87 protein-coding genes and 9 pseudogenes are annotated in these 96047 nt (G+C 72.1%); 44 read left to right on the top strand and 52 right to left on the bottom strand.

Going from position 1 to position 96047, the window contains the following annotated elements:
* Window positions 1-2 precede the first annotated feature (2 nt).
* Window positions 3-2323 (top strand): annotated as a pseudogene (locus JM949_RS01225) (M28 family peptidase).
* Window positions 2324-2399: 76 nt separating this feature from the next.
* Here JM949_RS01225 and JM949_RS01230 read toward each other — a convergent pair.
* A complete protein-coding gene (locus tag JM949_RS01230) occupies window positions 2400-2888 on the bottom strand; it encodes a hypothetical protein (protein WP_203146612.1) in 489 nt (162 codons plus the stop codon).
* A 282-nt stretch (window positions 2889-3170) separates the two neighbouring features.
* Between JM949_RS01230 and JM949_RS38915 the strand changes: the two genes are divergently transcribed.
* Complete coding sequence (locus tag JM949_RS38915) at window positions 3171-5321, top strand: tetratricopeptide repeat protein (protein WP_203146613.1); 2151 nt, start codon at window positions 3171-3173, stop codon at window positions 5319-5321.
* 4 nt (window positions 5322-5325) lie between these two features.
* On the opposite strand, the pseudogene JM949_RS01240 reads toward JM949_RS38915, so the two are convergent.
* A pseudogene (locus JM949_RS01240) lies at window positions 5326-6266 on the bottom strand (threonine/serine dehydratase).
* Window positions 6267-6446: 180 nt separating this feature from the next.
* Entirely contained in the window at window positions 6447-7082 is a 636-nt protein-coding gene (locus tag JM949_RS01245) for a hypothetical protein (protein ID WP_203146614.1), read from the bottom strand.
* Window positions 7083-7276: 194 nt separating this feature from the next.
* Here JM949_RS01245 and JM949_RS36215 point away from each other — a divergent pair, with 194 nt between their 5' ends.
* Window positions 7277-7525 (top strand): hypothetical protein, encoded by a 249-nt coding sequence (locus tag JM949_RS36215; protein ID WP_238432378.1) that lies wholly within the window; start codon window positions 7277-7279, stop codon window positions 7523-7525.
* Window positions 7526-7793: 268 nt separating this feature from the next.
* On the opposite strand, the gene JM949_RS01250 is transcribed toward JM949_RS36215, so the two are convergent.
* Window positions 7794-8114: an ArsR/SmtB family transcription factor gene (locus JM949_RS01250; RefSeq protein ID WP_203146615.1), complete on the bottom strand. Its 321-nt coding sequence runs from the start codon at window positions 8112-8114 to the stop codon at window positions 7794-7796.
* Between the two features lie 93 nt (window positions 8115-8207).
* On the opposite strand from JM949_RS01250, the gene JM949_RS01255 reads away from it, so the two are divergent.
* Entirely contained in the window at window positions 8208-8408 is a 201-nt protein-coding gene (locus JM949_RS01255) for a hypothetical protein (RefSeq protein WP_203146616.1), read from the top strand.
* A 104-nt stretch (window positions 8409-8512) separates the two neighbouring features.
* Here the strand turns inward: JM949_RS01255 and JM949_RS01260 are convergent, their stop codons facing one another.
* The 3 genes from JM949_RS01260 to JM949_RS01270 all read right to left on the bottom strand — a co-directional run bounded on the left by JM949_RS01260 (window position 8513) and on the right by JM949_RS01270 (window position 10122).
* Window positions 8513-8767, bottom strand: coding sequence for a Smr/MutS family protein (locus tag JM949_RS01260; protein WP_007465523.1), 255 nt, complete (start codon window positions 8765-8767; stop codon window positions 8513-8515).
* Window positions 8768-8888: 121 nt separating this feature from the next.
* Window positions 8889-9257 (bottom strand): tetratricopeptide repeat protein, encoded by a 369-nt coding sequence (locus JM949_RS01265; RefSeq protein ID WP_203146617.1) that lies wholly within the window; start codon window positions 9255-9257, stop codon window positions 8889-8891.
* 94 nt (window positions 9258-9351) lie between these two features.
* A complete protein-coding gene (locus tag JM949_RS01270; RefSeq protein ID WP_203146618.1) occupies window positions 9352-10122 on the bottom strand; it encodes an ROK family protein in 771 nt (256 codons plus the stop codon).
* Window positions 10123-10184: 62 nt separating this feature from the next.
* Here JM949_RS01270 and JM949_RS01275 point away from each other — a divergent pair, with 62 nt between their 5' ends.
* The 3 genes from JM949_RS01275 (at window position 10185) to JM949_RS01285 (ending at window position 13041) form a co-directional block, all read left to right on the top strand.
* Complete coding sequence (locus tag JM949_RS01275; RefSeq protein WP_203146619.1) at window positions 10185-11822, top strand: ABC-F family ATP-binding cassette domain-containing protein; 1638 nt, start codon at window positions 10185-10187, stop codon at window positions 11820-11822.
* Between the two features lie 38 nt (window positions 11823-11860).
* The gene (locus JM949_RS01280) at window positions 11861-12169 is read left to right on the top strand and encodes a hypothetical protein (RefSeq protein WP_203146620.1); all 309 of its coding nucleotides are present in this window, start codon (window positions 11861-11863) and stop codon (window positions 12167-12169) included.
* A 146-nt stretch (window positions 12170-12315) separates the two neighbouring features.
* Entirely contained in the window at window positions 12316-13041 is a 726-nt protein-coding gene (locus JM949_RS01285) for a methyltransferase domain-containing protein (protein WP_203146621.1), read from the top strand.
* Between the two features lie 25 nt (window positions 13042-13066).
* On the opposite strand, the gene JM949_RS01290 is transcribed toward JM949_RS01285, so the two are convergent.
* A complete protein-coding gene (locus tag JM949_RS01290; protein ID WP_203146622.1) occupies window positions 13067-14536 on the bottom strand; it encodes an amino acid permease in 1470 nt (489 codons plus the stop codon).
* Between the two features lie 202 nt (window positions 14537-14738).
* Between JM949_RS01290 and JM949_RS01295 the strand changes: the two genes are divergently transcribed.
* Both JM949_RS01295 and JM949_RS01300 read left to right on the top strand, forming a co-directional pair.
* Window positions 14739-16397, top strand: a complete 1659-nt coding sequence (locus JM949_RS01295; protein ID WP_203146623.1) for a glycoside hydrolase family 10 protein — start codon at window positions 14739-14741, stop codon at window positions 16395-16397.
* A 183-nt stretch (window positions 16398-16580) separates the two neighbouring features.
* Window positions 16581-17132 carry a phospholipase gene (locus tag JM949_RS01300; protein ID WP_203146624.1) on the top strand — a complete coding sequence of 184 codons (552 nt, stop codon included), beginning with the start codon at window positions 16581-16583 and terminating at the stop codon, window positions 17130-17132.
* Between the two features lie 162 nt (window positions 17133-17294).
* Here JM949_RS01300 and JM949_RS01305 read toward each other — a convergent pair whose 3' ends face one another.
* Window positions 17295-20135, bottom strand: coding sequence for an ATP-binding protein (locus JM949_RS01305; RefSeq protein ID WP_203146625.1), 2841 nt, complete (start codon window positions 20133-20135; stop codon window positions 17295-17297).
* Between the two features lie 187 nt (window positions 20136-20322).
* The gene (locus tag JM949_RS01310; protein WP_203146626.1) at window positions 20323-20535 is read right to left on the bottom strand and encodes an FmdB family zinc ribbon protein; all 213 of its coding nucleotides are present in this window, start codon (window positions 20533-20535) and stop codon (window positions 20323-20325) included.
* A gap of 55 nt (window positions 20536-20590) precedes the next feature.
* Here JM949_RS01310 and JM949_RS01315 point away from each other — a divergent pair.
* From JM949_RS01315 to JM949_RS01325, 3 genes and pseudogenes are all read left to right on the top strand, one after another.
* Window positions 20591-21984, top strand: a pseudogene (locus JM949_RS01315) (lytic murein transglycosylase).
* A 75-nt stretch (window positions 21985-22059) separates the two neighbouring features.
* Window positions 22060-23076, top strand: a complete 1017-nt coding sequence (locus JM949_RS01320) for a GNAT family N-acetyltransferase (protein WP_203146683.1) — start codon at window positions 22060-22062, stop codon at window positions 23074-23076.
* Window positions 23077-23168: 92 nt separating this feature from the next.
* The gene (locus tag JM949_RS01325) at window positions 23169-26447 is read left to right on the top strand and encodes a lamin tail domain-containing protein (protein ID WP_203146627.1); all 3279 of its coding nucleotides are present in this window, start codon (window positions 23169-23171) and stop codon (window positions 26445-26447) included.
* Window positions 26448-26550: 103 nt separating this feature from the next.
* On the opposite strand, the gene JM949_RS01330 is transcribed toward JM949_RS01325, so the two are convergent.
* Window positions 26551-26898, bottom strand: a complete 348-nt coding sequence (locus tag JM949_RS01330; protein ID WP_203146628.1) for a MerR family transcriptional regulator — start codon at window positions 26896-26898, stop codon at window positions 26551-26553.
* A gap of 57 nt (window positions 26899-26955) precedes the next feature.
* On the opposite strand from JM949_RS01330, the gene JM949_RS01335 reads away from it, so the two are divergent.
* The gene (locus tag JM949_RS01335; RefSeq protein ID WP_203146629.1) at window positions 26956-27531 is read left to right on the top strand and encodes an NADPH-dependent FMN reductase; all 576 of its coding nucleotides are present in this window, start codon (window positions 26956-26958) and stop codon (window positions 27529-27531) included.
* 9 nt (window positions 27532-27540) lie between these two features.
* Window positions 27541-29106 carry a DHA2 family efflux MFS transporter permease subunit gene (locus JM949_RS01340; RefSeq protein ID WP_203146630.1) on the top strand — a complete coding sequence of 522 codons (1566 nt, stop codon included), beginning with the start codon at window positions 27541-27543 and terminating at the stop codon, window positions 29104-29106.
* Here JM949_RS01340 and hemB read toward each other — a convergent pair.
* The 5 genes and pseudogenes from hemB to JM949_RS01365 form a co-directional block, all read right to left on the bottom strand.
* Window positions 29057-30040 (bottom strand): porphobilinogen synthase, encoded by a 984-nt coding sequence (hemB, locus tag JM949_RS01345; protein WP_203146631.1) that lies wholly within the window; start codon window positions 30038-30040, stop codon window positions 29057-29059. The genes JM949_RS01340 and hemB overlap by 50 nt on opposite strands.
* Before the next feature lie 20 nt (window positions 30041-30060).
* Window positions 30061-31637: pseudogene (locus JM949_RS01350) on the bottom strand (uroporphyrinogen-III synthase).
* A complete protein-coding gene (gene hemC / locus JM949_RS01355; protein WP_203146632.1) occupies window positions 31634-32602 on the bottom strand; it encodes a hydroxymethylbilane synthase in 969 nt (322 codons plus the stop codon). The pseudogene JM949_RS01350 and the gene hemC overlap by 4 nt, the downstream one beginning before the upstream one ends.
* The gene (locus JM949_RS01360) at window positions 32599-33996 is read right to left on the bottom strand and encodes a glutamyl-tRNA reductase (protein WP_203146633.1); all 1398 of its coding nucleotides are present in this window, start codon (window positions 33994-33996) and stop codon (window positions 32599-32601) included. The genes hemC and JM949_RS01360 overlap by 4 nt, the downstream gene beginning before the upstream one ends.
* Window positions 33993-34763 (bottom strand): redox-sensing transcriptional repressor Rex, encoded by a 771-nt coding sequence (locus JM949_RS01365; protein ID WP_203146634.1) that lies wholly within the window; start codon window positions 34761-34763, stop codon window positions 33993-33995. The genes JM949_RS01360 and JM949_RS01365 overlap by 4 nt, the downstream gene beginning before the upstream one ends.
* A 429-nt stretch (window positions 34764-35192) precedes the next feature.
* Between JM949_RS01365 and JM949_RS01370 the strand changes: the two genes are divergently transcribed.
* Window positions 35193-36497 (top strand): sensor histidine kinase, encoded by a 1305-nt coding sequence (locus tag JM949_RS01370; RefSeq protein ID WP_203146635.1) that lies wholly within the window; start codon window positions 35193-35195, stop codon window positions 36495-36497.
* 49 nt (window positions 36498-36546) lie between these two features.
* Window positions 36547-37200 carry a LuxR C-terminal-related transcriptional regulator gene (locus JM949_RS01375; protein WP_203146684.1) on the top strand — a complete coding sequence of 218 codons (654 nt, stop codon included), beginning with the start codon at window positions 36547-36549 and terminating at the stop codon, window positions 37198-37200.
* On the opposite strand, the pseudogene JM949_RS01380 reads toward JM949_RS01375, so the two are convergent.
* The 3 genes and pseudogenes from JM949_RS01380 to JM949_RS01390 form a co-directional block, all read right to left on the bottom strand.
* A pseudogene (locus JM949_RS01380) lies at window positions 37181-37842 on the bottom strand (HAD family hydrolase). The gene JM949_RS01375 and the pseudogene JM949_RS01380 overlap by 20 nt on opposite strands.
* A 20-nt stretch (window positions 37843-37862) precedes the next feature.
* Window positions 37863-38117, bottom strand: coding sequence for a glutaredoxin family protein (locus JM949_RS01385; protein WP_030329740.1), 255 nt, complete (start codon window positions 38115-38117; stop codon window positions 37863-37865).
* Window positions 38107-39735, bottom strand: coding sequence for an AMP-binding protein (locus JM949_RS01390; RefSeq protein ID WP_203146636.1), 1629 nt, complete (start codon window positions 39733-39735; stop codon window positions 38107-38109). The genes JM949_RS01385 and JM949_RS01390 overlap by 11 nt, the downstream gene beginning before the upstream one ends.
* Before the next feature lie 588 nt (window positions 39736-40323).
* Between JM949_RS01390 and JM949_RS01395 the strand changes: the two genes are divergently transcribed.
* From JM949_RS01395 to JM949_RS01405, 3 genes and pseudogenes are all read left to right on the top strand, one after another.
* Complete coding sequence (locus JM949_RS01395) at window positions 40324-41277, top strand: ECF subfamily RNA polymerase sigma factor, BldN family (protein ID WP_203146637.1); 954 nt, start codon at window positions 40324-40326, stop codon at window positions 41275-41277.
* A gap of 188 nt (window positions 41278-41465) precedes the next feature.
* A pseudogene (locus tag JM949_RS01400) lies at window positions 41466-42334 on the top strand (DUF5667 domain-containing protein).
* A gap of 128 nt (window positions 42335-42462) precedes the next feature.
* Window positions 42463-43332 (top strand): HAD family hydrolase, encoded by an 870-nt coding sequence (locus JM949_RS01405; RefSeq protein ID WP_203146638.1) that lies wholly within the window; start codon window positions 42463-42465, stop codon window positions 43330-43332.
* 3 nt (window positions 43333-43335) lie between these two features.
* On the opposite strand, the gene JM949_RS01410 is transcribed toward JM949_RS01405, so the two are convergent.
* From JM949_RS01410 to JM949_RS01450, 9 genes are all read right to left on the bottom strand, one after another.
* Window positions 43336-44373 carry a lysophospholipid acyltransferase family protein gene (locus tag JM949_RS01410; protein WP_238432379.1) on the bottom strand — a complete coding sequence of 346 codons (1038 nt, stop codon included), beginning with the start codon at window positions 44371-44373 and terminating at the stop codon, window positions 43336-43338.
* 58 nt (window positions 44374-44431) lie between these two features.
* Window positions 44432-45505 (bottom strand): NAD-dependent epimerase/dehydratase family protein, encoded by a 1074-nt coding sequence (locus JM949_RS01415; RefSeq protein ID WP_203146639.1) that lies wholly within the window; start codon window positions 45503-45505, stop codon window positions 44432-44434.
* Between the two features lie 122 nt (window positions 45506-45627).
* Window positions 45628-45729, bottom strand: a complete 102-nt coding sequence (locus JM949_RS01420; RefSeq protein ID WP_007465623.1) for a 30S ribosomal protein bS22 — start codon at window positions 45727-45729, stop codon at window positions 45628-45630.
* Window positions 45730-45943: 214 nt separating this feature from the next.
* A complete protein-coding gene (locus JM949_RS01425) occupies window positions 45944-46153 on the bottom strand; it encodes a helix-turn-helix domain-containing protein (RefSeq protein WP_007465625.1) in 210 nt (69 codons plus the stop codon).
* A gap of 214 nt (window positions 46154-46367) precedes the next feature.
* On the bottom strand, window positions 46368-47552 hold the full coding sequence (locus tag JM949_RS01430) for an ABC transporter permease (protein ID WP_203146640.1): 1185 nt from the start codon (window positions 47550-47552) through the stop codon (window positions 46368-46370).
* Window positions 47549-48454: an ABC transporter ATP-binding protein gene (locus JM949_RS01435; protein ID WP_203146641.1), complete on the bottom strand. Its 906-nt coding sequence runs from the start codon at window positions 48452-48454 to the stop codon at window positions 47549-47551. Before JM949_RS01435 ends, JM949_RS01430 begins: the two co-directional genes overlap by 4 nt.
* Window positions 48451-49836, bottom strand: coding sequence for an efflux RND transporter periplasmic adaptor subunit (locus tag JM949_RS01440; RefSeq protein ID WP_203146642.1), 1386 nt, complete (start codon window positions 49834-49836; stop codon window positions 48451-48453). The genes JM949_RS01435 and JM949_RS01440 overlap by 4 nt, the downstream gene beginning before the upstream one ends.
* A 42-nt stretch (window positions 49837-49878) precedes the next feature.
* The gene (locus JM949_RS01445; protein ID WP_203146643.1) at window positions 49879-51168 is read right to left on the bottom strand and encodes a hypothetical protein; all 1290 of its coding nucleotides are present in this window, start codon (window positions 51166-51168) and stop codon (window positions 49879-49881) included.
* Between the two features lie 114 nt (window positions 51169-51282).
* Window positions 51283-52203, bottom strand: coding sequence for a proline dehydrogenase family protein (locus JM949_RS01450; protein ID WP_203146644.1), 921 nt, complete (start codon window positions 52201-52203; stop codon window positions 51283-51285).
* Between the two features lie 85 nt (window positions 52204-52288).
* On the opposite strand from JM949_RS01450, the gene JM949_RS01455 reads away from it, so the two are divergent.
* The 3 genes from JM949_RS01455 to JM949_RS01465 are packed head-to-tail and all read left to right on the top strand — an operon-like array spanning window position 52289 to window position 54342.
* A complete protein-coding gene (locus JM949_RS01455) occupies window positions 52289-52567 on the top strand; it encodes a hypothetical protein (RefSeq protein WP_309231949.1) in 279 nt (92 codons plus the stop codon).
* Window position 52568: 1 nt separating this feature from the next.
* Window positions 52569-53735 (top strand): glutathionylspermidine synthase family protein, encoded by a 1167-nt coding sequence (locus JM949_RS01460; protein WP_203146645.1) that lies wholly within the window; start codon window positions 52569-52571, stop codon window positions 53733-53735.
* 19 nt (window positions 53736-53754) lie between these two features.
* Window positions 53755-54342 (top strand): CGNR zinc finger domain-containing protein, encoded by a 588-nt coding sequence (locus JM949_RS01465; RefSeq protein ID WP_203146646.1) that lies wholly within the window; start codon window positions 53755-53757, stop codon window positions 54340-54342.
* A gap of 29 nt (window positions 54343-54371) precedes the next feature.
* Here JM949_RS01465 and JM949_RS01470 read toward each other — a convergent pair whose 3' ends face one another.
* Window positions 54372-55178: a sugar phosphate isomerase/epimerase family protein gene (locus JM949_RS01470; protein WP_203146647.1), complete on the bottom strand. Its 807-nt coding sequence runs from the start codon at window positions 55176-55178 to the stop codon at window positions 54372-54374.
* 75 nt (window positions 55179-55253) lie between these two features.
* On the bottom strand, window positions 55254-56198 hold the full coding sequence (locus JM949_RS01475) for a Ppx/GppA phosphatase family protein (protein ID WP_203146648.1): 945 nt from the start codon (window positions 56196-56198) through the stop codon (window positions 55254-55256).
* Between the two features lie 80 nt (window positions 56199-56278).
* On the opposite strand from JM949_RS01475, the gene JM949_RS01480 reads away from it, so the two are divergent.
* On the top strand, window positions 56279-57076 hold the full coding sequence (locus JM949_RS01480; RefSeq protein WP_203146687.1) for a hypothetical protein: 798 nt from the start codon (window positions 56279-56281) through the stop codon (window positions 57074-57076).
* A gap of 243 nt (window positions 57077-57319) precedes the next feature.
* Here the strand turns inward: JM949_RS01480 and JM949_RS01485 are convergent, their stop codons facing one another.
* Window positions 57320-58003 (bottom strand): response regulator transcription factor, encoded by a 684-nt coding sequence (locus tag JM949_RS01485; protein ID WP_203146649.1) that lies wholly within the window; start codon window positions 58001-58003, stop codon window positions 57320-57322.
* Window positions 58004-58027: 24 nt separating this feature from the next.
* Window positions 58028-59311: a sensor histidine kinase gene (locus JM949_RS01490; protein WP_203146650.1), complete on the bottom strand. Its 1284-nt coding sequence runs from the start codon at window positions 59309-59311 to the stop codon at window positions 58028-58030.
* A gap of 204 nt (window positions 59312-59515) precedes the next feature.
* On the opposite strand from JM949_RS01490, the gene phoU reads away from it, so the two are divergent.
* Window positions 59516-60169 carry a phosphate signaling complex protein PhoU gene (gene phoU / locus JM949_RS01495; protein ID WP_203146651.1) on the top strand — a complete coding sequence of 218 codons (654 nt, stop codon included), beginning with the start codon at window positions 59516-59518 and terminating at the stop codon, window positions 60167-60169.
* Window positions 60170-60211: 42 nt separating this feature from the next.
* Here the strand turns inward: phoU and JM949_RS01500 are convergent, their stop codons facing one another.
* On the bottom strand, window positions 60212-60979 hold the full coding sequence (locus JM949_RS01500; protein WP_203146652.1) for a phosphoglyceromutase: 768 nt from the start codon (window positions 60977-60979) through the stop codon (window positions 60212-60214).
* 152 nt (window positions 60980-61131) lie between these two features.
* Here JM949_RS01500 and JM949_RS01505 point away from each other — a divergent pair, with 152 nt between their 5' ends.
* A complete protein-coding gene (locus JM949_RS01505; protein ID WP_203146653.1) occupies window positions 61132-62415 on the top strand; it encodes an MDR family MFS transporter in 1284 nt (427 codons plus the stop codon).
* 74 nt (window positions 62416-62489) lie between these two features.
* The gene (locus JM949_RS01510; protein WP_309231950.1) at window positions 62490-63803 is read left to right on the top strand and encodes an MFS transporter; all 1314 of its coding nucleotides are present in this window, start codon (window positions 62490-62492) and stop codon (window positions 63801-63803) included.
* 336 nt (window positions 63804-64139) lie between these two features.
* On the opposite strand, the pseudogene JM949_RS38920 reads toward JM949_RS01510, so the two are convergent.
* From JM949_RS38920 to mshA, 3 genes and pseudogenes are all read right to left on the bottom strand, one after another.
* Window positions 64140-64861, bottom strand: a pseudogene (locus JM949_RS38920) (hypothetical protein).
* A 713-nt stretch (window positions 64862-65574) separates the two neighbouring features.
* Window positions 65575-66096: a type III secretion system chaperone family protein gene (locus JM949_RS01520; RefSeq protein ID WP_203146654.1), complete on the bottom strand. Its 522-nt coding sequence runs from the start codon at window positions 66094-66096 to the stop codon at window positions 65575-65577.
* 58 nt (window positions 66097-66154) lie between these two features.
* On the bottom strand, window positions 66155-67519 hold the full coding sequence (gene mshA / locus JM949_RS01525) for a D-inositol-3-phosphate glycosyltransferase (RefSeq protein WP_203146655.1): 1365 nt from the start codon (window positions 67517-67519) through the stop codon (window positions 66155-66157).
* A 205-nt stretch (window positions 67520-67724) separates the two neighbouring features.
* On the opposite strand from mshA, the gene JM949_RS01530 reads away from it, so the two are divergent.
* Together JM949_RS01530 and JM949_RS01535 are read left to right on the top strand one after the other, a co-directional pair.
* A complete protein-coding gene (locus JM949_RS01530) occupies window positions 67725-68492 on the top strand; it encodes an SDR family oxidoreductase (RefSeq protein WP_203146656.1) in 768 nt (255 codons plus the stop codon).
* A 30-nt stretch (window positions 68493-68522) separates the two neighbouring features.
* Window positions 68523-69311 carry a class I SAM-dependent methyltransferase gene (locus JM949_RS01535; RefSeq protein ID WP_203146657.1) on the top strand — a complete coding sequence of 263 codons (789 nt, stop codon included), beginning with the start codon at window positions 68523-68525 and terminating at the stop codon, window positions 69309-69311.
* 63 nt (window positions 69312-69374) lie between these two features.
* Here JM949_RS01535 and JM949_RS01540 read toward each other — a convergent pair whose 3' ends face one another.
* On the bottom strand, window positions 69375-70412 hold the full coding sequence (locus JM949_RS01540; protein ID WP_309231953.1) for a UDP-N-acetylmuramate dehydrogenase: 1038 nt from the start codon (window positions 70410-70412) through the stop codon (window positions 69375-69377).
* A gap of 114 nt (window positions 70413-70526) precedes the next feature.
* On the opposite strand from JM949_RS01540, the gene JM949_RS01545 reads away from it, so the two are divergent.
* The 10 genes from JM949_RS01545 to JM949_RS01590 all read left to right on the top strand — a co-directional run bounded on the left by JM949_RS01545 (window position 70527) and on the right by JM949_RS01590 (window position 80101).
* Window positions 70527-71285 carry a maleylpyruvate isomerase family mycothiol-dependent enzyme gene (locus tag JM949_RS01545; RefSeq protein ID WP_203146659.1) on the top strand — a complete coding sequence of 253 codons (759 nt, stop codon included), beginning with the start codon at window positions 70527-70529 and terminating at the stop codon, window positions 71283-71285.
* A gap of 181 nt (window positions 71286-71466) precedes the next feature.
* Window positions 71467-72774 carry an ABC transporter substrate-binding protein gene (locus JM949_RS01550; protein ID WP_203146660.1) on the top strand — a complete coding sequence of 436 codons (1308 nt, stop codon included), beginning with the start codon at window positions 71467-71469 and terminating at the stop codon, window positions 72772-72774.
* A 69-nt stretch (window positions 72775-72843) separates the two neighbouring features.
* Window positions 72844-73827 carry a carbohydrate ABC transporter permease gene (locus tag JM949_RS01555; protein WP_203146661.1) on the top strand — a complete coding sequence of 328 codons (984 nt, stop codon included), beginning with the start codon at window positions 72844-72846 and terminating at the stop codon, window positions 73825-73827.
* The gene (locus JM949_RS01560; protein WP_203146662.1) at window positions 73824-74657 is read left to right on the top strand and encodes a carbohydrate ABC transporter permease; all 834 of its coding nucleotides are present in this window, start codon (window positions 73824-73826) and stop codon (window positions 74655-74657) included. The genes JM949_RS01555 and JM949_RS01560 overlap by 4 nt, the downstream gene beginning before the upstream one ends.
* 41 nt (window positions 74658-74698) lie before the next feature.
* Window positions 74699-76102 carry a GH1 family beta-glucosidase gene (locus tag JM949_RS01565; RefSeq protein WP_203146688.1) on the top strand — a complete coding sequence of 468 codons (1404 nt, stop codon included), beginning with the start codon at window positions 74699-74701 and terminating at the stop codon, window positions 76100-76102.
* A gap of 19 nt (window positions 76103-76121) precedes the next feature.
* Window positions 76122-77129: a LacI family DNA-binding transcriptional regulator gene (locus JM949_RS01570; protein ID WP_203146663.1), complete on the top strand. Its 1008-nt coding sequence runs from the start codon at window positions 76122-76124 to the stop codon at window positions 77127-77129.
* A gap of 106 nt (window positions 77130-77235) precedes the next feature.
* The gene (locus tag JM949_RS01575) at window positions 77236-77649 is read left to right on the top strand and encodes a RidA family protein (protein WP_203146664.1); all 414 of its coding nucleotides are present in this window, start codon (window positions 77236-77238) and stop codon (window positions 77647-77649) included.
* Window position 77650: 1 nt separating this feature from the next.
* Entirely contained in the window at window positions 77651-78547 is an 897-nt protein-coding gene (locus JM949_RS01580) for a GNAT family N-acetyltransferase (protein ID WP_203146665.1), read from the top strand.
* A 559-nt stretch (window positions 78548-79106) separates the two neighbouring features.
* On the top strand, window positions 79107-79919 hold the full coding sequence (locus JM949_RS01585) for a helix-turn-helix domain-containing protein (RefSeq protein WP_255545479.1): 813 nt from the start codon (window positions 79107-79109) through the stop codon (window positions 79917-79919).
* The gene (locus JM949_RS01590) at window positions 79916-80101 is read left to right on the top strand and encodes a DUF397 domain-containing protein (protein ID WP_203146689.1); all 186 of its coding nucleotides are present in this window, start codon (window positions 79916-79918) and stop codon (window positions 80099-80101) included. Before JM949_RS01585 ends, JM949_RS01590 begins: the two co-directional genes overlap by 4 nt.
* 23 nt (window positions 80102-80124) lie before the next feature.
* On the opposite strand, the gene JM949_RS01595 is transcribed toward JM949_RS01590, so the two are convergent.
* Both JM949_RS01595 and JM949_RS01600 read right to left on the bottom strand, forming a co-directional pair.
* Window positions 80125-80640, bottom strand: coding sequence for an O-acetyl-ADP-ribose deacetylase (locus JM949_RS01595; protein ID WP_203146667.1), 516 nt, complete (start codon window positions 80638-80640; stop codon window positions 80125-80127).
* A gap of 1 nt (window position 80641) precedes the next feature.
* Window positions 80642-81433 carry an EI24 domain-containing protein gene (locus JM949_RS01600; RefSeq protein ID WP_203146668.1) on the bottom strand — a complete coding sequence of 264 codons (792 nt, stop codon included), beginning with the start codon at window positions 81431-81433 and terminating at the stop codon, window positions 80642-80644.
* A 68-nt stretch (window positions 81434-81501) separates the two neighbouring features.
* Here JM949_RS01600 and JM949_RS01605 point away from each other — a divergent pair, with 68 nt between their 5' ends.
* On the top strand, window positions 81502-82470 hold the full coding sequence (locus tag JM949_RS01605) for a helix-turn-helix transcriptional regulator (protein ID WP_309231951.1): 969 nt from the start codon (window positions 81502-81504) through the stop codon (window positions 82468-82470).
* On the opposite strand, the pseudogene JM949_RS01610 reads toward JM949_RS01605, so the two are convergent.
* The 6 genes and pseudogenes from JM949_RS01610 to JM949_RS01635 all read right to left on the bottom strand — a co-directional run bounded on the left by JM949_RS01610 (window position 82461) and on the right by JM949_RS01635 (window position 86673).
* Window positions 82461-83373: pseudogene (locus JM949_RS01610) on the bottom strand (SDR family oxidoreductase). The gene JM949_RS01605 and the pseudogene JM949_RS01610 sit on opposite strands and share 10 nt — an antisense overlap.
* Before the next feature lie 55 nt (window positions 83374-83428).
* Window positions 83429-84166 (bottom strand): alanyl-tRNA editing protein, encoded by a 738-nt coding sequence (locus JM949_RS01615; protein WP_203146670.1) that lies wholly within the window; start codon window positions 84164-84166, stop codon window positions 83429-83431.
* A gap of 11 nt (window positions 84167-84177) precedes the next feature.
* The gene (locus JM949_RS01620; RefSeq protein ID WP_203146671.1) at window positions 84178-85065 is read right to left on the bottom strand and encodes an alpha/beta fold hydrolase; all 888 of its coding nucleotides are present in this window, start codon (window positions 85063-85065) and stop codon (window positions 84178-84180) included.
* Window positions 85062-85376 carry a DUF2516 family protein gene (locus JM949_RS01625; protein WP_203146672.1) on the bottom strand — a complete coding sequence of 105 codons (315 nt, stop codon included), beginning with the start codon at window positions 85374-85376 and terminating at the stop codon, window positions 85062-85064. The genes JM949_RS01620 and JM949_RS01625 overlap by 4 nt, the downstream gene beginning before the upstream one ends.
* Window positions 85377-85447: 71 nt before the next feature.
* Window positions 85448-86137, bottom strand: a complete 690-nt coding sequence (locus JM949_RS01630) for a hypothetical protein (protein ID WP_203146673.1) — start codon at window positions 86135-86137, stop codon at window positions 85448-85450.
* On the bottom strand, window positions 86134-86673 hold the full coding sequence (locus JM949_RS01635) for a helix-turn-helix domain-containing protein (protein ID WP_203146674.1): 540 nt from the start codon (window positions 86671-86673) through the stop codon (window positions 86134-86136). The genes JM949_RS01630 and JM949_RS01635 overlap by 4 nt, the downstream gene beginning before the upstream one ends.
* A 113-nt stretch (window positions 86674-86786) precedes the next feature.
* Between JM949_RS01635 and JM949_RS01640 the strand changes: the two genes are divergently transcribed.
* Window positions 86787-87584, top strand: a complete 798-nt coding sequence (locus JM949_RS01640) for an alpha/beta fold hydrolase (protein ID WP_203146675.1) — start codon at window positions 86787-86789, stop codon at window positions 87582-87584.
* Between the two features lie 132 nt (window positions 87585-87716).
* Here JM949_RS01640 and JM949_RS01645 read toward each other — a convergent pair whose 3' ends face one another.
* From JM949_RS01645 to JM949_RS01660, 4 genes are all read right to left on the bottom strand, one after another.
* Window positions 87717-88676 carry an asparaginase gene (locus JM949_RS01645; protein ID WP_203146676.1) on the bottom strand — a complete coding sequence of 320 codons (960 nt, stop codon included), beginning with the start codon at window positions 88674-88676 and terminating at the stop codon, window positions 87717-87719.
* 94 nt (window positions 88677-88770) lie between these two features.
* On the bottom strand, window positions 88771-89598 hold the full coding sequence (locus tag JM949_RS01650; protein WP_203146677.1) for a BKACE family enzyme: 828 nt from the start codon (window positions 89596-89598) through the stop codon (window positions 88771-88773).
* Window positions 89599-89621: 23 nt separating this feature from the next.
* The gene (gene ygfZ, locus JM949_RS01655; RefSeq protein ID WP_203146678.1) at window positions 89622-90734 is read right to left on the bottom strand and encodes a CAF17-like 4Fe-4S cluster assembly/insertion protein YgfZ; all 1113 of its coding nucleotides are present in this window, start codon (window positions 90732-90734) and stop codon (window positions 89622-89624) included.
* Window positions 90731-91159: a Fur family transcriptional regulator gene (locus tag JM949_RS01660; RefSeq protein WP_203146679.1), complete on the bottom strand. Its 429-nt coding sequence runs from the start codon at window positions 91157-91159 to the stop codon at window positions 90731-90733. The genes ygfZ and JM949_RS01660 overlap by 4 nt, the downstream gene beginning before the upstream one ends.
* 69 nt (window positions 91160-91228) lie before the next feature.
* Between JM949_RS01660 and JM949_RS01665 the strand changes: the two genes are divergently transcribed.
* Window positions 91229-92107 (top strand): aminotransferase class IV, encoded by an 879-nt coding sequence (locus JM949_RS01665; RefSeq protein ID WP_203146680.1) that lies wholly within the window; start codon window positions 91229-91231, stop codon window positions 92105-92107.
* Here JM949_RS01665 and JM949_RS01670 read toward each other — a convergent pair whose 3' ends face one another.
* Window positions 92108-92698, bottom strand: a complete 591-nt coding sequence (locus JM949_RS01670) for an FABP family protein (RefSeq protein ID WP_203146690.1) — start codon at window positions 92696-92698, stop codon at window positions 92108-92110.
* A 52-nt stretch (window positions 92699-92750) separates the two neighbouring features.
* On the bottom strand, window positions 92751-92855 hold the full coding sequence (mtfM, locus tag JM949_RS38755) for a small membrane protein MtfM (RefSeq protein ID WP_282264268.1): 105 nt from the start codon (window positions 92853-92855) through the stop codon (window positions 92751-92753).
* 12 nt (window positions 92856-92867) lie between these two features.
* Here mtfM and JM949_RS01675 point away from each other — a divergent pair, with 12 nt between their 5' ends.
* The 3 genes from JM949_RS01675 (at window position 92868) to JM949_RS01685 (ending at window position 95752) form a co-directional block, all read left to right on the top strand.
* Window positions 92868-93242, top strand: a complete 375-nt coding sequence (locus tag JM949_RS01675) for a DsrE family protein (protein WP_179781162.1) — start codon at window positions 92868-92870, stop codon at window positions 93240-93242.
* A 78-nt stretch (window positions 93243-93320) separates the two neighbouring features.
* Window positions 93321-93701: an SCP2 sterol-binding domain-containing protein gene (locus JM949_RS01680; RefSeq protein WP_203146681.1), complete on the top strand. Its 381-nt coding sequence runs from the start codon at window positions 93321-93323 to the stop codon at window positions 93699-93701.
* Complete coding sequence (locus JM949_RS01685; RefSeq protein ID WP_203146682.1) at window positions 93698-95752, top strand: amylo-alpha-1,6-glucosidase; 2055 nt, start codon at window positions 93698-93700, stop codon at window positions 95750-95752. The genes JM949_RS01680 and JM949_RS01685 overlap by 4 nt, the downstream gene beginning before the upstream one ends.
* Window positions 95753-95771: 19 nt before the next feature.
* Here JM949_RS01685 and JM949_RS01690 read toward each other — a convergent pair.
* A pseudogene (locus tag JM949_RS01690) lies at window positions 95772-96047 on the bottom strand (hypothetical protein); the annotation flags it as partial.

Below are 96047 nucleotides of genomic sequence, written 5' to 3' on the forward strand. Positions count from 1 at the left end.
GGCTGGCGGCCGCCGCCGCGGCGCTGGCCGCGCTGGCCGCCATCGGCGCCGGCAGCCTGCTCGACCTGCGCACCCCGGCCCCGAAGGCGGCGGACGCCCCGGCGGAGGAGTTCAGTGCCGCCCGCGCGTACGAGGACGTCCAGGTGATCGCCGCCCGGACGCACGTCGCCGGCAGTTCGGCCAACGACCAGGTCCGCGGGCACATCGAGCAGCAGCTGCGCGGGCTCGGCCTGGAGACCGAGGTGCAGGACACCGTGGCGCCGGAGGCCGGTCAGCTCAGCGGGGCGGCCGGCGGGGCGACAGTGGCCCGCGTCCGCAACGTGGTGGCCCGGCTGCCCGGCACCGACTCGACGGGCCGGGTCTTCCTGGTCGCCCACTACGACTCGGTGCAGACCGGGCCGGGTGGTAACGACGACGCGGCCGGCACGTCGGCCATCCTGGAGGTGGCCCGCGCGCTGAGCACCGGTGCCCGCCCCCGCAACGACATCGTCTTCGTGCTGACCGACGCCGAGGAGGCGTGCCTCTGCGGGGCGTCCGCGTTCGCCGCCAGCCATCCGCTGGCCGCCGACGGCGGTGTGGTGCTCAACCTGGAGGCGCGGGGGTCGACCGGGCCGGTGATCATGTTCGAGACGTCCCGGAGCAACGCGAAGCTGGTGGACATCTTCGCCCGCGCCGCCCCACACCCGGTCGGCACCTCGTTCGCTGTGGAGATCTACCGCGCGCTGCCCAACGACACCGACTTCACCGCCTTTCTGGACCGGAAGTTCGTCGGGCTGAACTCGGCGTACATCGACGGTGGGGCGATCTACCACACGCCGCTGGACACCCCTGCGGCGATGGACCAGGGCAGCCTCCAGCAGCACGGGGACAACGCGTTGGGCCTGGCCCGGGAGTTCGGAGCGACCGACCTGACCGAGCTGCGCTCCGGGCACGACGCCACCTACTTCCCGATTCCGGGCGGGCTGGTCCGCTACCCGGGTTGGCTCACCCTGCCGCTGGCGCTGCTCGCGGTGGCCGCGGTGGCCGTCCTGGGCTGGCTGACCCGCCGCACCGGGCGGGTGAGCACCGGCCGGCTGGCCGCCGGCTTCGGGCTGGCAGTGGTGCCGATCGTGGCCGCGCCGGTCGCCGCCCAACTGCTCTGGTCGGCGATCACCACGATCCGGCCGGGGTACGCGGAGCTGCTCGACCCGTACCGGCCGATCTGGTACCGGCTGGCCGTCCTGGCGCTCGCCGCCGCCATCCTGTTCGCCTGGTACGCGCTGACCCGCCGCCGGATCGGTCCGGCGGCACTCGCGATCGGCGGGCTGGCCTGGTTGGCAGTGCTCGGGGTGCTGCTCGCCGTGGCGGTGCCCGGCGGGGCGTACCTCACCACAGTGCCGGCGCTGGCCGGCGCCCTCGGAGGGCTCGTCGCGCTGCGGACCCGGCAGACCGGTCCGTGGCCGGTGGTGGCGGTGACGGCGGCCGCCGCCGTCGGGGTGGTCATCCTGCTGCCCACCGTGGTGCTGCTCTTCCCCGCGCTGGGGATGGCGATGGGTGGGGTGGCCGCGCTGGTCGCGGTGCTGCTCGGCCTGACCGCCCTGCCGGTGGTCGACCTGCTGCACCCGCAGGCCGGCGGGCAGCGCGGCCTGCTGGCGTTGCGGGCCCGACGGCTCGCGGTGCTGCCCGCCGTGCCGCCGCCGTGGCGGCGGTGGTGCTCGCCGGGGTCGGGCTGGCTGCCGACCGGTTCGACGCGGCGCACCCCGCGCCCACCCACCTGATGTACGCCATGGACGCCGACACCGGCCAGGCGCGTTGGCTCAGCCACGAGAGCGACCCGCAGCCGTGGACGGACGGTTACGTGGACGGGGTGACCGACGTCGGCGACGACTTTCCCGGGCTGGGTGATGGTGAGCTGCGGGCCGGCCCGGCCCAGTCGGCGGACCTGCCCGCGCCGAAGCTGGAGGTGCTGGCCGACGCCACCGCCGGCGGCGAACGGACGGTGCGGCTGCGGCTCACCCCGCAGCGGGTGGCCCGGCTCGCCACCCTGCACGTCGACACGTCGACCGCCACCGTGCTGCGCGCCGAGGTCGCCGGGCGGTCGGTGCCGGTGGAGCCCCGCGCGGGGAAGTGGGGTTTCGGGCTGGTGTTCCACGCCCCGCCGGCGGAGGGCATCGAGGTCACAGTGACAGTGCGGCCCATCGCCGCGCGGGTGGTGCTGCGGGCGATGGACGCCAGTGACGGGTTGGACGCGCTGCCCGGCTTCCGTCCCCGGCCGCCCGCTGTCGGCGTGGTCGGCTCGCACAGCTCGGAGATGCTGGCGGTCGCCCGCACCTATCCCATCTGACAGGACACGGTGGTCCGGCGGAGCGATTTCCGCCGGACCACCGGCCTATTTCCGGTGATCCGATATGCCGTCCTGGTCAGCCCACCGGTTCGGGTTGCCCGGCACCGACTCGGCACCAGCGATTTCCGTCGTGATCGGTGAAGGTGAGTTCCACCAGAACGGTGTCGGCCGGGCGCATCCGGTGCTCGGCCGTGACGGTGACGAAGAGGTCGTGGACATCGCGGCCGGGTATCCGGCGGACCTGTTTCGCGGCGGCCAGCCCGACCGGTGGGGCGTCCGGTTCGTCGGGCGGGACGAGCCGGGCCAGCACCGCCACGTCCAGCACCGGGGCGTCACTCTCGTTGGCCACGGTGACCCGCAGCACCGAGGTGCCCCGGATCTCGGCCACCGCCGAGACCAGCCGGGCCTGGGTGGCCCGAATCCGCAGATCGTCGGTACGCCGGGCGCGAATCTCCCGGCGCAGCCCGAGGTAGACGAAAAGCACGCTGGCGATTGAGCCGACCGCGCCGAACCAGTCCGGCACGGAACCCCAGTCGATCACGTCAGGGATTGGCGACCAGTTCATGGGTCCATCGTGGAGGAACCTGTCGAGTGCGGCGTACGGCGGATCGGTCGGATTCGGCCACGAATTTGGAATGCCGACACCGATTCCGGTTACCCGGGTGGCCTAAACGGAGAGTGTGCAAGTCAGTACAGGGGTGGATACCCTTGCGGTTGACATGGTGTGGGCGGCAAATCCCTCCGACTGTCCATCAGATGGACAGGATCTTTCGCCGCTGGCCCATTGTGATTTCGCCACCGAAGGGGGACCGCATTGACTGCGGACGTTCCACCCGAGGATGCCGGCGTGTCCCGGCCAGCCTACGACCGGCCGAGTCGCGTCTCCGTCGACCCACCATTCGGGCGGCTCGACAGCCCGCTGCACGGGCGCGACGACCTGATCGACGAGATCGTGCGAGCGGGGGAGTTCGCCGACGAGCGACCTTCGGTGCACATCCTGTGCGGCATGGGCGGCTCCGGCAAGAGCCACGTCGCCCTGGAGATCGCCCGCCGCGCCCGAGCCGACGGCCGGACGGTCTGGTGGGTGCAGGCCGGGCGGCTCAACTCCGGCATGCGTGAGGTGGTCAGTCAACTCGGTGCGTCGGAGACCCAGGTCGACCAGGCCTGGGCCGGCATGATCAGCGCTACCGACCTGGTGTGGCGCTATCTCAACCAGGCCGCTCAGCCCTGGCTGCTGATCTTCGACAGCGCGGACGAGCCGGCCGCGCTGGGCCCCACCGACGGGGTGCTCGCCGACGGCACCGGTTGGCTGCGCCGCCCGGAGGCCGACGACGGCATGGTCATCGTGACCAGCCGGGACGGTAACCGGGCCACCTGGGGCACCTGGTCGACACTGCACCAGGTGCGTCCACTCGACTCCGACGCCGGCGCACAGGTGTTGATCGACCGAGCCGGCACGCAGGCCGGCGACCCGGCCGACGCCCGGGAGCTCTCCCGCGAGCTGGGCGGGTTGCCCCTGGCGTTGCGCGCCGCCGGCAACTACCTGCGGTCGGTCAACGCCAGCCCGGTCTGGCGCGGGTCGTCGACAATCACCACCTTCGCCGACTACCTGGCCGCCGTGCAGCGTCGGTTCCGCGCGCCGCGCGACGCCGCCGACGTCGACCTCGACGAATCCCTGGGGTTGGAGATCGTCCGTGAGGTCGACGACATCTCACTGGACCTGCTCGCCCGCCGCCAGCTCCAGCAGAGCCGGCCACTGCTCAACGTGCTGGCCTGCCTGAGCACCTCCCCGGTGCCCTACGAGGTGGTGCTCAAGCCGGCCATCCTGGCGGAGTCGCCACTGTTCAAGGGGCTGACCGCCGCCCAGCGGGTGCGGGTGCTGGAGGGCATCGGCGACCTCGCCCTGGTCGACTTCGACGTGCAGGAGGACGTCAACGACCCGGCGTTCGCGCACGTGCTGTCGCTGCACCCGCTGGTGCACGCGATGTTCCGCGACCGCGACGAGGTCCGCGAGCAGATCGCCGACTACCACGGGGTGGTCATGAAACTGCTGCTCGCCGCCACCGAGGGGCAGAACCCGGACTACCCCGCCGACTGGGCCAACTGGGACGTGCTGGTGCCGCACCTGGTCGAGGCCGTGCGGGAATACCTCGCGCCGCAGAAACACAAACACGACCCCGAGACGGTACGCCGGGCGCTGGAGCTGGCCCGACTCACCGCCCGCTACCTCATCGCGGTCGGCCTACCCGGCTCCGCTTACGACATCCTGGAGCCGATCGTGCGCGGCTGCGCCGCGTACGACCACGACCTGGACCGGCCGCAGGTGCTGGCGCTGCGCCACGAGTTGGGCCGCACCTGGCTGGAGCGCAACCAGCCGGAGATGGCCGACCGGGTGCTCCGCCAGGTGATCGCGGACCGCACCAGGGTGCTGGGCAGCGACGACGCCGACACCCTCGCCAGCCGGCACAAGCTCACCAAGGCGATCATGGCGCAGCGCCAGTGGCCGGAGGCCGAGACGGAGTTGCGCCAGATCGTCGCCGCCGAGGACCAGGTCCGCGGCCCGGAGCACTGGGACACCATGATCGTGCGGCACAGCCTGGCGCTGGCCGTGCTCGCCCAGCAACGGGCCCCCGAGGCCGAGGAGATGCTGCACGCCATCCTGGAGGTCCGCTACCGGTTGTGGCCGCTCAACCAACCGGAAACCTGGCAGGCCCGGCACACGCTGGCCCGCTGCATGCAGTCCCAGGGCCGACTCGCCGAGGCGGAGGCCGAACTGCGCGCCACCCTGGCCACAGTGGAGCCCCGGCACGCCGACCGGAGCGAGGTGCTCGCCATCCGGTACACCCTGGCGGCGGTCCTCCTGCTCGCCGAGCAGGTCGACGCGGCGATCGAGGAGTACGAGCGGTTGCTGGCCGACCGGCGACGACTACTCGGTGACACCCACCTGGACACTCTCCAGGTGGAGCACGCGCTGCGCCGGCTGCGCAACGGCGGCTGACCGGTCAGTGCGGCGCGGCCGGCCCCAGGTCACTGGGGTCGGTGTTACCGCCACAGACGATCACCGCCACCCGCTCCCCCGACTGCGGCAGGTACGCGCCACCGACCAACGCGGCCAGCGCGGCCGCGCCACCCAGCTCGGCGGCGACCCGCAGCTCCGACCAGAGCAGCCGGCGGGCCCGCACCAGGTCCTCGTCCCGGACCAGCACGGAGACCACTTCCGTCCGGCGGGCGGTGTCGAAGGCGATCTCGCCGATGCGTCGGGCACCCAGCGAGTCGGTGGCGATGCCGCCCACCTCGATGTCGACCGGCCGGCGGCCTTGAGCGCCGAATGCAGGGTGGGGATCTGCTCGGGCTCGACCGCGACGACGCGGACCGACCCATTGAACCAACTGGCGATGCCGGAGACCAGCCCGCCGCCACCAACCGCCACCAGCACCGTGTCGATGCCGTCCACCTGCCGTTCCAGCTCCCGGCCCACGGTGCCCTGACCGGCCACCACCTCCGGCTGGTCGTACGCGTGCACGACCAGCGCGCCGGTCTCCGCCGCCCGCTGGCTGCTCGCGGCCAGGGCCTCCGCGTAGTGCTGGCCCACCTGGCGCACCTGTGCGCCCAGCCCCGCCAACCGCTGCACCTTCACCGGCGAGGCGGTGACCGGCACGAAGACCTCCGCCGGAACTCCCAGCGACCGGGCCGCGTACGCGACGGCGAGGCCGTGGTTACCGCCCGAGGCGGCGATCACCCCGGCCGACGGCAACGACCCCTGGAGCATCCGGTTGAACGCGCCTCGCGGCTTGAACGACCCGGTGTGCTGGTGCAGTTCCAGCTTGAGGCTGAGCTGACCGGGCACGCCGAGGTCGGCGCCGTCCACGGCGATCACCGGGGTTTCCCGGACCCGCCCCTCGACACGTGCCGCGGCCGCCTCGACGTCGCTTCTGTCCACCATGGGGAAACGCCCTTCGCTACGACCAGAGGGCCAGTCGACCGTCGTCGGTGAGCCCGACAAAACATCCTATGGAGATCCGTCGGCCATCCGTCGCGGGACGCACCGTGTGATAGTGCCGAGGATCGAACAGAAAGCCCTCGCCGAGGGTCGGGCGCAGCGTCAACGACTGCGCGCCGGCGGTCACCGACTCGTCGAAGCCGTACCCGTTGGGAATGCGCAGCTCCTCGTCGTTCGGCTGCCAACGCCGCCGCCACAGCACGGTCTCGCCACCGACCGGTGCACCCGGATGTAGATGTTGAACGCCAACTGCGCCACCACCTCGCCGTCGAGCAGCCGACCCGCGTACTCCCGGACCGCGTCGTCGAAGTGCACCTGAAGACCGGCGTTGATCTCGCGGACGATGCCGACGTGCATGTCCCGAGACTGTCGCCGCCCCGGTGCGACGTCCGGCCAGGCGGCCCGGAACGCGGCCAGGCACAGCTTCCGTGGCGAATCCGCCAGGCCCAGCGTGGACCAGCCCTTCTCGGCCGCGTGGGCGGCGTCCCAGTAGTCCTCGCGGAGTTCACCGGCCCCCCGGTGGTCGTTGATGGCCGGGCCGAACTTGGCGACGACCGGAAAGACCCGGCTCTCGTCGTAGCGGTCCATCGGCGCGTCGGCGAGAGCGGCGGTGATGGCCTGGCAGCGGGCCGCGGACAGCAGCCCCGGCACCCGGACGGCGGCCAGTCGCCCCGCGATGAGCCCGGCGACATCCGCGCGGATGATCGAATCGGATTCGACGACGACGAACAACGGATCGGTCCTACTCGAATGCTGCACGGCGGTCCTCCCGTAACGAAGATCCCTCACCGGACATGTCGCGCCCCCCGACCCGCGCACCGTGCAATGTACCGAGCGTCGGCAAGACGGCTTTTCCTCAGTTCCGGGCGGAGTGGTGCGAGCGCCGCTACCATCGGCCCAACCGGGATAGCCGACACCGAACCGTACGGCAGGGAATTTCCACCGATCGGGGAATGGTGACGATTCCCGGCGTGACGCATGATGCGACTAGTTCGAACGCGGACGAGGAGTTCGATATGGCTGGCGCCGGCCCAACCGATCTTGACTTGCATGTCGACCGCCTGGAGATTGCGCGTCGAATCGCTCGGGAAATGATCGAGTCGGACCACGAGGCACTGGAGCTCGCCGTTCGGCAGCGCCCACAGTGCTGGTCCCGACGCCCGGCCGGCCACGGCACCCGGGCCGACGCCACAGCCTACTGACCCGAAGGCTCCGCAGCGCTGCCACGCCTCACTACCGGCCTCGTCAACCGGCCCAGATCCGCTGCACGGTCGAGCGGAGGCGGAGTCCGGGCGGCGCTCCGACAGGACTGCCCGCCATGTCGTGTTGAGCGGCATACCTCAGAGGCATAAATATGACTCTGAGGTATGCCGCTCACGACCGCATCCACCCCGGTTGAGGTGACTCACGGTCACCTCGGCCGCCGGCTGCGCCGGCAACCCGAGCGGATCACCGTCGTAGCTGCTTGCGTCATGAACTCTCCTCGGCCTCGTCAACGATGTCCTGATAACCGTTCAGGGCACGACGCCAGAAGGTGTCGAGCTGGTCCCGCAGGGCGCTCAACCCCACCGGACTCAGCCGGTAGACCCGGCGGGTGCCCACCGCCTGGTCGACGACCAGGCCGGCGCCCTTGAGCACCTTGAGGTGCTGCGACACGGCCGGTCGACTGATCGGCAGCTCGTCCGCCAACTCCCCCACGGCACAGGGCCGCTCGGCCAGCCGCTGAACGATGGCGAGCCGGCTGGGATCGCCGAGCGCCTCCCAGCCCGGGTGCGCTCCGTAAGTCACCACGAACGTAAGCTACGACTTACCGATGGTCGTCAAGCCGCCCCCCTCGGGCGGAATGGCCTTGGTGGTGTCGATCTTGTGTGTGAGGCTTCGGCGGTGACTGATCTCGGCATCCGCGCAGCCACCCCGGCTGACTCCGAATTCCTTGTCGACATGCTCGTGGAGGCGGTTAACTGGCTGCCTGAGCGCGACTGGTCGCGCGCGGAGATCCTGGCGAATCGCGAGCTGGCGCACTACGTCACCGGTTGGATGCGGCCGACCGACTTCGGCTTCATAGCCGTGGACCCGGCCGATTGACCGATCGGCGCGGCCTGGTTCCGATACCTGACCATTCGAGGACGCGGACACGATGGTCGCCGACATCGGAACCTGACCTCGCCGCTGTCACGGCTCGGAGGCTCCTACTTCCAGCGGAAGTGGACGAAGAGGCGGCCGAAGTTCTTGGAGTCCTTTTCCACCCGGTGGTAGAGCTGCTTGACGTCCTTCTGGTCGAGGAACCGCAGCACCCGCTTCTTGAGCTGGCCGGAGCCCTTGCCGGGGATGATCTCGACGAGGGTGGCCTTCTTGGCCACCGCCTCGTCCATGATCCCGCGCAGCGCGCGGTCGATGTCCTGACCCTTGTTGAAGATTTCGTGCAGGTCCAGCTTGAGCTTCATGCCGCAGCCCTCGGCCGGTCGAGTCCCATGCCCGCCATCCTAGGCACGCCGGGCGGCCCGCCCGCCGGACGACCGCAGGGGCGGCCCCGAAGGACCGCCCCTGCGTCTTGCCGGTGCACGCTCAGCGCCGGCCGCCCAGCCGGGTCTCCACCCGCTCCAACGCGGTCCGGTAGTCGTCGTTGGCCGCGTACATCGCGGCGGCGATCCGTAGGTGCCGCAGCGCGTCGGTGTGCCGGTTCAGCCGCTCCAGCGTCCGACCGAGCACGTGGTGCGCGTAGTGGTCGCTCGGGTCCCGGTCGACAAGCTCCCGCAGGTGCTCCTCGGCCCGGTTGAGCTGGGCCGACTGGAAGTACGCCCGGGCCAGCAGCTGCCGGACCGCGGTGTTGCCGGGTTCGGCGTCGAGGATCGGCTCCAGCAGTCGGGCCGCACCGCTGGGGTCACCGGTTTCGAAGAACATGGTCGCCCGCCGGTAGTCCGCCAGAAGATCCATCTGCCACCTCCTCGGGTCGTACCGTCACCTGTTCCGACGCTGGCACAACGCCGGGCGTTTGGCGACTGTTCCCGGGAGTGGAGTGGAGATCAGGTCAGGTGCGGGCGTCCCGACGGCCGGCGGCGAGTTCCCAGGCGCGGACACCGCCGACGATCCCGGCGGTGTTCGGCACCACCACCACATCGTCACCCATCCGGGCCAGCTGCTCGGGCCGGATCAGTCGGGAGTTGCCCCCGCCCAGGTAGAGCCGGTCCCAGCGGAACACCGGGCGGAGCCCGTCCACCACCTGGCGGATGCGGCGGGACCAGAAGGCGTCACCGAGCCGGCGGCGTTCCGGCTCCCCCACGTAGGTGTCGTAGGTGGTGCCCCAGCGCACCGGCGCGTGCGACAGCTCAAGGTGCGGTGCGAGCACCCCGCCGTCGAAGAGCGCGCTGCCCAACCCCGTCCCCAGGGTGAGCACCAACTCGCAGCCGGTGCCGGCGACCACTCCGGCGCCGTGCACCTCGGCGTCGTTGAGCACCAGCGCCGGCACCCCGAAGGCGTCGGCCAGCGCGCCCCGCGCGTCCCAGCCGGACCATTCGGCGAGCAGGTCCGGGTCGACCCGGCTGCGCGGCCCGTTGCGGGTCACGTAGTGCGGCGTGGTCACCACCACGCCGTGTCGGATCATCCCGGGTACGCCGACGGTGAGCTGGTCCGCCGCCGGCAATCGCCCACCGAGGTCCAGCAGGGTGCGAACGAACAGAGCGGGCGGCAACGGGTACGGAGTCGGCACCCGTAACGGCCGGGCGCGCATCGTTCCCGCCTCGTCGAGCACGGACGCCTTGATGCCGCCGCCGCCGCAGTCGATCGCCAGTGTGGTCACCACGTCGTTGAGTCTGCCCGCTGCTGACCGGTGGCATGCGGGCGGCCGGATAGGCTGCCGTCCTGATGAGCGCCACGATGATCGTCAAGGACCTGGCCGCCGGACACGGCGACCGCTCACTCTTCGCCGGGTTGGACCTGGTGGTCGCCCCCGGCGACGTGGTCGGCCTGGTCGGGCCGAACGGAGCCGGCAAGTCGACGCTGCTGCGTACCCTCGCCGGGTTGCTGCCGGTCGAGGCCGGCAGCGTCCGGCTCAGCCCGCCCACCGCGAGCGTCGGGCACCTGCCTCAGGAGCCGGAACGGCGACCGGGCGAGACGGTACGCGACTTCCTGGCCCGCCGGACCGGGGTGACCGCCGCGCAGGCGGCGTTGGACGCGGCGACCGAGGCGCTGACGGCTGGGGCGGCCGGCGCCGACGACGCGTACGGCGACGCGCTGGAGCGCTGGCTCGCCCTGGGCGGCGCGGACCTGGACGAACGCGCCGAGCAGGTGAGCGCCGACCTGGGGCTCGCGGTGGACCTGGACCATCCGACGACCGGGTTGTCCGGCGGCCAGGCGGCCCGGGCCGGGCTGGCGTCGCTGCTGCTCAGCCGGTATGACGTGTTCCTGCTCGACGAGCCGACCAACGACCTGGATTTGGCCGGGCTGGAGCGGCTGGAGGAGTTCGTGACCGGGTTGCGGGCCGGCACGGTGCTGGTCAGCCACGACCGGGAGTTCCTCACCCGCACGGTGACCCGGGTGCTGGAGCTGGACCTGCCGCAGCAGCAGGTCAACCACTACGGCGGCGGCTACGCGGCCTACCTGGAGGAGCGCGAGGTGGCCCGCCGGCACGCCCGCGCGGACTTCGAGGAGTACGCCGACACCAAGGCCGGGCTGGAGGCGCGGGCGCGCACCCAGCGGGGCTGGATGGAGAAGGGCGTGCGCAACGCCCGCCGCAAGGCCACCGACAACGACAAGATCGGCCGCAAGTTCCGCAGCGAGGCGAGCGAGAAGCAGGCCGCCAAGGCGAAGCAGACCGAACGGCTGATCGAGCGACTGGACGTGGTGGAGGAGCCGCGCAAGGAGTGGGAGCTGCGGATGGAGATCGCCGCCGCCCCCCGCGCCGGCGCCGTCGTGGCCACGCTGCGCAATGCGGTGGTACGTCGGGGCGACTTCACCCTCGGCCCGGTCGATCTCCAGATCGACTGGGCGGACCGGGTCGCGGTGACCGGGGCGAACGGCTCGGGCAAGTCCACCCTGCTGGCCGCGCTGCTGGGGCGACTGCCGCTGGACGCCGGCACCGCCTCGCTCGGGCCGGGTGTGGTGATCGGCGAGGTGGACCAGGCCCGCGGGCTGTTCCTCGGCGACGCGCCGCTGATCGACGCGTTCCAGGCGGCCGTACCGCAGATGTCGCCAGCGGACGCGCGGACCCTGCTGGCCAAGTTCGGCCTGCGCGCGGCGCACGTCCCGCGACCGGCGGCCACCCTCTCCCCGGGCGAGCGGACCCGGGCGGCGCTGGCTCTGCTCCAGGGCCGTGGGGTCAACCTGCTGGTGCTCGACGAGCCCACCAACCACCTGGACCTGCCCGCCATCGAGCAGCTCGAATCGGCGCTGGCCAGCTACCCCGGCACGCTGCTGCTGGTCACCCACGACCGGCGGATGCTGGCCGCCATCGAGACGAACCGGCGGCTCCGCGTCGACGCCGGGCGGATCGCCGAGGATTGATCCGTGCCAGCGGGCCGGCGGGGGGTGAGAATGACGCCATGCTCAAGTGGGAGTACGCCCTGCTGGTCCGCCGTCGTCAGGCGGCGACCAACGACCTCGGCTGGGAGGTCGTCTTCGTCTGGTACGGCCCGGACGGCTCGATGGTCGACGTGACGCCCTACGGCGACACCGCGCTGGCCCACCTGAACCGGGCCGGCGACCAGGGCTGGGAGTTGGTCGCGATGAGCGAGGACCCGTCGCTGCCCGGCAACCACGAACTGCACCGCTATCACCTCAAGCGGCCGAAGCCGGCCGACCCGCCACCCCGCCAGCGGATCCGCGGCGGTCGGCGGACCATCTCGGGCTGATCAACCGTGCCGCCCCGGGCTCGGCCGGGGCACTGTCGCCGCTGAGCAGTCCTGCCTCGGAGGCTGCGACACGCCCGTCGGCCAGCTGGACGAGGCGGGCATAACGGGCGCGTCAGCGGGTATCGCCGCGGCCGGAGGTGGCCCGAATGGTGGCTCTGGCACAGACTCCGCCCTCGGCCGACCGGCTGCGGGCGATCGACGAGTTCCTCGCCCAGGCATGGGCGGACCAGGTTCGGCACGACGACCGGCTGCGGGACCTGGCGGTCGAGGTGCGGTTCGACCGGGGCGTGGCCCAGCTGAGCGGGGACGTGGCCGAACCCGCCCAGCTGCGGCTGGTCCGCGACCTGGTCGGGCGGTTGGCCGGCGTCTACGGCGTCTGGTGCCGGGTCGGGGTCGGCGGCCGGGCGCCGGTGGTAGTCGACCTCGGCTGCGGGCCGACCAAGCAGTGGTCGGGCAACCTGGGGCTGGACATCTACCCGGCGCCCGGGGTGGGCGCGGTCGCGGACCTGTCCGGCTCGCTGCCACTCGCCGACAACTCGGTGGACGTCCTCTTCGCGGTGCACATCCTGGAGCACCTGATCGATTTCCTGCCCCTGGTGGACGAGTGCCACCGGGTGCTCCGCCCGGGCGGCGTACTGCACGTGATGAGCCCCTGGTGGGGGCACGTGAACGCGGTGGCCGACCCGACCCACGTCCGGCTGATGGACGTGCAGACGTTCAAGGGGATCTGCCAGCTCCGGCCGCCCGGCGCCCCCCGGTGGTATCCACTGCACGCCGGCTGCGACGGTGCCTCGATCTTCGCCGACCTGACCCCACTCCCCCCGGAGGTCGACCCGGCCCCGCAGTCCCACCTGGCCCGCTTCTTCGACTGACCTCCGGCGCCCCGACCCGCCGTGATCAGACAGCGGGTTCGTGCCGGGCCAGCCGGTTGCGGCGGTAGCCGTAGCCGAAGTAGATCACCGCACCGAGCAGCATCCAGGCCAGGAACCGCAGCCAGGTCTCCACCGACAGGTTGAGCATCAGGTAGAAGCAGGCCAGCGCGGAGACGATAGGCAGCACCGGGGAGAACGGCACCCGGAACGGCCGCTCCAGGTCCGGGCGCTTGCGGCGCAGGATCGGCACCGCCACCGACACCAGCACGAACGCGCAGAGCGCGCCGATGCTGACCAGGTCGGCCAGGGCGGACAGCGGCAGGAAGCCGGCCAGCAGCGCGACCGCCACCGTCATGATCGCCGAGATCCGGTACGGGGTGCCCCAGCGCGGGTGCACCTTGGCGATCGCGGGCGGGATCAGCCCGTCCCGGGCGATGGCGAAGCCGATCCGGCCCATCGCCACCAGGTCGACCAGGATCACGCTGGTCAGGCCGGCGACCGCCGCGATGGAGACCAGCACGGCCGCCCAGCCCGCGCCGACCGCCTCGAAGGCCGACGCGATCGGGGCACCCCTGTCGATCTCGGTGTACGGCACCATTCCGACCACCACCAGCGAGACGCCGATGTAGAGCACTGTGGAGATCAGCAGCGTGCCGAGCAGCCCGAGGGTGAGATCCCGCTTGGGCTTCTTCGTCTCCTCGCCGAGGTTGGCCACGGCCTCGAAGCCGGTGTACGCGAAGAAGACCACTGCGGCGGCGCTGAGCACCCCGACGAAGCCGAAGACCGACGGTTCCAGCCCGAAGAGCGCCTGGGTGACCGGCTGCTTGATCCCGTCGTCGCCGCCACCGGCGGGCTCGGCCGGCGGGATGAACGGGGTGAGGTTGGAGGCCTTGACGAAGAACAACCCGGCGACCACCACGAAGACGCAGATGGCCACCTTGACCAGCACCAGCAGGTTGGTGATCCGGGCCGACTCCCGGATGCCGACGATCGCGACGACGCCGAGGATCAGCACGATGGCGATGGCGCCCACGTTGACAGTGCTGCCCTCCTCACCGAACCAGCGGGTGGGCAGGTCGAGCAGCTCCGCCAGGTAGCCGGACCAGCCCCGGGCGACCACTGCCGCGCCGAGCGCGAACTCCAGCAGCAGGTCCCAGCCGATGATCCAGGCGACGATCTCGCCCATCGTGGCGTACGCGTAGGTGTAGGCGCTGCCGGCGGTCGGCACGCTGGAGGCCAACTCGGCGTAGCAGAGAGCGGCGAGCAGGGCCACCACGCCGGCGATGGCGAAGGAGATCACCACGCCCGGCCCGGCGCTGTCCCGGGCCTCGATTCCGGTGAGCGTGAAGATGCCGGTGCCGATCACGATGCCGATGCCGAAGCCGGTGAGGTCGACAGCGCCGAGCCGTCTCTTCAGCCCCAGCCCGCCGTCGGCGCCGTCCGCCTCGCCCTGGGCCATCACGTCCTTGATCGGTTTTGTGCGCAGCACAGACATGCGCTCACCCCTCCCACCGCGCGACCACCGCTCGTGGCGGCCGGTGACCGGCGTTGCTACCCAGCGGCGGGAACTGTCAACCACGAACCCTTGCGGTTGTGGGACGGATGTGAAAATTTCCTACCAGCGATACATATGCATCGGCAGATCTTGCCGCATGTCGCGCTGATCACACGGGAGCCCCACCGAAGGGACACACCGCATGAAGGCAACTCGTCTCGGAGCCGCCGGGGTGGTCGCAGCCCTGCTCGGCACCCTGGTCACCACCACCCCCGCGAGCGCCGCACCCGGCGCGACCGACACCACCACCGCCACCTGCGCCACCGACCCGGCCACCCCGAAGCGGCAGTTCCGGGCCATGTGGATCTCGTCGGTGGTCAACATCGACTGGCCCAGCAAGGCGTCCCAGACCAACCCGGACCGGATCGCCGTGCAGCAGGCCGAGTACCGCGAACTGCTCGACCTCGCCGAGCGGCTGCACCACAACGCCGTCGTCGTGCAGGTCCGGCCCACCGCCGACGCGCTCTGGCCCTCGCCGCACGAGCCCTGGTCCGAATACCTGACCGGGGTACGCGGCCAGGACCCGGGCTGGGATCCGTTGGCCTTCCTGGTCGACGAGTCGCACCGGCGCAACCTGGAGTTCCACGCCTGGTTCAACCCGTACCGCGTCTCCATGCCGGCCCCCGGCGGCGCCGGCGCCGACCTCAGCCAGCTCGCGCCCGGCCACCCGGCCCGGCAGCACCCCGACTGGACCTTCGCCTACCCACCGGCCGGCGTCGCCGGCAGTCGGCTCTACTACAACCCCGGCATCCCGGAGGTCCGCGAGTTCGTGCAGACCGCGATGATGGACGCGGTCAAGCGGTACGACATCGACGGCGTCCACTTCGACGACTACTTCTACCCGTACCCCAGCGGCAGTTACCAGGTGCCGGACGACGCCACCTTCGCCGCGCACAACCGGGGCTTCACCGACCGGGCGGACTGGCGGCGGGACAACATCAACCTGCTGATCCAGGAGATGAACGGCAAGATCAAGGCGGCGAAGCCGTGGGTGAAGTTCGGCGTCAGCCCGTTCGGCATCTGGCGCAACAAGACCGCCGACCCGCTCGGTTCGGACACCACCGGCAGCCAGTCGTACGACATCATCTCCGCCGACACCCGCAAGTGGGTCAAGCAGGAGTGGATCGACTACGTGGTGCCGCAGCTCTACTGGTACATCGGCCAGTACCCGGCGGCCGACTACGCGCGCCTGGTGCCGTGGTGGGCCGAGACGGTGCGCGGCACCCGGGTGCAGCTCTACATCGGCCAGGCCGACTACAAGAGCGGCGACCCGGCGTACGGGCCGTACTGGCAGAACCCGCGTGAGCTGTCCGACCACCTGACGCTCAACCGGTCGTACCCGGAGGTGCAGGGCAACGTGCACTTCTCCGCCGTGCAGGTGCGGGCCAACCGGCTCGGCGCCACCGACATCTACGCCGCCGAGCACTACTCACGCCCGGCGCTGGTGCCCGCCATGCCGCACCTGCCGGCCAAGCCGCTGCTCTTCCCGGTGGTCACCAGGACCACCCGCCAGGCCGACGGAGTACGCCTCAGCTGGCGTCAGCCGGCCGACGGGGCCGGCCCGCTGGGCACCGCCACCTCGTACGCGATCTACCGGTTCGACGGCATCACGCCGCCCGGCCGGTGCGGCACGGCGGACGCCGCGCACCTGGTCGACACCGTTCGGGCCACGCCCGGCGGTACGCAGTCCTGGGTGGACAGCACGGCCGAGCCCGGTCGGCGCTACACCTACCAGCTGACCGCGCTGGACCGATCGGCCAACGAGAGCCCGGTCAGCCCGCCCGCCTTCGTCCTGCGCTGATCCCTCCGCTCCACCGAATGCCCCGGGTGCTCCGCGCACCCGGGGCATTCGTCTGTTTCGACGTATGTCACCAATAGTTGGCGACCCGCATACCACCTAGTTGATCAGTTGATCGACACTCGTCTACATCCGGTGACCCGCCGGTAACTTCCGTCCCACCCGCTCACCCCGCGGAGGTAACCCGTGCCCCGACGTCTCGCCACACTGCTCGCCTCGGGCGCGCTAGCGCTGCTCGCCACCCTCACCATCGCCTCCCCCGCCGCCGCCGTCACCCCCGCCGCCGCCGTCACCCCCGCCGAACGCCTCTCCGTGCTCTCCAGTTGGACCCAGACCAGCGCGTCCAGCTACAACTCCTGGAACAGCGCCCGGGTCAACCGGGCCCCCTGGGCCGAGTACAACTTCAACTGGTCCACCGACTACTGCTCGTCCAGCCCGGACAACCCGCTCGGCTTCACCTTCAACCTGGGCTGCTACCGGCACGACTTCGGCTACCGCAACTACAAGGCGGTCGGCCAGTTCCCCGCCAACAAGGCCCGCCTCGACAGCGCCTTCTACGAGGACCTGAAGCGCGTCTGCGTCACGTACAACACCGTCGTCCGGCCCGCCTGCTACAGCCTGGCCTGGACCTACTACCAGGCGGTCAACATCTTCGGTTCGGTAGCGGCCGTCCAGCAGGCCGACATCGACCGCGCCGCCCGGATGAAGGCCGAAGCCGAAGCCGCCGCCCGCCGCTAACCCCCACCCCACCCCAATCGGCTCCACCCGGCCGGTGTCGCCCCGGCCGCCTTCGCCCCGGTGATCATGAAGTCATCGCCCGCGCGCCCGGCGCGCCGGGGCGATAACTTCATGATCAACCAAGCGGAGGTGGGCCGGGTCGGGCTGGGTGGGGTGCGGGGGTTAGGCGCGTTCGGTTCGGGAGGCTGCGTGGCGGTCGGGGTCGGCGGGGCGGCGGGGGGTTGGCTGGGACAGGTCGGTGCTGAAGCGGGTCGAATCCGCCGCCAGGTCCGGGTGTTCCACGTCGAGTGCCAGCGCGGCGGCCTCGTCCAACCCCAACTCGGCCCCCTCCCCGTACGCGTCGTCGAACGCCGCGTCACCAAGCGCCGCCCGCAACTCCGCCTGCTGTTCGGCCCAGTAGCCGCCGTAGATGCCCGGTGTCGCTCGCATGCTCGCCCGGGTGGCCTGGGCCGCCCCGAACAGCCGGGCGGCGGTCAGTCGCTGGCCGCCGATCGCGCAGCGCACCGCGATCGCGTTCAAGGTGTCACACGCCCGGCCGTGGTAGCCGTGGCCCATCCGGGAACGCAGCGCCACCAGCAGGTGCTCGTGTGCGGCGATCACGTCGCCCCGGGCCAACGCGACCATACCCAGCAGCATGTCCACCGAACGTCGACCCCGCTCCGCCGGCCGGGCCGCCTCCACCGGGCGGACCGCGCCGAGCAGGTCCGCCGCCTCCTCCAGGGCCCCGCGCCGCCAGAGCAACTCGGCCAGGCTGAACACCGCGAACAGCGCCTCGCCGACCACGTCCTGCCCGTGCGCCCAGTCGATGACCTCCCGGCACACCCGCTCGGCCTCGACGAACTGACCCATGTCCGCCAGCGGCGCGGCCCGACCGGCGAGCACCCGGGCCAGCAACCCGGCGTCACCGGCCTGCCGGGCGGCGGCCTCCGCCCGTTGGGAGTAGCGCAACTCCTCGGCGAACTCGCCGTCGGCGCTGGCGTGCAACGAGTGCATGTGGTACGCCGCCGCCAGCTCCGCCTCCGGGATCCGCTCCCCCGTCTCCGCGATCCGCCCGTACAGCCGGAACAGCCACAGCCGCCCCTCCCGCGCCAGCCCCCGCTCCAGCCACCACTGGTCCAGCCCACCGGCCAGACCGAGACCGGCCCGAGCGCTGCCGCCGGTGGCGCACCAGCGCAACGCGGCGCGCAACTCCCCGGCCAGGGGATCCAGGGCGTACAGCGACAGCGTCACCGGCCGGCCGTCCTGGCCCAGGTGCACCCGGTCCAACGCGTGCGCCGACCAGGCCACGTGCCGGTCCCGGGCGGCCTGTTCCTCGCCCGCCTCGGCCAGCCTCCGCGCCGCGTACGCCCGGATGGGGTCGAGCATCCGGTAGGTGCTGCCGGCGGCACGCGGTTCGGCCAGCACCATCGACTTGTCCACCAGGACCGAGAGCGGGTCCAGCGGATCGTCACCCAGCAGCCACTCCACCGTCGCCAGATCCACCGGGCCGGCGAAGACCGCCAGCCACCGCAGCAGGCGGGCGGCCCGAGGCCCCAGCGTCCGGTACGACCAGGTGACGGTGGCCTGCATGGTCAGGTGCCGCTCGGTGGCCGAGCGTTGGACCGCCCTGCTCGCCGGGGTGGGCGGCGACATCCCGGCCGCCGCCGCTACCAGGTCCACGGTGTCCTGTTGGTTGCCGGACCAGCCCCGCTCCACCGGCGGCGGGTCCGGGTCCTCCCGGCCGGCGTCCAAGGTCCCGAGGACGTCGTCCAGCCGCTCGGCCAGCTGGCCGACGGAGAGCACCCGCAGCCGGGCGGCGGCCAGCTCGATGGCGAGCGGCAAGCCGTCCAGCCGCTGCACCACGCGGCGCAGGTCGGCGGACTCCGCCGGGTCCGGCGGCCGGCCACCACGCGCCGCCGCCGTTCGGTCCAGCAGCAGCGCCACCGCGTCGCTCTCCGCACCGTCTCCGGTCGGGTCGACCGAGAGCGGCGGGATCCGCCACACCACCTCGCCGGGCAGGCCGAACGACTCCCGACTGGTCGCCAACACCCGCACGCCGCCGCCGCCGGAGAGCAGCCGGGCAATCACCTCGGCACAGGCGGCCGGTTGGGAGTCGCAGGTGTCCAGGACGACAAGCATTCGGCGACCGGCCGCGTACTCGACAAGAGTGTCCAGCATCGGTCGGCCCGGCTCGGGTCGCAGGCCGAGCACGGCGGCGATCGCGAACGCCACCAGCCCCGGGTCGGTCACCGAGGCGATGTCGACGAACCAGACCCCGTCCGGGTACGCCTCGACCATTCCGCTGGCCAGCTCCACAGCGAGGCGGGTCTTGCCCGCCCCACCGGCGCCCAGCACCGTGACCAGGCGATGTTGCCGCACCAACAGGCCCAACTCGACCCGCTCGGTCTGCCGACCGACGAACGAGGTCACCTGGGTCGGCAGGTTGTGGGCCACCGCGTCGGCGGTGCGGGGTCGGGGGAACTGCCGTTCCAGGCCCGGCGCCACCAGTTGGAACAGCCGTTCCCGATCGTCGAACCCGCGCAACCGGTGCAGGCCCAGGTCGAGCAGGGTCGCACCCAGCGGCAACGGCTCGGCCCGACGGGCGGTCGACGCCGTACAGAGCACCTGCCCCCCGTGCGCGGCGGCGGCAACCCGGGCGGCCCGGTGCACCTCGGGGCTGGCGTACTCACCATCGCGGGGCTCGGCGTAGCCGGTGTGCAGGCCCATCCGGACCCGGGGCGCGGCTTCGGAGGTGGGCCAGTCGTGGCTGGACAGGGCCCGCTGGGCGGTCAGGCACGCGGTCAGCGCGGCGGTCGCGTCCTCGAAGGCCAGGAAGAACGAGTCGCCCTCGGTCAACAACTCCGCGCCACCCGTGCTGGCCAGCGTGTGGCGCAGCAGCCGTCGATGCTCGGCGAGCACCGGGCGGTAATCCGGGCCGAGCAGCTGAGCCAGCCGGGTCGAGCCCTCGATATCGGTGAAAACGAAGGTCACCCAACCGCTCGGGAGCTGGATCCGTGGCGACATGCGTGGAACCTCCGCCCGTGACGTCGGGTTCATGCTGCCTGAATCCGAGCGATCACACATCGTGAGAACGGCCGGGCAGGTGCCGCCTCAACGTGCCACTCGGACCTGCTCCCGGCAAGACCAGCCCACCAGGCGGCAGCGAGTCGAACCGATCACCCGCCCACCAGGCGGCGGCGAGTCGACCCGATCAGCAGCCGCAGGCACCACCACAGCAGCCACCACCGGCAGGCGCCGGGGCACCACCGGCGGCGCCCCGCCCGGTGACCGCGACCGCCGAAAGTAGCTTCACCGTGTCGGCGTGTCCCTGCGGGCAGGTCGCCGGCTCACCGGCCGCCGACATCGGACGGTTGACCTCGAAGGTGTCGCCGCAGGCGCGGCAGCGGAACTCGTACCGGGGCATGCCGTCCAGGGTACGTGGATCTGGCGGCTGGCGGCGCATGGGTGATACTCGTTGAGTGGTGGACGGCGAGGACGACACGCGTGTGCAACCGTTACGACCGGCCGCGCCGCTGGACGGGCCACTGGAAGGCTCGGGGGCCGCGCCCGATCCGGTGCGTGCGGTGCCCCGCCCCCGCCGCCCCTGGCTGAGCGGGCGTTCCTCGGCCGCGCCGACCCCACCACCGGCCGAGCCCACCCCGGCCGAGCCCACCCCGGCCGACCCCGCCGGGTCGAACCCGGCCCCGAGCGCCACAGCCGCCGGCACGAAGGGCACCGCCGAGCCCGGTCCGAAGGCCGAGGAGCCCAAGGCCACGGACGCCGGGACCGAAGCCGGCAAGGCCAACGCTGGCAAGGCCGACGATGGCAAGGCCGACGATGGCAAGACGGTCGTGGCGGTCGAGGCCGCGAAACCGGCCAAGACCACTGTGGATGAGATCTCCGTCGTACCCGCGGCTGACCCCGCCCGACGGCGGCGGGTGCCGTTCGCGCACGCGGTACGCCTGCCACCCCGGCAGGTGGCGGCGTCTGCCGCCCAGGCGACCCGCGAGTGGGCGCGTCGCCCGAGTGGTCGGCTGACCCTGCCCGGCGTGTTCCTGCTGGCGATGGTGGCCGCGACCGCTGCGGCGGCGCGCTGCTCGTACCCGCCACGATCCGCGCGCCACGCCCGGTCGCGGCCGACGCGTCCGCCGCGCCGACCGCGGGCGTACCGTCGGCGGTGCCGTCCGGCCTGCCCACCGGCCCGCTGCCCACCGGCCCCCTGCCGACCGTTCCACTGCCCAGCGGGGGACTGCCCACCAACGGGTTGCCGACCGGGCCCGCGATCGGGCCGGGAGTCGGTGGCCGGCCGTCGGACGCCCTGGCCAGCTGGGCACAGCAGGTGGGCGCCAAGGTCGGCGTCCCGGCCACCGCCATGCAGGCGTACGGCTACGCCGAGCTGGTGCTCGCCCAGACCAACCGCAGCTGCGCGCTGAGCTGGACCACCCTCGCCGCGATCGGTCAGGTCGAGTCGGGGCACGGCTCGGCCAACCGCGCGCGGCTGGGGCCGGACGGCAAGGTGCTACCGAAGATCATCGGGCTCCCGCTGGACGGGAAGGACGGTCGGATGCGGATCATCGACACCGACCGTGGGGATCTCGACGACGACAAGGTTCTCGACCGTGCGATCGGGCCGATGCAGTTCATCCCCACCACCTGGAAAGAGATCGGCGCGGACGCGGACAACGACGGGTTCAAGGATCCGCACGACCTGGACGACGCCGCGCTGGCGGCGGCGAACTACCTCTGCAAGGGTGGGCGCAACCTGAGCATTCCGGGCGACTGGTGGAACGCGATCCTGTCCTACAACGATGTGCGACGCTACGCCCAGGACGTCTACGACACCGCGAACCGGTACGGACGGGCCAGTCGCTGATGATGTGATCGTCTCGATACGTTGGAGAACTGGACACTTCCCCCCGGCGGCTGTTAGCGGCAAGCTAGACGGGTGATGGTGCGCGAGTGGGACCCCAGGACCGCGTCGTCCGCCGAGATCGCGTCGCTCCTGGCCACGCTGAACGAGGTCCTGGCGGCCGATCTACCGCAGGACCCGCCGTGGCGGGAGACCTCGCTACGGGAATACCTCGCCGAGGTGATGCCCGGTGAGCGGCGGATCTCCTGGATCGCCCAGGCCGAGTCGACCGATCCCGGCGAGCCGGGGGCGGTGCTCGGCCAGGTGCACGTGCTCCTCCTCGGTGACATCGGCGTGCTCGAGGTGCTGGTGCACCCGTCGGTGCGGCGCGGCGGCCTCGGTCGGGACCTGGTGCTGCGGGCCGCCCGCCGGGTCTACCAGGAGGGCTTCCGGTCGATCGGGGTCGAGGTGGTCGGCGACACGCCCTCGGTCGGGTTCTACGAGTCGCTCGGCTTCACCCGCGAGTACGTGGAGACCCGCAGCGTGCTCGACCTGACCACGGTCGACTGGGCCGAGCTGGCCGAGATGGCCACCGGCGTGAGCGCGGGCTACCAGCTGGAGTTCTTCCCCGGCGGGCCACCGGACGACCTGATTGAGGCGTACGCGCGGGCCAAGGCCGAGGTGCGTGACGTGGACGACGGTGAGCTGCGGCCCAGCTCCTACGACCCGGAGCGGCTGCGCGACAGCCTCGACACCCTGCACCGCCGGGGCATGAAACCGTACATTCTGCTCGCCCGGCACGAGCAGAGCGGCGAGGTCGCCGGCCTGACCGAGGTGGTGGTGCCCGCACAGCACCCGACCCGCGCCGACCAGTACGACACCATCGTCGCGCAGGACCACCGGGGCTACGGCATCGATCGGGCGATCAAGGCCCGGATGCTGCTGGAGCTGCGCTCCGCCGAGCCGGAGCTGATCGAGGTGCAGACCTGGAACGCGCAGGCCAACGAGGCGATGCTGAAGGTCAACGCGGAGCTGGGTTACCGCCCCGACCGGGACTGGTGCGAATACAGCGTCGATGTCGCTGAGCTGGTGCACCGCCTCGATCCGCCACGCTGACCGAATTCACGAAACTGTCCACCAGGGGATGGACGGTGGACAGTCACGCGCCTTAACGTGCGTTGACCCCGTCCACCCATCGTGGAGGCCCTATGCGCCCGCGCCGCTCAATTGCCGCGCTCGCGACCGCCACCGCCGCCGTGACCGTCACGGCGCTCGGCGTCGCACCCACCGCGGCCAGCGCCGCGCCAACCGACCTGTTCATCTCGGAGTACGTCGAGGGTTCGTCGAACAACAAGGCCATCGAGCTGTTCAACGGCACCGGCGCCCCGGTCGACCTCACCGCCGGTGGCTACCAACTCCAGCTCTTCTTCAACGGCTCCAGCACGGCCACCACGATCGCGCTGACCGGCAGCGTGGCGGCCGGCGACGCGTTCGTGTTCGCCAGCGCCTCGGCCGGGGCCGCCATCCTCGCCCAGGCCGACCAGACCACCGGGGCGAGCCTGTTCAACGGTGACGACGCGATAGTGCTGCGTCGGGGCGGCACCGTGCTCGACTCGATCGGCCAGGTCGGCGTCGACCCGGGCACCGAGTGGGGTGCCGGCGTCACCAGCACCGCTGACAACACCCTGCGCCGGCTGCCGAACGTGACCACCGGTGACACCGACCCGTCGGACGCGTTCGACCCCGCCGCGCAGTGGGCCGGCCACCCGGTCGACACCTTCGACGGGTTGGGCACGCACACCGTGGACGGCGGTGGCCCGGTGGACGCGCCGGCCACGCTCACCTGTGGTGGGCCGCTGGTCACCGCCGCCGGCATGGCCGCGAGCCGCGAGGTCACCGGCACCGACCCCGACGACACGATCGTCGACCTGGCAATCACCGCAGTCAGCCCGACACCGGCCGCCGGTTCGATCACCCGTACCGCGTTCACCCCCGCCGACGGGGTGGGCGGCACCGCCCGCGCCACCCTCGGCGCGAGCGCCGACCTCACCGCCGGGGCGTACACCGTCACAGTGACCGCGTCCGACACGGACGGTGGCACCGCCAGCTGCGCGCTGGCCGTGCAGGTGACCCGGGAGCTGACCGTCGGCGAGGTGCAGGGTCCGACCACCGACGCCGAGCCCGGCCCGACCGACCGGTCGCCGCTCGCACCGGCGAGCGGCAACGGCACCAGCAGCACGCTGTACGACGTACGCGGCGTGATCACCCAGTTGACACTGGCCCGCACCTCGGCCGGGGCGGAGCAGCACGGGTTCTTCCTGCAGAGCCGCGTTGGTGACACCGACGGCGACCCGACCAGTTCCGACGGGATCTTCGTGTTCATGGGCGCGTTCACCTCGCTGATCGGCGGTTACCTGCCGACCGTCGGCGACGAGGTCGTGCTGCGGGCCCGGGTGTCGGAGTACTACAACTTCACCCAGCTCTCCGGCGCGTCGCTGGTCCGCCGGATCGGCGGTGGCCTGGCCGTGGACACCGCCGTCGCGGTGACCGACGCCGTCCCGCCGGCCGAGTTGACCCACGCGCAGCGCTTCTGGGAGCGGCACGAGGGTGCCCGGATGCGGGTACGCGCCGGCAGCGGCGCGGTGAGCGGCCGGGACGTCTTCTCCGCCACCGCCGACGCGGAACTGTGGGTGGTCGACCGCGACGACCCGCTGCTGGACCGCGCCGACCCGTACTCCCGGCGGGTCTTCCGTGATTCGCACCCGCTGGACAACGACCCGACCCGTCGCTTCGACGACGGCAACGGCCAGCGGACGCTGCTCGGCAGCATGGGCGTGAAGGCCACCGCCGGCGACAGCGCGGCGCTGCTCCCGCCGGCGCACACCTTCGACACACTGCGCGCGGACGCGGTGGGCGGGGTCTACTACTCGTTCGAGAAGTACGGCGTCCAGGTCGAGCGGGCAGAGTTCGACGCCGGGGCCGACCCGTCGCGGAACAACCCGCCCAAGCCGGCCGACCGGTCGCAGGAGTTGGCCGTCGCCACCTACAACGTGGAGAACCTGTACGACTACCGGGACGACCCGTTCGACGGCTGCGACTTCGCCGGCAACGCCGGGTGCGCGGGCGTCGACCCGCCGTTCGACTACGTACCGGCGAGCGAGTCGGAGTATCGCGAGCAGTTGGCCGCGCTCGCCGACCAGATCGTCACCGACCTGCACGCACCGGACCTGATCCTGGTGCAGGAGGCCGAGGACCAGGACATCTGCGCGGTCTCCGGGGCTGCGTTGAGCTGCGGTGACACCAACAACGCCGATGGCGCTCCGGACAGCGTCCAGGAGTTGGCGCTCACCGTCGCGGCGGCCGGCGGTCCGACGTACGCGGCCGCCTATGACCGGACCGGCGCGGACGCCCGCGGTATCACCGCGGCCTTCCTGTACCGCACGGACCGGTTGTCACTGGCGGCCGCGACGGCGGACGATCCGCTGCTGGGCTCGGCACCGACCGTCCAGTACCGCGCGGCGGGACTGCCGGCCAACGCCGACGTGCAGAACCCGAAGGCGCTCAACGCGGTGTTGCCGGCGGATGTGGACACCTCGACCGGTCGGGACGGGACCAACGTCTTCACCCGGGCACCGCAGTTGGGCAGGTTCAGCGTGGCCGCGGCCCCCGGGTCGACCGAACGGTTCACCCTGTACGCGCTCAGCAACCACTACTCCTCCGGCCCGGACGGCCGGGTCGGGCAGCGGCGGGAGCAGGCGCGTTACGGGGCGGCGATCGTCACCGCGATCGAGGCGGCCGACCCGACCGCCCGGGTGGTCTACGGCGGCGACCTGAACGTCTTCCCCCGCCCGGACGATCCCATCGCCACCGGCGACCAGCCCACCCCGTCGGACCAGCTCGCGCCGCTCTACGAGGCGGGCCTGCACAACCTGTGGGACAACCTGGTCGCCGAGGTGCCGGCCGCCGCCTACTCGTACAGCTTCGAGGGGCAGGCGCAGACGCTCGACCACCTGTTCGTCAACGACGCGTTCTACGGCGACCTGGTGCAGGTGCGGGCGGCGCACATCAACGCCGACTGGCCGGCGGAGTTCGCCGGCGACGGGTCGCGCGGCTCCAGCGACCACGACCCGCAGGTGGCCCGGTTCCGGTCCCGCGCGGCGCTGACCGTGGCCGACACGACTGTGGTTGAGGGCAACCAGGGCACCCGGCAGCTCACCTTCACCGCCACCGTGTCGCGGCCGTTGTCCCAGCCGGTGCTGCTCTGCGCGGCCACCGTCGGCGGCACCGCGCAGGCCGGCTCGGACTTCGACCCGTACGCGGGCTGCAAGGTGCTCGCCGCCGGGCAGACGTCGGTCACCTTCCCGGTGACCGTGCGCGGTGACCGCAGGCGGGAGTCGGACGAGAGGCTGACGCTGCTGGTGGCCGGCATACCTGGCCTGCGACTGGCCGACCCGCTGGCGACAGGCACCATCACCAACGACGACTAGGCACGCCTCGACCGCGCTCGTTCCGGGATGTAGTGGCCTCATGCGACCAGGAGGCCACTACATCCTTGTTTCAGCATGATCTTGCGCCTCGGATGGGGCGTGGTCAGAGTTCGCAGAGGCGGCGGCCGGAGCCGATGTCGTCGAGTGCCGCGTGCAGTTCGCGGATGCGCCGCTCGGCCTCGGCGATCAGCCGATCGTGCAGACCCTGCCAATCGGCCGGCTCGGGGTTGGCGGGCAGGGCGGCGAGCAGCTCACGGATGTCACTGACGGTCAGGCCGACGCGCTGGGCCACTCGCGCCACCCTGATCCGGCAGGCCGCGTCGGGGTCGAAGCGCCGCTGGTTGCCGCCGGTGCGGGCCGCCGCGATCAAGCCCTGCCGTTCGTAGAAACGCACGGCGGAGCCGCTGACCCCGCTCTCCCGGGCCACCTCGCCGACCGTCAACGTGCCCATCGCCACTCCCCCGCCGCCATTGACTTCACCATTAGTTCAAGTCCTAGCGTCCACAGCATGACACCTCAGGAGAACGATGTCCCACCGACCATCGCCGTGCTCGTCGGGAGCGTCCGTCAACCTCGGGTGGGCCGCTCGATCGGCAACTGGTTCGTCGCCCACGCGGCCCGGCGCGGCGGCCTCGACCTGGACCTCGTCGATCTCGCCGAGGTGGCGCTGCCATTCGCCAGCACCCCTCCCGGAGGCAATCCGGCCAGCCCGATCAGTGGTCGGTTGGCCGCCGCCGACGCGTTCGTGGTGGTGACGCCCGAGTACAACCACAGCTTCCCGGCCGCACTCAAGAACGCCATCGACTGGCACTACCGGGAGTGGGCGCGCAAGCCGGTGGCCTTCGTGTCGTACGGTGCCAATTCCGGCGGCATCCGGGCGGTCGAGCAGCTCCGGCTGGTCTTCGCTGAGGTGCAGGCCGCCACGACCCGTTCCGGAGTGGTCCTGCGGGCACCGTGGGAACGGCTCGACGACGCCGGTCGGCTGGTCGACGACGAGCCGCTGCGGCAGGCCGCCGACGCGACCCTGAGCGAGCTGACCTGGTGGGCCGAGGCGCTGCGCGTCGCCCGCCGGGCCCGGCCCTGAGCCGTCGACATGGACGCCTCCGCACGGCGGCTCGGCTGGTACCTGACCCTGGGTGGCCTGCTCGCGGTGATCGACACCACGGTCACCGTGGTGGCCCTGCCGAAGCTGGTCGACGACCTCGACACGAGTCTGGCCACGATCGGCTGGGTCACCAGCGGCTACGCGCTCGCCCTGGTCGCGGTGATGCCCACCGCCGCGTGGGCGGTCGGCCGCTTCGGGGCCCGCCGCACCTATCTGACCGCGCTGCTGCTGTTCACCGCCGGGTCCGCGCTGGCCGGGACCGCCTGGAACGTCGAGTCGTTGATCGCGTTCCGGGTGCTCCAGGGCCTGGGTGGCGGGCTGCTCAACCCGGTCGGGATGGCCGTCGCGCTGGCCGCCGTGGCGCCGGGACGGCGCGGCCGGATGATGAGCCTGCTCGGCCTGCCGGTCCTGGTCGGGCCCCTGATCGGGCCGGTGCTGGGTGGCCTGCTGCTGGACCACGCCTCCTGGCGGTGGATCTTCTGGATCAACCTGCCGGTGGGTCTGCTCGCGGTGTTGCTCGGCCGGTCGGTGTTGCCGGTCGCGGACCCACGGGGACCGGCGGTGCGGTTGGACGTCGTGGGGCTGCTGCTGCTCTGTCCCGGCCTGGCGCTTGCGGTGTTCGGACTCAGCGTCACCGGTGAGCGCGGTGGGGTGGTCAGCACGTCAGTGCTGCTGCCGCTCGGGCTCGGCGCCACGCTGGTGACCGCCTTCGCCTGGCGGGCCGGACGGGTACGACAGCCACTGCTGCGCCTGGCCGTGCTGCGCGCGCCGGGGATGGCCGCGGGTGCCGCGACGGTGGCGTTCTTCGCCGCCGGGTACTTCGGCTCGTTCCTGATCATCCCGGCGTACGTGCAGGCCGTGCGCGGCGACTCGGCCACCCTGGCCGGCGTGATCGGCATCCCGCAGGCACTGACCACCGGGCTGATGCTCCAGGTCGCCACCCGCCTGGTCGATCACGTCTCGGCGCGGCGAGTGGTCGGGCTCGGCATCTCGACCGCGGTGCTCGGCACGGTGGCCCGGGTGCTGGTGCTCGACGCGGACACGTCGTACCCGTTGCTGGCCGCGCTGGGTGCGGTCATCGGCCTGGGCATGGGAGCGACGCTGATGCCGACGATGACCGCGGCCAGCCGGTCGCTGCCCCCCGGCGACCTGCCGTCCGGTTCCACGCTGCTCACCACCGTGTCGCACAGCTCGGTCGCCGCCGGCACCGCGCTGATCGCCGCCGCCCTGTCCTGGTTGGCGGACCGGCTCGCCCCTGGCCTCGGCGGCGGAGGCATCACGGCCGCCAGCCAGCTCGACCCAGCCAGCCGGGTCAGCCTCGCGCCGGAGCTGGCGCAGGCAACCCGGCTCGCGTTGGCGGTGTCCGCGCTGTTGCTGGCGCTCGCCTGGCTGACCAGTCGGCGGCTGCCGACCGCCCCGCCCGCCGACGACGGGACGGACAGCCCGGCGCAACCCGGGGTGACGCGCTCGCGGGTGGCCGGTGCCGGACGTGGCGCGGGGCCGCTCAGTAGCGCTGGCGGAGCAACCCGGCGGCCTCGACCGCCCAGTAGGTGAGGATGACCTGCGCGCCGGCCCGCTTGATCGAGGTGAGGGTCTCCAGCATCACCCGCTCCCGGTCGATCCAGCCGTTCGCGGCGGCCGCCTCGACCATCGCGTACTCACCGGAGACCTGGTAGGCGGCGACCGGCACGTCCACCGCGGCCCGGACCGCCGACACCACGTCGAGGTAGGGCAGCGCCGGCTTGACCATCACCAGATCGGCGCCCTCGGCGACGTCGAGCGCCACCTCGCGCAGCGACTCCCGCAGGTTCGCCGGGTCCTGCTGGTAGGTGCGCCGGTCGCCCTCCAGCGCCGACTCCACGGCGTCCCGGAACGGGCCGAAGAACGCCGAAGCGTACTTCACCGCGTACGCCAGCACCGCCACGTCCTGGTGCCCGGCGGCGTCGAGCGCCCGGCGCACCACGCCGACCTGGCCGTCCATCATCCCGGACGGCCCGACCATGTCGACCCCGGCGGCGGCCTGGGCCACCGCCATCTCGGCGTAGGCGGCCAGGGTGGCGTCGTTGTCGACGTCACCGTCGGGGCCGAGCAGCCCGCAGTGCCCGTGCGAGGTGAACTCGTCCAGGCACAGGTCGCTCATCACCACAGTGGCGTCGCCCACCTCGGCCACCACGTCGCGGATCGCGACGTTCAGGATGCCGTCCGGGTCGATGCCGCCGGAGCCGGTCGGGTCCCGTCGCTCCGGCACGCCGAACAGCATGATCCCGCCGACACCGGCCTGGACCGCCTCGACCGCCGCCTTGCGCAGCGAGTCCCGGGAGTGCTGAAGCACCCCCGGGAGCGACCCGATGGCGCTGGGCTCGGTCAGCCCTTCCTTGATGAACATCGGCACGACCAGCTCGGCCGGGTCGACCCGGGTCTCGGAGACCAGCCGGCGGACCGCCGGGGTGCGGCGCAGCCGGCGGGGCCGGATCTCGGGGTACGACATGGCAGGCCCTCCTCGAACGACTACCGGAAGCGCAGAGCGGTCGGCCCCTGCACCTTCGAACCGCGACGCTGCTTGGCCGGCATGGCGGCCAGCTTCTCGCGCAACTCCACGGCGTAGGCGGCCAGCGCCTCCACCAGGTCGGGCACCGAGGCGTGCGGCGGCTGGACGTCGACCCGCAGGCCGAACTCCGTCGCGGTCTCCGCCGTCTTGGGCCCGATGACGGCAACAACAGTCCGGGCGTGCGGCTTCCCGGCGATGCCGACCAGGTTGCGCACGGTGGAGGACGAGGTGAAGAGCACCGCGTCGAACCCGCCCGACTTGATCGCGTCCCGGATCTCGGCGGGCGGCGGAGCGGCCCGCACCGTCCGGTACGCGGTCACGTCGTCGACCTCCCAGCCGCGCTCGGTGAGCCCGGCGGCCAGCGTCTCGGTGGCGATGTCGGCGCGCGGCAGCAGCACCCGACCCACCGGGTCGAGGATCTCGTCGTGCGGCGAGAACTCGGCCAGCAGCCCCTCGGAGGACTGCTCCCCGGCGGGGATCAGCTCCGGCTGGATGCCGAACGCGCGGACCGCGTCCGCGGTGGCCTCACCGATGCAGGCGATCTTGACACCGCCGAAGTGCCGGGCGTCCAGGCCGTGCTCGGCGAACTTCTCCCAGACCGCGCGGACCGCGTTCACCGACGTGAAGATCACCCAGGCGTACCGGCCGTCGACCAGGCCCTTGACCGCCCGCTCCATCTGGGCCGGGGTACGCGGCGGCTCGACCGCGATGGTCGGCACCTCGCACGGGATCGCCCCGTACGCGCGCAGCCGGGCGCTCATCACGCCGGCCTGCTCCTTGGTGCGGGGTACCAGCACCTTCCAGCCGTACAGCGGGCGGTTCTCCCACCAGCTCAGCTTGTCGCGCTGCCCCACCCCGACACCGACGGTGAGCACCACCCGGCCGGTGAAGCCGAGCGCGGCGGCCACGAAGCTGTCCACCGTCGACGTGGTCGTGTACTGGGTCTCGCCGGTGCCGTCGCCGGTCACCCCGACGCCGGTGGTGCCGTCGACCCCGGCGGCGAGTAGCCCGTCCCGGACGGCGGCGAGGTCACCGGCGTCCACGGCGAGCGCGAGCGACCCGCGACCGACGGCCGTGGCCAGCGCCTCGAAGTCCAGCGCGCTGACGTCCTCGACGTCCGCGGCCGTACGCACGCCCGGCAGCGGAACACCCGCGTAGGTGGCCACCCCCTCGGCCTGACCGACACCGGGCACCACCTCGAAGTGGGCGGCGGTGCGGGCTACCGCCTGCACCTCCTTGACCACCGAGTCGTGCCCGAACGGGTCGCCGGCGACCAGGTGCACCGCGTTCAGCCCGGAGCGGGCCGCGGAGATCAGCACCTTCGCCACGTCCCCCGGCGCGCCCTCGGCCGGGGTGAACTCGGCATCCTCGGAGGCCTCGGCGCGCACGACGGCGAGCAGCGACTCCGGGACTCCCCGGTCGTAGATCACCTGGTCGGCGTCGACCAGGGCGTCGTGGGCCCGACGGGTCAGCAGACCTGGGTCACCGGGCGCCCGACGAACGCGATACGGCCGACGGGCTTACGGGTGCGGGTCATTCTGTGCTCCCAAATTGCTGGGTCCCCGGGCCGGTGTGTCCTTCGTGGCCGAGGATCGAGTCGGCGCCGAGGTCGAGGAGTTCGGCGGCGAGTGCCTTACCGATCTCCGCCGCGTCGGCGGGCGTTCCGGTGCGGGACAGCCGGAGGTCACGAGTGCCGTCCGGGCTGATCACCGCCCCGCGCAGGTAGATCTCATCGCCGAACTCGCCTTCGGCGAGCTCGGCATAGGCGGCGACGGGTGCGCTGCACCCGGCCTCCAGGGTTGCCAGAAACGCGCGCTCCGCGATGACCGCGGCGTGCGACGGTGCGTGGTCGAGCACCGCGAGCAGCTCGACCAGGTCCTGGTCGTCGACCCGGCACTCCACGGCCAGCGCACCCTGGGCGGGCGCGGGCAGCATCAGCATCGGGTCCAGCGACTCGGTGATCACGTCGAGCCGGCCGAGTCGGGCCAGCCCGGCCCGGGCCAGGACGACGGCGTCCAGGTCGGCCTCGGGGCCGAGCACCCGTGCCAGGCGGGTGTCGACGTTGCCGCGGACCGGGGTGACCTCCAGTTGCAGCCCGAGAGCGTGCAGCTGGGCGATCCGGCGCAGCGCGCCGGTGCCCACGGTGGCCCCGGGCGGCAGCTCGGCGAGCGTCCGGCCATCCCGCGCGACAAGCGCGTCGCGCGGGTCCTGCCGGGTCGGCACCGCCGCGATGTGCAGCCCGCCGGGAACGGCCGTGGGCAGGTCCTTGTACGAGTGCACAGCGAAGTCGATCGTCCTGGCGGTCAGCGCGTCGCGCAGCGCGGAGACGAACACCCCGACCCCGAGCCGGTGCACCGGCGCGGTGGACCGGTCGCCCGCGGTGATCACCTCAACCAGCTCGACCGGGCGGCCGGTGGCGGCGGTCAGCGCCTCGGCGACCTGGCCGGACTGGGCCATCGCCAGGGCGCTGCCCCGGGTGCCGAGGCGCAGGGGGGCGGTCATCGCGCACCTCCGGTGGGTGGGGTCGGTTCGGCGGCGTCGGATCCGGGCACCGGGTCGGTGCCGAAGAGCACCTGGCCGAGGTCGGGGGTGAGCACGTCCGGGACGGTGTCCACCGGCGAGGTCTGCGGCACCTCGAGGTCGAACAGCTCGCGCAGCAGTGCCGCGTACTGGTCGCCGCCGGGCTCCGCGGCGAGCTGGCGGACCTTGACGGTGGGCTGGTGCAGCAGCCGCTGCACCACCCGGTGCACCGTGCGGGCCACCTCGGCCCGCAGGTCGTCGCCGAGGTCGGGGCGACGCTGGGCCAGCCGGCGCAGCTCGGCGGTGACCACGTTGTCGGCCCGGCCGCGCAGCGCGGCCACGGTGGGTGCCACGTCCGCGCCGCGCAGCCAGGTGAGGAAGCCCTCCACCTCGGTCAGCACGATGCGTTCGACGGCGGCGGCGTCCGCGGCCGCCGGGCCGTCGGCGAGCAGCGCCGCCATCCGGTCGATGTCGATCACCTCGACGCCGGGCAGCTCGGCGACACCCTCCTCGACGTCCCGGGGAACGGCCAGGTCGAGCAGGACCAGCGGGCCTCGGCTGGAGTCGCGCTCGGCCAGCGCCGCGCCGACCACCGCCCGGGTGAGGACCGGTTCGGTGGACGCGGTGGCGGCCACTACGATGTCCACTGTGGAGAGGGTGTCGGCCAGCGCGGTCATCGGCGCGGCACTCGCCCCGTACGACTCCGCGAGCCGGACAGCCCGGTCGGCGCCCCGGTTGCTGACGATGAGCGGGCCGGCACCCAGCCGGGACAACGTGGCCACCCCGAGCGATCCCATCGCGCCGGCGCCGACCACCAGGGCCGGGCGGCCGACGAGGTCGCCGTCGAGGTGCCCGGCGGCCAGCTCCAGCGCGGCGGTGACGACGCTCTGGCCGGCCCGGTCGATGCCGGTCTCGGCGTGGGCGCGCTTGCCGACCCGCAGCGCCTGTTGCATCAGCTCGTGCAACAGTCGACCGGCGGAGTCGGCACCGGTGGCCCAGTGGTAGGCGTCGCGCAGCTGGCCGAGGATCTGCGCCTCGCCCACCACCATCGAGTCCAACCCGCTGGCGACCCGGAAGACGTGGTCCACGGCGGCGGTGTCGTAGTGCACGTACAGGTGGCTGGCGAGCGCCGCCGGGGAGCTGCCGGCCTGCTCGGCGAGGACGGCGCAGACGTCGCCGAGCCCGCCGTGGAAACCGGACACGGCGGCGTAGACCTCCACCCGGTTGCAGGTGGAGACGATCACCGCTTCGGTAACGTACGGCTGGGCGACCAGGCGGTCCAGGGTTCGGGTCAGGTCGGCGGGGGGAACGGCCAGCTGCTCCAGCGTGGCGACCGGGGCGGTCCGGTAGGACGCGCCGACGACGAGCAGTTTCACGTGCCGATCGCCTCCTGGGTGTCGGTGGTCGCGAACCCGCCGGGCAGGGCGGTGAGAGCGGACCCGCCGGTGGCGGGCAGCGCGGTCAGCGACGCCTTGCGGTGCTCGTGGAAGGACAAGATTTGCAGCTCGATGGCGAGGTCGACCTTGCGCACATCGACCCCCTCCGGAACCGAGAGTACGCACGGCGCGAAGTTGAGGATGCTCGTCACGCCGACGGCGACCAGTTGGTCGGCGACCTGCTGGGCGGCGGCGGCCGGGGTGGCGATCACGCCGATGGCGAGCGATTCTTCCGCGGCGACCGTCGGTAGGTCGTCGACATGCCGGACCACCAGGCCGTTGATCTCCTCACCGACCCGGGAGGGATCGGCGTCGAGGAGTGCGGCGATCCGGAAGCCTCGGCTGGCGAAGCCGTCGTAGCCGGCCAGAGCGTGACCGAGATTACCCACGCCGACCAGGGCGACCGCCCGTCGTTGAGTGAGCCCGAGCACAAACTCGATCTGTTCGATCAGCAGCGCGACGTCGTAGCCGACGCCCCGGGTGCCGTACGAGCCGAGGTGGGAGAGGTCCTTGCGGAGCTTGGCGGAGTTGACTCCGGCGGCGGCGGAGAGCCCTTCGCTGGAAACTGTCTCGTGCCCGCTTTCGGCGAGGTTGTGCAGCGCGCGCAGGTACTCCGGGAGCCGGGCCACGGTCGCCTCGGGCAGATCCGGAAGCGCCGGGACGGCACCGGCGCGGCCGGACGCGCCTGGGTGACGGTGCTGACTCATGAGACTCCGTGCGGTGCGATCCTCGGCCAACTCCGCTGGTCGGCCGCTTGTGGACTCCCGCTGGCGACCGAGGTTGCCGGCTGTGCTAGCAGGGCGCGTAGGAGTCACAGCGTAGGCGCTTGTGAAGACGTGCACAAATCGCGATCTTGCCGCTGCGTGACGCGACCTCACCAGCACCTCCATTCCGCAAGATCGATTCAGCGCACCTTTGCCGGCGCCGCCCGCGGCGATTATTGCTCAATCCCGACTTCTCTGACCAATCCCGCGCCGTCGCCATTCACCTCCGCGATCTCGCGGTTTCCGCGTCCCATTTATCGCGCGTGTCGGGGACCACACCGAACCGACCCGGCCGAGGGTAGGGACAGCACTACGCGGGAGAGGCGGGGTTTCGGGATGGGAGCGGCCGGCCCGGGTGCCTAGCCTTTGGGCATGACCGCCGTTGCCGCCACCAGTGACCGACCGACGCTGGCCCCGAGCATCCCCCGCCAACTCTTCGTCGACTCCGGGTACGTGCTGCTCGGCCTGCCCCTGGGGCTGGCCAGCTTCGTCGTCCTCGTGGTCGGTCTCGCGGTGGGCGTCGGCCTGGTCGTCACGGTGATCGGCCTGCCGATCCTCAGCGGCACCCTGTACGCCGCCCGCGGCCTGGCCGACATCGAACGGCTGCGGCTGCCCGCGGTGCTCCGGCAGCCCCGGATCCGGCCGCACTACCGGCTGCCCGAGGCGGGCGCGAACGCCTGGCGACGGATCTTCGTGCCGATCCGGGACGCCCAGTCGTGGCTCGACCTGGCGCACGGGATCTTCCGGCTGATCGCGGCAGTGGGCACGTTCGTGGTCACCCTGGCCTGGTGGGCCGCCGCGATCGCCGGCTCGCTCTACTGGGCCTACGACTGGGCCCTGCCCCGCCCGTCCGGCGAGGGTGACCAGGATCTGGCGCAACTCCTCGGCCTGGGCGACTCGACCACCGCCCGAATCGGGCTGAACACCGCGCTCGGGGTGTTCTTCCTGATCACCCTGCCGATCGTGGTGCGGGGGTGCGCACTGCTCCAGGCCAGCTTCGCCAAGGCGATGTTGACCGGGGTGGCCGAGATGCGCGACCGGATCACCCTGCTGGAGGAGCAGAAGCGGGCCGCGGTCTCCGCCGAGGCGTCCGCGCTGCGCCGGCTGGAGCGCGACATCCACGACGGCCCGCAGCAGCGCCTGGTCCGCCTGGCGATGGACCTCAGCCGGGCCCGGATGCAGCTCTCCTCCGACCCGAACGCGGCGGGCCAGACCATCGACGAGGCGGTCGCCCAGACCCGCGACACGCTGGCCGAGCTGCGGGCGCTGTCCCGCGGCATCGCCCCACCGATCCTGGTCGACCGGGGCCTGCCCAGCGCCCTGGCCGCGATCGCCGGCCGTGGGCTGATCCCGATCGAGCTCCAGGTGGACCCGCAGCTCGGCACCCCGGCCGGACGGCTCGACCCAGCAGTGGAGAACACCGCGTACTTCGTGGTGTCCGAGGCGTTGACCAACGTCGCCAAGCACAGCCGGGCCACCGAGGCGATGGTGACAGTCAGCCGGCAGGGCACCCACCTCCAGGTGCGGGTGGGCGACGACGGGCAGGGCGGCGCGCACCTGGCCAAGGGGCACGGGCTGGCCGGCATCGCCGACCGGGTCCGGGCCGCCGGCGGCGAACTGCTGGTGGTCAGCCCCGCCGGTGGCCCCACCGAGATCCGCGCCGAGCTGCCGCTGTGACCCGGTGGCGGCCAACCGGACCCGGTGCGACGTGGTAGACAACACAGCCATGCGGATCGTGATCGCCGACGACGCCGTCCTGCTCCGGGAGGGGCTGGTCCGGCTGCTGACCGAGAGCGGGCACCAGGTGGTGGCCGCCGTCGGGGACGGTGACGCCCTGGTCGCGGCGGTGGTGGAGTACCGGCCCGACGTGTCGATCGTCGACGTCCGGATGCCGCCGTCGCACACCGACGAGGGGCTGCGGGCGGCGGTGGAGGCGCGGCGGCTGGTGCCACGTACCCCGATCCTGGTGCTCTCCCAGTACGTCGAGGTCTCGTACGCCGATGATCTGCTCGCCACCACCGGCGGCTCCGGCGGCGGGATCGGCTACCTGCTCAAGGACCGGGTGGCCGCGATCGAGGAGTTCCTGGACGCGCTGCGCCGGGTGGCGGCCGGCGGCACGGTGCTCGACCCGGAGGTGGTCGGTCAGCTCTTCGCCCGACGCCGCCGGGACGACCCGCTGCGTGAGCTGACCCCCCGCGAACGCGAGGTGCTCGCCCTGATGGCCGAGGGACGCTCGAACACCGCCATCGCCCGCGCCCTGGTGGTGAGCGACGGCGCGGTGGAGAAGCACGTACGCAACATCTTCACCAAGCTCACCCTGCCGCCGGACACCGAGCAGCACCGGCGGGTGCTGGCCGTCCTCACCTATCTGCGGAACTGACCTTCCGGGCCAGGGCCACCGCTTCGGTGAGCGTGTCGGCCACCGGGTGGCCGGAGGCGCGCAGCCGGGCCGGGTCGGTGAACCCGCCGGTGTAGAGCACGGCACGGCCGCCCACCGCGAGCGCGGCGTCCGCGTCGTCGATGGAGTCACCGATGAGCACCACCGAGGTGCCGTCCAGGCCCAGCTCGGCCAGGTGCAGCTTGAGTGACTCGGCCTTGCGGTCGCCGCCGACAGCGGCCCGCAGCCCGTCGACCCGGGCGAAATTACCGGTCAAACCGTACGTGTGCACGGCCGGGACCAGTTCCTCGTGGAACCACATGGAGAGCAGGCTCTGGCTGCCCGGCCAGGCGGCCATCGCGGTGTGCGCGTCGGCGGCCAGCTCGCAGGTGGTCAGCCCGGTGCGGTACGCGTCGTGGAAGATCCGGTCCAGTCGACCGAACTCGTCGTCGTCCACGGCCTGCCCGAGCATCTCGGCGTAGTACTCGGCGATCGGCCGACGGAACCGCACCCGGTGCTCGTCGGCGGTGACCGTCGGCCCGCCCACGCTCGCGAAGACGACGTTGTGGCGGCCACCACCAGGCTGAGGTCGTTGAGCAGGGTGCCGTTCCAGTCCCAGACGAGGTGCGGGTGCGCGGAGGTCATCAGAGCACCCTAGGCATCGCTCACAGCTGCGGTGTGGTCAGGTCCCGCAGCAGCCGGTCCTCCTCGACCCGCCAGTAGCCGTGCTCCTTGCCGTCGAGCATCACCACCGGCAGCCGGTCCCCGTACTCGCGTTCCAACCCCTCGTCGCCGGTGACGTCCCACTCGACCCACTTGTCGCCGGTGACCGCGACCACCCGGTCGAGCGCCGCCTTGGCGTCGTCGCAGAGGTGGCAGCCGGGGCGGGTGATCAGGGCGAGCCGGGCGTCAGTGGCCATCGGTTACCTCCGTGCGGGTGTCGGCGTCTGCGGGCGGGCCGGCTGGGGTCGCCGACCGGAGCTGGGTCTTGCGTACCTTGCCGATCGCCGAGTGCGGCAGGGCGTCGACGAACTCGACGGCGGTCGGGCGCTTGAACCGGGCCAGGTTCCGTGCGCAGTGGGCGAGCAACTCCTCGCTGGTCACCGGTCGCCCCGCCGCCGGCACCACGTACGCCCGGACAGTCTCGCCGGTCCGCGGGTGCGGCACACCCAGTACCGCCGACTCGGCCACCCCGGGGTGCCCGCTGAGCACCAGCTCGACCTCGTGCGGATAGACGTTGAACCCGTTGACCAGGATCAACTCGCCGAGCCGGTCGACCAGGAAGAGGTCGCCGTCGGCGTCGGCGTACGCGATGTCGCCGGTGCCCCACCAGCCGTCGGCGTCCGGGCCGCCCCGACCGTCGGGCCAGTAACCGGCGAAGAGGTTGGGCCCGCGCACGACGATCTGCCCCGGGTCGGTGCCCGGCGCGACGTCGGAGATGTCCAGCTCGTCCGGGTCGTCGTCGGGCACCGCCAACCCGTCGCGCCACAGGTCCGCCCCGTCGGCGCCGACCAGGCGTAGCCGCACACCGGGCAGCGGCCGGCCGATCGAGCCTGGCTTGGCCACGCCGCCGACCAGTGTCGAGGTGAGCACCGGCGCGGTCTCGGTGAGGCCGTACCCGATGTGCACCCGGTGGCCGGTGGCCTCGGTGAAGCGCGCCGCGACCGCGGGTTCGAGCGGCGCAGCGCCGCAGACCGCCACCCGCACCGACCCGGTCGCCGCGCGGGCCGTGGCCGCGTCGGCCCAGGCCAGGAACATCGACGGTACGCCGACCAGCACGGTGACCCGGTGCCGGGCGATTTCGTCCAGCCCCGCCGCCTGGCCCGGCTCGTCGAGCAGCACGCCGGTCGCGCCGTGGTGCACGACCGCGCCGAGCCCCGAGTTGAGCCCGTACGCGTGGAACAGCGGCAACGCGAGCAGCACAGTGTCCGCCGGCCCGACCACCGGCGGCGCGATCCGCTCGACCTGTTCGTGGTTGGCCAGCAGCGCCCGGTGCGACAGCATCGCCCCCTTGGGCAGACCCTCGGTGCCCGAGGTGTAGAGCAGTACCGCGAGGTCGTCGCCGCCTCGGCCCGGACGGGGTGCCGGCCCGGGCGCCTCGGCGGTCGGCGGCGCGTCGTACCCGGCGGTGAGCGCGGGCAGCTCGGCGGCCAGGTCGGCGACCAGCCCGCGCACCCGTTCGGTGGCGACGAGCACCGACGCGCCGGAGTCGGCAAGCACGTGCCGCAGCTCCGGAGCGCTGAGGCCGGGGTTGACCGGCACGGCGACCAGCCCGGCGCGGAGGGCGCCGAGCCAGGCGATCACGAAGTCGGGTGTGTTGGGCAGTGCGATCGCGACGCGGGGCGGGACACCGCAGGGGTCGGCGGGCGGCGCGGCGGCGGACAGACCGCGTGCGGCGGCGTCCACCGCGGCGTCCAGTTCGGACCAGCTGAGCGTCTGGTCGCGCCAGTGCAGCGCGGCCCGGTCGGCGCGCTGGAGAGCCGCCCGGCGGACCCGGTCGGCGAGGTTCGGCGCGGGGTCTGCCGAGAAGTCCTGCACGGTGATCGAGTCTGGCACAGCGGACGGCGCCGGGCCACGCCCGACGGTCGTCCGGGCGGGCCGGAGGCGGGCCGCCCCGGTAGTCCCATGCACGGGACTGCCCCGTGTGCCACCGGCGATCCGATCAGGTCCTGTCGATGGGACGTGCGCCGCCTCTCCCGGGTGGTTCGGCCGGGCCCGCCGGACCACCCGACCGGGCCGGCGGTCCGAATGGGCGACCCGCCCGCGACCAGGGGATCCATCCTGGATCACCGGGTCGACGGAAAGTCAATCGCACACGACGGACAACCGGTCCGCCGCCGGTGCGGCGGAGCGGGAAATACTTCCGCCTTGTGTAACGGACTTGCCACGCGCGGGTGACGTTGGCCCTATCATCACTCGGGTCGGGTCACCCCATTTGCCGTGAGTCGACACCCCTCAGCCCGAGGAGGCCCCCGTGCCTGTGAGCGCATTGGACCAGCACCTCCAGGGGAATTGCCGTCCTTCGGCAACCCCCGCGACCGTCCTGCCCGACCGGAAGCCCGGTCGGTCCGCCCCAACAAGACACAGACCGGCCCGCCCGGCGGTCGACGGGACGGAGGCAACACGGTGACCACCTTCGGTTACGCGGAACGCCCGCTCGGCCTGACCGGCCAACCGGCACGCGCCCACGTCAACGAGCGTCCAGCGGCCCGCGCCCCACTGGACGACCAGCACGGCACCGTCGTGCGGGGTGACGGCGCGGCGCATCGGATCCGCAGCCGGCCACACCACAACGAGCCGCCGCCGCGGCCCGCCCTGCCCGGCGGAAACGCCAAGCCGGGCGGCGGCCGGGTGGCCGTGCCCCGACCGGCCATGCCGGTGCAGGGTCGGCGGGTCAGCGACACGCCGGCGGTGACCACCGACCCGGCGGCGGGTGAGACAGCGGTGATTCCGGCGGTGCCGGCAACCGCCGCCACCACCCCGACCGGCTTCCCGAGCCGCCCGGACCCGTCCGATCCGGCCACCGAGGTCTGGACGCTCATCGAGCGCGCCCAGGCCGGCGAGTCCGAGGCGTTCGGTCTGATCTACGACAGGTACGTGGACACCGTCTTCCGGTTCGTCTACTTCCGGGTCGGCAACCGCCAACTCGCCGAGGACCTCACCTCGGACACCTTCCTGCGCGCGCTCAAGCGGATCGGCAGCTTCACCTGGCAGGGCCGCGACCTCGGCGCCTGGCTGGTGACGATCGCCCGCAACCTGGTCGCGGACCACTTCAAGTCGGGCCGGTACCGGCTGGAGGTCACCACCGGCGACGTGCTCGACGCCGACCGGGAGGACCGGGGCCCGGAGGGCAGCCCGGAGGCGGCGGTGGTGGAGCACATCACGAACGTCGCGCTGCTCACCGCCGTGAAGCAGCTCAACCCGGAGCAGCAGGAGTGCATAGTGCTCCGCTTCCTCCAGGGCTTCTCGGTCGCCGAGACCGCCCGCGCCATGGGCAAGAACGAGGGCGCCATCAAGGCCCTCCAGTACCGCGCCGTCCGCGCCCTGGCCCGGCTCCTGCCCGACGGCTTCCAGCCGTAGCTTGTTACGGCGGGACCGACGGGCGTCCTTTGGCGTCCGGGCAGCTCAGGGCCGGTCCCGCCCGGTGACGGCGATCACTTTCCGTAATTTCGGCTCCGCCCGGCCCGTAACCCGTGCCCGGTCCGCCGCGTTTCTCCGGGTGCGACCGGTGGTTTCCCGGCCGTGACCAGCGAGAGGAGGTGCCCGCGGTGGACAACACCCTCTTCTCCCGCCGGCGCGCGGAGCGCTTCGCGCAGCTTCTCGACGAGGCCAACGGCGCTCGGCGACACCATGTGCGCTCCCGGGTGGACGGACAACTCGCGCCACTCGTCGCCGTGGGCCAGCGACTCAGCGTCGACCCGCCGGCCGTCGAGGTGAACCCGGACTTCCGCACCGGCCTACGGGCGATGCTGCTCGCGACGGCCGAACGGGAAGGGCTGGGCAGCGCACCGGCAGCGGCCAGCGAACCGACCACCACGACCGCCCGTGGGCGGCTGCTGCCGGCGGTCACCGCCCGACGGCCCGGGCCGGGGCGGCGATCGTGGTCGGCATCGCCGTTGGTGCCATCGCCGTCTCGGGGATCTCGGCCGCCAGCGAGAACGCGGTGCCCGGCGACGCGCTGTACGGCATGAAGCGCTCGACCGAACGGGCACAACTCGCACTGGCCAGCTCGGACATCAGCCGCGGCCAGCTCTTCCTGGACTTCGCCCGGACCAGGCTCGACGAAGCCGCCAAACTGCGCGGTGACCGGGTCGGTTACAGCGCCGTCCTCGACGACATGGACGCCGACACCCGGCAGGGTGTTCGGCTGCTCGCCTCCGCCGCGGTGCAGCAGGCCGAGCCAGGCAGCCTGGACACGTTGAACGCCTTCGTGTCGAGCCAGCGCCGGGCGGTGAGCGGTCTGCTCGACGGGAGCACCCGCGTCGAACGGGAACGGACCCAGCGGTCACTGCTGCTGCTGGAGAGCATCCGACACCGGTCGGACACCCTGCGCGCGGCGATCGCCTGCGGCCTGCCGGCACCGACCGCCAGCGACGCCCTCGGCCCGGACCCGGGCACCTGCCCCGGCGCTCGCTGACTGCGCTACCCCTATACCGCACGACCGACCGGCTGCGGCACAGTTCACGCTGTGCCCGGCCGGTCGACCGGATCCGGCGGCTACCCTCGCGAGGAGGCAGTCGTCGTACCGGTGAGGAAGGGAATCCCGTGGCGCGTAGCCGCAAGGTGACGGTCAGCACCGACGCCGAAGGGCACACCGCCGGCTGGGCGGAGACCGACCTGGCCCCGGTCAGCGCACCCGATCCGACCGCTGCGGCCTTCTTCGACGTGGACAACACGATGATGCAGGGTGCGTCGATCTACTGGTTCGCCCGAGGCCTCGCCTCCCGCAACTACTTCACCAGTGCCGACCTGGCCCGGTTCGCCTGGCAGCAGCTCCGCTTCCGGCTGCTGGCCCGGGAACACGCCGGGGACATGTCAGTGGCCAAGGAGGCCGCGCTGGCCTTCGTCAAGGGCTGGCGGGTCGACGAGGTGGAACGCCTCACCGAAGAGATCTTCGACGAGATGATGGCCCCCCGGATCTGGGCCGGCACCCACCAGCTCGCCCAGCGTCACCTGGCCGCCGGTCAACGGGTCTGGCTGGTCAGCGCCGCCCCGGTGGAGATCGGCCGGGTGATCGCCGCCCGGCTGGGGCTGACCGGCGCGATCGGCACGGTGGCCGAGGTGTGCGACGGGGCGTACACCGGGCGGTTGGTGGGTGACCTGATGCACGGGCCGGCCAAGGCCGAGGCGGTGACCCAGCTCGCCGCCGTGGAAGGGCTGGACCTGAGCCGCTGCGCCGCCTACAGCGACTCGGCCAACGACCTGCCGCTGCTCTCCACCGTGGGCAGGGCGGTGGCCGTCAACCCGGACGGCACGCTGCTGCGGCAGGCCCGCCAGCACCGCTGGGAGGTACGCGACTTCCGCACCGGCCGGCGGGCCGCCCGGATCGCCGTACCGTCGACGGCGGCAGCCGGCCTGGTCGTCGGCGCGGTCACCGCCGGCCTGGCGCTTCAGCGCCGCCGCCGCGCCGGCTGACGCTCAGGGGCCGAACGGGTCGGGCCGTCGTTCCAGCAGCGTGTGCAGGGTCTGCTGAATGGTCTCCCGGACCTGGTCGGCGAGGTTGAAGACGACCAACGGGTCGTCCGCCGAGTCGGTCAGGTGGGCGGTGGGGATCGGCGGGCAGAACTCGATGAGCCACTTGCTGGGCAGCGGCACCATGCCCAGTGGGCCGAGCCACGGGAACGTCGGCGTGACCGGGAAGTAGGGCAGCTTGAGCAGCCGGGCCAGCGGCTTGATGTCGGCGAGCATCGGGTAGATCTCCTCGCCGCCGACGATGGCGACCGGCACGATCGGGGTGCCGGTGCGCAGCGCCGCCGAGACGAACCCGCCCCGCCCGAACCGCTGGAGTTTGTACCGGTCGGCGTAGAGCTTGCCGATGCCCTTGAAGCCCTCCGGAAACACCCCGACCAGATCGCCGCCGCCGAGCAGCCGCTCGGCGTCCGGGTTGCAGGCCACCGTGCCGCCGGTCTTCCGGGCCAGCTCGGAGACCACCGGCATCCGGAAGACCAGGTCGGCGCCGAGCAGCCGTAGGTAACGGTGTGCGGGGTGCTTGTCGTGCAGCGCCGCCGAGAGAATCAAGGCGTCCAGCGCCACCGTCCCGGAGTGGTTGCCGACCACCAGGGCGGGCCCGTCGACGGGCACGTGCTCCACCCCACTGACCTCGGTGCGGAACCAGTCCCGGTAGAGCACCCGCAGCAGGGGATGGAAGACCGCGTCGGTCAGCTCCGGGTCGAAGCCGAACTCGTCGACCTCGTAGTCCCCGGAGAGCCGTCGGCGCAGGAAGGCCAGCCCGTTCGCGACCTTGCGGTCCCAGTGGTCCCCCGGCCGGTCCGGCACCGCCGGCCCGGTGCCACCCGACGTCGTCGCGTCGACCTGGTCGGCGGGCGTCGGTGCGGCCTGAGCGGCGGGTCGGTGTCCGTTGCGCCGCGCCGGCTCCGGGGCCGGCTCCGGCGACCGCCGGGGTACGTCGAAACGCCCGACCCCCTGCGGGTCGCGCCCCTGCCCCGGCCCGGTCATGACGGCGCCACCTCAGTTCCCGACCGCGGGGCTCGCATGACCGGCTCACTCCTCGTGCTCACGGCCGCTCCCGGACTGCGGAGCGGACCTGCCGGATGCCGTCCAGGACGAGTTGCTCGGCGGCGGCCAGCTGGTCCCGGGTGACCACCACCCCGCCGTGATGGGCGCGGATGAAGTCCTCGAACGCCTCGGCCGTGGAGCGCGGCGTGAAGCCGTACTCCTGCTCGAGCCGGCTGGTGTCGACCACCCGGCCGTGCACGAACAGATCGACCTGGTCCAGGCCGTAGCCGCCGAAGCCCATGGTGCGGGCCAGCGCGGCCGCGCCGGAGAGACCCGGCTCCAGCACCGGCACCGCCACCCGACCGGCCCGCCGGATCGCCTGGGACAGCGACAGCACCCCGGGACCGGCCACGTTGTAGGTGCCGGGATGGTCCTCCACGATCGACCGGTGCAGCACCTCCAACGCGTCGTCGAAGTGCAGGAACTGTAGCCGGGGGTCACGGCCGAAGACGGTCGGCACGAACGGTTGCGCGAAGTAGCGGGTCAACGTGGTGTCGGCGGTCGAACCGATGAACGGGGCGAAGCGCAGCACCGTCGCGGTGACGTCGGACCGACGGCGCCGGAAGCCCCGGACGTACCCCTCAAGATCGAGGATGTCGCGGCCGAAACCGCCGCGCGGCACCTCGCGGGGCTCGGTCTCCTCGGTGAAGACCGCCGGGTCCCGAAACGACACCCCGTACGCGGCGGTGGACGACCGGACCACGAGTTTGCGCAGCCGGGGTGCCCGCTGGCAGGCGGCGAGCAGCTGCATGGTGCCGATGACGTTCTGGTCCTTCATCGCGGACCGGCCACCGTGCTGCGCGTCGGGGGCGGTGACCAGCGCGAGGTGCACCACCGCGTCGACGTCCAGGTCGGCGAGGAGGCCACCGAGCGAAGCGCTGTCGACGCGGATCCGTTCGACCCGGTCCAGCAGGTCGGTGAACTCGGTGCCGGCGTCCGGCGCGTCCACCCCGATGACCCGTTCGATCCGCGGGTCGGCGGCCAGCCGGGCCGCCACGTGCGCACCCAGGTATCGACCCACCCCGGTGACGACGACAACCCCCGGGACACCTGGGGTGCCACCGGGGGTCATCTGACGCACCTACCCCGGCAGGGCGGATCGAGCCGGGACGACCACGGCCTGATCACCTGAGCCTCCGGGGGTCGACTGTTGGGCAAGTGACGCAGGATGCCGGGCACGAAGCCCGGCAGCGATCACTTGCCGAGACGGCGACGCTGGACGCGGGTCTTGCGCAGCAGCTTGCGGTGCTTCTTCTTAGCCATGCGCTTACGGCGCTTCTTGACCACCGAGCCCATACGACAGCCTTTCGATACAACGTGCGGGGCGGACCGGATGACACCACGCTGGTGGCGACGGCGACCGCTTGCGGACAACGGACCGGACCAGTCTGGGCGGCGGGGCGCACCGGTGGGGTCTCGGTCGGGCTCCAGGGTAGCCGGACAGCGTCAGCCGGACCAACGCGCCCCCGTCGATGCCGGTTAACGGGCGGTCGGAGGGCCGGTTGGTGGCTCAGGCGGTCTCCTGAAAAGCACCCCGGAGATATTCGTGCACCGCATGCTCCGGCACCCGGAATGACCGGCCGACCCGGACGGCGGTGAGCTCACCGCTGTGCACCAGGCGATAGACAGTCATCTTCGACACCCGCATGACCGTCGCCACCTCCGCGACGGTCAGGAACTTGACCTCCGACAGCCGTCCGTCGGACTGCGACCCGGCCATGGCTCACCGACCCATCCCATGCCCGGCGCGTGCCGAACCCGACGGATGCTCCGGGCCGGGCCGGCGACGCGCGTGTTACCAGTACGGTAGCGGGGCGGTTGTGACCGGCGCGATCCCTTCGTACAACTGATCATGTTTCGGTGGTCGGTTCACCCGATCCGCGCTCCCGGTATCGGCCCGCCCGCGTCGGCCGTCCGGTTGGTCCCCACGCGGCTCACTCGGTGCGCAACGCCACCACCGGGTCGAGCCGACCGGCGCGCTGCGCGGGCACCACCCCGAAGACGATCCCCACCACCGCCGACACGCCGAAGGCGAGCGCCAACGACCACCAGGTGATCGCGGCCGGGATGGGCGACAGCGCGTCGACCAGCACTGCCGTCCCCACGCCCAACGCCATCCCGGTCAGCCCACCGATCGTGGTCAGCAGCACCGCCTCCAGCAGGAACTGCACCCCGATGTCGCGGGGGCGGGCGCCGACCGCCTTGCGCAGACCGATCTCCCGGGTCCGCTCCCGGACGCTGACCAGCATGATGTTGGAGACGCCGACCCCGCCGACGAGCAACGAGATGCCGGCGATGGCGGCCAGTACGCCGGTGAGGACGCCGAGGATGTCGCCGAGGACGCCGAGGATCTGCTGCTGGGTGACCGCGCTGAACTCGGTGTCCGGGTGGCGGCGGTTCAGCTCGGCGACGATCCGCTCGCCCAACTCGTCGATCCGCTCCCGGTCCGGGGCCTTCACCGCGATGCCGTCCACCCGCTGGGTGCCCCAGAGCCGCTGCGCGGCGGTCACCGGCACGTGCACCTCGTCGTCCCGGTCGACGCCGAGGCTCTGCCCGAGCGGCGCGAAGACGCCGATCACCCGGAACCGCACGCCGGCCAACGCCACCTGCTGGCCGAGCGGGTCCCGGTCGGGGAAGAGCGCGCGGGCCACCGAGTCGCCGAGCACCGCCACCCGCCGGCTGGTGTCCACGTCGGTGCCGGTGAGGTAACGACCACGGGCCAGCGACCGGGTGAACACCGTCGGCGTCGTCTCCAGGACGCCCTGCACCGTGGTGAAGTCGGAGCGGGCACCGGCCCGCGCGGTCGCCCCGGAGGCGACGGTGACCGCCACCCGGTCGGGATCGCCGACCACCCGGGTGACGGCGTCCACGTCCTTCAGGGTCAGCGGTGAGACCACCGGCGCGTTGCCCACCTCGATCCGGCCGGGGACGACCAGCAGCAGATTCGACCCGAGGCCCTCGACCTGCTGCTCGACCTTCTGTTTGGTGCCGGTGCCGATGGCCACCAGCAGGACCACCGAAGCCACCCCGATGATCACCCCGAGCATGGTCAGCGCGCTGCGCAACCGATTGGCGCGGAGCGCGTCCAGCGCCACCCGCCACGCCTCGGCGATCCTCACGCCACGCCTTCGGGCGGCTCGGCCCCGGGCTGACCCGGGTCGGCCTCGCGCGGAAGGCGCCCGGTGGCTCCGGCGGCGCCACCGGAGCCACCGGACGGGTGCCCCGGGCCGCTTCCGGACGCGGACCGGGGCTCCGCGCTGGGAGCGGGGACCAGTGTCGCAGGTCGACCGTGATCGACGGACGGCGGTCGATCATGACTGGCGGGCGGGGCGTCGCTGTCCGCCACGACCACGCCGTCGCGCATCGTGATCCGCCGCTGGGCCCGGGCCGCGACCTCCTGGTCATGGGTGACCATCACCAACGCCACCCCGGACTCGGCGTTCAACCGCTCCAGCAGTTCCAGCACCGCCGCGCCGGTGACGCTGTCCAGGTTGCCGGTGGGTTCGTCGGCCAGCAACACCGTCGGCTCGGTGACCAGCGCGCGGGCGATAGCCACCCGCTGCTGCTCGCCGCCGGACATCTGGTTGGGCCGATGGTCCAGGCGGTGACCGAGGCCGACCCGGCCGAGCATCGCCGCCGCCCGCGCCCGGCGCTGCCGGGCCGGCACGCCCCGGTAGACCAGCGGCAGCGCCACGTTCTCCACCGCCGAGGTACGCGGCAGCAGGTGGAACGCCTGAAAGACGAAGCCGATCGTCTCGTTGCGCAGGGTGGCCAGCTCCGGTGGGGCGAGGGCGTTGACGTCCCGCCCGCCGATCACCAACCGGCCACCCGTCGGCCGGTCCAGCCCGCCGAGCAGGTGCATCAGGGTGGACTTGCCCGAGCCGGACGGGCCGACCAGGGCCACATAGTCCCCCGGTTGCACGACCAGCGTCACGCCGCGCAACGCCTCGACGGACACCCCGTCCAGCTGGTACGTCCGGGACACGTCCACCGCCTCGATCGCCGGCGGGCCACCGGTCACCGGACCTCCTGGCCGTCGCGGACCTGGTCGGCGCCGCGCACCACGATCCGGTCGCCGGGCTGCACGCCGTCGAGGATCTGCACCAGGTCGGCCCCCTGCACGCCGACGGTCACCGGCGCCCGGTCGGCCCTGCCGTCGCGGACCACCCAGACCGCGTCCCGACCGTCGGCGGAGAACACCGCCGAGGCGGGGACGGTCACCGCGTCGGCGGCCTCGCGTACCCGCAGGCGCACTATCGCGTTCATGCCCGGCCGGGGGCTCGGGGCCGGCTGGTCCTCGGCCAGCTTCCCCGCGCCGAGTGCGAGTCGTACCCGGTAGGTGACTCCGCCCTGCGCGGAGCTGGTGGGCAGCACGTCCACCGAGCGCACGGTCGCGTCGTAGCTGGCACCGGTGACGGCGTCCAGCTCGACGGTGGCGGTCACGCCGGCCTTCACCAGCAGCACGTCGGTCTCGTCCACCTCGGCGAGCAGCCCGAGCTGGCCGGTGTCCACCACGGTCAGCACCGGGGTGCCGGCGGTGACCAGGCCGCCGACCGCGACCGCGTCGTCCACCCCGGCGGGCGGCCCGCCCTGGCTGGGGGTCAGCACGGACGGGTCGAGCCCGGCCCCGCCGCCGGCCTGTTCCAGCAGCCCGGCGAGAGCGCCGGTCGAGCCGCCGCCGGCCCGGGCGCCACCCGGCTGCACCACCCCGGCGATCGGCGCGCGCAGGGTCAGCGCGTCGACTGTCGCCTTCGCCAGGTCGTACGCCTGCTGGGCCTGGAGCCGCTGCGCCGCGGAGAGCGCGCCGACGGCGGAACCGAGCCCGTTGATGCCCCGCTGCACCGCGCGGACGGCCTGGTCTGCGCTGCGCGCGGCGGCGGTGTACTGCCGCTGCGCGGAGGTCACCTGGGTCAGCAACGCGTCCCGCAGCTGCGGGTCGGCGATCTTCTCGGCGGCCTTTCGGGCGGTGTCGAACGCCTCGTCGGCAGCCTTGTCGGTGCTGCGTCGGCTGCCGGTCAGGTCACCGGTGGAGACGCCACGACCGGCGCGCTTCGCGGCGGTCAACGCCTCCCTCGCCTGCCGGAGTCGCTGCTGGGCCGTCGGCGAGGCGACCACGGCCAGCACCTGCCCCCGCCGCACCCGCTGTCCGGGTTGAACCCGCAGGCTGGCCAGGGTGCCGTCGGCGGGAGCGGTGAGGGTGGCGGCGGCCCGCGCGGTCACCGTGGCCGGCGCGTCGATCACCTCGGTCACCGGATTACGGGCGGCCGAGGCGAGCGCGAGGTCGGGGTCGTCGTCGCCGCAGGACGCGGCGGTGGTGGCGGTGAGGACGGCGACTGCGGTCAGGGCGACGAGCAGGCGGGGCCGGCTGGTGCTGCCCGGCCGAGGTGACTGAGGGCGACGCACCCATCGATGGTACGGCCCACCGTCACACCGCCCGGCGTCCCGTCAGGCGACGGTGGCGCGGATGTACGCGACGCACTCGTCGTGCAGCGTCGACCACTGCTCACCGAACGCCTTCTCGGCGGCCGCGTCGAGGCTCCGACGATCGTGCACCACGGTCTTGAAGAAGGTGAGCATCCGCAGCGGCCCGTACCTGTCGACGAGGTGGCGCACGGCCAGGTAGCCGACGCCGTAGCTGCCGGCGACCCGCTCGGCGGAGGCGTCGTCGGCGGGGTTCACGCCCTCCAACTTCCCGTCCCAACCGCCCCGGACCAGTTTGCGCACGTCGGCGATCCCCTCGTACCGGTCGATCGCCTGGCCGCCGGAGCCGGCGAACTCGGCCAGCCCTTCCACCAGCCACCAGTCGGCCTTGCCCGGGTAGCCGCGCTCCGGCAGGGAGGCCGCGTGGGTCAACTCGTGCCGAAGCAGGTCGTCGGTGCCGTTGCTGGTCAACCCTTCGGCGTTGAGCACCACCTCGTGGTGCCCGCCGCCCACTGTCACCGCGTAGCCGCCGGTCCACTCCGGACGTTCGCCGCCGTACCAGCGCTGCCACTCGGTGCGGCCGGCGTAGAAGATCCGGTAGCGGTCCGGCGGGGAACCGGTCACCGCGTACCCGTCGGCGACCTTGGCGGCGGCCTCGGCCTGGGTGAGCAGGCCGGGCAGCTTGCCGCGCAGCGCCGGGGTGGTGGCGACGATGGTCCGCGCGCCGACGGCGACCGCCAGTTCGCTGATCTCCCACGGTCGGGTGCCGGTCTCCACCGACTTGGATTCCTCCATGGCGAGCATCCGGGGCTGGTCGCCGTTCTCCCGCCACCGGGTGCCGATCAGCACCGGGCTGGGCCGGCAGTTCGGGGTGACGAAGCAGTACTGGAAGCGCACCAGGAGCCGCCACTCGCCGGGCTTACCGGTGATCGGCGCGGGCAGACCGCTCGGCTCGGCCCGCCAGCCGGTCACCTTCAGCTCGCGCAGCGCGGCGAACCGCCGGCGCAGGTCCTTGTGGGAGGCGGGATCGGCGATCGCGAGATATCCGGCGCGGTCGCCGGCGAGCAGCGCCGCGGACTGCCGGTGCAGCTGGGCGGTGATCCGGTCGGACAGCCCCCGGGCGACGGCGGTCGCCGGGTCGTCGGACGCCGAGGCACCGGCCCGACTGATCGTGGTCCGGGCGTCACCCTCCCGGATCACCTGCACCACCAGCAGCGCCGGCAGGCCACAGCCCAGCAGCAGGATGACCACCACGAACACCGTCCACAGCGGCCAGAGCCGTCGTGGTACGGGCTGCCGCACCTCGTCAGTCACCCGCCGAAGGGTACGACCAATCGGCGGCTGCGGCGAGACCGGCCCGGGCCGCCGGCCCGGTTCGGTTCGGTTCGGTCAGCGGGTCGGCGGCGACCCGCTGGCCGAACGGAGAGGCTACTTCTTGGAGAGCAGGGCGCGACCGAAGAAGACGAGGTTGGCGGGGCGCTCGGCGAGCCGGCGCATCAGGTAGCCGTACCACTCGTCGCCGTACGGGACGTAGGTGCGCACGGTGTAGCCCTCACCGGCCAGCCGAGCCTGCTCCTCGGGACGGATGCCGTAGAGCATCTGGAACTCGAAACGCTCCGGCCCCCGGTCGAACCACCGGGCCCGGTCCTCACCGATGGCGATCATCCGGGGGTCGTGGGTGGCGAGCATCGGGTAGCCGTCGCCGGACATCAGGATGTTCATGCAGCGGACGTAGGACCGGTCCACCTCGCGGGCCGACTGGTACGCCACCGACTCCGGCTCCTTGTAGGCGCCCTTGCAGAGCCGCACCCGTGACCCGGCCGAGGCCAGCTCCCGGCAGTCCGACTCGGTCCGACGCAGGTACGACTGGAGCACCGCACCGGTCGACGGGAAGTCCTTGCGCAGCCGGCTCAGCACCTCCAGCGTCGAGTCGGTGGTGGTGTGGTCCTCCATGTCCAGGGTGACGGTGGTGCCCGCCGCGTCGGCGGCCGCGCAGATCGCCCGGGCGTTGTCGTACGCCAACTGCTCGTCGAACATCTGGCCCAGGGCGGAGAGCTTCACGCTCACCTCGGCAGCCGGGGTGAGCCCCGCGGCGGCGAGCATCTTCAGCAACGTCAGGTACTCGTCGCGGGTGGCGACGGCCTGCTCGGGGGTGACGGTGTCCTCGCCGAGGTGGTCGAGGGTGACCGCGAGACCGTCGTCGACGAGCCCGCGGGTCGCGCGCAACGCGTCGTCGGTGGCGGCGCCGGCGACGAACCGGCGGACGACGTCCCGGGTGTACGGGGCAGTCGCGACGAGCCGCTCGACCTGGGATGACCGGGAGGCGGCGAGGATGACGGAACGGAGCATGAGCCGAGCGTAACGCCCCTGCCAGGGCCCCCGCCGAGGGGCGGCCGGGGCTGCGGTGCTGGCATCCATCAGCTACAACGATGCCGTGACCCAACGCCCCCGCCCCCGCCGCCGGCTCCGGTCGGCCTCCGTGCAGCTCGGCGCGCTCACCGCGCTCGCGCTCGCCCTCTCCGGCTGCAACCTGACCTCGGACGACGACGATGACGACGACTGCGCCCTCGGGCCGGTCGGCGGCGGCGGAACCGTCGCGCTGGCGATGCGGGTCTCCGACCCGGTTGCCGGCCGCGGCGCCCCGGAGCCGACCACCGCGGCCCTGCCCGAGCGCGGTGGGTTCGGCACCCACCTCGCCTCCTGCGGCGGCTGAGATGCGCCGCGAGACGGTCACCCCCCGGGACGACTGGGACGCCACCATCCGGGCCCAGGGGTTGATCTACGTCGACACCGAGCTGCCCGACGGCGGGATCACCTCGTACTGGGACGAGACCGGCGCGTACGCGTTCGAGCTGGATGAGGTGCTGCGGCTGGAGGAGGCCACCGAGGAGCTGCACCGGATGTCCGTGGCCGCCGCCGAGCACGTGGTGGCGCGCCGCCGGTACGCCGAGTTCGGCATTCCGGAGTGGGCGGCCGAGGCGGTGGCCCGGTCGCTGCGCGAGACGCCACCTACCCTCTACGGGCGCTTCGACCTGGCGTACGACGGCAGCTGGCCGCCGAAGATGCTGGAGTACAACGCGGACACCCCCACCGCGCTGGTCGAGGCGAGCATCATCCAGTGGTACTGGCTGGAGCAGACCCGACCGGACCTGGACCAGTGGAACAGCCTGCACGAGCGGCTGGTCGGCGCCTGGGCCAAGATCGGCACCGGGCTGCACGACCCCCGGGTGCACGTGCTCTGGTCGAACGAGGAGGAGTCCGGCGAGGACCAGATGACCGCCGGCTACCTCGCCGAGACCGCCCGACAGGCCGGCCTGAGCGTCACCTTGCAGCCGATCCAGGAGATCGGCTGGGACGGCCGGCGCTTCGTCGACGCCGCCGACCAGCCGGTGACCACCTGCTTCAAGCTCTATCCCTGGGAGTGGATGCTGGCCGAGCCGTACGGCCCGGCGGCGCTGGCCCCGGGCACTCCGACCACCTGGATCGAACCGGCCTGGAAGCTGCTGCTCTCCAACAAGGCGCTGCTCGCCGTCCTCTGGGAGCTGTACCCCGGCCACGAGTACCTGCTCCCGGCATACCTCGACTCGCCGCGCGACATGCCGGAGTACGTGGCGAAGCCGCTGCTGGGGCGCGAGGGCGGTTCGGTGCGCATCGTCACCGCCGCCGAGGAGATCACCAACCCGGGGAGCTACGGCGACGAGGGCTGGTGTTACCAGGAGTTCCGGGCGTTGCCGCAGTTCGCCGGCAACCGGATGGTGCTGGGCAGCTGGATCGTCGACGGTGAGTCCGCCGGGGTGGGGGTGCGGGAGAGCGCCAGTTTGATCACCGATGGCTACGCGCGGTTCCTGCCGCACTACATCGACGCGCCACGCACCCCGTAAGTCGTCTACCGTTGGGGGCGTGAACTTCGACGCGTACGCCCGGACCGGTGTTGACCTGGTCAACGCCCGCCTGGACGACCTCGACGACCTGCGTGCCCTCTTCACCGAGGACCACTCCTGGATGAGCGACGAGGTCGTGGAACGGGATGTGGCGATCTTCCGGCGGGCGCAGAAGCGACTGCGGGACGTCTTCGAGTACGGCACCTCGGGGCGGGACGCCCAGGCGGTCACCGAGCTGAACGCGCTGCTGGAGGCGTTCCCGGTGCAGCCGCGCATCTCCGGGCACGACTCCAGCGACTGGCACATGCACGTGACCAGCCGGGGCGCGTCGGTCAGCGCCGAATACCTGGCCGGCGCGGCCTGGGGGCTGTCGGTGTGGCTCTGCGAGTACGGCAGCGCCCGGTTCGGGGTCTGCGCCGACGAGCGGTGCGGCAACGTCTACCTGGACACGTCGTCCAACTGCTGCCGGCGGTTCTGCTCGGAGCGGTGCGCCACCCGCTCGCACGTGGCGGCGCACCGCGCCCGCAAGCGGGCGGCGGTCGGCGAGCAGGTGACGGTCGCCCCGCAGCCGACCGCCGGCGCCGACTCGCTCTCACCGGTCAGCTGACCCGTCACCGTCCGGCGCGGGCGGCCGGGTCAGGCGTCGACCGGGGACGACGCGGTCAGGTGCTGGCGGGCGAACTCCAGCGCGGCGCGCAGGTCCGCCTCGCGCACCGCGCGGCTCTTCGCGCCCCGGGTGGCGACCTCCACCGCCACCGCCCCGGTGAAGCCCCGGCCGGCCAGCGAGGAGAGCAGCTCCGCGCAGGGCTGGGTGCCGCGCCCGGGCACCAGGTGCTCGTCGCGGCCCTCCCCGGTGCCGTCACCGAGGTGCACGTGCGCCAGCCCGGCACCCATCCGGTCGGCCATCTCCAGGGGGTCGCTGTGCGAGGCCGCGCAGTGCGACAGATCCAGGGTGTACGACGGGTAGCCGGTGTCGGTGGGATCCCAACCCGGCACGTACGGGACGAACCGCCGGCCGGCCATCCGCACCGGGTACATGTTCTCGACCGCGAAGCGCAGGCCGGTGAACCGGTCCGCGACAGTGGCCAGGCCCTCGGCGAAGTTGCGCGCGTAGTCGCGCTGCCAGCTGAACGGCGGGTGCACCACCACGGTCGGTGCCTCCAGCGTCTCGGCCAGCTCGGCGGCCCGGCGCAGGCGCTCCCACGGGTCGGGGCTCCACACCCGCTGGGTGACCAGCAGGCAGGGCGCGTGCACGGAGAGCACCGGCACGTCGTAGTGCGCGGCGAGGCCGCGCAGGGCACCCGCGTCCTGGCTGACCACGTCGGTCCAGACCATCACCTCGACGCCGTCGTAGCCGAGCGCCGCGGCCAGTTGGAACGCCGCGGCGGTCGGCTCGGGGAAGACCGACGAGCTGGACAGGAGCACGGGAACCGGGGAAGTCACACCAGCCAGGGTAGCCCGGCAGCGCGGTAGGCATCGTGACGAGCGCCGGCGAAATGCCTGAAAACGGTCACCCGGTCAGAGCGGTTCGAGTTGGTCGAGTCGACGGAGGATGACCCCCTCCCGCAGCGCCCACGGGCAGATGTCCAGGCAGTCCAGATCCAGGCGGCGCATCGCCGCCTCGGCGACCACGGCACCGGCCAGCAACTGGTGGGCCCGGCCCGCGCCGACTCCCTCCAACTCCATCAACTGCGCCGGTGGGATGTGCCGGATAAAGCCGATGACCTGCCGCAACCCGGCTCGGGTCAGGCTGCGCCGGGCCCAGAGACCGGCACCGGACGGCGCCGCCCCGGCCAGCCGGGCCAGGGTGCGGAACGTTTTCGAGGTGGCCACCGCCCGACCCCAACCCACCTCGGTCATCTGGTCGACGACCTTGTCCAGCCGGCCGTCCACGTACTCCCGGAGTCGCTCGACGCTCTCCGCCGACGGCGGGGCCATGCTGGCCGGGTCCACCCGCAGCCGCTCCCGGGTCAGCCGGCCAGCCCCGAGCGGCAGCGAGACCGCGACGTCCGGGTCCTCGTCGATGCCGGCGGCGATCTCCAGCGAGCCGCCACCGATGTCCAGCACCAACAGTCGTCCCGCGGACCAGCCGAACCACCGCCGTACCGCCAGGAACGTCATCCGCGCCTCGTCCGCCCCGGAGAGCACCGCCAGGCGTACGCCGGTCTCGTCCCGGACCCGGGTCAGCACCTCGGCCGCGTTGGTGGCGTCGCGCACCGCGGAGGTGGCGAACGCGATCAGGTCGTCGGCGGCCAACCCGGCAGCCGCCGCCTTGGCCATGCCCACGGCCTTGACCAGGCCGTCCGCGCCGGCCTCGGTCAACGCGCCGTCGGGGCCGATCTGCTCGGCCAGCCGCAGCACCACCTTCTCCGAGTGCGCCGGCCACGGGTGGGCGCCGTGGTGCGCGTCCACCACCAGAAGGTGCACGGTGTTGGAACCGACGTCGAGGACACCCAGTCGCATGGTGAAGACCCTAGGCGCAACGCGTTTGCGCGGCTCGCCGGCCTGCGGACGACACCGCGCGTACGCTGGGCCGGGTGACGATGGAGCTCCGTGTGCTGGTGGACGATCCGGGCGACCCGCGCAGTCGCGAGGTGCCCCTGGACTTCCCTCGGGAGTGGATCGAGTTCACCGACCCGGCCGACGAGACGCACCTGATCCGGGCCGACCTGACCTGGCTGCTCTCCCGCTGGACCTGCATCTTCGGCAAGGGCTGCCACGGCATCATCGCCGGCCGGGCCGCCGACGGTTGCTGCTCGCACGGGGCGTTCTTCACCGACTCCGACGACGAGAAGCGGGTCCGCGGCGCCGTCAAGCGGCTCACCCCGTCGACCTGGCAACACTTCCGGCGCGGCTTCAAGAACTGGACCGACGAGGACACCATCGACGGCAAGAACCCGGCCCGCCGCACCGCCACCCAGGGCGTCGACGGTCCGTGCGTGTTCCTCAACGACGCCGACTTCGTCGGTGGCGGCGGTTGCGCGCTGCACGCCCAGGCGCTGCGCGACGGGGTGCACCCGCTGGAATACAAGCCGGACGTCTGCTGGCAGCTGCCGATCCGCCGGGACCAGGACTGGGTCAAGCGGCCGGACAACAGCAAGGTGCTGGTCTCCACCCTGTCCGAGTTCGACCGGCGGGGTTGGGGAGCCGGCGGGCACGACCTGGACTGGTGGTGCACCTCCTCGACGGACGCGCACGTCGGCACCGAGCCGATGTATCTGTCGTACGGGCCGGAGCTGATCGCGCTGATCGGCGTCGCCGCCTACCAGCGGCTGGCCGAGCTGTGCGCGGCCCGGACGAAGCAGGGCCTGGTCGCTCCGCACCCCGCCGACGACAGCTGACGGCCTCCCGGCTGCCCGCGGACGAGCAGCCCGGCACCTTGGTCGGGACTCCTTTGGAGCTGAGTCGTTGACGACATCGGGCGATGACCCGTCCGCGGCATCAGCTCCACAGCTGCCGCGCCACACTCCTCCAGCGCATTGCCGCGGCGGTCAGCGGTTGACGCGGGCCACGCCCGGTGGGCCCTTGACCAGTGCCGCCGAAGGGGGCCCGCGCCGAGCGCAGACCCCCTTCGGGTACGCCGATCACGGCTCGAACTTGTAGCCCAGACCCCGGACGGTCACGATGAAGCGTGGCGCGGACGGCTCCGGCTCGATCTTGGAACGCAGCCGCTTGACGTGCACGTCCAACGTCTTGGTGTCGCCGACGTAGTCGGCACCCCAGACCCGGTCGATGAGCTGGCCACGGGTCAGCACCCGGCCCGCGTTGCGCAGCAGCAGCTCCAGCAGCTCGAACTCCTTCAGCGGCAGCTGCACGGCCCCGCCGTCGACGGTCACCACGTGCCGCTCGATGTCCATCCGCACCGGCCCGGCGGCCAGCGTCGGAGCGCCCGCCTCCGCCACCTCCGGGCTCTGCCGGCGCAACACCGCCCGGATCCGGGCGACCAGTTCCCGCGGCGAGTACGGCTTGGTGACGTAGTCGTCGGCGCCGATCTCCAGCCCGACCACCTTGTCGATCTCGCTGTCCCGGGCGGTGACCATGATGATCGGCACAGCGGACCGCTGCCGGAGCTGCCGGCAGACCTCGGTCCCCGACATCTCGGGCAACATCAGGTCGAGCAGCACGATGTCAGCGCCGGTCCGGTCGAACTCGGTGAGGGCCTCGGTGCCGGTCGCGGCGACCGAAACCTCAAAGCCCTCCTTACGGAGCATGTACGACAAGGCGTCGGAGAACGACTCCTCGTCCTCGACCACCAGAACGCGGCTCAACGGGGATTTCCTTTCCATTTGCTGTCAGACCTGCCGTAGCCCAGTCGGACCGGACTCGATCCCAACCGGCGGCAGTGTCGCCAGGAGGTCATCCGGTGGACTGGCGGGCAGCCGGAGGGTGAACGTCGATCCACCACCAAGAGTGCTCGACACCTCGACCCGTCCGCCATGGTTGCTCGCGATGTGTTTCACGATCGCCAGGCCGAGCCCGGTGCCGCCGGTGGCCCGCGAGCGGGCCTGGTCGGCCCGGTAGAACCGCTCGAAGATCCGGTCGACGTCGGTGGGGGCGATGCCGATGCCCTGGTCGGTGACGGCGATCTCGACGTGCTCGTCGTCGCCCCGCAGGGTCACCCGCACCGTGGTGTCCTCGCCCGAGTAGTTGATGGCGTTCTCCACCAGATTCGCCACCGCGGTGGCGAGTTGGGAGTCGCTGCCGTACGCGGTGAGGCCGCGCTGACCGTCCACGGTCACCTCGACCCCACGGGCCGAGGCGGTGGTCCGGGTCCGGTCGACCACCTCGGCGATCACCCAGTCCAGTGCGACCGGCTCCGGTGGCGGCTGCGGCTCGGCCCCCTGCAACCGGGTCAGCTCCAGCAACTCCTGCACCAGCCGGCCCAGCCGGGTCGACTCGTGCTGGATCCGCTCGGCGAACCGGCGGGCGGCCACCAGGTCCTCGGAGAGGTCGGGCGCTGCCACCCCGGCCGGCTCGGTCGCGTCCAGCAACGCCTCGGCGAGCAGTTGGAGCGCCCCGATTGGGGTCTTCAGCTCGTGGCTGACGTTGGCCACGAAGTCCCGTCGCACCCGGGTCAGCCGGTGCGATTCGGTCACGTCGACCGCCTCGACAGCGATGAAGCCGTTGCCGAGGCCCATCGCCCGCAGGTGCACGCCGAGCGGGTTCTCCCCCGCGCTGTCGCGGCCTCGGGGCAGGTCCAACTCGATCTCGCGCCGCACCCCGGTACGTCGCACCTGGCCGGCGAGGGTGCGGATCAGCGGGTGCGCGGCGATCGAGCCGGGAGTGCTGCCGGTACGCAGCAGCCCCATCGCGCGGGCGGCCGGGTTGATCAGCACCGGGATGTCGTCGTTGTCCAGTACCACGACACCGGCCCGGAGCGAGTCGATCGTCCGGCGACCGAGCCCGGCCTGCTGCTCGTCGGCTATCGCGGGCCTCCCCCTGCTCCAGCGGGAGCGCACGCTCCCCGTCGACGTGGAGCGGTCAGCCCGCCTCGGCAGAAACCGGGGCAGCAGGAGACCGGCGACCATCCCGGTCACCAACGCCACGGCCACCACGACCGCCACCGCCCACTCCACCCGGCGATCGTAGGGTCATTGTTAACCTGGCTACCACACAGAACGGGACGAACTACCCGCACTTCGAGAAGTGTTCACCCCCACGTCTGGCGTCGTTCACCGTGGTTCATCCGGGATCGGTCCGCGCCCCCCTACCGTTGGCGTCACACCTGCTCAACCCCTGCGCCGGCACCCGTCGGCGGCGACCGACCACAGGACGTGATGATGCGCGACGAGTTCCGGGCCGACCTCCAGATCGTCAGCCAACTGCTGGTGGACATGGCGGAGGGCGTCCGCGCCGCCATGCGCCAGGCCACCCGGGCCCTGCTCACCGCCGACCGGCTGGCCGCCGAGACGGTCATCGAGCGGGACGCCGAGATCGACGACCTCTACCGGCACGTCGAGGAGCGGGTCTGCGACCTGCTCGCCCGACAGGCGCCGGTCGCCTCCGACCTCCGGGCGATGATCACCGCGCTGCACGTGGCCGCTGACCTGGAACGGATGGGCGACCTCGCCGAGCACGTGGCGAAGACCGCGCTGCGCCGGCACCCCTCGCCCGCCGTCCCGGCCGAGCTGCGGACGGTCTTCACCGAAATGTCCGAGATCGCCGACCGGATGGCGGTGAAGATCGGATCGGTGTTGGCGAAGCCCGACGCCGACCTCGCCGGCGAGCTGGACCGCGACGACGACGCCATGGACGAGCTGCACAAGAACCTGTTCGCGGTGCTGCTCGGCGACGACTGGCCGTACGGGGTGGAGACGGCGATCGACGCCACCCTGCTGGGCCGCTTCTACGAGCGCTTCGCCGACCACGCGGTGAACGCCGGCGAGCACGTGATCTACCTGATCACCGGGCAGAACAGCCCGACCGGCAACTGACGCGAAGAAGGGCCCCCGCAACGCGGGGGCCCTTCTTTCTGCTCAGCGGCCCTGGTTCGCGACCGCGGCGGCGGCTTCCTTCGCCGCCGTCGGGTCGAGGTAGGTGCCGCCCATGCTGAGCGGACGCAGTTGCGGATCGAGGTCGTAGCGCAGCGGGATGCCGGTCGGGATGTTCAGCTTGGCGATCGCCTCGTCGGAGATCTGGTCGAGGTGCTTGACCAGTGCCCGCAGCGAGTTGCCGTGCGCGGCCACCAGCACCGTACGACCGGCCAGGATGTCCGGCACGATCGAGTCGTACCAGTAGGGCAGCATCCGCTCGACGACGTCCTTGAGGCACTCGGTACGCGGCATCAGCTCGCTCGGCAGCAGCGCGTAACGGGGGTCGCCCACCTGCGACCACTCGTCGTTGTCGTCGATCGGCGGCGGGGGCGTGTCGTACGACCGACGCCAGAGCATGAACTGCTCCTCGCCGTACTCGTCGAGGGTCTGCTTCTTGTTCTTGCCCTGCAACGCGCCGTAGTGCCGCTCGTTGAGCCGCCACGACCGACGCACGGCGATCCAGTGCCGGTCGGCGGCGTTGAGCGCCAGTTCGGCGGTGCGGATCGCCCGGCGCATCACGCTGGTGTGCACGACGTCCGGCAGCAGGCTGTGCTCGCGCATCAGTTCGCCGCCGCGCCGCGCCTCGCCCTCGCCCTTCTCGGTCAGGTCGACGTCGACCCAGCCGGTGAAGAGGTTCTTGGCGTTCCAGTCGCTCTCACCGTGGCGCAGCAGGACCAGCGTCCCGACGGTGGGCCCTTCGCTCGCAGTCATGCGGATCATCCTGCCTCAACCGGCTCGGGGACACGCGGGCAGCCGTCGTGACGACCACCACGTGAAAAAGCGGGTGACCAGCGGATCCGCCCGCCACTAGGGTCGTAAGGCACGGCAGTCGGGTCGGTCATTACTTGTGAGCGGGGCACCACATGCGGACGATGCGGAACTGGTTCCGGGACACCACCGGCGGCCTGCCCGCCACCTTCTGGTACCTCTGGTCCGGCACCCTGATCAACCGGCTCGGCTCGTTCGTGCTCGTCTTCCTCGCCATCTACCTGACCCAGGAACGCGGCTTCTCACCCTCGCAGGCCGGCCTGGTGATCGGCCTGTGGGGCGTCGGCGGGGCGTTCGGCACGACCGCCGGTGGCACCCTCGCGGACCGGTGGGGCCGCCGACCGACGTTGCTGACCGCACATGTGGGCGCGGCCGCCATGATGCTCGCGCTCGGGCTGGCCCGGGATCTGTGGGCGGTGGCGCTGGGCGCGCTGCTGCTCGGCATGTTCGCCGAGGCGGCCCGGCCCGCCTTCGGCGCGATGATGATCGACGTGGTGCCGGCGAAGGACCGGTTGCGGGCCTTCTCGCTCAACTACTGGGCGATCAACCTGGGTTTCGCCTGCGCCGCCGTCCTCGCCGGCCTGGCCGCCCAGGCCGACTACCTGCTGCTGTTCGTGGTCGACGCCGCCACCATGCTGATCACCGCGTTGATCATCTTCAGCAAGGTGCCGGAGACCCAGCAGGTTCGTTCCGCCAGCGCCGCCACCGTGCGGGCCCCGGTTGGTGCCCTGCGCACGATCCTCACCGACCGCGTCTACCTCGGGTTCGTGGCACTCAACCTGTTCGCCGCAGTGGTCTTCCTCCAGCACATCTCGATGCTGCCGATCGCGATGGGCGACAGCGGCCTGAGCCCGGCCACCTACGGCTCGGTGATCGCACTCAACGGCGTCCTCATCGTGGTCGGCCAACTCTTCGTCCCCCGACTGATCCGCGGGCGCAGCCGCTCCCACGTGCTCGCGCTGGCGTCCGTGGTGATGGGTCTCGGCTTCGGGTTGACCGCGTTCGCCGGCACCGCCTGGTTCTACGGGCTGACCGTGCTGATCTGGACGGTCGGCGAGATGCTGAACTCGCCGTCCAACTCGACCCTGATCGCCGAACTCTCCCCCGCCGAGCTGCGCGGTCGCTATCAGGGCGTGTTCTCCCTCTCCTGGCAGATCGCCGGGGCCAGCGCGCCCATCCTCGGCGGCCTGGTCCGCGAGCACGCCGGCAACGACGCGCTCTGGTACGGCTGCGCCGCGCTCGGCATCCTGACCGCGGTGGCCCACCTGGTGTCGGGGCCGGCCCGGGAGCGGCGTGCCACCGCACTCCGCCGCTCCGGCGATGCGTTGGCGCCGGCCGGCACCGACCGGACGCCGCAACCCGCCGAGACGGTCGGCTGACCGAGTGGCGGGGCCCGGCCGTCGGGCTAGTGTGACCAAAAAACAGTTAACAGTCCGAACTGTCGGGAGGTCGGGTGCACGCCCTGCGGCGTTGGTGGCAGGAGACCGCAGGCGGGCTTCCCGCCACCTTCTGGTACCTCTGGTCCGGCCTGCTGATCAACCGGGCCGGCGCGTTCGCCATGCTGTTCCTCTCGCTCTACCTCACCGACGTACGCGGCGCGAGCGAGGCTCTGGCCGGCACCGTGGTCGGCGCGTACGGAGCCGGCGGAGCGGCCGGGGTGCTGCTCGGCGGGGTGCTCGCCGACCGGTGGGGCCGCCGCGCGACACTGCTCGCCGCACACCTGGCCACTGTCGGCCTGATGGTCGCGCTCGCCTTCACCCAGCCCCTGCTCCTGATCGCGGTGCTCTCCGCGCTGATCGGGGTGGTGCACTCGATGCCCAGCCCGGCGTTTGTCGCGGCGATCGTCGACGTGGTGCCGGCCGAGCGCCGCTCACGCGCGTTCAACCTGCAGTTCTGGGCGTTCAACCTGGGCATGGCGGTCGCCTCGCTGCTCGCCGGGGTGCTGGCCGAGGCGAGCTTCACCGCGCTGTTCCTGGTCGACGCCGGAGCAACGCTGACCGCCGCCGCCGTGATCGGCTGGAAGGTGCCGGAGACCCTCCGGTTGGCCCGGCCGACGGCCGCCACCCCACCGGCCCCGACGGCCGTCCGGACCCGCCGACCCGGACTGCACACCGCGCTCACCGACCGCACCTTCCTGGTCTTCGTCGGGCTCACCTTCGTGCTGGCTGTGCTCACCATGCAGACGTCGACGATCATGCCGCTGGCGATGCGCGCGGACGGCCTGGGCCCATCGGCGTACGGGCTGGTGATGGCGCTCGGTGGGGCACTCATCGTGGTGGGGCAGCTGTTCGTGCCCCGACTGATCGACAGACACCGCAAGGACGTCGTGCTGGCCGCCTCCACCGCGCTGCTCGCGCTCGGCTTCGGGGTGCTCACCGTCGCCGACGAGCTGGCCGTCTACCTGGCTGCCGCAGTGGTCTGGACGGTCGGCTCGATGCTCGCCGCGCCACCCAACGCGCAGATCAACGCCGACCTGGCACCGCCGCTGCTCCGGGCGCGCTACCAGTCGGTCTTCTACCTGACGTTCCCGGCCGCGGCGTTCGTCGCTCCCACCCTCGGTGGGGTGAGCCTGCAACACCTCGGCGACCGGCACTGGTTGATCGTGGCCGGGCTGGGCCTGCTGGCCGCGCTCGGGCACCTGCTCGCCGGGCCGCCCCGGGAGCGGCACGTCGCCGCGCTGCGTCGGGTCGCCGACCCGACGCCCGCTACCACCACGGACCGTGTGCCGACGGCGCAACCAACGCAAAGCGCCCACCACGTCCCCTGAGGTCGTGGTGGGCGCCCGCCGGTGGGGCCGGCGGCGGCGGGCAACACTCACCCCCGTAAGCATCGCCCGCTCGCGCCGCCGGTCCAAACAGGTGGGAACCGTCCCCCAACGGTTAATCCACCCGTCCCCTCGCACCTCGCCTGGTGCGCGGATCTGATCGATCCGCCGCTCCCCCGAACGTTTCCAAGCGTGGTGCGGTGCAATAAAGCTAGTTCGACCAGATTCTGGATTCAACCCGGAAGGGCTGTCTCGCCGGTCACAACTGGCGAGTATCCGCTGCTCCGACCTCGATCTTTGCCAACAGCCGCGTACCCGTCAGCCATTCCCGCAAACACCTCAACCGTCCTCCCGATCGGGTGACTCGGTCCGGAAGAAGTTGCTCGGCCGGCGTCGCGCAACTGTTCCTGGTAAATCAGGTTCAGCCGACGCAGGTCAAAGGTGTGAAACCACTCATCCCAGGTGATCTCGCGAATCCGGCTGCTTTCCCGGTATCCGGGAATGTTGAAGGTCAACACACCCGCCCGACCGTCCCGCTCGGTGCCGGCGATGGTCGCCGGTTTCGCCCCGCGTTCCCGGGCCCAACGCTGGATAACCTCGTGATTCGCGGTGATCAGGCTCCGACCCGGCCGCTCCGGCCGATCCATCGTCGACGAGATCACCTGCGAGCTGCGGACCGACCGGCCGGTGCCCCGTCCGGTCCGGATCCCACCGGCCGCCGTCCCGCCGCCGGCCGAGCCGGGCGTCGCGCCCTTGGCGGGCGCCGCGCGCTTCGCCGTCGGGCGGGCCGGTGCCTTCTTCGCCGGAGCCTTGCGCGCCGGGGCGGTACGGGCCGTCGCCGTCCTACCGGCGGCCGTGCTCTTGCGCGCGGCCGTCGTCCTCGTCGCGGCCGTCTTCTTCGCCGCCGCCGTCCGCTTCGCCGCCGTCGACTTCCGCGCGGCGGTCGTCTTCGCCGCCGTCGACTTCCGCGCGGCGGTCGTCTTCGCCGCCGTCGACTTCCGCGCGGCGGTCGTCGTCGCCGCCGTCGTCCTCTTCGCTGGTGCCGTCTTCCTCGCGGTCACCGTCGTCTTCGCCGGGGCCGTCTTCCTCGCGGCCGTCGTCCGCTTCGTTGCCGTCGACTTCCGCGCGGCGGTCGTCTTCTTGGCGGCGGCTGCCCGCTTCGCGGGTGCGCTCTTGTTCGCCGGCGCGGCCTTCGCCCGGCTGGACGCCGGCCTGGCCGCCGACTTCTTGGTGGCGGCGGCACGACCCGCCGACGCCCTGGTGCCGGTCGCCCGGCCCGACGGGCCGGTGCTGCTCCGACCCGCGCCGGCCCGCATCGAACGCACCAGTTGCTTCACCAGATCGGGCTTACGCAGTGCGGAGATCCCAGAGACCCCGCGTTTGCGTAGCTGGCCGCGGATGTCGTCCACCCGCATCCGGGAGATCTCCGACTCGGAGATCCCGGGAGTGCCCGGCGTCTGGTTGCCGGTCTGTCGCTTCGTCCTGGTCGCAGCCGCGCCGCGACCTGAGCTGTTCCGCTGAGCCATGGGACGCTCCGCTCCTTGACACTCCGTCCTCGGCGCGCGGGGGTCCCTCGCCGCACCGCGCGCCGCGGCATACCCGTCAGGAGCAGTCCGAACCACCAGCAGCTCGCCATGATCGTGCTAGATCCACGATCGAGTGGCATCGGCGCGTCGACCAGGCCACTACTTCCTGGTTCGAGCACGATCTTGCGCGAGGCGCGAGGCGCGCGGCGGGAGGCGCGAGGCGCGGCGGGCGCGCGGGCGGGGAGGGGTCAGGCCGGGTCGGGGTTGGGGCCCGTGCCGGAGGGTTCGAAGAGGTGGGCGAAAGCGGCCAGGTTGGCGGTGGACTCGCCCCGCTTGACGCGCCACTCGTACTCGCGCCGGATCGAACTGCCGAAGCCGATCTCCAGCATCGTGTCGAACGACTCGTCGGCGTAGCTGAGCACGGCGCCGAGCAGCCGGTCCAACTCGTCGGCGTCGACACCGGCCGGGTTGACCCGCCCGGTCAGGTACACATCGCCGACCGCGTCGGTGGAGAACGAGACGCCGTACATCCGGGCGTTGCGCTGCAACAGCCAGGCCCACAGCTCCTCACGGCGCTCGTCCGGCTGGCGCATCACGAACGCCTCGACCCGCAGCGCGTGCTCGCCCACGATCAGATTGCAGATCGTCTTGAGCTTGTGGGTGCCCGGCAGCGTCACCGCGTACGAGCCGGGACCGGTCGACTCCCAGGCCAGCTCCCGCTCGGCGCAGACCGACTCGATCAGGGTCGCGAGATCGCTCTTCGGGCTCATCGGCCCCACTCTACGACCGAGCCGACCGGCGCACCCGCCGGCGAACGACGCCCGCGGGTCACCAGGAGCAGGAGAGCGCGGGGTCGCAGGCCAGGTCGGCCGCGAGCCGGGCGCGGTGGGCGGCGATCGCCTCGCCGTAGACGTCGAGCAGACCGGAGACCGTACGGTCCCAGGAGAAGTGTCGGGCGTGCTGCTCGGCGCCCCGGCCCAGCACCGACCGCAGGGACCGGTTCGGCAACAGGCGGCCCAGCGCGCGGGCCCAGTCGACCGGGTCGTGCCCGTCGATGAGTACCCCGCTGACCTGGTCCCGTACCGCGGTGACCAGCCCTCCGACGGCGGCGGCCAGGACTGGCGTACCGCAGGCCTGCGCCTCCAGGGCGACCAGCCCGAACGATTCGTTGTGCGACGGCACCGCGACCAGGTCCGCCGCCCGGTACAGGGCCGGCAGATCATCCCCGGTGAGCGGCGGCAGGAAACGCACGCCGTCGGCGACCCCGGAGTTGGCAGCCAACTCGATCAGGGCGGTCGGCCGGTCCAGGCCGCTGCCGCTGGGCCCACCGCAGATCACCACCGTCACCCGCTCGGCCAGCGCCGGGTCGCGTTGCCGCAGCGCGGCGACCGCGCGGATCAGCACGTCGGGGGCCTTCAGCGGCTGGATCCGACCGACGAAGGCGACGACGTACCCGTCGACAGGTAGCCCCAGTCGGCGGCGCGCCTGGCGGGCGGCCGCGAACCGGTCACCCGGCGCGGGCCGGAACCGGGCCAGGTCGACACCCGGCTGCACGACGGACACCCGGGTCGGGTCGGCGTCGTACCGGTCGAGGAGGTCGCTGGCCTCGAACCGGGTGTTGGCGACCAGCCGGTCCGCCTCGGCGACCACCTGTTCCTCGCCGATCACCCGGGCCTTGGGCTCCGGTCGGTCACCGGCCGCGAGCTGGGCGTTCTTGACCTTCGCCAGGGTGTGCGCGGTGTGCACCAGCGGCACACCCCAGCGCTCCTTGGCCAACCAGCCCACCTGACCGGAGAGCCAGTAGTGCGAGTGGATCAGGTCGTAGTGACCCGGCGGGCGGGACGCCTCGGCGCGCAGCACCCCGGCGGTGAAGGCGCAGAGCTGGCCGGGCAGCTCCTCCTTGGTGAGGCCCTCCAGAGGGCCTGAGGTGATGTGCCGGACCTGCACCCCGGGCGCCATCTCGACCACCGGGGGCAGGTCGCCGGAGGTGGCCCGGGTGAAGATCTCCACCGCCACGTTGGCCTCGGCGAGTCGCCGGGCGACCTCGAGGATGTAGACGTTCATTCCGCCGGCGTCGCCCGTGCCCGGTTGGTGCAGGGGGGAGGTGTGCACCGACAGGGTCGCGATGCGGCGGGGCCGGGGCCACGGTCGGGCACCCCGCTGGCGCCCGACACCGGTGTGCACTTCCGCCACATCCGCTCCTTCGTCACGGTTGATGCCGTCTCGCACGACCGGCGCTACTCGGTCAACCTCCACGCCGGATGTCATCTTCCCCATCGGCTTTCGGAAATACCCCGGCGCGGCCGCCCGGGGTGACGGACCTCATGGCCGGATGCCCGCCGGTGGCCGCCGTACGCCCGGTCGGAGCGGCTCGCACCGTCGAGGGGACAATGTCGGGATGACAGCAGTCGCCATCGTCACCGGAGCGTCCAGCGGGATCGGCGCCGCCACCGCCCGCCGGCTCGCCGCCGAGGGCTTCCACGTCCTCGCCGCCGCTCGCCGCGCCGAACGGCTCGCCGACCTGGTCGCCCAGATCACCGCCGCTGGCGGGCAGGCCACCGCGGTGACCTGCGACGTCACCTCGGACGAGTCGGTGGCTGGGCTGGCCGAGGCCGCCGCCCGGACACCCGGGCCGGTCACCCTGCTGGTCAACAACGCCGGTGGCGCGCGTGGGCTGGACCCGGTGGAGTCCGGTTCGGTCGCCGACTGGCAGTGGATGTACGACGTCAACGTGCTCGGCACCCTGCGGGTCACCCAGGCGTTGCTACCGGCGCTGGAGGCATCCGGCTCGGGCACCATCGTGGTGGTCTCCTCCACCGCCGGTCAGGTCGTCTACGAGGGCGGCGGCGGTTACGTCGCCGCGAAGCACGCGCAGACCGCCATCGCCGGCACGCTGCGCCTGGAGCTGTGTGGCCGGCCGCTGCGGGTGATCGAGATCGACCCGGGCATGGTGAAGACCGACGAGTTCGGGCTGGTCCGCTTCGACGGTGACGCGGAGCGGGCGGCAGCGGTCTACGCCGGGGTGCCGGGGCCGCTGGTGGCGGAGGACGTCGCCGACTGCGTCGCCTGGTGCGCCACCCGGCCGGAGCACGTCAACATCGACCGGCTGGTGGTCCGGCCCCGGGCCCAGGCCGCCCAGCACAAGGTGCACCGCGTCGGCCAGTGAAGTTCAGGGACAGGGCCCGGTGAGGCCGGCATGAGTGGCGCGGCACGGCACCGACCGCTCGGCGTGGTCACCCGGGGCACAACCAACCCGAACCGGCTCCGTCGGGTGGACAACTGGCTCGTCGCCACCTGCGCCGACCGGCTGCTGGCGACGGCCGATCCGCTGGTGGTCGACCTCGGTTACGGCGCCACCCCGGTGACGGCGGTGGAGCTGCGGGCTCGGCTGGCGGCCGGGGTCCGACCGGACGTACGCCTGGTCGGGTTGGAGATCGACCCGGCCCGGGTGGCCGCCGCGGCACCGGTCGCGGACCCACCCGGGCTGACGTTCGCCCGGGGTGGGTTCGAGCTGGCCGGGCTCCGGCCGGTGCTGGTCCGCGCGTTCAACGTGCTCCGCCAGTACGACGAGAACGAGGTGACCGACGCCTGGCGGACGATGAGCGCCGCGCTCGCCCCCGGCGGGGCGCTCGTCGAGGGCACCTGCGACGAGTTGGGGCGGCTGGCCAGTTGGCTGCTGATCGACGCCGACGGCCCTCGGACGCTGACCCTGGCGGCGAAGCTCACCACCCTGGGCAGCCCCGCCGAGCTGGCCGAGCGCCTGCCGAAGGCGTTGATCCACCGCAACGTTCCCGGCGAGCCGGTGCACGCGTTGATCCGCGCGCTGGACGACGCCTGGCAGGCCGCCGCCCCCTACGCCACCTTCGGCCCACGGCAACGCTGGGTGCGGGCGGTGACCGGCCTGCGGGACAGCGGCTGGCCCGTCCTGGCCACCTCGAAACGCTGGCGACTGGGAGAGTTGACAGTCCCCTGGCCGCTGCCGTGACACCGACGCCCGGTCAGCGGGCCGCGCTCGATCACCGTTGTCCCGCCCGGGCCCGGCCCGGTGTCAGAGGGCGCAGTTGACCAGGACCGGCTCGGGGTGCAGGGTCACGCCGAAGCGGTCGTGGACCTGATCGCGGATGGTGGCCGCCAGGGCGAGCAGGTCGCCCGTGTGGGCGGTGCCGCTGCGGTTGGTCAGGGCCAGGGTGTGCTTGCTGGAGATCGCCACGCCGCCCGTCCCGGGGTGGCCCTTGGTGAAGCCGGCCTTGTCGATCAGCCAGGCCGCGCTCACCTTGACCAGGCCGTCGGCCCCCGGCCAGGCCGGTGGGTCACCCAGTTCGGCCGAGCGCTCGAGGAGCAGGTCGTACGTCGCACGGTCGAGCACCGGGTTGGTGAAGAAGGAGCCGACCGAGCGAGTGTCCGGGTCGGTGGCGTCGAGCACCATGCCCTTGCCCGCACGCAGCCGGAGCACCACCGCTCGGGCGTCCGCCAGCGGCACCTGGTCGCCCACCTCGACACCGAGTGCCCTGGCCAGTTCCGCGTAGCGCACCGGCCCGGAGAGCGGGGACCGGGTGAGCCGGAAGTCGACGGAGAGCACCACCCAGCGATCCACGTACTTGAAGATGCTGCCCCGGTAGGCGAACCCGCAGTCGGCGGCGGGGATGCTGTGTCGGGTGCCCTCCACCCGGTCGTACACCTCGACCGAGGTGATCGTCTCGGCGACCTCCTGGCCGTACGCGCCGACGTTCTGGATCGGGGTGGCGCCGGTCGAGCCGGGGATGCCGGAGAGGCACTCCAGCCCGGCCCAGCCGTTGCCGACGGTGGCGGCGACCAGGTCGTCCCACGGCTCACCGGCGTCGACCCGTACGGTGACCGACCCGGCGTCCTCGTCGACGACCCGCAGGCCACGGGAGCGCACCAGGATGACGGTGCCGGGGAAGCCGGGGTCGCCGATCACCACGTTGCTGCCACCGGCCAGGATCAGGACGGGCTCCTCGGCGGTCTGGACCGCTCGGACGATCTCGTCGGCGCTGCCGGCGGCCACGATCCGCTCGGCCGGTCCACCCATTCGCAGGGTGGTGTAGCCGGCGAGTGGACCGGGGATGGCACGATCGGCGTCGGTTGTCGGCTGGGCGGAGGCGTCTGGCACGCCCTTCACCTTAGGCTGAGTGATAGCCGTGGCACCCACTGGTCGCCCGGCACCCCCGGGAGGATGGCGATGAGCAGACTGCAGGGCAGCAAGGATTTCTGGATCGGGGCGCTCCGGGCGGAGGGCCCGGCTTTCGCGGCGGCGGTGGCCGAGGCGCCGCCGGAGACACCGGTGCTGTCCTGTCCGGGCTGGACGGTCAACGACCTCACACTGCATATGGCCGGCATCTACCAGTGGGTGTCGTCGTTCGCCGGTGCCGGTCTGACCACCCAGCCGCCCCGGCGGGAGCCGCTTGCGGCGGAGCCGGGCGTGCGCCCGCTTCAGCTGTGGCAGCAGGGCTACGACCGGCTGATGACCGTCTTCGACGGGCTCGACCCGGAGGCCCCGGCGTGGAACTGGGCCCCGCAGCCGAAGCGGGCTGGTTTCTGGCCGCGTCGGATGGCGCACGAGACGGCGGTGCACCGCTGGGACGCGCAGCTCGCCATCGCGGCCGGTGACCCGGTGGAGGCGAAGCTCGCGGCCGACGGGGTGAGCGAGGTGCTGGACACCTGGCTGCCGGCGGGCCGGCGGCAGGTGCCGGGCGACTGGCACGGGGTGGTGCAGCTCGCCGCGACCGACGCGGCCCAGGAGTGGTATCTGCGGCTGCGCGGCCAGGGGGTGGCGCTGCTCGACACGGCGACCATCTTCGACCACGACGACCACCACGCCCGGGCCCAGGTCAGCGGCACCGCCAGCGACCTACTGTTGGCGCTCTGGGGCCGGGTGAGCTTCGAGACGCTTGACGTCGCCGGCGATCGCCGCCTGTTAGACGGTCTGCGCACCGGCTGATCGGCCCTGCTGGCCCGCCGAGGGCGTCACCCCGCCGGGGTGGCGCCCTCGTTCGCGTCGGGGCCACGGATTGCGGGAGAGCGCTCTCTTGACAGCGCGGGAAGCACCCACCACCCTGTCGTGAGAGCGCTCTCTTGACTACTCGCCACCACCCCGACCACCTTGAGAGAGGTCGAAACCCATGGCTGTCTTCCCGCGCCGCCGCCTCGCCGCGGTGGCCCTCGCCGCCACCACCGCCCTGCTCGTCACCGCTGGTTGCGGCGGCGGCGGCGACGAGGGCGGCGACGGGCCGGTCACCCTCACCGTCGACGTCTTCGGCCAGTTCGGCTACGAGCAGCTCTACCGGGAGTACATGGACGCGAATCCCGGCGTGAAAATCGTCGAGCGGGGCACCGGCACCAACCTCGACGAGTACTCCCCGAAGCTGACCCAGTGGCTCGCCGCCGGCCGAGGCGCCGGCGACGTGGTGGCCATCGAAGAGGGGCTGATGGTCGAGTACAAGGCCAACCCCGGCAACTTCGTCAACCTGCTCGACCACGGCGCCACCGACCTCAAGGGCAACTTCCTCGAGTGGAAGTGGAACGCCGGCCTGACCGCCGACGGCAAGCAGCTCATCGGCCTCGGCACCGACGTCGGCGGCATCGCCATCTGCTACCGCAAGGATCTCTTCGCCAAGGCCGGCCTGCCGACCGAGCGCGACGAGGTGTCGAAGCTCTGGCCGACCTGGCCGGACTACATCGCCACCGGGGAACGGTTCGTCGCGGCGAAGACCGGCGCGTCCTTCCTGGACGCCGCGACCAACACCTTCAACACCATCCTGCTCCAGGCCGCCGGCAACACGACCGGCTACAGCTACTACGACACCAGCGACAGCCTGGTCGTCGACAGCAACCCATCGGTACGGCAGGCGTGGGACACCACCATGGACATCATCGACTCGGGCCTGTCCGGAAAGTACGGCTCCTGGTCCGAGGAGTGGGTCTCCGCCTTCAAGCAGTCGAAGTTCGCCACCATCGCCTGCCCGGCCTGGATGACCGGCGTCATCGAGGCCAACGCCGGCACCGCCGCCCAGGGCAAGTGGGACATCGCCCGGGTGCCCGGCAACGGCGGCAACTGGGGCGGGTCGCACCTCGCCGTACCCAAGCAGAGCAAGCACCAGGCCGAGGCGATCGAACTGGTCAAGTTCCTCACCAGCGCCAAGGGGCAGATCGGGGCGTTCAAGGCCAAGGGTCCGCTGCCCTCCTCGCCGCAGGCGCTCGACGATCCGGCGATCACCGGCGCGACAAACGCGTACTTCTCCGGAGCACCGGTCGGCGCCATCTTCGGCACCGGCGCGAAGAGCCTGAAGCCGGTCTACATGGGCCCGAAGAACCAGGCCGTCCGCACCGAGGTGGAGAACGCGGTACGGACCGTCGAGCTGGGCCAGCGCAGCCCCGCGCAGGGCTGGACGGACGCGGTGACCAACGCGAAGAAGGCCGCCGCCAAGTAGCCCAACCAGCGTGCGGGCGGGCTCCGGTGACCGGAGTCCCGCCCGCACGGCGGAAAGGAGTCCCCGGGCATGACCGTCCAGCTCGACGCCCGCCCGCCGGTCGTACCGGCACCCCCGCGCTCGTCAGGTCGGCTGAGCCGGCTCGACACCCGACTCTCGCCATACCTCTACATCGCCCCGTTCTTTCTGCTCTTCGCGGTCTTCGGGGTCTACCCGCTGGCGTACACCTTCTGGGTCTCGCTGCACGACTGGGACCTGCTCGGCGCCGACCACCCGTTCGTCGGGGCGGAGAACTACACCCGGCTGCTGGCCGACCCCGACTTCTGGCACGCGCTGGTCAACACCCTGGGCATCTTCGTCATCTCGACCGTCCCGCAGTTGCTCGCCGCGCTCTGGCTGGCCAACCTGCTCAACCGTGGGCTGCGTGCCCGCACCGGCTGGCGGATGGCGGTGCTCGTCCCCAACGTCACCTCCACCGCCGCGGTGGCGATCGTGTTCGGGGTGATCTTCGGCCGCGAGTTCGGCATGATCAACTGGTTGCTCGACCTGGTCGGGTTGGACGCGATCGGCTGGAAGTCCAACCGGTTCGCCTCCTGGGTGGCCATCTCCGCCATGGTCGACTGGCGGTGGACCGGCTACAACGCGCTGATCCTGCTCGCCGCCATGCAGGCCATCCCCCGCGACCTCTACGAGTCGGCGTCCATCGACGGCGCCAACCGTGCCCGGCAGTTCTGGTCGATCACCGTGCCGCTGCTCAAACCGACGATCATCTTCTGCGCCATCATCGCCACCATCGGTGGGTTGCAGCTCTTCACCGAACCCCGGCTGTTCCACTCCGGCACCAATCCGATCCGGGGCGGACCGATGCGCGAGTCACAGACGCTGACCATGTACATGTTCGAGAACGCCTTCGCCCCGCACTACAACTTCGGGTACGGCTCGGCGGTGGCCTGGCTGCTCTTCGCGCTCATCGCGATCGTCGCGGCGGTGAACGTGCTGATCCTCCGCCGGCTCGGTGGCGGCGCGGGCCCGCGGAAGGAAACCACACCATGAGCCGACTCTGGCGGGCCAGCCCGCTCACCTACCTGGCCCTGATCGTCGCCGCCGGCCTCTCGGTCTTCCCGATCTGGTGGATGTTCGTGGTGGCCAGCCGAACCAGCGACGCGATGGGACAGCTGCCGCCGCCGATGACGCCCGGCGGCAACCTGGGGGCCAACATCGCCCGGCTGTTCGACAACACCGACGCGTACTTCCTGACCGGTCTGATCAACTCGGCGATCGTGGCCAGCACGGTCACCGTTTCCGTGGTGTTCTTCTCCAGCCTGGCCGGCTTCGCCTTCGCCAAGCTGCGGTTCCGTGGCCGCAACGCGCTGCTGCTGGTCATCATCGCGACCATGATGGTGCCGACCCAGCTCGGCGTGATTCCGCTGTACCTGCTGATGACCCGACTGGAGTGGAACGACCGGCTCCCCGCCGTGATCGTGCCGGCCCTGGTCACCGGGTTCGGGGTGTTCATGATGCGGCAGTACGCCGGCCAGGCGGTCAGCGACGAGCTGATCGAGGCCGCCCGGATGGACGGCTGTGGCACCGCCCGGATCTGGTGGCACGTCGTGCTGCCCGCGCTGCGCCCCGCCGCCGCCGTACTCGGCCTGCTCACCTTCATGACCACCTGGAACGACTTCCTCTGGCCTTACGCTGTGCTGAACGATCCGGCGAACCCGACCGTGCAGCTCTCGCTGCGAGCGCTGTCGGACGGGTACTACCAGGACATGTCGCAGGTGTTCACCGGGACAGCAATCGTGACACTGCCCCTGCTACTGGTCTTCGTGTTGTTCGGTCGGCAGATCATCGGCGGAATCATGGAAGGTGCGGTCAAGGCGTGAGCGAGCGAAGCGAGCCAACCGACAGGCACAGCGGCGAGGCGTTGACGACGCCGCGAAGCGGTGGCGTCAACGACCTCCGTTTTCCCGACAATTTCCTCTGGGGTGCGGCCACCGCCGCGTACCAGATCGAGGGCGCGGCCCGCGACGACGGTCGCGGACCCTCCATCTGGGACACCTTCAGCCGCACCCCGGGCAAGGTCTACCAGGGGCACACCGGCGACGTCGCCTGCGACCACTACCACCGCTACGCGGACGACGTGGCGCTGATGGCCGAGCTGGGGTTGCGGGCGTACCGGTTCTCGGTCTCCTGGCCACGGATCCAGCCCGACGGCACCGGCCCGGCCAACCCGCGCGGGCTGGACTTCTACGACCGGCTCACCGACGCGCTGCTGGAGCGGGGCATCGACCCGATCGTCACCCTCTACCACTGGGACCTGCCGCAGACCCTCGGCGACCGGGGTGGCTGGACCAACCGGGACACCGCCGAGCACTTCGCCAGCTACGCCACCGCCGTGTACGCCCGCCTCGGCGACCGGATCGACGTGTGGACCACGCTCAACGAGCCGTGGTGCTCGGCCTACCTCGGCTACGCCAACGGGGTGCACGCACCGGGCGAGCAGGACCCGGCGGCGGCCTTCACCGCCGTACACCATCTGCTGCTGGGGCACGGCCTGGCCGCGCGGGCGTTGCGGGCCGCCGGCGCGCGCAGCGTGGGCATCACGGTCAACCCGGCCGACGTCCGCCCGGCCGACCCGCAGAGCGCCGCCGACGCCGCCGCGGTCCGCCTGGTCGACGGCCTGCACAACCGGATCTTCCTCGACCCGCTGCTGGCCGGCGGCTACCCGGACGACGTCCGCGAGCACGTGGCCCGGATCGTCGAGCCGGCGTTCATCCGGGACGGCGACGAGAAACTGATCGCCGCCCCGATCGACCTGCTCGGCATCAACTACTACGCGCCCGGCTACGTGGCGGGCCGGCCCGACGGCGCCGGCAACGGCGCGTACCCGGGCACCGAGGGCGCTGTGCACTTCCTGCCGCCCACCGGGCCGCTCACCGACATGGGCTGGATGATCGAGCCGGCCGGGCTGACCCGACTGCTGGAGCGGATCGCCACCGACTACCCCGGGGTACCACTGCTGATCACCGAGAACGGCGCGGCGTTCCCCGACAAGCCGGGCGCCGACTCGCCCGACGGGCCCGCGCAGGTCATCGACGCAGATCGGATCGCCTACCTCGACGGGCACCTACGCGCGGCGCACGAGGCGATCGCCCGGGGCGTGGACCTGCGCGGTTATCTCGTATGGTCATTCCTGGACAACTTCGAGTGGGCGGAGGGTTACCGCAAGCGGTTCGGGATCGTGCACGTCGACTACCTGACCCAGCGGCGCACACCGAAGGCCAGCGCCCGGTGGTACCAGGAGGTGATCTCCCGGAACGGGCTGTGACGAGCGGGGGGAAGGCGCGATGACGACGGCGCAGCGGCCGACGCTCGAAGCGGTGGCGGCCCGGGCCGGGGTGTCCCGGGCCACCGTGTCCCGGGTGGTCAACGGCTCCACCACCGTCGCCGAACCGATCCGCGAGGCGGTCACCAGGGCGGTCGCCGAGCTGGGGTACGTCCCCAACCTCGCCGCCCGCAGCCTGGTCACCCAACGCACCGACTCGATCGCCCTGGTGATGCCCGAAGCGGCCACCCGGGTCTTCTCCGACGACCAGGTCTTCCCCGGCATCATCCGGGGCGTCAGCCAGGAGTTGGAGGCGGCCGACAAGCAACTGGTGCTGATGCTCGCCGGCTCGCCGGCCGGGCACCACCGGGTGGAGCGGTACACCACCGGCCGGCACGTCGACGGGGTGCTCTTCGCGTCGCTGCACGGTGCCGATCCGCTGCCCGGGACGCTGGCCCGGCTCGGCATCCCGGTGGTGTGCAGCGGTCGGCCGCTCGGCGACGTGCCCGTCCCGTACGTCGACGTCGACCACGTGGCAGGGGTGACCGCGGCCGTCCGGCACATGCTCGACGGCGGTCGCCGCCGGATCGCCACCATCGCCGGGCCGCAGGACATGGTCGCCGGGATCGAACGGCTCAACGGTTACCGGGAGGCGGTCGCCGCGGCCGGGCTGCCCGAGCTGATCGCCGTCGGCGACTTCACCCGGGAGTCCGGTGCGGCGGCGATGCGCCAACTGCTCACCGACCACCCCGACCTGGACGGTGTCTTCGCCGCCTCCGACCTGATGGCGCACGCCGCCCTGCGGACGCTGCGCGAGGCCGGCCGGCGGGTGCCGGAGGACGTGGCGGTGGTCGGTTTCGACGACATCGAGACCGCCGCCTACACCGAACCGCCGCTGACCACCGTCCGGCAGCCGATCGTGGAACTCGGCCGGCGGATGACCCGACAACTGCTGCGACTGGCCGCCGGGGAGACCATCGAGCAGACCGTCATGCTCCCCACCGAGCTGATCCGCCGCGCCTCCGCCTGACCGCGCACCCGCTGCTCGGGTGCTCGGGTGCCGCTCCATGATCCTCGCGGTGACCGGCGCGGTTAATGCGTCGCTTCGACAGGCGATCGTCGTTAGCCTCGCCGGCATGCCGGACCCTGTCGCGCTGCTGCACGTCCCCGCCCTCTCCGACGTCGCCGAGTACGCGTACGCGGCCACCGTCGAGCCGCCCGCCCGGCTGGTCTACACCGCCGGAGCGTGCCCGCTCGACGCCGAGGGACGCACCGTGGCACCAGGCGACCACGCCGCGCAGGCCCGGCAGGTGATGGCGAACCTGAAGACCGCCCTCGCGGCGGCCGGCGCCACCCCCACCGACGTGATCAAGACGACCGTCTACGTGGCGTCCTCCCGACAGGCGGACCTGGTAACCGTCTGGGAGGTGGTCCGGGACTTCTTCGGCGATTACGACCCGCCCAGCACCCTGCTCGGGGTGGCCGTGCTCGGCTATTCCGACCAGCTCGTCGAGGTCGAGGCGGTCGCCGCCGTACGAACGGGGGCCTGACATGCGGATCCGTGTGGCGCAGCCGGACGACGCCGCGGGCGTGGTGGCCCTGCGGGCGACTGTTCACCCGTACCTGGTGCGTGGGGTCGAGTCGACCCGAAAGATGATCGCCGAACCGCCACCCGTCGAGGGGTGGACCGCCTTCGTGGCCGAGGTCGACGCACAGGTCGTCGGCTGGGTGTCGGCTCAGCCCGCCCGTTGGACCTCCACACCGGATTTCGGCGACATCGCAATGCTGCACGTACATTCGGAGCACCGGCTGCGGGGCATCGGCACCGCACTGCTGAGCGCCGCGACCGGCCACCTCACGGCGCTGGAAATCCGCACGGTACGAACCTGGGTACAGCCGGACGCGCTGCCGTTCGCCCGCCGGCACGGCTACGAGCCCAGCCGGGAGCTGCGCTACTCGGCGCTCGACCTGGACCCGGCACCCGCGCTGCCCGACCCGCCCCCGGGCGTACGGCTACTCCCGATCGCCGACCTTGATCCGCACCTGCTGTACACGGCGGACGTGGCCTCGGCCGTCGACGAGCCGGGTGACGTCCCGGTCGACGCGGTCAGCTACGAAAGCTGGCAGTACGACGTCTGGGACAATCTCGGCCTGGACAAGACGGCCAGCACCGCAGCCGAGGTCGATGGCGAGGTGGCCGCGTTCAGCCTGGTGAAGCGGGACGGTGACCGGATGTGGTCGGACTACACCGGCAGCGTCCCGGCGTATCGGGGGCGCGGGCTGGCCCGGCTGGTCAAGGCAACCGCGCTGCACCGGGCCGCCGCCGACGGCGTGCGCGTCGCGTACACCTCGAACGACGAGGAGAACGCGCCGATGCTCGCGATCAACGCCAAGCTCGGCTACCGGCCGGTGGCATCCCAGTGGTCCTGCCTGGCCGAGCTGACCTGATCAGCAGTCACCCTGATGCGAGGTGCCCTCCACCAGGAGACCGTTCCTCACTGGCGATCGGTCCGGCGGGATCGGCGGACCAGGGACAGCCAACCGAGGAAGCGGGTGTGCATCACGGCGAGATCCGGGCGACCGCCCAGGCCATACATGTCGTCGATGGCCTCTTGGATCGACGAGGCCAGGTAGAACGCCAGAGCAATCGAGTGACCGTAAAATTCGGCAATAAGGTCGAGTTGAGCCGGCCCGCAGGGCCAGGGCGCGGCGCAGTTGCGGCACGCGGCCGGAGGAACTGCACACTCGCCGCGCGGGTTAGGTACAAGACATCGCCCGGCTTGACCTTCCGCGCGGACGCTGGCTCGTTGTTGGGCACGGGCTCCCCCTATTCGCAGATCCAGAGTGACCGTGCCGGCCAGTTCTCCGGTTGCGGTCCTGTTCATGGAACTCTTCTGCGGAACCGCCTAACCTCGATAGCGAATCGGCCATGGTGGAGCGGCACCGGCGGGAGGCATAGCCGCTGGTGAGGGTCGGCGAGGAGCTGGGTTGTGATGTTGGGGGAGGGTTGGGGAACGTGAGCATCACGGCGGCGGAGATCCTGCTCGACGAGCTGCGGCATGCGCGGACCGCCCGGGGAATGAACCAAGACGAATTCGGCAGGTTCATCAGCTACTCCGGTACTCACGTCAGCGCCGTAGAGACCGGCACCCGCCCGCCTACCAGCGATTACGTGGCAGCCATCGATAGGGCCCTGAAGACGGGCGGAATCTTCGCGCGGCTTCTCGAACGGCTCGCCGCACTCGACATGGCTCCCGTGTGGTTACGGGAGTGGATCACTTTCGAGGAGCAGGCGAAGGCCCTGAGATGGTACGAGCCGGCCTTCGTGCCGGGGCTTCTACAGACCGAGACGTATGCACGGGCGACACTTCAGGCCGGTGGGCTGCTCACTGTTGAACAAGTTAGGCGGCGGGTTCAGTCGCGGATGGACCGGCAAGCGGTACTTAATCGCGAGGAGCCGCCTCACGTGGTGATCGTGCTCGATGCGGCAGTGCTCCGGCGGACCGTGAACGACGACCGCACGTTGATACGTGAACAGCTCGAAAACCTCGCGGCCGTCGCCGAGCTGCCGCACGTGCAAATTCATGTCGTGCCGGATGACGCGGGGCTCTACCCTGGCCTTCAAGGCGGGTTCATTCTCGCCACGATGCCCGACGACACGGTTGTCGGGCATACCGACTACCAAGTGCGATCGCAAACCGTCAGCGGCGCAGGCGAGATTGCTACGCTCCAAAGGACGTGGGAGGCCGTACTTCGGGACGCACTCCCCCGCCGACCCTCTCTAGATTTGATCAAGGAAGCGGCGAAAACATGGACATGACCGACGCCCGGTGGCACAAGTCGACGAAGTCCGGGACGAACGGTGGCAACTGTGTCGAGGTCGCCGACAACCTGCCCGGCGTCGTGCTGGTGCGGGACACAAAGGACCGTGACGGCGGAACTCTGACCTTCGGCCCGGCCGCCTGGCGCGCTTTCGTCGCGGAATTCTCCGAGCGGCCGTAACCGGCCAAGCCGCGCGATCGACGTCAGCCGGCGTCGACGATCCGACGGGCGGTGGCGTGGGTGTCGGCGCCGAAGAGCACCAGACGAGCCTCGGTGACGGCCGTGGGCGTGGCCGGGCGCAGCACCGACAGCGCCTGACGGACCGCGTCGTCGACCGGCCAACCGTAGATGCCGGCGGAGATCAGCGGAAAGGCCAGCGTGGCCGCGCCCAGTTCGTCGGCTACCCGGAGGCTGTTGGCGTAGCAGTCGCGCAGCAGCGCCGACCGGTCCTCGCTGGCCGACCAGACCGTCCCGACGGTGTGGATCACCCAGCGGGCCGGCAGCTCACCCGCGGTGGTGGCCACCGCCTGTCCGGTCGGCAGACCCTTGCCGTACCGGGACGCGCGCAGCGCCCGGCACTCGGCCAGGATCGCCGGACCACCGCGTCGGTGGATGGCACCGTCGACGCCACCGCCACCGAGTAGCGACGAGTTCGCCGCGTTGACGATGGCGTCCACCCGCTGGGTGGTGATGTCCCCCTCGACCAGGGTGATCTTCATGTCAGCTCCGTTCGATCGGCTGGCCGAGCGAACGGCGGGCCAGCAGGGCGGCACCGGCCACCGCGGCCGGCATGACCAGCACGGCCCCCAGCGGGATCAGGAAGCAGAGGAAGACCGCCACCCCGAAGCCCAGCGCGGCGGGACGGTCGGCCTTGAGGATCGCCCGGCGCTGGGGCAGCCGCATCCCCCGTCGGTAGAACGGCGCGCCGACCAACTCGACGGCGAGGAACCAGCCACCGACCGCGGCACCGATCACCGGCACCACGGTCTGCCCCACCACCGGGATGAAACCGGCGACGAAGAGGGGGATGCCGACCAGCGCGGAGAGCGCGACCAGCCGCACCGAATCGGCGAGGCTGCGGCGCAGCGACGACCAGAGGGGCACCTCCACCGCGTTCGGCGTGCCGCCGTACCGCTGCTCCACCCGCTCGGAGATCTTCTCGTAGAACGGGTCGCCGATGACCAGGGTGACGGCGGTGAAGGTGAGTACGCCGAGCAGGCCGCCGAGCCCCAGGAACGCCAGCCCGGCGATCACCCGGACCAGGCTGCGGGAGGTTTTCGACCAGTCGTCGGCGAACGGGGTGACCAGCGCGGCGAGGTCGTCCACGAAGTACACCAGGGTGGTGAGCGCGGCCAGGAACAGCGCGCCGGAGATCAGCGCCGGCACGACGCCGAGCAGCATCAACCCCGGGCTGCGGAAATAGAGACCCAGCCCCCGCAGGAGCAGCCCCGCCCCGGCCAGGAAGCGTCCGACGGCCCCGGTCACCGGGCTGGCGATTCTGCTGACGTCCACGAATGAGCAGCCTAGCGAGCGATGATCGAACCCGCCCGACGGCGAGCGGTACCGGGCAGGATGGGCGGGTGCGCGCGTCCCGGTTGATCTCGCTGTTGTTGCTGTTGCAGGCGCGTGGGTCGATGACCGCGAGCGAGCTGGCCCGGGAGCTGGAGGTCTCCGAGCGAACCGTCTACCGGGACGTGTTGGCGCTCTCCGCCAGTGGCGTGCCGGTCTACGCCGATCGGGGTCGGGCCGGCGGCTACCGCCTGCTCGGTGGCTACCGCACCCGGCTGACCGGGCTCACCCGGGACGAGGCGGAGGCGCTCTTCCTCGCCGGGCTGCCCGGGCCGGCCGGGGACATGGGGCTCGCCGACGCGGTGGCATCCGCCGAGCTGAAGGTGCTCGCCGCGCTGCCCCCGGCGTTGCGGGACGCGCCGACCCGCACCGGTCAGCGGTTCCACCTGGACGTGCCGGGCTGGTTCCGGGAGACGCCACCGCCGGTCTGGCTCCCCGAGTTGGCGCGCGCGATCTGGGGCGACCGGGTGGTGCGGGTGGGCTATCGCCGAGGTGACCAGGAGGTGACCCGCCGGGTCGAGCCGTACGGCCTGGTGCTCAAGAGCGGCACCTGGTATCTGGTCGGGCGGGTCGGCGACCAGGTCCGCACCTACCGGGTGGACCGGGTGACCACTGTCGAGGTGGGCGACGAGCACTTCGACCGCGACCCGGGCTTCGACCTGGCCGGGCACTGGCGTGCGCAGGCCGGGTCGTTCCTCCGGACCATGCTGCGGGCCGAGGTCACCGTCCGGCTGAGCCCCGCCGGCCTGCGCCGGCTCCGGCACCTGGTCGATGCCCCTTTCGTGTACGACGAGGTGGTGGCCGCCACCGGCGAACCCGACGGGCAGGGCTGGGTGGTGGCCCGGCTGCCCGTCGAGTCCGTCCCGGTGGCGTACCACCAACTGTTGGGGCTCGGCCCCGAGGTGGAGGTGCTCGATCCAGCCGAGCTGCGGCAGATGTTCGCGGCGGCCGCCGAACGTTTCGGCGCGCTCTACCGGTAGCCGGTGACGTCCGCCGGCTTGCCCGCGTCGACGACCTCGGTGATGTAGCGGAAACCCTCGGGTTGACTGCCGTCGAGGTCGGTGAACCCGTACACCTTGGACAGCGTGCCGGCGTCGACGGACTGGCCGCTCCACCGGCCCTTGTCGTCGTCGGCGGCGAGCGCGGCCACCGCGCGGCCGACGAAGGCCGGGGTTTCCGAGATGAGAAAGTTCGGGTCGGTGGCGGCGCCGTCGCGCCAGTTCTCCTCGGTCACGCCGAAGTGCTCCAGCATCGCCTCGGACCGGATCCAGCCGGGGGTCAGTGCGACGGCCGTACAGCCGTGCGGTTTCAGCTCGTGCGCCTGGCTGAAGGCGAGCCGGTTGACCGAGACCTTCGCCAGGTCGTAGAAGACCGAGAGCCGGTAGTTCTCGTCGTTGTACGCCTTGGTGCCGTCGCCCATCTCCACCACCAGGCCGCCGGGGTTGCGGATCAGCAGGGGCAGGGCGAAGTGGCTGGTGATGATGTGCGTGTCGACGGCCAGTCGCAGGGTGCGGAAACCCGGGTCCAGCGGCTGCTCCCAGACCGGCTTGTCCCAGGTGGTCAGGGGGTCGCCGCCCCAGATGTCGTTGACCAGCACATCGAGGCGGCCCTGCTCGGCGTCGATCCGGGCGACCAGGTCGCGGACCTGGTCGGGCACCAGGTGGTCGACCTGGACGGCGATGCCGGTGCCGCCGGCGGCGGTGACCAGTTCGGCGGTCTCCTCGATGGTCTCCGGCCGGTCCATCTCCGAGCGGCGGCCCGGGTGCTGCGGCCGGTGGCGTACACGGTGGCCCCGGCGCGCCGAGCTGGACCGCGATCTGCCGACCGGCACCCCTCGTGGCCCCGGCGACCAGCGCGATCTTTCCGGTTAGCGGTTGCGTCATGCCTGCGACGGTGTCAGGTATACCTGACACCGCCGTCCGAATTCGTTTACCCGGTCTAATCCACCAGTCGGACGCGGACCCGGCGGTTGGCCCGGCCCTTGCTCTCGACCTTGACCACCTGCACCTTGCCGATCTGGGCGGTGGAGGCGACGTGGGTGCCGCCGTCGGCCTGCACGTCCAGCCCGACGATGTCGACGATCCGGACCTCCTCCTCGTCCGCCGGGATGAGGTTGGACTGGGTACGGATGATGTCCGGCAGGGCCAGCGCCTCGGTGCGCGGCAGCACCCGGGTGGCGACCGAGCGGTCGGCGGCCACCTCGGCGTTGACCAGCTCCTCGATCCGGGCCTTGAAGTCCGGCGGCACCTCGGGGAGGTTGAAGTCCATCCGGGCTTCGCCCGGCTCCATGTTTCCGCCGGTGACCAACGCGCCGAAGTCGCGGAACACCACACCGCAGAGCACGTGCAGGCCGGAGTGGGTGCGCATCAGCCGGGTGCGGCGCTCGTCCTCCACCGCGCCGACGACCTCGGCACCGACCGGCGGCAGCGGGTCGCCCTCGGCGGGGATCAGGTACGGGTCGTCGCCCTTGCGGGTGCCGACGATCCGGGTCTGTACGCCCTGCCAGAGCAGCACGCCGTGGTCGGGTGGTTGACCCCCGCCGCCCGGGTAGAACGCCGAACGGTCCAGCACGATGCCCTGCTCCGGGTCGACGTGCAGGACCGTGCAGGTCCACTCGCGCAGGGTCGGGTCGGCTAGGTCCAGCCGGTGCGTCCGGCCGTGCTGTGTGACGCCCATGACAGGGCAGATTACTCGTTCAGGAACCCGGAGACGCGGTCCCGCAGGTCGGCGCGTTCGGACCAGAGCACGCCGGGCCGGTCGTACACGTGCAGGGTGGCCTGGGGCAGCGCGGCGGCGAGCCGTTCGGCGACCTCGACCGGATGCAGGTCGTCGCCCGCGCAGCCGATCACCAGCGCTGGCGCGGTGACCGCCGCCAGGTCACCGATCTGACGCAGCGGCAGCTGCCCCGCCAGCGTGGCCAGGCCCTCGGCCAGACCGTCGCGGAGCAGCTGGTCCAGCCGCTGCCGCAGGTACGCCCAGCCGGCCGGGGTGTTCCGCACCGCCGGGGGCAGCTCCAGCGAGACGACATCGGCGACCAGCGAGGCGTCTCCGCTCTGCACCGCCTCCAGGAGGTCCGCGAAGCGTTCCTGGGCGACCGACCCGCGTGCCTCGTCGAGCACCGCGGGCAGGAAGAACACCAGCTTCTCGAAGCGCTCCGGGCTCTCCGCGAGGAGTCGGCAGAGCGCGCCGGCACCGAGACTCGCGCCGAACGCCCGGCTGGCCCCGGTCAGGTCGGCGATCGCGCGCAGGTCGCGGGCCAGGTCCAGGTAGTCCCACGCCCCGTCCGGAGCCTCGGAACGGCCATGCCCACGGAACTGGAAGAACACCTTGCGGCCGGTCACCCCGCTGCCGAACGGTCGGGTGGTGGCGATGCCGTTGCCCAGCCCGTGCGCGAACACCGTGACCGGATCACCGGTGCCGGTGACCAGCCGCTCCAGTCGCACGCCGTGCGGGGTGGCGACCAGGTCGGTGTCCGGCTCCGGCAGTGCCGGTCGGCCGGTACGCGGCCCACCCGGGCCGGGCCCCCAACTGCGGGGCCCGCTGTCCGGTGGGGGTGGCCACCGGAAACCTCTCACCAGAACCCTTTGCCGTCGCTCAGGTCGCGCAGGCCGACCCGGACGTCGAGCAGGTAGATGAGCGCGGCGGCGATGCCGATCAGTCCGAAGAGGCTGATCGGGCCGAAGCCGAGCAGGGTCAGCACGAGGCAGACCGCCAGGATGGCGATCCAGCCACCCTTGGGCAGCGTCCCGATGGCGGAGAAGGCGTCGGAGCGTTGCGTGATGGCGTGCACCAGCGCGACACCCTGGATGATCAGCGCGAAGACGAGCAGGATCAGCTCGATCACGTAGCGGACTTCGAACGCGAAGATCGGCGCGGCGTTGGCCATGCCGGCAAGTTTATGTCGACGCCCCCGGCTTCGTCCGACAAGGACGTCGCCGGGGGCGTCGACACCGGGTACTACTCGGCCGCCGGGCGGGTCCGCTTGGTGGCCCGGGGGAGCTTCGCCGAGGGGGTCTCGGCCGGCTTGGGCGCCTTCGGCGCGCGGGCGGCCTTCTTGACGGCGGCCGGCTTGGCCTCGGCGATCTCGGCCACGTCGGCCGGGGTCGGCACCTCGGCCGGGGAGGCGGTCGGGGTGGTGACAGCCGCGGTGGCGGCCGGCGTCACCGCCTGGGTGGCCTCGATGTCGGCGTTGACCGTCTCGGCGGCCCCCAGCACGCCGGCGCCGACAACCCGCTCCCCCCGGGCGACCAGGGCGCCGTAGGCGGCGAACGCGCGCTCCTGAGCGGCCTGGGCACCGGCGATCACCAGGGCGGCGTTGCGGGTCGCGGCGGCACGCAGCTTGTCGAGGTCGGCGGCGTCGCGCAGCTTCGCCAGGTCGGCCGACTCGCGGAGCTTGGCCAGGTCGGCGGCGTCGCGGAGCTTGGCCAGGTCGGCCGACTCGCGGAGCTTGGCCAGGTCCAACGCGGCGGCCTTCTGGCGCAGCTCGAAGCCGGTCAGCACGGCCCGGCCGCCCAGGTCGGCGACGACGCGGGTGCCGAGGACACCGACCACTGCCGGCAGCTTGCGCAACTGCTCGATGGCCAGTTCGCCGGCGCCGGCGGCGGCGTAGATCGGGGCGGGGATGCGGTTGGTCTTCGGCTCGCTCATGACGTCTCCTTCTTCGGGGGGATGCTGGTGCTGTTCGGGGCGGGGGCGGTGCCCGCCTCGGTGCGGGCAACCGACTCGAGCACGGCCTCGGTCGGGGTGCCCTCGGCGGTGGTGGGGCCGGTGGCGGCCACATTGGCCAGGTCGGCGGTCGCGGTCGCGCTCGCGCCGGCGGCCTCGGTTTGCGCTTCGGCCAGCCGGGTGTTCTCCCGGCGGAACGTCTCGTAGATCTGACTGAGCGACTGCTTCTGGGCCATCGTCAGGTCGGCGTCCACGGCGATGGCGGCGAGGACCCCGTGGCCCTCCTTGTCGTCGAGCAGGCCGGCGCGCAGGTACATCGCGGGCGTGGAGACCCGCAGCGCGCTCGCCAGTTGCTGGAGCACCTCGGCGCTGGGCTTACGGAGGCCGCGCTCGATCTGGCTGAGGTACGGGTTGCTCACCCCGGCCTGTTCGGCGAGCTGCCGCAGCGAGATCTTGGCGTTGCGGCGGAGATCGCGGATGAACCCGCCGACATCGGGAAGGTCCTTCGGGGTGGCCATGGGTGCGACGCTAACCGGCCGCGCTAGCTCCTGCAAGCAAAATGCTTGCCATAGTTAGCAAGGTCTCAGCATCACGTTTGCGCGCCGTCCGCCCGATCCGTACGGTCCGATCCGTGCACAAGATCGCAGTCAATGGAGCAAGCATCGCGTACGACGAGGCCGGCAGCGGTTCACCCGTCGTTCTGCTGCACGCCGGAATCGCCGACCGGCGGATGTGGCGCGGACAGCTGCCCGCGCTCGCGGCCCGGCACCGGGTGATCGCCCCGGACCTTCGCGGCTACGGAGACTCGGAGCTGCCCACCACCCCGTTCGCGCACCACGACGACGTGGTCGGGCTGCTGGACGCGCTCGACCTGCCCCGGGCCGCCCTGGTCGGCTGCTCCTTCGGTGGATCGGTCGCCATCGACACCGCGCTGGCCCACCCCGACCGGGTGAGCGCGCTCGCGCTGTTCGACACCGCCGTCTCCGGCAACGAGTGGTCCGAGGAGGCGAACGACCTCTGGGACGAGCTGGTCGGCGAGGTCGACCCCGACGACTTCGTCGCCGGCGCGGCGGGCGAGGTGCGGTTCTGGGTGGTCGGCCCGGGACGTCAGCCGGCGGACGTCGACCCCGAGCTGATCGCGTTCGCCCAGCAGATGGATCAGCGTGCCCTCGCCGCCGAGCTGGCGCTCGGGGCCGTCGAGGTGGGAGAGCTGACGCCACCGGCGATCGACCGTCTCGGTGAGCTGAAGGTGCCCGTCCTGGTCACCGCCGGCGCCGCGGACGTGCCGGACATCAGTCGGCTCGCCGACCGGATCGCCGCCGAGGTCCCCGGGGCGGTACGACTGCCCGACGTGCCGGACGCCGCACACCTGCTGCCGCTGGAGCGCCCGGAGCCGGTCAACGCGGCAGTGCTCGCCTTCCTGAACTGAGCTGCGGACCGGGCCGGAGGACATGCCGTTGTGACGAGCGCCATACCTCACAGTCATATTCATACCTGTGAGGTATGGCGCTCGATCAGAAGGGTGTCTCTGCCCTCGGCAGCCCGCACCACCGGTGCGCGGTCACCAGAGTGGGCGGACCGCCCCGACCGGAACGCCGCCGCCGAAGAGCGGCACCTCGGCGTACTCGGTCAGCACCGGCGCGTCCACGCCCAGCCGGCGCAGCGCGGACACCAGCACCGGCATCCGGGCCCGATCGGCGCCGTCGTCAATCTTGAGCGCGACAGCGCCGACTCCCGGCAACGCCACCGCGATCACACCCTCGGCGCCGACCTTGGCCAGCAGGCCCGGGATGCCGCGCATCAACCGGGTGTCGTCGGCCTGGGTGCCACCGACGATCTCCGGGTACCCGCGCATGGCGTCGGCCACCGTGCGCGGCACCGAGCCGGGCTCGGCGTCGACCAGCCGGAGATACGCGCCGGCCAGCCCGGTCAGCGACACCGCGAGCACCGGGGCGCCGCAGCCGTCCACGCCCACCGCAGCGGCCTGCTCGCCGGTGAACTCCTCGATGGCGGCCCGCAACCGCTGCTGTAGCGGGTGCTCCGGCCGCCAGTAACCCGCCAGCGGCCAGCCGGCGGCCTCGCAGGTCAGCAGCATCCCGCTGTGCTTACCGGAGCAGTTCATCTGGGTCCGGGTCGGCCCGCCACCGGCGCGCAGCACCGCCTCCCGGGCCGCCACGCCCACCGGCAGGTCGGGCGGGCAGTGCAGCGCCGACGCGTCCAGCCCGGCGCGCTCCAGCAACGCACCGACCCGGGCCAGGTGGAAGTCCTCACCCGCATGACTCGCCGACACCAACGCCACGTCGGCCGGGTCGGTCAACGCCAGGCCGGCCCTCAGCATCCCGATCGCCTGCATCGGCTTGCTCGCCGAACGGGGGAAGACCGGCGAGGTCACATCCCCGGCGGACGCCACCACCGAACCGGCGGCGTCCAACACCACCACCGAGCCGCGGTGGGCGCCCTCCACGAACTCCGAACGGACCACCTCGGCGAGCGGCGCGCCACCCTCGTACGTCTTCGTCACGAGCTGGACGGTACCGACGACGCCGGGGTGCCCGACAGCGGGGTGACCAGGCGATCCACCGCTCGGGTGACAGGGGTGCGGGTCGGGGCCGGCCTTACCGCCCGAGCAGGGCGCGGGCCTCGGTGGTGGTCAATGGCGGACGCTGGGCGAGCTGGGCGAAACCCACCGCGCGGGCGACCAGTTGCATGTTGGACTCGACCGGGCGGCCCTTCGCGTACGTCACGGTGTCTTCCATGCCGACCCGCAGGTGCCCGCCGGTCGACAGCGCGGCCAGCATGACCGGAATCGTGCTGCGGCCGATTCCGGTGGCCGAGAAGGTGGTGCCCTCGGGCAGGTCACGCAGCATCCGGTGGGCCGCGACCAGCGTCTCGGTGCTGCCCGGCATGCCACCCGGCACACCCATCACGAAGTCGACGTGCACGTGCCCGCCGGCCGGCAGCCCGTACTTGCCGAGCAGCCGCTGCAACGCGGACAGGTGGCCGAGGTCGAAGATCTCGTACTCCGGCACGATCCCGCGCTCCTGCATCCGGGTGTGCAGGTCGACGATGAACTCCCAGCGGTTGAGGAAGACGTCGTCACCGAAGTTGACAGTGCCCATGGTGCACGAGGCCATGTCCGGCCGCGCGTCGAGGACGGCGAGCCGGGCGGCCTCCGGGTCGGTCACCGCGCCGCCGGAGGAGAGCTGCACGATCAGGTCGGTGCTCTCCCGCAGCGCCGCGACCGTGTCGGCCAGCCGCACCGGGTCGAGGGTCGGCCGGGCCTCGTCGTCGCGGATGTGGACGTGGATCACGGCGGCGCCGAGCGCCTCGCACTCCTTGGCGGTGAGCAGCAGCTCGTCGAGGGTCACCGGCAGCGCCGGCACCTCCGCCTTGGCCGACTCAGCGCCGGTCGGGGCCACCGTGATCAACGTCCCTGTCGTCATGCCGGCGATCCTAGACGCCCCGGTCAGGACGGGTCGATCGCCGCCGCGGTCTCGCCGACCAGCAGTGCGGCGTCGTCCGGAACGTTCCGCTTGAGCACCGCGAGGGCGACCTGGCCCAGCTCGTGGTGCAGCACGGCGGTGCCCACGAAACCGACCGCCCGCCCGTCGAGTGTCACCGGCGTACCGGCCGTCGGCGGCTGGTCGGTGGTCACCCCGTCCAGGTGCAGCAGTACGAGCCGGCGCGGCGGCCGGCCCATGTTGTGCACCCGGGCCACCGTCTCCTGGCCCCGGTAGCAGCCCTTGTCCAGGTGCACCGCCGGTGCGATCAGGTCCACCTCCGCCGGGATGGTCCGGTGGTCGGTGTCCACCCCGACCCGGGGCCGCCGGGCGGCCACCCGGATCGCCTCGTACGCCCAGAGCCCCGCGACCGGCACCCCGGCGCCGCGCAGCTCCGCCACCACCTGGTCCATCGCCGACCGGGGCACCAGCAGGTCCACCCCGATCGGGCCACGTCGGGCCCAGCCGCCGATCGGCAACGGCCGCACGTCGTACCGCACGCTCGCCCGGGGCGGCACGGCGCCGGCGGCGAACTTCGGACCGGGCACCGCGACCAGGTCCGGTTCGGCGAGCCCGGTCACGCCGAGCGTGCCCAGCGCCTCCGTCGCCGCCGGCCCGACCAGCGACAGCAGCGCCCGCTCGGCGGTCGCGTCACGTGGTTCGACCTTGCTGAAGAAGCGCATCTTCTCCAGGTACGCCAGCAGGCCGGCGGTCGCCCCCGGCTCGGTGTCCAGCCAGGCGGTCTCGCCGTCCTCCGCGACCACCGCGTGCTGCTCGACGTGGCCGTGCGGCGACAGCACGAGGAGTTCGGTGCCCTCGCCCGCGGCCAGCGAGGTCAGGTGCTGCGAGGTGATCGTGTGCAGCCAGCCGGCCCGCTCGTCGCCGGGGACCGCGACGACCCCCCGGTGTGACCTGTCGACCAGACCGACAGCGGTGTCGAGGGTGCGCTGCTCGCGCAGCGGGTCGCCGTAGTGCGCGGCCACCCCCCGCACCCCGGCCGCGACGTGCGCCGGATCCGGCTGGTCACGGCTGGCCTCGTCGATGCTCTCGACAGCCACCGCGCCCGCGATGTCGATCATTTGTGGTCCCCGTTCTCGCAACGTCCGCAGACGCCGAAGAGTGACACGTGCCCGATGTCCACCCGGAACCCGCGCTGCGCGGCCAACTGGTCGACGAGGGGGCCGAGCAGCTCCGGATCGATCTCGTCGATCGCGCCACAGTCCCGGCAGACCAGGTGGACGTGTTGGTGCTCACCCGCCGCGTGGTAGGTCGGCGAGCCGTGCGACAGGTGGGTGTGGGTCACCAGGCCGAGCCGTTCGAGCAGCTCCAGCGTGCGGTAGATGGTGGTGATGTTGACGCCGGCAGCGACCTCCCGGACGGCGGTGTGCACCTGCTCCGGGGTGGCGTGCCCCAGATCGAGCACCGCCTGGAGGACGAGCTGCCGCTGGGCTGTCAGCCGCAGCCCACGGGCCCGGAGCATTTCCGCGAGGGAGGATTCGGACACCGTCCGATCATAGTTCGGTCGCCCGACTGGTTCGTGCCGCGCGATCGACCGCCACTACGCTCGGTGGTCATGGTGAGGTCGCCCGTCGGGGACGCCACGGGCAGCCCGTCCGCACGGATCGCCGTGCTCGGGCGCGGCCCGGTCCCGGTTAGCGACCCCGTGCTCCGCGGTGACGACCTCGGTGTGCTCCACGGCGACGGCATCTTCGAGACCATGCACCTGCGGGACGGTCGGCCGTGGCTGCGCGACGAGCACCTGGCCCGCCTGATCGCGGCGGCCACCACCGTAGAGCTGGCCCTGCCCCCGACCGTCGCGCTGATCGACCTGCTGGACGAGGTACGGGCCGGCTGGCCGGCCCAGGTGGAGGGGGGACTTCGGCTGCTCTGCACGCGGGGCCCGGAGGCTGGCGGCCCGCCGACCGTCTTCGCCACGCTGGCCGAGGTGCCGGCGTCCTCCCGGGCGGCCCGGCGCGACGGCATCGGGGTGGCCACCCTGTCGCTGGGGGTGCCCGCCGCGGCCCGCACCGAGCTGAGCTGGCTGCCCGCCGGCATCAAGTCCACGTCGAGCGCGGTCAACAGCGCCGCCCGCCGCTGGGCCCGCCGGGCCGGCGTGGACGACGTGCTCTGGATCTCCTCCGACGGTTACGCCCTGGAGGGGCCGATCGCCAATGTGGTGTGGCTCACCGGCGACACGCTCTGCACGGTGCCGGCCGCCGCCACCGGCATCCTGCCCGGCACGACAGTGGCCTGGCTGCTCGCCCACGCCGGCGAGCTGGGCCTGGCCACGGTTGAACGGATGGTCACGCCGGCCGAGCTGCACGCCGCCGACGGGGTCTGGTTCAGCTCGTCCGTACGCGGGCTCGTCGAGGTCCACACGCTCGACGGGGTGCGTCGGGCTCGCTGCCCGCGCACCCCCGCCCTGCAAGCCCTGCTGGGTTTTCCCGGCTAGTCAGCCGCCCACCCGGACGAGTCGGGCGGAGAGGTGCGGGCTGAGCCCGTGCCCCATGGCGGCCATCTCCTGCGCGTAGAGCAGCGCACCCTCGACGATGCCGAAGAGTCGGTGCCCGCCGGTGACCTCCTTGGCGGTCGGCGTCCGGATCACCGCGTCGGTGGCGAACTCGACCTGGGTGCCGGTGCGCTTGCCCAGGTGCAGCTCCATCACCCCGGTCGGGGTGGTCAGCAGCGCCTCCAACTCGTCGGTGGCCCGACCGTCCACCAGCACCGGCCGCCACCAGCCGACCTCCCGGCCGGCCGGCCGGACCGGCTTGCTCTGCTCGTCGAGGATCCAGGCCCGCGACTCGTAGTGCAGGAACGGTCGGCCGTCGTGGCTGATCCGGATCTCCTGCGCGTAGTCGAAGTCGTCGATGGTGGGGAAGCCGCCCTTGCCCCGACCACGCCACAGGCCGATGTACGGCAGCAGACCGTCCAGCGCGGGGTGCAGCTTCGGCCCGACCCGCAGGTCGTAACTCTCCTCGAACGGGTACTCCTCGACCGGCGGCGCGTTCAGCCACGGCGGCTGCAGCGGGTTCTCGCTCACCAGGCAACCTTCGTTCGCGACTGCGGGGCTCGCAGACCCGGCTCACTCCTCGCGCTCACCAGCGTCCTCTCGACATGCGTACGGCAAGGTAGACCAGGCCACCGGCGAGCCCGCCCAGGCCGGCGACCAGCAGGCTGACGAACCCGATCTCGGTAACCATCCCGACCATCCTATGCTGGGCCACATGGCCCGCACTCTCGTCGTCAAGGCCACCGCGGGGGCGGACGCCCCGGAGCGGTGCGCGCAGGCATTCACTGTCGCGGCGACGGCGGTGGCGGCCGGAGTGGACGTCTCGCTCTGGCTGACCGGTGAGTCGACCTGGTTCGCGTTGCCCGGCCGCGCGCAGGAGTTCGAGCTGCCGCACTCCGCGCCGCTGGCCGAGCTGCTGCACGTCATTCTGACCAGTGGTCGGGTGACCGCCTGCACCCAGTGCGCGGCCCGACGGGAGATCGGCCCGGACGACGTACTCCCGGGGGTCCGGATCGCGGGTGCCGCGGTCTTCGTCGAGGAGGCGTTGGCCGAGGGCGCGCAGGCACTCGTCTACTGACCGCCAGGCGGGTCGGGTCGTCGTGGGCGGAGTGCCGATACCGACCCGACATCTCGGGCAGCTGCCTACGATTCGGATGTGACCGAGGCGACGGAGAAATTCTTCGCAGCACTGCCGTCGCGCGCCCCCGACGTCCTGGGCGGCCTGGCCGACGGGACTCTCCAGATCGACCTGGGCAGCGACCACCAGACCGAACACTGGCTGGTCCGGATGCGTCCCGGGTCGGTGCAGGTGAGCCGAGGACGCGGGCCGGCCGACGCCATCTGGTACAGCAGCGCAGCCCTCTTCGACCGGATGATCAGCGGCGAGGCCCAGGGTGTCGCGGCGGTGCTGCGCAACGAGAGCACGTTCAGCGGGAACGTGGTGCTCTTTCTCGCCTTCCGAAGGTTCTTCCCGAACCCGCCCGGCACCCGCGACCCCCGCGAGACGACCCGCCGAGCAGCCGGACGACTGGCGTGAAGGAACTCGTCAGCATCCTGGACGGCAACACCTTCCTGGTCAGCGACCGTCGCGGGGACATCGAGCCGTCCTACGACTTCCCCACCGGGCTGTTCTCCTTCGACACCAGGTTCCTGTCGAAGTGGTTGCTCACCCTGGACGGCAAGCGGCTGCACGCTCTCTCCGTCGACGACAACGAGTCGTACCGCACCACGTTCTTCCTCGCCCCCGGGGAACCCACGCACTACCTGGACGCGAAGGCGTCGGTGGTTCGCAGCCGGGCGATCGTGGGCAGCTTCGAGGAGGAGCTGACAGTGCTCAACCACACCGGCTCGGACGTCGAGTTCACCGTCCGGATCGAGATCGGGGCCGACTTCGCCGACCTGTTCGAGATCAAGCGCCCGCGGCGGAAGGTTGGCCAAACGACCGTCTCGACGTCCGAGAACGAGCTGCGACTGACCTACCGGCGGGAGGCGTTCCACCGGGAGACGGTGGTCAGCAGCACCGCCGCAGCCCAGGTCGACGAGTCCGGGATGACCTTCCGGATCCGGATCGCCCGCAACAGCCAGTGGACCACCCGACTGCACGTGTCAAGCGTCGTCTACGGCGCCCGTGGCGAGGACATCCGGGCCACCCTCCCGTACGGCGGCAGCCGCAGCGCGAACGTCATCCGGGCCGAGCAGCAGGAGCTGATCGAGCGGGCGCCGAAGCTCGGCTGCGACTGCCAGCCGCTGGCCGGGGCGTACCGGCGCAGCCTCGACGACCTGGCCGCACTGCGCTACGAGTCGATCGCCCTCGGGGTCCGGCTGATCGCCGCGGGACTGCCCTGGTTCATGACCCTGTTCGGCCGGGACAGCATCATCACCTCGCTGCAGGTGCTGCCGTTCCTGCCGGAGCTGGTCCCGCCGACGATCCTGATGCTGGCCGGCTTGCAGGGGCAGCGCATCGACGACTTCCGGGACGAGGAACCCGGCAAGATCCTGCACGAGCTTCGGTACGGGGAGACCGCCGGCTTCGAGGAGCAGCCACACTCGCCGTACTACGGGTCGGCCGACTCGACGCCGTTGTTCGTCATCCTGGTCGACGAGTACGAACGCTGGACCGGCGACGGAGCGCTGGTGCGTCGGCTGGAGTCGCAGCTCCGGGCGGCGTTGGATTGGATCGACAGCTACGGCGACCTGCTCGGCACCGGCTACCTCTGGTACCAGACCCGGAACCCGGAGAGCGGTCTGCAGAACCAGTGTTGGAAGGACTCCTGGGACGCGATCTCGTACGCCGACGGGCACCTGCCCGGCTTTCCCCGGGCGACCTGTGAACTACAGGGGTACGCGTACGACGCGAAGATCCGGGCCGCCCGGCTGGCCCGGACCTTCTGGAACGACCCGGAGTACGCGGACCGGCTCGAACGGGAGGCCGCCGACCTCAAACGGCGGTTCGACCGCGACTTCTGGATCGCCGACCGGGGGTACTACGCACTCGCGCTGGACGCCGACGGCCGGCAGGTGGACGCGCTGACCTCCAACATCGGGCACCTGCTGTGGAGCGGCATCGTGGACGAGTCCCGCGCCGGCAAGGTGGTCGAGCACCTGCTCGGGCCACGGCTCTTCTCCGGCTGGGGAGTGCGCACCCTCGCCAAGGACGACGGACGGTACAACCCGATCGGCTACCACGTGGGCACGGTGTGGCCGTTCGACAATTCGATCATCGCCTGGGGGTTGTGGCGGTACGGCTTCCGGTCCGAGGCGGGGATGCTCTGCGACACGATGCTGGCGGCGTCCCGGTACTTCGAGGGGCGGCTGCCGGAGGCGTTCGCCGGCTACGCCCGTGACCTCACCAACTACCCGGTGCAGTATCCGACGGCGTGCAGTCCGCAGGCCTGGTCCACCGGCACCCCGCTGCTGCTGCTCCGGGTGATGCTGGGGTTGGAGCCGCAGGGCGAACACCTGATCATCGACCCGGCCGTGCCACCGGGCATGGGTCGGATCGAGCTGCTGGACATCCCCGGCCGGTGGGGCATGGTGGACGCGTTGGGCCGCAGCCGTGACCCAGCGGATCAACCTGACCAGGGTTGATCGGTGCGGGTCGCCCGGCTCACTCCGGGCAGCCGACGGTGGCGGCCAGTCGGGCCGCGTCCGGGCCGCTCTCGGCCAGCACCGTCACCGGACCGGTGCGGTACGCGTACACCGGAGGTTGGTCCAGCAGTGGGGTGTCGCCGGCCAGCGGGGCGAGTGCGGTCATCGACGGGCCGGAGGCGACCACGGACCGTGCGGTGCGAGCCAGGCCCCCACCCGGGCAGGGCGCGCTGATCAGCTCCGGCGCGGCGTCGCCCGGCTGGCCGAGCGCGCGTTGCGCGGTGGTCAGCGCGGC

This window comes from Micromonospora tarensis, assembly GCF_016803395.1.
In the GTDB taxonomy this organism is placed as follows: Bacteria; Actinomycetota; Actinomycetes; order Mycobacteriales; family Micromonosporaceae; genus Micromonospora; species Micromonospora tarensis.

Coding starts and splice junctions, on each gene's coding strand:
- JM949_RS01365 (WP_203146634.1), bottom strand. CDS start 34,763: ATGAGTCAGCACCGTCACCCAGGCGCGTCCGGCCGCGCCGGTGCCGTC.
- JM949_RS01480 (WP_203146687.1), top strand. CDS start 56,279: ATGGAGCTCCGTGTGCTGGTGGACGATCCGGGCGACCCGCGCAGTCGC.
- phoU (WP_203146651.1), top strand. CDS start 59,516: ATGCGCGACGAGTTCCGGGCCGACCTCCAGATCGTCAGCCAACTGCTG.
- JM949_RS01615 (WP_203146670.1), bottom strand. CDS start 84,166: ATGGGCGTCACACAGCACGGCCGGACGCACCGGCTGGACCTAGCCGAC.
- JM949_RS01675 (WP_179781162.1), top strand. CDS start 92,868: ATGCTGGGCCACATGGCCCGCACTCTCGTCGTCAAGGCCACCGCGGGG.
- JM949_RS01545 (WP_203146659.1), top strand. CDS start 70,527: ATGAGCAGACTGCAGGGCAGCAAGGATTTCTGGATCGGGGCGCTCCGG.
- JM949_RS01570 (WP_203146663.1), top strand. CDS start 76,122: ATGACGACGGCGCAGCGGCCGACGCTCGAAGCGGTGGCGGCCCGGGCC.
- JM949_RS01280 (WP_203146620.1), top strand. CDS start 11,861: ATGCTCAAGTGGGAGTACGCCCTGCTGGTCCGCCGTCGTCAGGCGGCG.
- JM949_RS01275 (WP_203146619.1), top strand. CDS start 10,185: ATGAGCGCCACGATGATCGTCAAGGACCTGGCCGCCGGACACGGCGAC.
- JM949_RS01285 (WP_203146621.1), top strand. CDS start 12,316: ATGGTGGCTCTGGCACAGACTCCGCCCTCGGCCGACCGGCTGCGGGCG.
- JM949_RS01650 (WP_203146677.1), bottom strand. CDS start 89,598: ATGACGACAGGGACGTTGATCACGGTGGCCCCGACCGGCGCTGAGTCG.
- JM949_RS01555 (WP_203146661.1), top strand. CDS start 72,844: ATGACCGTCCAGCTCGACGCCCGCCCGCCGGTCGTACCGGCACCCCCG.
- hemC (WP_203146632.1), bottom strand. CDS start 32,602: ATGACCGCCCCCCTGCGCCTCGGCACCCGGGGCAGCGCCCTGGCGATG.
- ygfZ (WP_203146678.1), bottom strand. CDS start 90,734: ATGATCGACATCGCGGGCGCGGTGGCTGTCGAGAGCATCGACGAGGCC.
- JM949_RS01375 (WP_203146684.1), top strand. CDS start 36,547: ATGCGGATCGTGATCGCCGACGACGCCGTCCTGCTCCGGGAGGGGCTG.
- JM949_RS01630 (WP_203146673.1), bottom strand. CDS start 86,137: ATGAGCGAGCCGAAGACCAACCGCATCCCCGCCCCGATCTACGCCGCC.
- JM949_RS01500 (WP_203146652.1), bottom strand. CDS start 60,979: ATGACTGCGAGCGAAGGGCCCACCGTCGGGACGCTGGTCCTGCTGCGC.
- JM949_RS01325 (WP_203146627.1), top strand. CDS start 23,169: ATGCGCCCGCGCCGCTCAATTGCCGCGCTCGCGACCGCCACCGCCGCC.
- JM949_RS01475 (WP_203146648.1), bottom strand. CDS start 56,198: ATGCGACTGGGTGTCCTCGACGTCGGTTCCAACACCGTGCACCTTCTG.
- JM949_RS01340 (WP_203146630.1), top strand. CDS start 27,541: ATGGACGCCTCCGCACGGCGGCTCGGCTGGTACCTGACCCTGGGTGGC.
- JM949_RS01530 (WP_203146656.1), top strand. CDS start 67,725: ATGACAGCAGTCGCCATCGTCACCGGAGCGTCCAGCGGGATCGGCGCC.
- JM949_RS01535 (WP_203146657.1), top strand. CDS start 68,523: ATGAGTGGCGCGGCACGGCACCGACCGCTCGGCGTGGTCACCCGGGGC.
- JM949_RS01420 (WP_007465623.1), bottom strand. CDS start 45,729: ATGGGCTCGGTGGTCAAGAAGCGCCGTAAGCGCATGGCTAAGAAGAAG.
- JM949_RS01370 (WP_203146635.1), top strand. CDS start 35,193: ATGACCGCCGTTGCCGCCACCAGTGACCGACCGACGCTGGCCCCGAGC.
- JM949_RS01520 (WP_203146654.1), bottom strand. CDS start 66,096: ATGAGCCCGAAGAGCGATCTCGCGACCCTGATCGAGTCGGTCTGCGCC.
- JM949_RS01590 (WP_203146689.1), top strand. CDS start 79,916: ATGACCGACGCCCGGTGGCACAAGTCGACGAAGTCCGGGACGAACGGT.
- mtfM (WP_282264268.1), bottom strand. CDS start 92,855: ATGGTTACCGAGATCGGGTTCGTCAGCCTGCTGGTCGCCGGCCTGGGC.
- JM949_RS01595 (WP_203146667.1), bottom strand. CDS start 80,640: ATGAAGATCACCCTGGTCGAGGGGGACATCACCACCCAGCGGGTGGAC.
- JM949_RS01260 (WP_007465523.1), bottom strand. CDS start 8,767: ATGAAGCTCAAGCTGGACCTGCACGAAATCTTCAACAAGGGTCAGGAC.
- JM949_RS01460 (WP_203146645.1), top strand. CDS start 52,569: ATGCGCCGCGAGACGGTCACCCCCCGGGACGACTGGGACGCCACCATC.
- JM949_RS01295 (WP_203146623.1), top strand. CDS start 14,739: ATGAAGGCAACTCGTCTCGGAGCCGCCGGGGTGGTCGCAGCCCTGCTC.
- JM949_RS01290 (WP_203146622.1), bottom strand. CDS start 14,536: ATGTCTGTGCTGCGCACAAAACCGATCAAGGACGTGATGGCCCAGGGC.
- JM949_RS01580 (WP_203146665.1), top strand. CDS start 77,651: ATGCGGATCCGTGTGGCGCAGCCGGACGACGCCGCGGGCGTGGTGGCC.
- JM949_RS01665 (WP_203146680.1), top strand. CDS start 91,229: ATGGTGAGGTCGCCCGTCGGGGACGCCACGGGCAGCCCGTCCGCACGG.
- JM949_RS01335 (WP_203146629.1), top strand. CDS start 26,956: ATGACACCTCAGGAGAACGATGTCCCACCGACCATCGCCGTGCTCGTC.
- JM949_RS01450 (WP_203146644.1), bottom strand. CDS start 52,203: ATGCTCCGTTCCGTCATCCTCGCCGCCTCCCGGTCATCCCAGGTCGAG.
- JM949_RS01425 (WP_007465625.1), bottom strand. CDS start 46,153: ATGGCCGGGTCGCAGTCCGACGGACGGCTGTCGGAGGTCAAGTTCCTG.
- JM949_RS01635 (WP_203146674.1), bottom strand. CDS start 86,673: ATGGCCACCCCGAAGGACCTTCCCGATGTCGGCGGGTTCATCCGCGAT.
- JM949_RS01305 (WP_203146625.1), bottom strand. CDS start 20,135: ATGTCGCCACGGATCCAGCTCCCGAGCGGTTGGGTGACCTTCGTTTTC.
- JM949_RS01575 (WP_203146664.1), top strand. CDS start 77,236: ATGCCGGACCCTGTCGCGCTGCTGCACGTCCCCGCCCTCTCCGACGTC.
- JM949_RS01410 (WP_238432379.1), bottom strand. CDS start 44,373: ATGACCGGGCCGGGGCAGGGGCGCGACCCGCAGGGGGTCGGGCGTTTC.
- JM949_RS36215 (WP_238432378.1), top strand. CDS start 7,277: ATGGTGACGATTCCCGGCGTGACGCATGATGCGACTAGTTCGAACGCG.
- JM949_RS01625 (WP_203146672.1), bottom strand. CDS start 85,376: ATGGCCAACGCCGCGCCGATCTTCGCGTTCGAAGTCCGCTACGTGATC.
- JM949_RS01385 (WP_030329740.1), bottom strand. CDS start 38,117: ATGGCCACTGACGCCCGGCTCGCCCTGATCACCCGCCCCGGCTGCCAC.
- hemB (WP_203146631.1), bottom strand. CDS start 30,040: ATGTCGTACCCCGAGATCCGGCCCCGCCGGCTGCGCCGCACCCCGGCG.
- JM949_RS01320 (WP_203146683.1), top strand. CDS start 22,060: ATGGTGCGCGAGTGGGACCCCAGGACCGCGTCGTCCGCCGAGATCGCG.
- JM949_RS01310 (WP_203146626.1), bottom strand. CDS start 20,535: ATGCCCCGGTACGAGTTCCGCTGCCGCGCCTGCGGCGACACCTTCGAG.
- JM949_RS01550 (WP_203146660.1), top strand. CDS start 71,467: ATGGCTGTCTTCCCGCGCCGCCGCCTCGCCGCGGTGGCCCTCGCCGCC.
- JM949_RS01265 (WP_203146617.1), bottom strand. CDS start 9,257: ATGGATCTTCTGGCGGACTACCGGCGGGCGACCATGTTCTTCGAAACC.
- JM949_RS01230 (WP_203146612.1), bottom strand. CDS start 2,888: ATGAACTGGTCGCCAATCCCTGACGTGATCGACTGGGGTTCCGTGCCG.
- JM949_RS01505 (WP_203146653.1), top strand. CDS start 61,132: ATGCGGACGATGCGGAACTGGTTCCGGGACACCACCGGCGGCCTGCCC.
- JM949_RS01415 (WP_203146639.1), bottom strand. CDS start 45,505: ATGACCCCCGGTGGCACCCCAGGTGTCCCGGGGGTTGTCGTCGTCACC.
- JM949_RS01330 (WP_203146628.1), bottom strand. CDS start 26,898: ATGGGCACGTTGACGGTCGGCGAGGTGGCCCGGGAGAGCGGGGTCAGC.
- JM949_RS01560 (WP_203146662.1), top strand. CDS start 73,824: ATGAGCCGACTCTGGCGGGCCAGCCCGCTCACCTACCTGGCCCTGATC.